The sequence below is a fragment of the Streptomyces sp. NPDC047971 genome, assembly GCF_040653355.1.
Lineage (GTDB): Bacteria > Actinomycetota > Actinomycetes > Streptomycetales > Streptomycetaceae > Streptomyces.
The window spans coordinates 1-115,343 of the sequence record NZ_JBEZNW010000017.1 but is presented as its reverse complement, the minus strand read 5'-3'; the positions used below and the strand labels follow the sequence as shown (position 1 = coordinate 115,343).

The following is a 115,343-nucleotide window of genomic DNA, read 5'->3' as shown; positions in this document are numbered from 1 at the left end:
CCCCCGGGGCCAACCCGATGAACGGCCGCGACGCCCACGGCTATGTGGCCTCGGCCCTGTCGGTCGCCAAGCTCCCGTACGAGCACGCCGAGGACGGCATCTCGCTGACCAGCACCGTCACCCCCGACGGCCTGGGCCGCACCCCCGAGGAACGGATCACCAACCTGGCCGGTGTCCTCGACGGCTACATGGCCGGCGACGGGTTCCACATGAACGTCAACGTCCTCAACCGGGAGGTGCTGATGGACGCCATGGAGCACCCGGAGAACCACCCGCAGCTGACCATCCGGGTGTCCGGATACGCGGTCAACTTCGTCCGGCTGACACGCGAGCAGCAGCTCGACGTCCTCAACCGCACCTTCCACGGCTCGCTGTGACGACGGCCGCGGCCATGACGACCACGAGAATGCCCCCCACCACGACGACCGGGATCACGGCGGCGGGGACCGCGCCCGGACCCGGCCCCGCGACGCCCGCGGCCGCCGCGACCCGCCGCCCCTCCGAGGGCTCGCTGCACTCCTGGGACCTGTCGACCGGCGTCGACGGGCCCGGCACCCGCTTCGTCACCTTCCTCTCCGGCTGCCCGCTGACCTGTCTGTACTGCCACAACCCCGACACCTGGCGGATGCGCAACGGCACACGCACCTCGGCCGACGACGTCATCGCCGAAGCGGCGAGATACACCCGCTTCATCTCCGCCGCCGGAGGCGGAGCCACCGTCTCCGGCGGCGAACCCCTCCTCCAGCCCGTCTTCACCGGCGAGCTCCTGCACCGGATGAAGCACGAACTCGGACTGCACACCGCCCTGGACACCTCCGGCTTCCTGGGAGCCCGCGCCACCGACTCCCTGCTGCGCGACACCGATCTCGTCCTGCTCGACATCAAGTCCTGGGACCCCGACACCTACCGTGAGGTGACCGGCCGCCCCATCGAACCCACCCTCGCCTTCGCCCGCCGCCTCGCCGACCTCGGCCGGGAGGTCCACGTCCGCTTCGTGCTCGTCCCGGGCCTCACCGACGACCCCGCCGACATGGAAGGAGTCGCCGCCTTCGCCGCCGACCTGGGCAATGTCTCGCGTGTCGACATCCTCCCCTTCCACAAGCTCGGCGAAGCGAAGTGGCAAGCACTCGCCATGCCCTTCACCCTCCACGACACGCCCTCCCCGTCCCCGGACCGGATCGCCGAGGCCCGCGCGCTCTTCCGCTCCCACGGCCTGAACGCCATCTGAGCGACACCCTCACCCACTCGTACGGCAAAACAGGATCATCCCAGACATATCCCCTTACGGTGACCGGGTGACCGAGCCACCGCAGGGCCCCGTGGATCCGACGCCGGGCCAGCCCGCCCCGAACGCGCCCTCGCCGACCACACCCGCGGCGGCGACCTCGACCCTGCCCGAGGCGCCGCCGTCCCCCGAGGCCGCGCCCGTCCTCCAGACGCCCGCCGCGGTGCGCCGCCGCGCCGCACTCGCCGGAACGGCCGTCTCCGTCCTGCTGATCGTCGCGATCGTCCTCGGCAGCCGGCTCCTGCGCGACTTCGACTCGGCGCTCCTCCCGTACGCCGTCGCCACCGTCTTCCTCGCCTTCGGCGTCACCTACCGCTACACCGTGTGGATCTCCGCCCCCGGCGCCCGCCGGCTGTTCAAGCAGGGCTGGCGCTCCTTCTTCTCCGCCGCCAACTTCCGCAGGGCGCCCACCGCCCTGCCGAGGATGATCGCCACCTACCTCGGCTTCCAGAAGTTCCTCGGCGCCCGCTCCCACGCCCGCTGGGCGGCCCACCAGCTGATCTTCTGGGGCTGTGTCCTCGCGGCCCTCATCACCTTCCCGCTCACCTGGGGCTGGTTCACCTTCACCTCCTCCACCGGCTCCGGGCCCGGCTACGAGATGCGGATCTGGGGCTTCAAGGTCCTCGGCTTCGACTCGCTGAACATCGTCGGCTGGCTGATGTTCCACGGCCTCGACATCGCCGCCGTCCTCGTCATCCCCGGTGCCTGCTACTTCCTGTGGCGCCGCATGAAGGACCGCGGCGCCATCACCGGCCAGCGCTTCGCCTACGACCTGGTCCCGCTCATCGCCCTCATCGTCATCTCCGTGACCGGGCTGCTCCTCACCTTCTCGTCGATCTTCCTGCACGGCGGCGGCTACGAGTTCCTGGCGATCCTGCACATGGTGTCGGTGGTCTTCACCCTCATCTACATCCCGTTCGGGAAGTTCTTCCACATCGTCCAGCGGCCCGCCGCCGTGGGGATGCAGCTGTTCAAGTACACCTCCCGGAAGCAGGACGAGGAGGTCCTCCTCTGCCGCCGCTGCCAGGAGCCCATCGACACCCCTCCCTACGTCGAGAACCTCCAGGGCACCCTGCGCGATCTGCGGCTCGGCTTCGACGAGTGGACCGAGTACTGCCCCCGCTGCAAGCGCGTCCTGCGCGGCACCGCCTACCTCACCCACGTCAAGAAGGGCTTCAAGTGACGCAGCAGGCGGGGCAGCACCCCCTTCCGCTCGACCCGTCCATCGCTCCGCCCGGCACCCGCAACTTCCGTGACGCCGGGGGCATCCCCGCCGACCGCTGGCACGCCGACCAGGAGGGCGAGACGCTCGTCCCCACCCACTGCTGCTTCTGCGGTGTCCAGTGCGGCATGTATCTGCGCGTCGACCACGGCGGCAAGGTCTTCGGCGTGGAACCGCGCAACCACGACATCAACCGGATGCGGCTCTGCCCCAAGGGCATCAACGCCTACCAGCAGGTCAACCACCCCGACCGGCTCACCGCCCCGCTGATGCGGAGCAACCGCGACGAGCCCTTCCGGGAGGCGAGCTGGGAGGAGGCGCTCGACTTCACCGTCGCCGAGATCCGCCGCATCCAGGCCGAGTACGGAAACGACTCCTTCGGCCTGCTCGGCGGGGCCAGCCTCTACTCGGAGAAGACCTATCTCGTCGGGAAGTTCGCCCGCGTCGCCCTGAAGTCCCGGCACGTCGACTACAACGGCCGCCTGTGCATGGTCTCCGCCGCCGGAGCCAACAAGCTGTCCTTCGGCATCGACCGGGCCGGCAACCCGTTCTCCGACATCCTCCTCACCGACTGCCTCCTCATCGCCGGCTCCAACGTCGGCGAATGCTTCCCCGTGATGACGCAGTACCTCTGGGGGGCCCGGGACCGCGGCGCCACGCTGATCGTCGTCGATCCGCGCGAGACGGCGATCGCCCGCACCGCCGACCTGCACGTCGCCCTCAAGCCCGGCACCGACTCCGCGTTCTTCAACGCCGTCCTCCACGTGATCGTCGCCGAAGGGCTCACCGACGAGGCGTACCTCGCCGCGCACACCACCGGCTGGGACGAGGTGCGACGAACCGTCGAGGCGTATCCGCCCTCCCGCTCCGCCCAGATCTGCGGTGTGCCCGAGGAGCAGATCGTGCGGACGGCCCGGATGTTCGCCGGCGCCGGAAAGGCCATGGCCTGGCACGCGCGCGGCGTCGAACACCACTCCCAGGGCGTCGAGAACTGCCTGACGATCATCAACCTGTGCACCGCCACCGGGAACATCGGCAAACCCGGCGCCGGCTACGGAACGATCACCGGCCAGGGCAACGGTCAGGGCGGCCGCGAGCACGGCCAGAAGTCCGACCTGCTGCCCGGCGGCCGCTCCATCACCAACCCCGAGCACCGCCGCCAGATCTGCGAGATCTGGGGCATCGAGGAGTCCGAACTCCCGCCCGCCGGAACCTCCATGATGGAGATGGTCTGGCAGATGCAGCGCGAGGAGATCCGCGGCCTGATCGGCATCTGCAACAACCCCTTCGTCTCCCTCCCCAACTACGCGACCGTCAAGAACGGCTACGACGCCCTGCAGTTCCACGCCCAGTTCGACTTCTTCCTCTCCGAGACCGCCGCCAACGCGCACGTGGTCTTCCCCGTCACAGTCTGGGCCGAGGACGAAGGCGTGATGGCCAACGCCGAGGCCCGGGTCGTCAAGCACAACAAGGCCCAGGAACCGCCCGCCGGGGTCCGCACCGACACCTGGGTGATCTGCGAGCTCGCCAAACGCCTGGGGGCCGGCGACAAGTTCGCCTTCCCCGACTCCCGCTCCGTCTTCGAGGAGCTCCGCGTCGCCTCCGCCGGAACGGTCAACGACTACTACGGCATCACCTACGAACGCCTGGAGGAGACCGGCGGCATCGCCTGGCCCTGCCCCGCCACGGACCATCCGGGCACCCCGCGCCTCTTCGAGGACGGCAGGACCTACCACCCCGACGGACTGATCCACATGCAGGTCGTCGAGTGGCACCCGCCGATGGACCCGTACAGCGAGGAGTACCCGCTGTCGCTCACCACCGGCCGCACCGTCGCCCACTTCCTCTCCGGCAACCAGACCCGCCGGCTGGGCGCCCTCGTCGAACAGACCCCCCGCCCGTGGGTCGAGGTCCACCCCTCCCACGGCTTCCGCAACGGCGACCCCGTCCGCGTCGTCACCCGCCGCGGCAGCGAGGTCTTCCCCGCCCTGGTCACCGAGGCGATCCGCCCCGACACCGTCTTCGTGCCCTACCACTGGCCGGTCCCCACCGCCGCCAACGCCCTCACCGTCGACGCCCTCGACCCGCGCTCGAAGATCCCCGAGTACAAGGTCTGCGCCGCCCGGATCGAGGCCGCGGAACGGATCGACGAGGTCCCCGCACCGCCGACGGCCCCGGGGCACGTCGCCTACCCGGAGACCCAGGTCTCCCGCACCGACCCCCTGCCCCCCACGTCCCCGCAGGGCCGTGGCACCGCGGAGAGGAGCTGACACCGCTCATGATGGGCCGCACGATCTTCATCGACCCCGGGCGCTGCATCGGATGCCAGGCGTGTGTCTCCGCCTGCCGCGAGTGCGACTCGCACCGCGGCAAGTCCATGATCCACCTCGACTACCCCGACGAGGGCCACTCCGTCGCCTCCCTTCCCACCGTCTGCATGCACTGCGAGGACCCGGTCGCGCCCTGCGCCGAGGTCTGCCCTGCCGACGCGATCCTCGTCACCGCCGACGGCGTGGTGCAGCAGGCGGACACCACCCGCTGCATCGGCTGCGCCAACTGCGTCAACGCCTGCCCCTTCGGTGTCCCGAAGATCGACCTCCAGGCGAAGCTGCAGATGAAGTGCAACCTCTGCTACGACCGCACCGCCTACGGTCTCGCCCCGATGTGCGCCACCGTCTGCCCCACCGGCGCCCTCTTCTACGGCACCCTCGACGAACTCCGCGCCGAACGCCCCGGCGTCCAGGTCGCCGACTCCTTCACCTTCGGCACCACCACCGTCTCCACGGGTGTGGCGATGGTCGTCCCCGCCGACAAGGTCCAATGGCCGGTCCCCGGCGGCCTTCCCGTCGTCGAGATCAACGGAAAGGCCGTGTGATGAGCGTCACCGAGCAGCCACCCGCCGACGGCTCCGGAGCGGCCGACGCCGCCCAGGAGGCCCTGCACGACCGCATCGCGGCCGACTCGCTCACCACCCGTCGCGACTACCTGCGGATCGTCGCCACCGTCTCCGGCGGTCTGGCCATCGGCGGCATCGGCGTCGCCTCCGGCATCCTCCACCGCCACGGGGACGCGGACGGGGCGCCCGAGGCCAAGAAGATCGCCGACCAGCTGCTGCCCGGCGAGTCCCTGGCCTTCCGCTACCCAGAGCAGGAGGACCGGGCGGTCGCCCTCCGCATGGCGGACGGCACCCTCGCCGGCTACTCGGCCGTCTGCACCCATCTCGCCTGTGCCGTGCTGTGGCGCAACGACCGGGGCAGCGAGGGCGAGCTGTACTGCCCGTGCCACGAGGGAGTCTTCGACGCCCGTACGGGAGAGGTGACGGCGGGCCCGCCACCACGCGCGCTGCCCAAGGTGCTCCTGGTGGAGGAGGCCGACGGCAGCATCTGGGCCGTCGGCACCACCCGCTCCGGGGAGAGCGTCCAGGAGGGGCTGTGCCGCCAGCTCGGCGCGGACCGGCCCGACCTGGCCGTGCGCCTCGGCTGCCCCGGCGCCTCGGCGAGCGCGGCGGGGACGAGGAGTGAGCGGACATGACCGACAGCCCCTTCCCCCGCGACCCCGAGGCCCCCGGCGGCGGGGACCGGCAGCCCGCCGAGGACCACGCCCGCGCCCCCGCACCCGGGACGCCGCCGCGCCCCGCGTACACACCGGGCAGCGCGCAGCCGCGTCTGAACCGTCCCGTCCACGAGCGCTACCCGCAGATCCGGCCGACCAGCGGCTACGGGGACCCGCGGATCCGCCACACCGGTCCCGGCCCCGGCGCCGGTACCGAGCAGGAGCCCGAGCGCTCCTCGAAACTGAGCGCGCGCCTCGCCCTGGCCCTCACGGTCGTCATCGGCCAGCTGTGGGGCCTGACGATCGTGGTCGACGAGTGGATGGCGGGCGACACCGGCACGGCCTGGTGGGGCGCCGGCTTCCTGGTCCTGTCGTTCCTGGTCGTCCTCGGACTGTGGCTGCTCGACCCGGAAGACCGCTGAGAGCCCGAAAAACCGCTGATCGAGGCGGTACGAGGCCGAATCACCGGCGTACCCTTGAGGTATGAGCACCGCCCCCGCCCACGGACCGCGAGACGCGAAGCAGCCCGGCGCACAGCCCATCCCCGAGAACACCACGAAGCCGAAGCTGATCTTCGACGATCCACTGGACCAGCAGTCCGCGGACGATACGGACCGTGGGTGGGGCGAGCGGCCTCCCGGCGGTAGTGACAGCGCCGCCGATCTCGCGCGGTTCCTCGAAGAGAAGCCGCCGCACCACCTCTGACGCCGGTGCGAGGCGCCGGCTAGGAGGTGGGGTGCGTCCCCGCCCCGGCGCCCTTGCTCGGCCCGCGCTGGGTGACCAGGTGATCGCGGATCTCCTTGAGGACCTCCAGCTCGCTGATCTCCACCACCTCCTGGACGCCGTCCCGGGCCTTCTCCGCCTCCACCCGCCTGGCCAGGTACTTCGCCATGGGCAGCACCATCAGGAAGTAGACGACGGCCGCGGTGATCAGGAAGCTCAGGGTGGCGCTCAGGACGAGGCCCCACTCGATCTGGATGCCCTGCACCTCGCCGTCCACGACCGCGCAGGTCCCCTTCAGGCAGGACTTGTAGCCCTCCAGGTCCTTGGTGCCGAAGGCGCCGACCACCGGGCCGATGACGCCCTTGACGAGCGCGTTCACGATGTTGGTGAACGCGGCACCGATGACGACCGCCACCGCCAGATCGATCACGTTGCCGCGCATGAGGAAGGCTTTGAAGCCCGCCATCACGCTTTCGTTCTTCGAAGTCACCGGGGCGCCTTTCGTTCCGTGTGCAGTTGGCGGAGCCATTAGGCCGCGAACCGTACAGAGGCGTCCAATCCGTACACACGGAACGGTTACTTGACAGGAAGTCCGTGCGAATCAGCACAGGATCACCGCCAGTCGGGACGTGACACCCGCACCCGCCAGGGCCGTCGCCGTCGACCGCGGAACGGACAGGACGACCAGCGCCCCGCCGTCCAGCGGGGTCCCGGCCGCGCGCGGGACCTCGGTCACCCGGGCGCCCGCGGCGACCACCCGGGCCGTACCGCCCTCGCCCATCGACGACTCGGGGGCGGCGATCACATCGACCCGGTCGCCGGGGCGCAGCAGTCGCACGGTCGCAGCGTCCGCGATCCGCACCGGCGCGGACACCAGCCGCACCGCGGCCGGCCGGCGCTGCTCCTGCGCCGCCCGGCGCTCCGGTGGGTCCGCGGACACCTCGCCCCCGCCCGCCACCGCCAGCGCGGCCGCGCTCATCGCGAGGATCGCGGCCGGTGCCCGCCGTCGTCGCCGCAACACCCGGCGCAGCCGCCGGCGTCCGCCGCGCACCCGCAGGGGCTCGAACAACGGGACAGCGCACGTCTCCGGCACGGGCGAGAGGAAGCGGGCGGGGGAGTGGACGGGGACGGGGGGAGGAGGGGTCGTCATCGGATGAACCGCCTGTCAGGAGTCGAGCTCCCCGGACCGTCCGGAGAACCGCTCCCACCATCCCGGCCCGGCGAACATCCCGCTCCCGCCTGTGCATCGACCCGGGGCTGTGGACAACTCCCTCACCCGCCCGGGGGATTCACGGAAGCTCGATCCCCAGGTCCCATCCGTCGTGCGCGTGCGTGCACAGGCAGTCCCGGTCCGCGGTGTCCGGCAGGGCCCCGACCGCGTCGAAGAGCACGTCCCGCAGCCGTCCGACGTTCGCGCCGAACACCCGCATGACCTCGGTGTGCGAGACCCCGTCGCCCGTCTCCGCGCCCGCGTCCAGGTCCGTGACCAGCGCCAGCGAGGTGTAACAGAGCCCCAGCTCCCGGGCGAGGACGGCCTCCGGGTGCCCGGTCATCCCCACCACCGACCATCCGGCCGCCGCATGCCAGCGGGACTCGGCCCTGGTCGAGAAGCGCGGCCCCTCGACCACGACCATCGTGCCGCCGTCGACCGGCTCCCAGCGCCGTCCCCGGGCCGCCTTCAGGGCCACCCGCCGCCCGTCCGGGCAGTAGGGGTCGGCGAAGGTGGTGTGCACGACGTTCGGCACGGCGCCGCCCCACGCCTCCGGCAGCGGCTCCCCGTCGAAGTACGTCTGCGTCCGTGCCTTCGTGCGGTCCACCAGCTGGTCCGGTACGAGCAGCGTCCCCGGGCCGTACTCCTCCTGGAGCCCGCCGACCGCGCACGGCCCGAGCACCTGCCGCACGCCCACCGAGCGCAGCGCCCAGAGGTTGGCGCGGTAGTTGATCCGGTGCGGCGGCAGGGTGTGGCCGCGGCCGTGCCGCGGCAGGAACGCGACCTGGCGTCCCGCGATCTCGCCGAGGAAGAGGCTGTCGCTCGGGCTGCCGTACGGGGTGTCCACGGACACCTCCGTCACGTCCTCCAGGAAGGAGTAGAAGCCCGAACCGCCGATCACACCGATGTCCGCGTACGCGTGGGTCGCCATGGTCGTCAGATTAACCGCCCGCGCCCCCACCACGAGGGCCCCAGCCCCCACCACGAGGGCCCGCGCCCCCCACCACGAGGGCCCCGTCCTCACCACGGGCCCCCGGACGTGGGCGAGCCGGGCCGCCCCTCCTCACCACGACGGCCCCCGCCCGGAGGCGCCGCGAACGCCGAGAGCCCCGCCGCGCACAGGCGGCAGGGCTCTCGTGAGGACCTGGATCAGGCGGCCGAGCTGGCGGAGCCGGTGCTCGACGACGAGCTCGAAGCGGATGAGCTCGACGAGGCGGCCGGCTTCGCGTCCGAGGACGTGGACGAGCTCGACGACGAGGACGTGGAAGCCGTGGACGACTTCGACGCGGGGGAGCTGCTGGACGACGAGCCGCGGCTGTCGTTCCGGTAGAAGCCGGATCCCTTGAAGACGATGCCGACCGCCGAGAACACCTTCTTCAGGCGTCCCTTGCAGCTGGGGCACTCGGTCAGCGCGTCATCGGTGAACTTCTGCACCGCCTCGAGGCCCTCGCCGCACTCGGTGCACTGGTACTGGTAGGTCGGCACTTGTCTTCCTCCTGGCACTCACACTCATCGAGTGCTAACGACGATCCATAGTGACCTATTCCGCGGGATCAGTCCACCGTCACCGGCACTCGGTGACCGATACCACGCGGCGTGACGCGTCGCGAAGCCCGGGGGGACAGCCGCGAGCGCAGCGCCAGCAGGGTGGCCAGCGCCAGCGCGGTACCGACCAGCGGCACCAGGAATCCGGTGCTCGCGCCGTGCTCGTCGGCGAGTCGGCCGGCGATCGTCACGGCCGCCGCCTGGCCCAGCGCCACGGCGCCCGTGAGCCAGGTGAAGGCCTCGGTACGGGCGGAGGCCGGAACCAGGGTTTCGACGATGGTGTAGCCGGTGATCAGGGCCGGGGCGATGCACAGGCCCACGACCAGGCCGAGGGCGCCGAGCAGCAGCACGGAGTTCGCGGACCAGAGCAGCGAGGCGGCCACGGTCAGTCCGGCGTAGCCCAGGAGCAGACGCTTGCGCGGGCCGATCTTCCAGGCGATCGCGCCGCACGCGATGCCCGCGAGCATGTTGCCCGCGGCGAAGGTCCCGTACAGCAGACCGTTGACGCCGGGGTTGCCGATCTCCTCGGAGAACGCGGTCAGCGAGACCTGCATTCCGCCGAAGACCGAGCCGATGCCCAGGAAGGCGATGGCCAGCACCCGGACGCCCGGGATGGACAGGGCGGAGACGCGCCGCTCGCTGGAGGCGGCGGAGACGAGTCCGTGCGCGGGCTGGGTGCGCCGCTGGGCGGCGAAGAACAGTCCGCCGAAGAGCGTGAGCGCGGCCTCGGCGATCAGACCGGCCGCCGGGTGGACGCCGGTGCAGAGCGCGGTGGCGAGGACCGGGCCGACGACGAAGGTGAACTCGTCCGTGACCGACTCGAAGGCCGCGGCCGTCGGCATCAGCGGGGAGTTCTCCAGCTTCGCCGCCCAGCGGGCGCGGACCATCGGCCCGACCTGCGGGACGGAGGCGCCGGCCGGTACGGCGGCGAGGAACAGGGCCCACATCGGGGCGCCCGCCAGGGCGAGCACCACGAGCAGGGAGACCGCGGCGGAGTGGATGAGGACGCCGGGGACCAGGACCGCGCGCTGGCCGAAGCGGTCGGCGAGCTTGCCGCTCTGCGGGGCGAAGAGCGCCATCGAGACGCCGGTGACGGCGGCGACCGCGCCGGCGCTGCCGTACGAGCCGGTGGTGTGCTGGACGAGCAGGACGATGCCGATCGTCAGCATCGCGAACGGCTGCCGGGCGGCGAAGCCGGGGAGCAGGAACGACAGGGCCCCGGGGGTGCGCAGGAGCTGTCCGTAGCCGGCGCGCCCGCCCTTCTTCGCGGCGCGCCTGTCGGCCTCGGCGGGCGCTGCGGGCGCGACGGGGTGGTCGTGCACCGCGGAGCTCTCGGGCGCTGTCGGCGCCTCGTGCTCCGAGGGCGCCGCGGACGTGTCAGGCCGCGGGTCGGTGACCGTGGACACCACGGTCCTTGCCTTTCTGCCGCCTGGTAGCGCGCCCGTGCACGGTGGTGCGGGTGCCGCCGAGAGCTGTCCTCATGCGCGGAACTGCGGTAGATACCGGGCCCCACTGCGGAGGGCGTCACGGCCGCCATACGGTCGCGCCAGCTCTGCGTCAGGCAGAGTTGGTTCGATCAAAGTGTGCCTTCATGGTACAGGGAAGGGCGTCTTCCCGCCTGGGAAAACGCCCTTCGATCCGAATCCATGCCTGTGATTAACCGGACGTTCGCTTGGTGAAGGGCAGATGCGGCCAGTGTGAGTGCGGTCCCTTGGGCGGGGAGACCGCCGTGGAGCCGCCGGTTCCGAGCCATCCGGCCAGCTTTCCGCCCTGCCCGACGGCGCGCAGCCGCCGTTCGGTGGCGTCCCGCACCGGGTCCGTCGCGACGACGAGCAGCTCGTCCCCGTGCCGCAGCACGGTCGCCGGACCGGGCACGAAGCTCGTCTCCTCCCGTACGACGAGGGTGACCGCGGCCCCGGCCGGGAGGCGCAGCTCCGCGACCTCCACGCCGTGCATCTTCGACCCCGCCGGGATGGCGACGGAGAGCAGGTGCCCGCGCAGCCGCTCCAGCGGGGCCGACTCGACGCCGAGGTCGGCGGCCTCCGAGGCGTCGCCCAGCTTCAGCGCCCGCGCCAGCCAGGGCAGCGTCGGCCCCTGCACCAGCGTGTAGACCACGACGAGGACGAAGACGATGTTGAAGATCCGCTCGCTGCCCTCGATCCCGGAGACCATCGGGATCGTGGCGAGGATGATGGGGACGGCTCCGCGCAGGCCGGCCCAGGACATCAGGGCCTGTTCCTGCCAGGGGAGACGGAACGGCAGCAGGCTGAGGAAGACCTCCATCGGCCGGGCCACCACCGTCAGGACCAGGCCGATGATCACCGCGGGCCAGAAGTCGTCGACCAGCTGGCTCGGCGTGACCAGCAGACCGAGCAGGACGAACATGCCGATCTGGGCGATCCAGCCGAGCCCCTCCGCGAAGCCGCGGTTGGCCGGCGCGTGCGGCAGCTTGGCGTTGCCGAGGACCATCGAGGCCAGGTAGACGGCGAGGAAGCCGGAGCCGTGCGCCATGGCGCCGGCGGCGTACGCCACGACCGCGATGGCCATCACGGCGATCGGGTAGAGGCCGGAGGCGGGCAGTGCCACGTGGCGCAGACCGAAGGAGCCGATGAAGCCGACCGCCAGGCCCACGGCCGCGCCGATGGCCAGCTCCAGGGCGATCGTCCCGACCAGGACGTACCACGAGTCGACCGGGCCGGTGGCCGAGAAGGCGACGACGAGGATGACGACCGGGGCGTCGTTGAAGCCGGACTCGGCCTCCAGGACACCGGTCACCCGCGGGGGCAGCGGCACCTTGCGCAGGACGGAGAAGACGGCCGCGGCGTCCGTCGAGGAGACGACCGCGCCGATGATCAGTGCCTGCCGCCAGTCCAGGCCCACCAGGTAGTGGGCGGCCGCGGCCGTGATCCCCACGCTCACCGCGACGCCGACGGTCGACAGCACGACCGCCGCGGGCAACGCGGGTTTGATCTCCTTCCACTTCGTGCCCAGGCCACCTTCGGCGAGGATCACGACAAGTGCGGCATAGCCGATCACCTGGGTCAGTTCGGCGTTGTCGAAGGCGACGTTGCCGATCCCGTCCTGCCCGATGGCGACCCCGATCCCGAGGTACAGGAGCAGGCTGGGGAGCCCGCTGCGGGACGAGATCCGCACCGCCGCGACGGCGATGAGCAGCACGAGCGAGCAGACGAGCAGGAGTTCATTGAGCTGGTGGACAGTCAGCGGGCGATCCTTCCCTCGCGTGCGGCCGGAACGGTCCTCCAGCAGCCGGTACTTCGTTACCTTACCTAATCTTTAACGCTTTCTTGACGCGCATCTGGCGTCTCTCCCGGTCTCTCCTCGATCATTCGTGCGGTCCGCTTATCGGCACCCCGTCCGGGCCGCCGGGACGCTGCGCCTAAGGTTGCTCCCGTACTCCAGGACCACCCTGCCCCTCGAAGGACAGAGATGCCCTCCAACACGACCGCGCCTCCCGCCAAGAAGAAGGGGCGACGTGCCCGCCTGATCGTCCTCGTCCTGGTGCTCGCACTGGTGACGGGCGTCGGTTACGGCGGGTACTGGGGCGTCAGCACCGTCCGGGCCTCGTTCCCGCAGACGACGGGCGAACTCCGGCTCGACAAGCTCTCCGGCCCGGTCGAGGTCAAGCGCGACGCCTACGGGGTTCCGCAGATCTACGCGGACACCGAGGCCGACCTCTTCCGCGCCCAGGGCTTCGTCCAGGCCCAGGACCGCTTCTACGAGATGGACGTCCGCCGTCACATGACGTCGGGCCGGCTGTCCGAGATGTTCGGCAAGGACCAGGTCGACACCGACGCCTTCCTGCGCACGCTGGGCTGGCGGCAGGTCGCGCAGCAGGAGTACGACAACGTCCTGTCGGAGGAGACGAAGAAGAATCTCCAGGCGTACGCCGAGGGCGTCAACGCCTATCTCAAGGACCGGGACCCCTCGGACATCTCGGTCGAGTACGCGGCGCTGGCGTTCACCAACGACTACGCGATCGAGCCCTGGACCCCCGTCGACTCGGTGGCCTGGCTCAAGGCGATGGCCTGGGACCTGCGCGGCAACATGCAGGACGAGATCGACCGCTCCCTGATGACGAGCCGGCTGAGCGCCGCGCAGATCAAGGAGCTGTACCCGCAGTACCCGTACGACCTGCACCAGCCGATCGTCGAGGGCTCCGGCAAGGGCGGCGGCTCCGGCGACGCCGACGACGCGACCACCGGAACGGGCGGCTCCACCGACGGCACCGGCACCGGCGCCGCCACGAACGGCAGCGCGGACGGCGCCCTGGAGGGGACGCAGTCCCAGCTCGGCGCGCTCTCCGAGGCGCTCGACGAGATCCCCGCGCTGCTCGGCCCGAACGGCAACGGCATCGGCTCGAACTCCTGGGTCGTCTCCGGGAAGTACACGACCTCCGGCAAGCCGCTGCTCGCCAACGACCCGCACCTCGCGCCGATGCTGCCGTCCCTCTGGTACCAGATGGGCCTGCACTGCCGCTCCGTCTCGGCGACCTGCCGTTACGACGTCGCCGGGTACACCTTCTCCGGCATGCCCGGCGTGATCATCGGCCACAACGACACCATCGCCTGGGGCCTCACCAACCTCGGCGCCGACGTCACCGACCTGTACCTGGAGAAGGTCGGGGACGCCGGCTACCTCGTCGACGGCAAGATCAAGCCCTTCGTCACCCGCGAAGAGGTCATCAAGATCGCGGGCGGCGGCAGCCGGACGATCACGGTCCGCTCGACCGGCAACGGCCCGCTCGTCTCCGACCGCTCCTCCGACCTGGAACGGGTCGGCCAGAAGGCGCCCGTCGGCAACGCCGCCCCCGACCGGGGCACCGGTTACGCCGTCTCCCTCCGGTGGACCGCGCTGGAGCCCGGCCGGTCCATGGACGCGATCTTCGAGCTCAACCGTGCCAAGAACTTCAAGCAGTTCCGCGCGGCGGCCGAGCACTTCGAGGTTCCGTCCCAGAACCTCATCTACGCCGACGCCGAGAACATCGGATACCAGGCGCCCGGCAGGATCCCGGTCCGCGCCAAGGGCCACGACGGCACCGTGCCCGCGCCCGGCTGGGACTCCTCGTACCGGTGGAAGGGCTGGATCCCGTACGACGAGCTGCCGTACGAGGAGAACCCCGACCGCGGCTACATCGTCACCGCCAACCAGGCCGTCGTCGACGCCGACGCGTACCCCCACCTCCTGACGGAGGACTGGGGCTACGGCTCGCGCAGCCAGCGGATCAACGACCTCATCGAGTCGAAGACCAAGGACGGCGGCAAGATCTCGCCGGACGACATGCGGACCATGCAGATGGACAACCGCAGCGAGATCGCGACGCTCCTCAACCCGCTCCTGCTGAAGATCGACATCTCGGACCCCTACGTCCGCGAGGCGCAGAAGCTGCTGGAGGGCTGGGACTACACCCAGGAGCCCGACTCGGCCGCGGCCGCCTACTTCAACGCGGTCTGGCGCAACGTCCTCAAGCTCGCCTTCGGCGACAAGCTGCCCAAGGAGCTGCGGGCCGAGGGCGACTGCATCAGCGTCCGCCCCGCCGACTCCACCGGGCTGCCGGTCGACGAGCAGAACAAGCGGGTCCGGGAGTGCGGCGAGCGCGACGGCGACACGGCGCAGCCCGACGGCGGCGACCGCTGGTACGAGGTGGTCCGCCCGCTCCTCAAGCAGGAGAACAGCGAGTGGTGGAAGACCGAGGCCAACCGCACCGACCAGGCCACCGAGAACCGTGACCAGCTGCTCGCCCGCGCCATGGAGGACGCGCGCTGGGAGCTGACCGCGAAGCTCGGCAAGGACGTCTCCACCTGGAGCTGGGGCCGGCTGCACCAGCTGACCCTGAAGAACCAGACCCTCGGCACCGCGGGCCCGGGCTTCGTCCAGTCGCTGCTCAACCGGGGCCCCTGGAACCTGGGCGGCGGTGAGGCGGCCGTGAACGCCACCGGCTGGAACGCGGCCGGCGGCTACGACGTCGTCTGGGTCCCGTCGATGCGGATGGTCGTCAACGTCGGCGACTGGGACAGGTCGCGCTGGATCAACCTGTCCGGCGCCTCGGGGCACGCGTACCACTCGCACTACACCGACCAGACCGACGCCTGGGTCAAGGGCGACCTGCTCGACTGGCCCTTCGGCAAGGCGGCGGTCGACGCCTCGACGAAGGAGACGCTGATCCTCCAGCCCTAGGCCGTGTCCGGAAGGTCTCGCCCGGCTCGCGGCCCCGCGGGCGGACGGCGAAACCTTCCGGACACTCCCCGGGCTTCAGGGGCGCTCGAAGCGCCTGACCCCCTCCGGGGTCACCACCGCGTGCACGGGGTGGTCGTGCGGTTCCTCCGGGACCCGGGCGACCACCTCGTTCGCGTAGAGGAGCACCACCAGGGACGGATGGGCGTCCGCCCGCGCGAGCCGGGCGAGCACGCGGTCGTACGAGCCGCCGCCCCGGCCCAGGCGCATCCCGCGCTCGTCGACCGCCAGCCCGGGCAGCAGCACCACGTCCGCCTCGCACACGGCCTCCGGGCCCAGTCGCGGTCCCGTCGGCTCCAGCAGGCCCCGGCCCGCCCTCGCCAGACTCCCGGCGCCCTCGTACGCGGCCCAGTCCAGGTCGTTGTCGGGCAGCAGCACCGGCAGCAGGACGCGGACCCCCCGTCCGCGCAGGACGTCGAGCAGCGCGCGCGTGCCCGGCTCGCGGCCGACCGACACATAGGCGGCGACGGTCGACGCCCCCGCAAGCTCGGCCAGTTCTCGCGCACCCCGGGCGAACGTCTCCCCCGTGGATTCGGCATCATGGAGGGTCAGCTCGGCGCGGGCGGCGAGCAGGCGGCGACGCAGTGCGGCCTTTTCGGACGTTTCGCCCGTCACAGGGAACTCACGTGATGTCACGAACCTCTCGTATCCCTCTTTACCCATGGGAAGCCAATGGGAGGCCCATCTTCCTCCCATATCGAACAGCTATCATGCGCCCATGACTCAGTCCCCCACCAGGATCAGCAAGGCTGTCATCCCGGCCGCCGGTCTCGGCACACGCTTCCTTCCGGCCACCAAGGCCACGCCGAAGGAGATGCTCCCGGTCGTCGACAAGCCCGCGATCCAGTACGTCGTCGAGGAGGCGGTCACCGCCGGCCTCTCCGACGTCCTCATGATCACCGGTCGTAACAAGCGTCCCCTGGAGGACCACTTCGACCGGAACTATGAGCTGGAGGAGGCGCTGACCCGCAAGGGGGACGCGGAGCGCCTCTCCAAGGTGCGGGAGTCCAACGACCTGGCGACCATGCACTACGTGCGCCAGGGCGACCCGCGTGGTCTCGGCCACGCCGTGCTCTGCGCCGCCCCGCACGTCGGCGACCAGCCCTTCGCCGTGCTGCTCGGCGACGACCTCATCGACCCGCGCGACCCGCTGCTCTCCCGGATGGTGGAGGTCCAGGAGCGGGAGGGCGGCAGCGTGATCGCGCTGATGGAGGTCGAGCCCTCGCAGATCCACCTCTACGGCTGCGCGGCCGTCGAGGCGACGATCGACTCGGACGTCGTGAAGGTGACGGACCTCGTCGAGAAGCCGTCCCCGGCCGAGGCGCCCAGCAACTACGCGATCATCGGCCGCTACGTCCTCGACCCCGCCGTCTTCGGGATAATCCGCGAGACCGAGCCGGGCCGCGGCGGCGAGATCCAGCTGACCGACGCCCTGCAGAAGCTCGCCAAGGACGAGAAGATCGGCGGCCCGGTCCACGGTGTCGTCTTCAAGGGCCGGCGCTATGACACCGGTGACCGCGGGGACTATCTCCGTGCCATTGTCAGACTCGCGTGCGAACGTGATGACCTGGGCCCGGACTTCCGGACCTGGCTTCGCAGTTACGTCACCGAGGAGATGTAGCCACGTGACCAGCAGTGCGGCACCGGACTCCGCCGTCCCGTCCGGCGAGGCGTCCGCCGATCCCTGCGCGGGTCCCTCCCGCGACCTGTGGTCGGTGGACGAGCACCTCGACGACATCCTGGCGGCGGTCTCCCCGCTCGAACCCATCGAGCTGCAACTGCCGGAGGCCCAGGGCTGCGTCCTCGTCGAGGACGTCACCGTGCCGGTCGCACTGCCTCCGTTCGACAACAGCTCCATGGACGGATACGCGGTCCGGGTCGCCGATGTGGCCGGTGCCACCGAGGAGTTCCCGGCCGTCCTGACCGTCATCGGCGACGTGGCCGCCGGCGCCGACGGCCTGCCCGTCGTCGGCCCCGGCGAGGCCGCCCGCATCATGACCGGCGCCCCGCTGCCGCCCGGCGCCGAGGCCGTCGTCCCGGTCGAGTGGACCGACGGCGGGACGGGCGAGGGCGCGGCGAGCGGCATGCGCGCCGCGAGCGCCGCGCCCGAGGGGTCCGGCGGCGAGGTCCGCGTCCACCGGCCCGCCGAGGCCCGCGCGCACGTGCGGGCCAGGGGCAGCGACGTCCAGGCCGGCGACCTGGCCCTGGAGGCCGGCACGGTCCTCGGACCGCCCCAGATCGGGCTGCTCGCCGCGATCGGCCGCTCCACGGTGCGGGTGCGCCCGCGCCCCCGTGTCGTCGTGCTCTCCACCGGCAGCGAACTGGTCCAGCCCGGCGAGGAGTTGGCCGAGGGCCAGATCTACGACTCCAACAGCTTCGCGCTGGCCGCCGCCGCGCGCGACGCCGGTGCCATCGCCTACCGCGTCGGCGCCGTCACCGACGACGCCGAGACCCTCCGGGCCACCATCGAGGACCAGCTGATCCGCGCCGACCTCCTCGTCACCACGGGCGGCGTCAGCGTCGGCGCGTACGACGTGGTCAAGGAGACGCTGACCGCGGACGGCCGGGTCGACTTCCGCAAGCTGGCCATGCAGCCGGGCAAGCCGCAGGGCTTCGGCACGATCGGCCCCGAGCACACCCCGCTGCTCGCCCTGCCGGGCAACCCGGTCTCCTCGTACGTCTCCTTCGAGATGTTCGTGCGGCCCGCGATCCGGGCCCTCATGGGCCTCGCCGATCTGCACCGCCCCCGGGTCCGCGCCGTGCTCACGGCGGACAAGGCGCTCTCGTCCCCGGCCGGCCGCCGCCAGTTCCTGCGCGGGACCTACGACGCGGAGTCCGGCACCGTCACCCCGGTGGGCGGAGCGGGCTCCCATCTCATTGCGGCGCTCGCGCACGCGAACGCCCTGCTCGTCGTCCCGGAAGAGGCCACCGGAGTGGAGACGGGCGAGGAGCTGGAAGTGGTCCTCCTCGGCTGAGGAGGCCCTGGTGGCGGTACCGTGGCGTCCCACACAGCGACCGGGAGTGTCACGGCCATGAGCACGCAGCAAGGACTCACCCACATCGACGAGGCGGGTGCGGCCCGCATGGTCGACGTCTCCGCGAAGGACGTCACGGCGCGGACCGCACGCGCCAGTGGCCGCGTCCTCGTCTCGCCGCGCGTGATCGAGCTGCTCCGGGGCGAGGGCGTACCGAAGGGCGACGCGCTCGCCACCGCCCGGATCGCCGGGATCATGGGTGCGAAGAAGACGCCCGACCTCATCCCGCTCTGCCACCCGCTGGCCGTCTCGGGCGTGAAGCTCGACCTCACGGTCGCGGACGACGCGGTGGAGATCCTGGCGACGGTGAAGACCACCGACCGCACGGGCGTGGAGATGGAGGCCCTGACGGCGGTCTCGGTGGCCGCGCTGACGGTCGTCGACATGATCAAGGCGGTCGACAAGGGCGCGGTCATCTCCGACGTACGGGTGGAGGAGAAGACCGGCGGCAAGTCGGGCGACTGGACCCGCGAAGGGGCCGAGTCGTGACGCGCGACGGCCGGGTGAGCGGGGCGCACGAGCACGAGGGCCACGCCCAGGAGGCCCCGGCCGCGGGCACGGACCTCGGCGAGGCCCTGCCGGCCCCGTACACCGCCCTCGTCGTCACCGCCTCCAACCGGGCGGCGGCCGGTGTCTACGAGGACAAGGGCGGCCCGCTGCTCGCCGAAGGGCTGACCCGCATGGGCTTCGCCGTGGAAGGCCCGCAGGTCGTCCCGGACGGAGCACCGGTCGAGGCGGCGCTCCGGGCCGGGGTCGAGGCCGGTTACGACGTCATCCTCACCACCGGCGGTACGGGCATCTCGCCGACCGACAGGACCCCCGAGGTCACCCGCCGGGTGCTCGACCACGAGATCCCCGGCATTCCCGAGGCGATCCGCGCGTACGGCCGCGAGAAGGTGCCCACGGCGGCGCTCTCCCGCGGCCTCGCCGGTGTCGCTCGCGGGACCGTGATCGTGAACCTGCCCGGCTCCTCGGGCGGTGTCCGCGACGGCATCGCCGTACTGGAGCCGCTCCTGCGGCACGCGGTCGACCAGGTCCGGGGCGGCGACCACCCGAGACCGTCATGATCACGTCCTGGCCCGTGGTCCTCTCGGACGGAGACGTCGTGCTCCGTCCGATAAAGATGCGTGACCAGCGGGTCTGGCGAGAGGTCAACCGGCGCAACCGCGACTGGCTGCGCCCGTGGGAGGCGACGGTCCCGCCGCCGGCCCCCGGTGGTCCGGTGGCGCAGCGCCCGACGTACCGGCAGATGGTCCGCCATCTGCGGGCCGAGGCGAACGCCGGGCGGATGCTGCCGTTCGTGATCGAGTACCGGGGTGAGCTCGTCGGCCAGTTGACGGTGGCCGGGATCACCTGGGGCTCGATGTGCTCGGGCCATGTCGGCTACTGGGTGGACAGCGCCGTGGCCGGACGGGGCGTCATGCCGACGGCGGTCGCGCTCGCCGTGGACCACTGCTTCCGGTCGGTCGGACTGCACCGGATGGAAGTGTGCATTCGGCCCGAGAACGGCCCCTCCCGACGGGTCGTGGAGAAATTGGGATTCCGGGAGGAAGGGCTCCGGCCCCGCTACCTCCACATCGACGGGGCGTGGCGGGACCATCTCGTCTTCGCGCTCACCGTCGAGGAAGTGCCGGAGGGGCTGCTGCGCCGCTGGCACCAGGCACGTCCCTCGCACCCCGCCCAATGAAATAAGTGTTCGAATTCAATCAGCAGTTGATCCTCAATCGATCTGAACAATCACAAAAAAGTTCAGTGATATCAGCCAGATCGTGCGACACACCGGGCCAATTGGCCGATGCCCGTAACGGAACCCCTCTACGGTGTGAGGCGTGAGCAGCAGCGGCCTCATCTACGCAGTCATCGTCGGGGCCTGGGCCGCCTACTTGGTACCGATGTGGCTCCGCAGGCAGGACGAGCTCAACGAGGCCCGTCCGACGGAACGCTTCAGCACCGCCATCCGACTGCTGTCCGGACGGGCGGGCATGGAGCGCCGATACGCCAAGGAGCTGAAGGACCGGGACCGTGGGGCGGACGGAGCGGAGCCCGACGTGGACCCGGACGTCGAGACGGAGCATCTCAGCTCGGTCGACGTCCGGGCCTTCTCCGCGCCCGCGGCCAGGACGGAAGCCCGCCTGGAGATCCCGGAACCGGCGCCCGCCCCGGCACCCGCCGCGCGAAGGCCCTCCAAGGCGGCCGCCGAGCGCGCCCGCCGCGGCAAGGTCCTCGCACGGCGCCGGCGCACCACGGTCGTCCTCTTCCTGGCCTTCACCCTCGGCGCGGTCGTCGCCGCGGTCGGCGGCCTCGCGTTCCTGTGGGCACCGGCCCTCCCCGCGGTGCTGCTGAGCGCGTACATCGTCCATCTGCGCAGGACGGAACGCCGTCGCTTCGTGTACGTGATGGACCGCCGCCGAGCGGAGGCCGCCGCGGCGCGCCTGCGCGAGAGCCGGCCCCCGCGCCGGCAGCCCGCGCCGGACGCCGACGAGGAGCCCGCCCGCCCGGAACCCGAACCGGCGCCCTCGGTCTCCCCGCAGGAGGCGGGCCGGCGCGCGCTGGTCGAGCAGACGGACCACGCGGAGTGGGTGGACCAGCAGCGCGAGCGCGGCCCGGCCCGCGGTGACAGCTGGGACCCGGTCCCGGTCCCGCTCCCCACGTACGTCACCGCCCCGGTCGCCCCGCGGGCGACCAGCGGCGTCGACATCACCGACCCGGAGACCTGGAGCTCGGCCCGCTCCTCCACGGCCGCGGACCCCGCACCGGCGCCGCCCGCGACGCCGGCGCCCGCCCCGCGCCAGCGGACGAACCAGCCGAACCGCCAGCGCGACCACGGCCGCACCCCGCTCTTCGACCAGTACGCGGACGACGACCGCCCCCGCGCGGCGAACGAATGACCCCCGGCCGGGGGGCCGTCGGGCCCCTCGGCTGACCTGCGGGGGAACGGATTTCCTTGTACCCCGATCGGGATGCTAATGTTTCACACGTCGCAAGGGCCTGTGGCGCAGTCTGGTAGCGCACCTCGTTCGCATCGAGGGGGTCTGGGGTTCAAATCCCCACAGGTCCACAAGCGCAGGACGAGATCCCGTCCGATCGAAAGATCGGGCGGGATCTCGTCGTTTCAGGGGATCCGCCCCTCCGGTGCGGACATCAACGGCTTCGGTCCAGGACGAGCTCCCGGAGCTCGGCGGCGGAGTCGGGGGCCAGCCGGTAGATCCCGTGGACGCTCCCCGACCTCATCAGCCGTCCGTCCTCCACGTGCTTGAGCCTGCGCTCGCCCCGGCGGGACGTGTACGTCAGCCGGGCCAGCAGATCCGCGGGGACGACCGTGTCGAACGAGAGGGGCGAACCGGGCGGCCCGAGCAGCACCTCGGTGACGCCGCCCCCCGCCTTCAGCGCCCTCCAGTCCAGGAGCTTCGCGTAGTCCTCGTCGGCGAGCAGCTCCCCCGCCTCCTTGTACGGGATGATCCGCGACACCTCCATGGCGCCCAGCACGTGCAGGCGGGTGCGGTAGGCGCGGACGGGATGGATCGTGTCACCCGGACGCACGCCCGCCCGCTCGAAGCTGGGCAGCGACAGGTGCGGGCCGCCGAACAACATCGTCAGGCGCGCGCCGGCATGGCCCGAGCGCTCCAGGTAGCGGCAGAGATCGTTGGTCCACAGCGTCGTGTAGGAGTTCGGCACGGAAGAACAGTAGGCGCACCCGCCGACAGTGCCCCCGGGAGCCGGGCGCCATGACGTCCCAACGTTCCATCCCGTGTTCTAGGTTGGCGCGTTCTCGCAGGTCAGATGGGGTGGAACGTCCCAGCGTCCCGTACCGGCGGCGAGAGCTGGAAGCCGCGGCGGACGCGGCTGCAGGGTGGTGACCAGGCCGCCGGACGAGGCGGTCGGCCACTACCTACGGGGAGTTCACATGCGTACCTTCCGCACCCGCACCACCGTCCTTGCCGCGACCACCGCCGCGCTCGCCCTGGCGCTCACCGCCTGCGGCGGCGCGGACGACGCCGGTACGAAGGACAAGAAGGCCGCCCCGTCCGTGTCGACGGTCACGCCCGGCACCGCCGCGGGGGACACCACCGGCCAGGACGGCCCCACGAGCACCGGCGCCGGCACCACGGGCGGCACCGGCGCCACGGGCGCCGCAGACGCCGCCGGCCGGGACGCGGCCGGCCCGGCGACCTCCGCCGCGCAGGCCGGCTCCAAGAAGAAGGCGGCCAGGACCCCGGCCTGCACCGCGGACGACGTGAAGATCTCCGCGGCCAAGCAGGACGGCGTCCCCACGACGCACATCACCCTGACCGCCACGAACGTCTCGGGCCGCTCCTGCACCCTGCTCCAGTACCCGCTGATCGCGTTCGGCGACATCCAGACGGCCAAGGACGTCCCGTCCGTCCCGAAGAGCAAGCCGGGCACGCCCGTCGTCCTGTCCGCCGGAGCCCCGGCCTACGCCGCCGTGCGCGTCAACAACGGCGGGGTCGACGAGCAGAACCGCGCCGTGACCTCGTTCCACGTGAACCTCTTCGCCGCGGACGGCCCGGCCGAGGGCAGCAAGGTGGTCACGGCGCCCGCCGGCGGCATCGCCGTCGATGACGCGGCCGCCAGGACCGGCTACTGGACGCACGAGCTGCGCAACGGCGCCGACGAGTTCTGATCCCGCCCCGCTCCCGCGTCCGGGGAGGGGGCGGCCGCCTCGCCGCGGCCACCCCCACCCCCGTCACGCGGTGCGGGTGATCCACCGCTGGAGCGCGATGTGGGTGAAGTCGTCGAGCGCGCACAGGGCCTCGATCGCGTCGAGGTCGCCCGGCAGCGGGGCGATGCCCGCCGTGGTGAGCGCCGCGTGCAGGTCCAGGCGGCGCCGGTCCGCCGGATCGAGCGCCACCGAGAGCCGTGTGCTCGCCACGGGCGCCGGCAGCGGGTAGTCGCCGGTCTCCAGGAAGCCGTGCGCCATGTGCGTCCGGGTGTCCGTCTCCTCCGCGAGGTCGTCGAGGAACGCGGCAGGGAAGCGGTAGGGGTCGAGGTCCGCCGTCACGGTCGGAGCCGCGGTGAAAGACTGGAGCGCAGTCATGAGTTCCTCCTCGGTTGTCCTGCCACTGCCCACGAGGACTACCGCCGGGCCGCGGCCAGTTGCGGATCGCGCGCCGGACCACCCGATTGCCGTCAATCCCATCTCGTCACACAAGCGACGCCGCGGCCCCCGGCGGAGGAGTGCGCCGGGGGCCGCGGCTGGGGTGTGGGAGAGACGTCAGGAGACCTGGGCCCGGTCGTACAGGGCCTTCGCGTCGTTGCCGAAGTACGGGCCGAACATGCGGTTGGGCAGGAACGTGTAGCCGAAGCTGTTCACCGAGACCTGGAGGCCGGTGCCCGTGGTCTCGCTGAAGCCGGAGAACCAGGGGCCGCCGCTGGAGCCGCCCGTCATGTTGCAGCCGAGGCTGTGGTCCTGGGAGAAGAGGAAGTCCTTCGAGGAGTTCCCCGCGCAGTGGATCAGCTTCGAGCCGTCGTACGGGGAGGCGGCCGGGAAGCCGAAGGCGTACATCGGCTTGTTGTAGCCGCCGTTGAACTGGATGCCCTGGGCGCCGGTGACCGACGTCAGCTTCTGGCCGTTCAGCGGGGCCACGACCGCCGCGCCGACGTCGTAGTTGATGTCCTCGCTCGCCTCCCACTGGGGGGTCGTCAGCGTCTTCGTCGCGGCCCACTGGCCGTACGGCGCGTTGCCGTTGTCGTAGGCCGGGACGAACACCCAGTTCGTGTGCCAGCTGCCCTGGTACTTCACGCAGTGGCCGGCCGTGATCACGGTGCTCTGGTTCTGGCTGGTGACCGCGTTGCCGGAACAGGAGGCCGTACGGCCCTGGAAGGTGAAGAACACCCGGCCCGAGGTCTTCACGACCGCGCCACCGCCCGTCCAGGGGCCGCCCGGCTGCGGGAAGGCGGTCGGGGCGACGGAGGTCGGGGCGATCGTCGTCGGGGCCGCCGAACGGGCGACCTGCTTGAGTGCCCCGAGCGCTCCGGGGGTGAGCTCCAGGTCCAGCGGGGTCGCCGAGCGCATCCGCTCGGCCGTCCAGAAGGCGGGCTTCTCCGCCGCCTGCGCCGAGGACGCGGTCAGGGCTCCGGTCAGCAGTGCTCCGACCGACAACAGGACAGCAGCGACTGTGCGATGGCGTCTCACGCATGTCTCCTTCTGCCGAGGCAGGTGGGGGATGAGAACGGTGCGGATCGACGTGCGTGAGGAAGGGTGCCAGATACTGAGACAGATTGTCAGGGGCGCGTCAGCAATTCGGCTCGGAGACGTCAGCCCTCGTCGCTCGCGACCAGGGACTTCGCGAAGCAGCGGCTGTTCTCGTACTCCCGGTAGTGGCCGAACTTCGCGCACGGCTCGTAGCCGCTGCTGAGGTACAGCGCGATCGCCTCCGGCTGGGCCGTGCCGGTCTCCAGGACCATCCGCGTCCGGCCCGCCGCCCGCGCGTCCGCCTCGAGCGCCGCCAGAATGCGGCGTGCCAGCCCCAGGCCGCGCGCCTCGGGGACCACGTACATCCGCTTGAGCTCGGCGTCGCCGTCCGCGTAGCCCTCGTCGTTCTCGTCCTGGGTGCGCCAGCCGCCGGTGGCCACGGGGCGGCTCTCGGAGTCGTACGCGAGGAGGTAGAGGCCGAGCGGCGGTACGAACATCCCGGCGTCCAGCGGCGTGGCGTCGCCCTCGTCGCCGTAGCGGGCGACGTACTCCAGCTGCACGGCGTCGTTGAGCTTGACGGCGTCAGGGTGGTCGTAGGGCGTCGGGTGTATGTTCATGCAGAGCATCGTACATCTATGCGTGGCCGGCGGTCGGTATTCTCCCTGGATGCTCACTGTGACGTCCGTCAATGTCAACGGTCTCCGTGCCGCCGCCAAGAAGGGCTTCGTGGAGTGGCTCGCCGACACCTCCGCCGACGCCGTCTGCCTGCAGGAGGTGCGCGCCGAGGAATCCCAGCTCCCGGACGAGGTCCGGGCCCCCGAGGGCTGGTTCACCGCGCACGCGCCCGCCGCCGCCAAGGGGCGGGCGGGAGTCTCCCTCTACACCCGGCGTGAGCCCGACGCGGTGCGCGTCGGGTTCGGGTCGAGCGAGTTCGACGGCAGCGGCCGGTACATCGAGGCCGACCTGCCCGGCGTCACCGTCGCCAGCCTCTACCTGCCCTCGGGCGAGGTCGGCACGGAGCGTCAGGACGAGAAGATCCGCTTCATGGACGAGTTCCTGCCGTACCTGAAGGAGCTCAGGCAGCGCGCCGCCGCCGACGGCCGTGAGGTCGTCGTCTGCGGCGACTGGAACATCGCGCACCGCGAGGCCGACCTCAAGAACTGGAAGACCAACCAGAAGAACTCGGGCTTCCTGCCCGAGGAGCGGGCCTGGCTGGGCCGGGTCTTCGACGAGGCCGCGTACGTCGACGTCGTCCGCGCCCTCCACCCGGAGCAGGACGGGCCCTACTCGTGGTGGTCGTACCGCGGGCGCGCCTTCGACAACGACAGCGGGTGGCGCATCGACTACCAGGTCGCGACGCCGGGCCTGGCCGCCAAGGCCGTCAAGGCGTTCGTCGAGCGGGCCGCCACGCACGCGGAGCGGTGGAGCGACCACGCGCCCGTGACGGCGGTGTACGAGCTCTAGGGGTGCGAGGTCGGGGGCGCCTCGGGCGCGCCCCCGCTCAGGCCCTGTCCCGCAGGCGGCGGTCCATGGCCATCGAGAGTTCCGCCTCCACCACGCTCTTCGCGAGCGGGCGCAGGCGCTGGACGTCCTTCTCGTCCGTGTGCTCGCGCAGCAGGTCGGCGAAGAGCCCCGCGAGCGCGTCCGCGTGTTCGCGCACCGCCCGGCCCGCCTCCAGGACGGCGGAGAGCGGGACGCCCTCCTTCACCAGGGCCGCGGAGACGTCGAGCAGTCGACGGCTGATGTGGACGATCGCGTCGCCGTCGGTGGCGAGGTATCCGAGGTCGAGCGCGGCCAGCAGGTTCTCCGGGGTGACCTCGCCGGCGAAGTAGTCCGCGAGCTCCTGCGGGGTGAGCCGGATCGGCTCCTCCTCGGTGGGTTCCCCGAGGCCGAGGACCTCATGGACGTCCCTGCCGCTCTCGAAGGCGGTGTTGAGGTCGGCGATGCCGTTGAGGGTGTGGCCGCGTTCGAGGAGGGCGGCGATCGTCCGGAGCTTTGCCAGGTGGTGGTCGTCGTACCAGGCGATGCGTCCCTCGCGGCGGGGCGGTGCGATCAGTCCCCGCTCGCGGTAGAAGCGCAGGGTGCGCACGGTGATGCCGGCCGCCGCCGCGAGTTCGTCCATCCGGTACTCGCGTACGCCGGCGGCCCGACCCGCCTGGTCCGTCACCTGATCCGATCGCTCTGCCACGCCCGCCAGCCTATGTTGTACCGCCGGTAACTTTCCCCCGCCCAACCCCTACCGCTCGGTATGGAGCTGCTCTACAGTCCCGACTGTGCCAGTGATTGCTGGCGGAATCTTGGCCGGGCGCACGGGAGGCGGCATGGCGAAGCACGAGCACGTACGGGTGGCGGTGATCGGATCGGGGTTCGGCGGACTCGGGGCGGCCGTCCGGCTGCGCCGCGAAGGGATCACCGACTTCGTCGTCCTGGAGCGGGCCGACTCCGTGGGCGGCACCTGGCGCGACAACAGCTATCCGGGCTGCGCCTGCGACGTGCCGTCCCATCTCTACTCCTTCTCCTTCGCGCCCAACCCGGACTGGCCCCGCACCTTCTCCGGGCAGCGCCACATCCGCGCCTACCTGGAGCACGTCACCGACACCTTCCGGCTCCGCCCGCATCTGCGGCTGAACCACGAGGTGTCGCTGATGCGCTGGGACGCCGACGAGCTGCGCTGGCACATCGAGACCAACCAGGGTTCCCTCACCGCCGATGTGATCGTCTCCGCGACCGGGCCGCTCTCCGACCCGAAGATCCCCGACATCCCGGGCCTGGCCGACTTCCCCGGGAAGGTCTTCCACTCCGCGCGCTGGGACCACGACTACGACCTCACCGGCAAGCGCGTCGCCATGGTCGGCACCGGCGCCTCCGCCATCCAGATCGTCCCCGCGATCCAGCCCGAGGTCGGGAAGCTGACGCTCTTCCAGCGCACCCCGCCGTGGGTGATGCCGCGCATGGACCGCGCCATCACCGGCGCCGAGCGCTGGCTGCACCGCACGCTCCCCTTCACCGGGACGGCGCGCCGCGGCCTGCTCTGGGGCATCCGCGAGCTCCAGGTCAGCGCGTTCACCAAGCGCCCGGGCGAGCTGGGGCTCGTCGAGTCGCTCGCCAAGGCCAACATGGCCAAGGCGATCAAGGACCCGGCGCTGCGGGCCAAGCTGACCCCCTCGTACCGCATCGGCTGCAAGCGCATCCTGCTCTCCAACGCGTACTACCCGGCGCTCGCCCAGCCCAATGTGGACGTCGTCGCCTCCGGGCTGCGCGAGGTCCGGGGCTCGACGGTCGTCGCGGCCGACGGCACCGAGACCGAGGTCGACGCGATCGTCTTCGGTACGGGATTCCACGTCACCGACATGCCGATCGCCGAGCGGGTCGTCGGCGCGGACGGCTCCACGCTCGCCGAGGCGTGGAAGGACGGGGTGCAGTCGCTGCGCGGCGCGACCGTCGACGGCTTCCCCAACTGGATGACGATCATCGGGCCCAACACGGGCCTCGGGAACTCCTCCATGATCCTCATGATCGAGTCCCAGCTGAACTACATGGCCGACTACCTGCGCCAGTTGGACGTGCTCGGCGGGCGCGCCGCGCTCGCCGCCCGGCCGTCCGCGGTCGGCGCCTGGAACCGCAAGGTCCAGGACCGGATGGAGCGGACGGTGTGGAAGGCGGGCGGCTGCGACAGCTGGTACCTGGACGCCAACGGCCGCAACACCACGCTGTGGCCGGGCACGACGGCCGAGTTCCGGCGCGAGACGCGACGGGTCGACCTCGCCGAGTACGAGGTGCTGCGACCCGCGGTCGCCGAGACCGAGACCGGGCCCGCCCCGGCCAAGCGCACCGCCCGCAGGAAGGAGACCGTGAAGTGAGCCGGCTGACCCGAACCGGTACGTCCCGTACCGGCCCGCACCCGCGCGAGGTGATCGCCGTCTCCGCGGACGGCGCCCGCGTCCACGTGGAGGTGTACGGCCCCGAGGACGCCCCGGCGGTCGTCCTGGCCCACGGCTGGACCTGCTCCATCGCGTTCTGGTCCGAGCAGATCCGCGACCTCGCCCGCGACCACCGGGTGATCGCCTACGACCAGCGCGGTCACGGTCTCAGCCCCGCCCCGGCCGGCGCCTCCGGTCACTCCACGCGGGCGCTCGCCGACGACCTCGAAGCGGTCCTCGCCGCCACGCTCGCCCCGGGGGAGAAGGCGGTCCTGGCCGGGCACTCCATGGGCGGCATGACGATCATGGCGGCCGCCGCGCGCCCCGCCTTCAGGGAGCACGCCGCCGCCGCGCTGCTCTGCTCCACGGGTCCGTCCCGGCTCGCGGCCGAATCCCTCGTCGTGCCGATCCGGCCGGGCGGGCTGCGGACCCGGCTGACCAGGGCGATCCTGGGAGCGAGGGCACCGCTCGGACCGGTCACGCCGCTGTCGAAGAAGATCCTTCGGTACGCCACGATGGGGCCGGGGTCGGCGCCGGAGCGGGTCGACACCTGCGCGCGGATCGTGCACGCCTGCCCGCGGCGCTCGCGGGTGGCCTGGTCCCACGTGCTCGCCGAGCTCGATCTCGACGCGGGCGTGCGGGAGTTGGAGCTGCCGGTGGCCGTGCTCGTCGGCACGGCGGACCGGCTCACCCCGCCCGTGCACTCCCGGGCCCTGGTCGCCGCGCTGCCGCGGTGCGTGGGGCTGGACGAGCTGGCGGGCATGGGCCACATGACACCGGTCGAGGCCCCGGAACTGGTCACCGCGCGCATCAGGGACCTCGTGGCCGCCTACGTCCCGCCCGCGCCGGGCGGGCAGACGCAGGCGGAGCAGCAGACGCGGGCCGAAAAGCAGACGCAGGCGCAGAAGCAGAAGGAGGACGCATGAGCAGGGTCAGCCTGGAGGGGCAGGTCGCGGTCGTCACCGGGGCGGCCCGCGGTGTCGGCGAACTCCTCGCCCGCAAGCTCTCCGCGCGCGGCGCGCGGATCGCGCTGGTCGGTCTGGAGCCGGAGGAGCTGAAGCGGGTCGCCGGCCGGCTGCACACCGAGGCCGACTGGTGGCATGCGGACGTCACCGACCACGAGGCGATGGCCACGGTGGCGGCCGAGGTCAAGGAGCGCTTCGGCAAGGTCGACATCGTGGTCGCCAACGCGGGCGTCGCGTCGGGCGGGCCCTTCGTGGACTCCGACCCGGTCGCCTGGCGGCGGGTCATCGAGGTCAACCTGATCGGCGGGGCGGTGACCGGCCGGGCGTTCCTGCCCGTCCTGATGGAGTCCCGCGGCTACTTCCTGCAGATCGCGTCGCTCGCGGCCATCACCCCGGCGCCGATGATGACGGCGTACTGCGCCTCGAAGTCGGGCGTCGAGGCGTTCGCGCACAGCCTGCGGGCCGAGGTCGGCTACAAGGGGGTGAAGGTCGGCGTCGGCTACCTGTCGTGGACCGACACCGACATGGTCCGGGGCGCCGACCAGGACGACGTGATGAAGGAGCTGCGGCAGCGGCTGCCCTGGCCGTCCAACCGCACCTATCCGCTGGGCCCGGCCGTGGACCGGATCGTGGCGGGCATCGAGCGGCGCTCGGCGCATGTGTACGCCCAGTGGTGGCTGCGCGGGATGCAGTCGGTCCGCGGCTATCTGCCGGGGATCATCGCCACGGTCGGCCAGCGGGAGATGAAGCGCTTCGAGCCGCGTCTCGCCGGGGTCTCCAAGGGCCTCGTCGGGGCGGGTGGGGCGGCCGACGAACAGGCGCGCACGGGCCGGACCTCGCCGCGGTGACAGGGAGTATCTGATCGAAATGCGCGGAATGTTCCGCCGTGCCACGCTGGTCGAGGCCCACGGGGCGAGACGCCCCGTCCCCCTCACACCCGTCTAGGAGTGAACCTTCATGGGCATGCAAGACCAGTTCAAGGACAAGGCGAAGCAGGCCGCCGAGCAGGCGAAGCAGAAGATGGGCAACGCGCGCCAGGAGGCGTCGGAGCGGGCCTCCCAGGCCAAGGGCCGCCCCTCCGAGGAGGAGCAGCGCCGGGCCCAGCAGCAGGACCAGGACCGCCTGGACATGGACTACGACCGCTGACGCCTGTCCGCTGATTGTCCTCCGGAAGGTGCACCCGGGACGCCGGGTGCACCTTCCGGCGTTCCCGCTCCCGCCCCGGTGAATTCCGGTGCGGCCCGGCGTCCGTGCGGCGTACGGTGCGGTCCATGACCGAACTGCAGCCGCTCCGGGCCGACCACGCAGTGGCGCTCCTCGCGTTCGAGCGGGAGAACCGGGCGTACTTCGCCGCCCATGTGCCCGACCGGGGGGACGCCTGGTTCGAGGAGTTCGCCGCACGCCACCGGGCCCTGCTCGACGAGCAGGCGACCGGGGCGATCCGCTTCCACGTACTGGTCGGGGAGGCCGGGGAGATCCTCGGCCGGTTCAACCTCGTCGACCTGGCCGAGGGGTCGGCCGACGTCGGCTTCCGGGTCGCGGAGAAGACCGCCGGGCGTGGTCTGGCGACGGCGGCGGTACGGGAGTTGTGCCGGCTGGCGGCCACCGCGTACGGCCTCGACCGGCTCACGGCCTCCGCCGCCCTCGGCAACGCCGGTTCGCGGGCCGTGCTCGCGCGGACGGGGTTCGTGCCCGTCGGTGACGTCGTCCTCGACGGGCAGCCCGGGACCTCCTACGCGCTGGACCTCGGGGGGAGCTCCGGGCGGGAGTTGTCGGGGACGTCGGCGTAGCCGGGCGGGCTCGCCGCCGGGGTCTCCGCCAGCAGCGCGAGGGCGAGCTCGACCGCGTCGTCGAGCTGGGCGTGGCGGCCCTCGGCCCAGTCCAGCGGGGTGCGCAGGATCGCCAGGTCCGGTTCCACACCGCGGTTCTCCACGGACCAGCCGTACTCGGGGAACCACGCCGCGTTCATCGGGACCGTGATCTGCGTGCCGTCGCCGAGCCGGTGGCGGCCCGTCATGCCCACCACCCCGCCCCAGGTCCGCTGTCCGATGACCGGCCCGAGTCCGAGGAGCTTGAACGCGGCCGTGATCATGTCGCCGTCCGAGGAGGTGGCCTCGTCGGCGAGGGCGACGACGGGCCCGCGCGGGGCGTTCGAGGCGTAACTGACGGGCTGCGCGTTCCTCGTCAGGTCCCAGCCGAGGATCTTGCGGGTGAGCTTCTCCACGACCAGCTCGCTGATGTGGCCGCCGGCGTTGCCGCGTACGTCCACGATGAGGGCCGGCCGGGAGACCTCCATCCGCAGGTCGCGGTTGAACTGTGCCCAGCCCGAGCCGCCCATGTCGGGGATGTGCAGGTAGCCGCACATGCCGCCGCTGATCTCCCGGACGACCGCGCGCCGTTTGGCCACCCAGTCCTGGTAGCGCAGCGGCCGCTCGTCGACGAGCGGGACGATCGCCACCCGGCGGGAGCGGCCCTCGCCCTCCGCCGGCTCGAAGGTCAGCTCGACCGTCGTGCCGCCCGAGGAGGACAGCAGGGGATACGGGCCGGTGACCGGGTCCACCGGCCGGCCGTCGACATGGGTGAGGATCGCGCCCTCGCGGATGCCGGTGCCCGCGAGGGGTGAGCGCGCCTTGGAGTCGGACGAGTCGCCGGGCAGGATCCGCTTGACCATCCAACCGCCGTCCCGGAGCACCAGGTTGGCGCCCAGCAGGCCCATCGGCCGCTGGTAGTGCGGGGGGCCCTCGTTGCGGCGGGCGGGCGAGACGTAGGCGTGCGAGGTGCCGAGCTCGCCCATGACCTCGCGCAGCAGATCGGCGAACTCGTCGGGGGACGCGACCCGTTCGACCAGGGGGCGGTACTGGTCGAGGACGGCCGTCCAGTCCACTCCGCACATGTTCGGGTCCCAGAAGTAGGCGCGGACGATCCGGCCCGCCTCGTCGAAGGCGCCGCGCCACTCGGCCTCCGGGTCGACCTCGTGCAGGATGCGCCGCAGGTCCAGATAGACCGTCGAGTCGCCGTCCCCGGGCTCGGTCGCCGGCACCGCCCGCAGATCGCCCTCGTCGACCACGACGAGTCGCGAGCCGTCGCCGCTGACCGAGAACCAGTCGAGGTGGCCGACGAGTTCGGTCTTGCGGGCCTTGGTGATGGTGAAGTGTTCGAGGGTGGGGCGGCCCGTGGTGTCGGAGGGGTTGGCGAAGGTCTCGCCGAGCGCGCCCGAGATGGGCCAGCGCAGCCAGACGAGCCCGCCGCCGCTGACCGGGTGCAGCGCCGAGTACTTGGAGGCGGAGACGGGGAAGGGCGTGACCCGGTCCGGCAGCCCCTCCACCTCCACGATCGTGGTGCCCTCCCCGCTCTCGGTCTCGGTCGGGTCCAGACCGCCCGCCGCGGGCCGCCCGTCGGGCAGCAGCGCGAAGGGCGACGGCGTCGCCGAGGACAGTGGTACGAGGTAGGGGCGGCAGCCGAGCGGGAACGACAGGTCGCCGGTGTGCACGTCGTAGACCGGGTCGAAGCCCCGCCAGGAGAGGAAGGCGAGATAGCGGCCGTCACTGGTGAAGACCGGATTCTCGTCCTCGAAGCGGCCGTTGGTGACGTCGACGACGGTCCGTGCGCCGGGACCGGAGATCCGGGCCATCTTGATCTGCCGCAGCGAGCGCCCGATGCCGGGGTGCGCCCAGGTCAGCCAGGCCCCGTCGGGGGAGAAGGCGAGGTCGCGGACGGGGCCGTTGAGGGAGCGGATCAGCTCCGTGACCTCTCCGGTGGACTCCTCGGTCGCGTCGATGAGCAGGAGGCGGCCGTCGTCGGAGGCGATCGCGAGCCGTTCGCCGTCCGGGTCGGAGACCATCTCCTCCACCCGGCCGAGTTCACCCGACGCCAGCCGTCGCGGCTCGCGGTCGCCGCTGGCGCGCGGCAGGTAGGCGACCTCGATGGCGTCCTCGCCCTCCGCGTCCGTGACGTACGCGATCTGGCCGCCGCTGCCGAGCATCTCGGGCAGTCGGACCCGTACGCCGGGGGTGTCCGTGATCGTGCGGGCCGGCCCGTCGCGGTGGGTGAGCCAGTACAGGCTGCCGCGCACGGAGACGGCGCTGGCCCGCCCGGTCTCGTCGACGGAGATCGCGTCGACGTGGTTGGCGGCGGGCACCTGGTAGGCGCGGCGTCCGGCGCGCGGGCCGCCGAGCCGTACGTCCAGCTTGCGCGGTGCGGCGTCGGGGACGGTCAGGTCGTCGACGATCCACAGGTCGCCGGCGCACTGGTAGACCACGCGCCGGCCGTCGCTGGAGGCGTGGCGGGCGTAGAAGGCGTCGTGGTCGGTGTGGCGCCGCAGGTCCGTGCCGTCGGGCAGGCAGGAGTAGAGGTTGCCGATGCCCTCGTGGTCGGAGAGGAAGGCGATCCGGCCGTCGACGAACATCGGGGAGTCGAGCTGGCCTTCGAGGTCTTGCTGCAGCTGCTGCCCGTGCAGCCACAGCCGCCCCGTGGCGCCGCCCCGGTACCGCTTCCAGGACGCCGCCTCGTGCGGCGGTTTGCCGGTGAGCAGGAGGGTGCGGCGCTCTCCTTCGAGGTCGGCCACGGCGATGTCGGAGACCGGACCCCAGGGCATCCGGCGGCCGGGGGAGCCGTCGGTGGCGACGGTGTAGGCCCAGGAGAAGTACGAGAAGGGCTGGCCGTGCGAGGAGACGGCGAGGATGTCGCCGTCCGGGGACCAGGAGCAGACCCGGGTGTCCGTCGAACCCCAGTAGGTCAGCCGGCGTGCCGGCCCGCCCTCGACCGGGGCGAGATGGATCTCGGGGTCGAGGCTGCGCCAGCTCGTGTAGGCGAGGTGGCGTCCGTCGGGCGAGAAGCGCGGGTGGCCGACCCGGGTCCGGTCGACGGTCACCCGCCAGGCCCGGCCGGGCCGGTGCCCCGCGGGGACGAGGGGGGCGACCCAGAGGTCGTCCTCGGCCGCGAAGCACAGCAGGTCGTCGTGGAGGTGCGGGAAGCGGAGATACGCGACGTCGTCACTCACCCCACAATGCTTTCCACCCCGATGGGGTGCGGCAACTCGTACGGGCGTGCGCGTGGGCCGGCGACCGCCTGTGGCCCACGCCACGTACGAAACGGTTTCGTTTCGCTGAGCGGTCGGGTACCTTCGAGGTGTACGAAACCGTTTCGTTCGGATGGGGTCAGGTCATGGCGCGCAGCAGGCTCACACCAGAGCGTGAGTCCGAGCTGTACGAAGCCGTGCTCGACCTCCTGCGCGAGGTCGGTTACGACGCCCTCACCATGGACGCCGTCGCCGCCCGCACTCACTCCAGCAAGGCCACCCTCTACCGCCAGTGGGGGAGCAAGCCCGAACTGGTCGCCACGGCACTGCGCGACAACAAGCCCATCAAGCTCGCCGAGATCGACACGGGCAGCCTGCGGGGCGACTTCCAGGCGATCATGGAGCTGACCGACGACTGCCAGATGGAGAAGGACACCGCGCTGATGCGCGGCCTCGCCCAGGCGGTCCACGCCAACCCCGACCTGCACCAGGCGTTGCGTGAACTGCTCATCGAACCCGAGATGAGCAACCTGCGCGTCACCCTGGAGCGAGCGGTGGAGCGGGGTGAGATCAGCGCCGACAACCCGGCTCTGAAGTTTGTCCCGCACATGATCATCGGGGCGTTCGTCGCCCGTCCGCTGATCGAGGACCAGCCGATCGACCGGGCCTTCATCAACGACTACGTCAACGCCGTCGTGCTCCCCTCACTCGGCGCCTGACTCTCCCCACGCACCACCCGCACCATCCGTACCACCTGACGTCGCACCGCTCACGCCGTCGGGCCGGCTCCCCATGCCCTGTCCCACCACGAAATGGGAGTACGCCCCCGTGGCCACGTTCCTTTACAAGCTGGGTCGCTCCGCCTTCCGGCGCCGACGGCTCGTCGCCCTCCTCTGGGTGGCGCTCCTCGCGCTCGCCGGGGTCGGCGCCGCCACCGCGCCCGCCGCGACCTCCAGCTCCTTCTCGATTCCCGGCACCGAGGCCCAGAAGGCCTTCGACCTGCTCGAACAGCGCTTCCCCGGCGGCAACGCCGACGGGGCCACGGCCCGCGTCGTCTTCAAGGCTCCCGAGGGCCAGAAGATGACCGACCCGGCCAACAAGGCCAAGGTCCAGGACGTCGTCGACGAGCTGAAGGCCGGCTCCGACGAGGTCGCCCAGGTCACCGACCCGTACACCGCCCAGGCGGTGTCGAGGGACGGCTCGACCGCCTACGTCTCCGTCAGCTACAAGGTCTCCGGCATGGAGCTCAGCGACGCGACGCGCGAGGCGCTCCAGAAGACCGGGCACGACGCGCAGGGGCAGGGGCTGACCGTCGAGATCGGCGGTGACGCCCTCCAGACCATGCCCGAGACCGGCGCGGGCGAGATCGTCGGCGTGGTCATCGCCGGCATCGTCCTCGTCATCACCTTCGGTTCCCTGGTCGCCGCCGGACTCCCGCTGCTGACCGCGATCATCGGCGTCGGCATCGGCGTCTCCTCGATCACGGCGCTGGCGAACGTGCTCGACCTCGGCTCGACCACCTCCACCCTGGCGATGATGATCGGCCTCGCGGTCGGCATCGACTACGCCCTCTTCATCGTCTCCCGCTACCGCTCGGAGCTCGCCGACGGGCGGGAGCGCGAGGACGCCGCGGGCCGCGCGGTCGGCACGGCCGGCTCGGCCGTCGTCTTCGCCGGTCTGACCGTGGTCATCGCCCTGGTCGGCCTGGCCGTCGTCAACATCCCGATGCTGACGAAGATGGGCTTCGCCGCCGCGGGCACGGTCGTGATCGCGGTCCTGATCGCCCTCACCCTGATCCCGGCCATGCTCGGCTTCGCGGGCGGCAAGGTCGTGGGCCGCAAGGAGCGCAAGGGCCTCAAGAAGTCCGACGACAAGCCCAACATGGGCACCCGCTGGGCCCGGTTCGTCATCCGCCGCCCCGTCATGGTCCTGCTCGTCGGCGTCCTCGGCCTCGGCGCGATCGCCGTGCCCGCCGCCTCGCTGGAGATGGGCCTGCCGGACGACGGAGCCAAGCCCGCCTCCGCCACCGAGCGCCGCGCCTACGACCTGCTGTCGGACGGCTTCGGCCCCGGCTTCAACGGGCCGCTGATGGTCGTCGTCGACGGTGACAAGGCCGCGGCCGACTCCACCGTGAAGAAGATCGAGGGCCTGGAAGGGGTCGTCGCGGTCACCCCGCCGACGCCCAACAAGGCCGGCGACACCGCGATGATCACGGTCATCCCCAAGGACCGTCCCTCCTCGGTGGAGACCGAGGACCTGGTGCACGACATCCGGGACACGACCGGCGACGACGTCCTGGTCACCGGCGCCACCGCGATGAACATCGACTTCTCGCAGAAGATGAACGACGCGCTCGTGCCCTACCTGGCACTCGTCGTCGGACTCGCCTTCCTGCTCCTCATGGTGGTCTTCCGTTCGGTCCTGGTCCCGCTGAAGGCGGCCCTCGGCTTCCTGCTCTCCGTGGTCGCCGCGCTCGGCGCGGTCGTCGCGGTCTTCCAGTGGGGCTGGCTCGGCTCCCTCTTCGGGGTCGAGCAGACCGGCCCGATCATGTCGATGATGCCGATCTTCATGGTGGGTGTGGTCTTCGGTCTCGCGATGGACTACGAGGTCTTCCTCGTCACCCGGATGCGCGAGGCGTACGTCCACGGGGAGCGGCCCGGCGAGGCGATCGTGACCGGCTTCCGGCACAGCGCCCGGGTGGTCACCGCCGCCGCGGTGATCATGATCGCGGTCTTCTCCGGCTTCATCGGCATGACCGACCAGATGATCAAGATGATCGGCTTCGGTCTCGCCGTCGCCGTCCTCTTCGACGCCTTCGTGGTCCGGATGGCGATCGTCCCGGCGGTGCTGGCACTGCTCGGCCACAAGGCGTGGTGGCTGCCGAAGTGGCTCGACAAGGCGCTCCCGAACGTCGACGTCGAGGGCGAGGGCCTGGTCACCGAGGACGCCGGACCGCAGGAGCCCGAGCGTGAGCTCGTGAAGGTCTGACCCCCATGAACCCCGGGGCCGCCGCTCCTTGAGCGGGGAGCGCGCCCCGGATCGCGCCGGGACCTGTGGGGACGGGGAGCCGACGCGGCACCGCGCCGTCATCGTGTCGAGAGCGACACGATGACGGCGCGGTTGTGTTCCCGGGTCCCGGCCCCGGGGCGGTCTCAGCCCGCCTGGGGAGTGATCGTCACGCTCTCGACGACCACGTGGTGGTCCGAGCGCGGGGTGTCGGCGACCACGCACCACCGCCGCGACTCGCTGCTGAACAGGTAGTCCAGCTTCCAGCCGCCGCCGTGGGTGTCCCGGCCGTCACGGACCGACCCCTGCTGGTCGCACTCCTGGTAGCCGGGGGTGCCGGCGCCCTGGGAGTACAGCCCGGAGGGCCAGATCCAGGCGTCGGGGTTGCCCGGCCGGTCCGGCGGGCTCGCGTTGAAGTCGCCGCCGAAGGCCACCTTCGGGAAGCCGGAGACGACCTGCTTGATCTCGGCGAGCTGGTCGTCGCGGTAGTCCCAGTCCGGGTGCTCCGGGTTGGCGTCCTTCGTCGAGGCGTGCACGTTGCAGAGCCGTACGCCGAAGTACGTCGCCGTCGCGCACTGGAAGGGGCGCTGGAGCCCGGTCCAGGGCTGGGTCGTCGGGTACTGCTGCGCGTCCGCGAGGCCGGCCTTGACCACGATCGCGGTGCCGACGAGGTCGTTCGGGTCGGAACCGGCTCCGGTCGCGCAGGGGCTCGGGGTCCGTACGCCCTTCTGCGACCAGTGGTAGGGCGCGAAGCTCTTGCTCCAGCCCGGGCCGAGCTTGGCCATCAGGTCGTCGAGTCCGCTCGCGCAGACCTCCTGGAGCAGGGCGGCCTGCACGTAGTGGCTCTGTACGTACTGCTTCACCACGTCGGCCTTCTCCGCCGCCGTGCCGGTGTTCGCGCAGCCCCAGCGCTCCACACCGCACATGTTCCAACTCATGACCTGCAGGTTCGTCCCGGGCGGCGGTGTCGCCGCGGCGGGTGCGGCCTGCGCCGACGCCCCGGACGCCGACGCGCAGGACAGGGCCAGGAGGGCAGCGCCGAGCGCCCCCCACAGTCTTTTCCTCAAGTGGATCCCCCATGATCGTCAGGATGACGACGGCACTCTACGGGGCGATCGGCGCGGTGACGGCGTAGGTGTGCTTGAGGAAGCGCAACAGGGCCGTGGTGTCGAACTGGACGACCGCGACACCGTCCGGCGTGTGGAACTCCACGACCGTCTGCACCCGGCCGCAGGGCCAGACGCGGATGTCGCCGCCCCGCGTCGGGGCGCGCATCCCGGTCTCCAGGAGGGTGCGCGGGAAGGACCACTCGATGTTGCCGGGGAAGACGAAGCGTACGGTGGCGGGACTCGCCTCGGGATCGAAGCGCAGGGCGACGGGGACGGGGCGAGAGAGCGGGGCGTCGGTGATGATCCGTCCCTTGGCGTGATCCACGACTGCTCGGTCTTCCGTGGTGGGGGACATCGAGTCACTCCTCACACTCGTCCTATTTACCCCCTAATGTCGCATATTTTGGGGCGCATGCGTGGCGAGCGCTGCCTTTCTGTGATCTGGGCGCTCTTGCAAGTACTTTGCAGGAACACTCATCATTCGGGACGTGCATGTACCTGACGGATTCATCAACGCCCCCGTATCCGCCGTCGCCGGTGTCGTCGCCGTCGGCGCCGTCGCCGTCAGCCTCCGCGGTGCCCGGCGGGAGCTGGACGAGCGGGCCGCGCCGCTCGCCGGACTCGTCGCCGCCTTCATCTTCGCCGTGCAGATGCTGAACTTCCCGGTCGCCGCCGGGACCAGTGGACATCTGCTCGGCGGCGCGCTCGCCGCGATCCTCGTCGGGCCGTACACCGGCGTCCTCTGTATCGCCGTCGTCCTGCTCATGCAGGGCGTGCTCTTCGCGGACGGCGGACTCACCGCGCTCGGTGTGAACATCACCGTCATGGGCGTCGTCGCGGTCGTCGTCGCCTACGCCCTCTTCCGCGGACTCGTCCTCGTCCTGCCCCGCACGCGCCGCTCGGTGACCGTCGCCTCCTTCGTCGCCGCGCTCGTCTCCGTGCCCGCCGCGGCCGCCGCCTTCACCCTCGTCTACGCCGTCGGCGGCACCACCGACGTGCCGTTCGGCAAGGTGCTCACCGCGATGGTCGGCGTCCACACGCTCATCGGCGTCGGCGAGGCCGTCATCACCATGCTGACCGTCGGCGCGGTCATCGCCGTCCGCCCCGACCTGGTGTACGGCGCCCGCGGCCTGAGCGCCCCGCTCAAGCTGCGCGTGAACGGCGAACTGGTCGACGCCGAGCCGGCCAGCCCGGCCGCCGACCCCGGCTCGCCCAAGAAGGTCTGGATCGGAGGTGTGGTCGCCGCCCTCGTCCTCGCCGGTGTCGTCTCCTTCTACGCCTCCGCCAGCCCCGACGGCCTGGAGAAGGTCGCCGCCGACAAGGGCATCGACAAGAACGTCGAGGAGCACGCCACGGCCGACTCCCCGCTCGCCGACTACGGCGTCAAGGGCATCGAGGCGGCCCGCCTCTCCGGCGGCCTCGCGGGCGTCATCGGCGTGGGCGCCACCCTCGCCCTCGGCACCGGCGCGTTCTGGCTCGTCCGCCGCCGTCGCGCCGACTCGGGGGCTCAGGTCTGACATGGGAGCGGGGCACGCGCACAAGCTGTACCGGCAAGGGGACTCGCCGGTGCACGCGCTGCCCCCGCACACCAAGCTCCTCGCCGTCCTCGCCTTCGTCGTGGTCGTGGTCTGCACGCCCCGCGAGGCGGTCTGGGCCTTCGCCGGCTACGCCGTCCTGCTCGCTGTCGTGGCGGCGCTGGCCCGGATCCCGGCGGGGTACCTGCTGCGGCGGCTGCTGATCGAGATCCCCTTCGTGGCCTTCGCGTTCCTGATGCCGTTCGTGGTCCCCGGCGAGCAGACGGAGATCCTCGGGATCTCCCTCTCCGTCCCCGGCCTGTGGGGCGCCTGGAACGTCCTCGCCAAGGGCACCCTCGGCGTCGCCGCCTCCGTCCTGCTCGCCTCCACCACCGAACTGCGGGCGCTGCTCCTCGGCATGCAGCGGCTGAGGCTGCCGCCCCTGCTCGTGCAGATCGCCTCCTTCATGATCCGGTACGGCGATGTGATCACCGACGAGATGCGCCGGATGTCCGTCGCCCGCCGGTCGCGCGGATTCGAGGCGAAGGGGGTCCGCCACTGGGGGGTCCTCGCCACGTCCGCGGGCGCGCTCTTCATCCGCTCGTACGAGCGCGGCGAGCGCGTCCACCTCGCGATGATCAGCCGCGGGTACACCGGAACCATGCCGGTCGTCGACGAGGTCACGGCCACCAGGACCCAGTGGACGCGCGCCGCCGCCCTCCCGCTCACCGCACTGCTGATCTGCCTGCTCGGATGGACGCTATGAACGCAGCCCCCTCGCTCGAAGTCCGCGGCCTCGCCTACGCCTACCCCGACGGCCACCAGGCCCTCTTCGGCGTCGACCTGAGCGTCGGGCGCGGCGAGCGGGTCGCCCTGCTCGGGCCCAACGGCGCCGGCAAGACCACGCTCGTCCTCCACCTCAACGGCATCCTCACCGGTGGCGCCGGCACCGTCCGCGTCGCCGGAACGCCCGTCGAGAAGCGGAACCTGGCCGAGATCCGGCGCCGGGTCGGGATCGTCTTCCAGGACCCCGACGACCAGCTGTTCATGCCGACCGTCCGGGAGGACGTCGCCTTCGGCCCCGCCGCGGCCGGGCTGCGCGGCGCCGAGCTGGAGGCCGTCGTCCACCGCGCGCTGGAACGCGTCGGCATGGCCGAGTACGCGGACCGGCCGCCGCACCACCTGTCGTTCGGGCAGCGCCGGCGCGTGGCGGTGGCGACCGTCCTCGCGATGGAGCCCGAGATCCTCGTCCTGGACGAGCCCTCGTCCAACCTGGACCCCGCCTCGCGCCGCGAGCTCGCGGACGTCCTGCGCTCCCTGGACGTCACCGTCCTCATGGTCACCCACGACCTGCCGTACGCCCTGGAGCTCTGCCCGCGCTCGGTGATCCTGAGCGAGGGCGTCATCGCCGGGGACGGACCCACGGCCGACATCCTCGCCGACGGGGAGCTGATGGCGCGCCACCGTCTCGAGCTGCCGTTCGGCTTCTCCCCCCGCCCGGTCGCCTGACCGTTCCCCACCCCGGAATCGGGGCTCCCGGTCCGGCGTTGCACCATGGGGGCGCGAGGATCCGGTAGGAGCGAGAAGGAGTGTGGGACGTGGACGTCCGGGGCACGGTGGCGGCGGGATTCGAGCCGGTCAGGGACGCGTTCCTGCGCAACTTCGACGACCGCGGCGAGCGGGGCGCGGCGCTCGCCGTCTACCGCGACGGCGTGAAGGTCGTCGACCTGTGGGGCGGCACGAAGGACGTCGACGGGGACGCCCCGTGGGCCGTGGACACCGCGCAGGTCGTCCGCTCGGCGACCAAGGGTGTCGCCGCGGCCGTCCCCCTGCTGCTGCACCAGCGCGGACAGCTCGACCTGGACGCGCCCGTCGGCACCTACTGGCCGGAGTTCAAGGCGGCCGGCAAGGACCGGGTGAGCGTGCGGCAGTTGCTCGCGCACCGGGCCGGGCTGCCGGTCCTCGACCGGCCCCTGACCCTCGCCGAGGCCACCGACCCGGCGAGGGCCCAGGCCGCGATCGCCGCGCAGGCCCCCGCCTGGGAGCCGGGCACGGCACACGGCTACCACGCCCACACCTTCAGCTGGCTGATCGGCGGCCTGGTCCACCGGGTCACCGGCCGCACCATCGGCCGCTGGGTCGCCGAGGAGATCGCCCGCCCTCTCGGCCTCGACCTCTGGATAGGTCTGCCGCCCGAGGAGGCCGCGCGGGTCGGCCGCCTCGGTCCCGTGGAGGAGCGGGAACCCGCGGACAGCGGCGCCCTGAAGCTGCGCCCCAAGCGCTCGGTCACCGAGGCGTACCGCGACCCCGACTCCCTCACCCGGCGTGCCTTCGGCGCCATCGACCCCCAGCCCGACGAGAACGACCCGGCGTACCGCGCGGCCGAACTGCCGGGCTCGGCCGGTGTCTCCACCGCCCGCGCGCTGGCCCGCTTCTACGCCGCCACCCTCGGCCCGGTCGACGGCGGCCCCCGCCTCTTCGCCCCGGCGACCCTGACCCTCGCCCGCACCGAGGAGTCCGCGGGCCCCGACCGCGTCCTGATGGTCGGCACCCGCTTCGGCCTCGGCCACATGCTCCACGGCCCGGCCTCCCCCCTCCTCGGCCCCAGCTCCTTCGGCCACCCCGGCCGAGGCGGCTCCCTGGGCTTCGCGGACCCCGAATCGGGCGTCGCCCTCGGCTACGTGACGAACGGCATGCGCAAGACGGTCACGGCGGACCCCCGGGCCCAGGCCCTGGTGCGAGCCGTGCGGTCGGTGCTCTGACCGTCGCGCCGGGCCGGGGCGTTCCCCCCGGATCCTGCCGGGGGCGCGGCGCCCCCGGGGCCGGCCCGGTCAACTCGTGTGCAGCATCAGACCGATGCCCACCACCATCAGACCGGCCGCGGCCACCCGCGGCCCCCCGAACCGCTCCTTGAAGAAGAGCGTTCCTATCGCCGCGCCCACGATGATCGAGGACTCCCGCAGGGCCGCGATCGGGGCCAGGGCCGCCTTCGTCTGGGCCCACAGCACCAGCCCGTACGCGGAGATCGAGAGCGCCGCCCCGAGCAGCCCGCGGACCGCGTGCGGCCGGAGCTGGGGCAGGAGCGCGGACCGGCGGGCCCACAGGGCGTACGCCGGGATGACCACGCCCTGCAGGAGCATCAGCCAGGCGATGTAGCCGAGCGGGGTGCCCGAGGCGCGTACGCCGACGCCGTCGACGACCGTGTAGCCCGCGATGGCCAGGCCCGTCGCCCCGGCCGCGAGCAGCGCGGGCCAGTCGGGGCGGCGGCCCGAGCCGCGGACTCCCCACAGGGCCAGGCCCGTCAGACCGGCGCACGCGAACGCCACGCCGGTGAGCTGCCAGCCGTCCGGTATCTCGTCGACGAAGACGGCCGCGAGGAGGGTCACGGCCAGCGGGGCGGTACCCCGCGCGATCGGGTACATCTGCCCGAAGTCGCCGAGCGTGAACGACCGCATGAGCAGGGACATGTAGCCGATGTGCAGCACGGCCGACGCGATCAGATACGGCCACGCCCCGGCCGCCGGCAGCGGGAGGAAGAAGGCCGCGACGCCCCCGATCAGCGCCCCTCCGCCGGAGATCAGCGTGAAGGAGAGCAACTGGTCCCGGATCGTGTGGGCGAGCGCGTTCCAGGCGGCGTGGGTCACGGCGGCGAACAGCACCGCCGCCGCCACCAGCGGCGTCACTTGGCCCGCTCGCGGACGTCCACGAGCGCGCCGCCCGCGTGGCCGATCAGCGACGTGGGGTCGAGCGCGAACACCGTGTGCGGGGTGCCGGCCGCCGCCCACACCACGTCGTGGTCGAGGAGCCCGCGGTCGGCCAGGACCCGGGTCCGGGTGCGGTGCCCGAACGGCGGGACGCCCCCGATCGCGTACCCCGTGGTCTCCCGTACGACCCTCGCGTCGGCCCGCGTCACGGCCTCGGCCCCCAGCTCCTCGCGCACCCGCTCCACGTCGACCCGCGAGGAACCGTCCATCAGGACCAGCACCGGGACCCCGTCCGCCGCGAAGATCAGCGACTTGACGATCTCGGAGACCTCGCAGCCGATGGCCTCGGCGGCCTGCGCGGCGGTGCGGGTCTCGTCCGGGAAGCGACGGATCTCGACATCGAGGCCGAGCGCGTGGAGCGCCGCGGCGAACTGGGGGTGGGCGTGGGATTCGGGAGAGGTCATGGCCCGCACGCTAGCGGTAGGTGTACTGGCCATGCGAATGGATACCGGGGGCCGGACGTCCGGGCCCCCGGCGGCGGCCCCTCGAAGCCTCCCGCTCGGACCCTCCCGCTCGGATCTCCCGCGAGCGGCCCCGACCCCTCGGACCCTCCCAGGAGCGGCCCCGGCCCCTCCGGCCTCGACCCCGCGGACCCTCCCACGGGTGGCCCTGGCCCTCCGGCCTCGACCCCTCGGGCCCTCCGGGCTCCGGCCCTCCGGGCTCCGGCCCTCCGGGCTCCGGCCCTCCGGGCTCCGCCCGAGGGGCCGGGGCCGATCCGGGGCTCAGCCCGCCCGCAGCACGCTCGCGACCACCGGGCCCGCCGCGTCACCGCCGTGCCCGCCCTCCTGCACGACGGCCGCGGCGGCCAGGTCGTCGGAGTAGCCGGTGAACCAGCTGTTCGAGGTGGACTGGCCGTCGACCTCCGACGAGCCCGTCTTCGCGCCCTTGACCCCGCCGACCGACGCCATCGCCCGCGCCGCGGTGCCCTCGCCGACCGTCGCCGCCTTCATCATCGCGCGCAGCTGGCGGGCCACGGAGTCCGGCAGCGAACGCGAGGCCTCGGCGAAGGTCCGGTCGTCCACCTTCCTGGACACCAGGAAGGGCTGCTTGAACGTCCCGTACTTCGCGGTGGCGGTGATCGAGGCGATGTTGAGCACGTTCATCTGCACCGTGCCCTGCCCGATGTACTGCGCCGCCGCCACGCCCTGCGTCGCCTCGGGGACGGCACCGTCGAAGGAGACGATGCCCGTCTTCCACTCCAGGCCGATCCCGAAGACGTCCTGGGCCTCCTTGCCGAGCGCGGAGTCGTCGTCGACGTCGTCGATCAGCTTGATGAAGGCGGTGTTGCAGGACTTGGCGAAGCTCCGCGAGAAGGGCACGTCGCCCAGGGCGAAGCCGTCGAGGTTGTGGAAGGAGGTGCCGTAGTACATGACGTCCTTCGGGCACGGGGCGGACCCGTTCGCCGTGACGAGGCCCTTCTCCAGGAGCATCGCCGCCGTGACGATCTTCAGGGTCGAACCGGGCGCCTGCTTGCCCTCGAAGGCCGTGTTGAAGCCCGCGGACGGGCTGTTGGCGACCGCCCGCACCTCGCCCGTCGACGGCTTGATCGCCACGACCGACGCCTGCCCGTACTTCTTCACCGACCGCTCGGCCGCCGCTTGGACGGTCGCGTCGATGGTCGTCTCCAGCCGCCCGGGCTTGCCCGGGACGTGCGTCACCAGGGTGGTGTCGGGCACGCCCTCGGTGTCGGACTGGATGAAGGTCTCGACACCGGGCGTGCCGCCGGCCGTCGTCCCGTACTTGTCGCGCAGCTGGTCCAGGATCGGCCCGAGCGAGGGGTACTTCTCCTTGGTCAGCTCGACGCCCTTGCGGTCCACCGCCTTGACGGCGCCCGTCTTCGCCGCGCCGGTGCGCAGGCTCGAGTCCGCGGTCAGCTTCGGGTGGATGACGCCGGGCTTCCACTCGACCAGCGGCCGCCCGGTGGTCATCCCGCGCACCACGGTCAGTTCCGAGGTGTACGTCCAGGGCTTCGACTGCCCCTCGTACGTCACGGTGGCGTTCACCGTGAACGGCACCGTCGTGCCGACCGCCTTGCCCGGGGTGATCTCTGCCTTGGAGACCTTCGCCCCCTCGCGGTAGTTCAGCACGGCGGGCCCGGCCTCGACGGGGTTGTTGGTCGCCTGCGCGGCGCGGTCGGACTCACCCGCGGCCCAGGCGGCCAGGAACTCCTTCGCGGCGCTCTCGACCTCGTCCCCCGTGACGGGCCCGGATCTCTTCTCCGAGGCCCCCTGGGTGCCCACGCCCGAACCGTCGTTGATCCCGCCGGCCAGGGTGTAGCCCCCGTACAGAACCCCACCCGCGACGACGACGAAGACGCCCCCGACGATGGCCACTTTCGCTCCACTGCGCACGACCGCGCTCCCCTCCCCAGGCGATCATGGCAGCCTAGGTGACAGGTGTGACGGGGGTGACGGTTGTTACCGGAACGGGACCCCACGAGCCTCCCGGTTCGGTGACGTCCACACGGACCCGCACCTCACGGGCATTCAGCATGACCGAACAGATGGGCAATTCCGTCGGCGAATGCCTCCTCTCCTGCGCGGACCAGCAGTCGTACAGATCCACCCGGTTGACCACTCCCGCATGGAACCTCGCTCAGACCGGACACGCCCTGGAGGGCGCTCGCCCCCCCCCGCGAGAGGGCGCGGCCATCGCCGAGGCCGAGTGCTTGAGCCGGCCGTGAACCGCCTGAAGCAATCCCGGGCTGTTGCCACTCGCCAACAAACGCGGCTACGTCTTCCGCGGCACCGCGACAGCCCTCGCGATCTGGCTCCGGGCCTGGTCAGGGCCAGTCCTCGGTGATGGGGTACAAGTGGGCGTAGGGATCGGGCTCGCCTGTACAAGGATCCAGTCCGGCCCTGAGCCGTCGGTGTTGCTCTCGCCAGCTGACGAATGTGTCTGTCCGCTTCCAGAGCGACTCATCGCCGAGAGGGCAGGAGTCGAATTGGCCCAGCATCATACGGGTGATGAACTGGACCATGTTGCAGTCGAACAGGGCCCACGGCGACTCACCCCACAGGTGGTGTCGGCGCCAGGCTATGACAGGCCACGTGTCAGGATCCGGGTCGTTCATGAGCCAAGCCATCTCGTTGGCGTTCATTCCGGAACCCCAGGGCAGGACAGCATCGGCACCCAGCGTCACGCCTGGCACTCCCGTGTCGTACTCCCACAGCTCGCGCAGGCCGTCCGTCTGGGCCCCGATGTGACACCCTTCCCACCCACGCACGTCACTCGGGAGTGGGGGCAGAATGACGAGCTCCCCGATATCGCCCACGCCGTACGTGTCCAGCAGAGCCTTGTAGTCGCTGGGCAACCTGGCGCCCAGCCCAAGCTCGGCCGCAGCCCAGTCGATCTGCTCGCCGCCCGCGAAGTCTGCCGGCACAAGGTCGAGCAGGACGGCGACGTCGGGATGAATGCCCATGGTGAAGCCCCCTGAGGTCAGTGGTCGGCAACCTTAGTTCTGTGGGCTGACACCGTTGCCCCGGGCAGTAGGGGCGGGACTCGTCCGGCCGGTCCCGGCGGCCACCGCCGGTCGCTCACGGGGCCACAGGGCCAGGTTCCGCCACTGGTCCGTCGGAATCGACGTGCCCGTGTGGATCGGCCGTAGATGAAGCCTCGCGGGTCAAGGCCCGTACGGCCCTGGCCGGCGGCGGAGCTGCCGATCAGGGCCGTACGGCGGCTGCTGGGCCGTCCCTGGGCCGTGATCACGTCCCTGGCTGCGCCGTCGGCTCATGCCATCTCACCCAGACGTCGAGCCCGTCCACGCGGTAGCGGGCCCCGTCGTCGAGGCGCCATTCGGCCCGCAGCAGCTTTGCGTCGGAGGGTGCGTGCCGTCGGGAGGAGAGCAATGCCGTCAGCTCGTCGTACCGAGCGTCGACGCCTCCGATCCCCGGGTGCTGTGCGCCGCTCGCTGTCCCCTGCTCGAAGCGGTTGTGCCAGTCGACGAAGATGGCCCACTGTTCCCGCTCCAGCGCGACCGACGCCGCGTCCGCCGGCCATACGAAGTAGTTCTCCGGGGCCACGGAGAAGTCGACGTCGTGACGCTGGAAGTAGTGGGGGACCCCGATGATGTCGACCAGCCCGGCGGCCAGGCCGTCGTACCAGTCCAACTCGACGTAGACGCGGTCGAATCCGTCTGCCGTCAGCTGCCGCACATCCCATTCCTCAGCCACGGGCGCCGCCCTCCTGATGCCCCCGCCCTGCTAAACCCACGTGTCCAGCCACATCCGGTTCCGCCACTGGTCCATAGGAATCGACGTTCCCGTGTAGATCGGCCAGAAATAGATGAAATTCCAGACGATGAGAAGGACGAGAACTCCCGCCCCCACGGCCCCGAAGGTCCGGCGCCTTTCCGAAGAGCCCGGTGGGCCGATCATCGCGCCGATCATCATCGTCACCGCGAGACACAGGAACGGCACGAACACCACCGCGTAGAAAAGGAAGATGGTGCGTTCCTGATAGAGGAACCACGGCAGCCAGCCCGCCGCGATTCCGCACGCGATCGCGCCGGCCCGCCAGTCCCGGCGGAAGGCCCAGCGCCACAGGACGTACAGGATCGCGAAGCAGGCCGCCCACCACAGCAGCGGTGTGCCGAGGGCCAGGACCTCCTGGGCGCACTTCTCCGTCGCGTTCGCGGGGCAGCCCGCCGTCCCCGGTGACGGGGACTCGTAGAAGTACGAGACGGGACGGCCCAGGACGATCCAGCTCCACGGGTTCGACTCGTACGTGTGCGGCGAGTTCAGACCCACGTGGAACTTGTAGACCTCGGTCTCGTAGTGCCACAGGCTGCGCAGCCAGTCCGGCAGGAACGCCCAGGTCCCGCCGCCGTTCAGCTTGTCCTGCTCCGCCGCCCAGTTGCGGAAGTACCCCTTGTCCGTGACGATCCAGCCGGTCCACGTCACCAGGTACGTGACGAGCGCCACCGGCACCACCGAGACGAACGCCGGGACCGTGTCCCGCCGCAGCACCGCGGCGTACGGCCGGACCGCGCCCGCCGTGCGCCGGGCGCCCACGTCCCACAGGACCGTCAGCAGCCCGAAGGCCACCATCACGTACAGGCCGTTCCATTTCGTCGCCGCCGCGAGCCCCAGCATCACCCCCGCCGCGAGCCGCCACGGACGCCAGCCGAGCCGCAGGGTCTCCGCCACGTCGACGTCCGGGCGCAGGACCCCCTCCTCGTCCACCGGCAGCGACCCCGCCAGCCTCCGCCGCGACCGGTCGCGGTCGACGACCAGACAGCCGAAGGCGGCGAGCACGAAGAACATCAGCACCAGGTCGAGCAGGGCCGTACGGCTCATCACGAAGTGCAGACCGTCCACCGCGAGCAGCAGGCCGGCCAGACACCCCAGGAACGTCGAGCGGAACAGCCGCCGTCCGATCCGGCACAGCATCAGCACCGAGAGGGTGCCGAGCAGCGCCACCATGAACCGCCAGCCGAACGGGGTGAAGTCGAAGATCTTCTCACCCAGGCCGATGACCCATTTGCCCATCGGCGGGTGGACCACGTAACCGGGCTCGGTGGGGATCGCGACCGCGTTCGGGTCGGCGAGGATCGACTTGTCGATGTCCTTCGGCCACGCCCCCTCGTAGCCCTGGTTGATCAGGGCCCAGGAGTCCTTGGCGTAGTACGTCTCGTCGAATATCACCGCGTTCGGCTTGCCCAGGTTCCAGAACCGCAGCAGTCCCGCCAGCAGCGCCACCAGCAGCGGACCGCCCCAGGCGGCGAGCCGCCAGATCGTGTCCGCGGCGCCGGGAGCGATCCCCATCAGCGACCACAGCCGCTGCGACGGGCGTGTGTACGACGGCACGAGCCGCTCCCGCAGCCCCGGCCCTGCGGCCCTCGAAGCGGGCGGCGTGTAGCCGAAGCGCCGCAGACGCTGCTGCCACGACGGGGGCTCTTCCACGGCGTGCTGACCCTGCAGGGTCTCGGGTGCGGTACTGGTCACCGCGCCATCGTAGGGAACGTGCCTGTGCGAGTCGCCTGTCCGGGCTGGGAGGATGACCCATGTGACAGGAACGCTGGTACTTGCAGGGACACCCATCGGGGACATCGGCGACGCGCCGCCGCGGCTCGCGGCCGAACTGGAGACCGCGGACATCGTCGCGGCGGAGGACACCCGGCGGCTGCGCGGCCTGACCCGCGCCCTCGGCGTGCACACCTCCGGCCGGATCGTGTCCTACTTCGAGGGTAACGAGTCCGCCCGTACGCCCGAACTGGTCGAGGCGCTCGCCGGCGGCGCGCGGGTGCTGCTCGTCACCGACGCCGGGATGCCGTCCGTCTCCGACCCGGGCTACCGGCTCGTCGCCGCCGCCGTCGAGCAGGACATCAAGGTCACCGCCGTCCCCGGGCCCTCCGCCGTGCTGACCGCGCTGGCCCTGTCCGGGCTGCCCGTGGACCGCTTCTGCTTCGAGGGCTTCCTGCCGAGGAAGGCCGGCGAGCGGCTCGGCCGGCTGCGCGAGGTCGAGAACGAGCGCAGGACCCTCGTCTACTTCGAGGCCCCGCACCGGCTCGACGACACCCTCGCCGCGATGGCCGAGGTCTTCGGCGCCGAGCGCAGGGCCGCCGTCTGCCGCGAGCTCACCAAGACGTACGAGGAGGTCAAGCGCGGCGGGCTCGCCGACCTCGCCGCGTGGGCGAAGGACGGCGTACGGGGCGAGATCACCGTCGTCGTCGAGGGCGCCCCGGAGGCCGCCCCCGCCGAACTGGACGCCGAGGAACTGGTGCGCAGGGTGCGGGTGCGCGAGGAGGCGGGGGAGCGGCGCAAGGAGGCGATCGCCGCGGTCGCGGCCGAGGCGGGCCTTCCCAAGCGCGAGGTGTTCGATGCCGTCGTCGCGGCAAAGAACGCGGCTGCGACGGGCCCCGGAAAAGGTAAAGAGCTATCGTGAAAGGCAAAGCGAAACCCGTGCGGCGGGCCTCCTGAGGGCCTGAGAGCAAGGGAACGCAAAAAGGCGTTCCATTGTTCGCCCGGCGCTGATGCGCTCCGGCCCCAAAAGGCGTCCACTGGGATCAGTGGAGAGGAGCTGGCATGAGTGAGATCACCGGCACCGGCATACCCGTCGCCCACGAGGCGTACGCCTTCGCGTGCATGAGGTGCGGGTACGGCTGGGAGCAGGCGTACGACATCGAGCACCACGTCGACGCGGCCGGCCAGGAATTCATCGTCTACAAGGCCGGCGGCGAACGGGTCCCCTCGCCGCTGTCCAGCCCGACCTGCATGAACTGCGGCGGCCATGTCGTCCGCATCATGCGTGCGGGCCAGGTTTCCTCGGTCCTGGACTCGTGGGAACAGGCCTACCATCCGCGCGCGGCCGGTGCCGCCGAACCGACGGGGGCGAAGCGGCCGGTCACGCCCGCCGGCCCGATCGGCCTGGCCGGGCCGATCGGACAGGACCTCGAACGGGGCGAGGCACCCGAGGGGGAGGCTCCCGGCCCGGTGTACGTCAAGGAATCCCGCAGGCGCCATCTGTCGGCCCTGTTCCACCGCAAGCCCCCGGCTTCGTAGCTCCGGCTCCGGATCCACCGACGGTCACCCGGCCCGCGGGCCGGGTGACCCGCAGGCCACCGCGAGTGAACTCATGGCCCCTCGTACGATCGGGGTCATGAGTTCCAAGGACGCCCCGCCGCCGCTGCCCGAGCCCCTCCTCGTGCCGGTGGCGGACTCGCACACCCACCTGGACATGCAGTCCGGCACCGTCGAGGAGGCCCTCACCAAGGCCGCCGCCGTCGGCGTCACCACCGTCGTCCAGGTCGGCTGCGACCTCAAGGGCTCCCAGTGGGCCGCCGAGACCGCCGCGGCCCACGAGAACGTGCACGCCGCCGTCGCCCTCCACCCCAACGAGGCCCCCCGGATCGTGCTCGGCGACCCGGACGGCTGGTCCCGACAGGGCGCCAGGGAGGCCGGAGGGGACGCGGCCCTGGACGAGGCCCTCGCCGAGATCGACCGGCTGGCCGCCCTGCCGTACGTCCGCGCCGTCGGCGAGACCGGCCTCGACCACTTCCGTACCGGTCCCGAGGGCATGGCCGCCCAGGAGCGCTCCTTCCGCGCCCACATCGAGATCGCCAAGCGGCACGGCAAGGCGCTCGTCATCCACGACCGCGAGGCCCACGCCGACGTCCTGCGCGTCCTGGACGAGGAGGGCGCGCCGGAGCGGACCGTCTTCCACTGCTACTCCGGCGACGCGGAGATGGCCGAGATCTGCGCCGCGAAGGGCTACTACATGTCCTTCGCCGGCAACATGACCTTCAAGAACGCGCAGCCGTTGCGCGACGCCCTCGCCGTCGCCCCGCTGGGCCTCGTCCTCGTCGAGACGGACGCCCCCTTCCTCACCCCCGCGCCGTATCGCGGACGGCCGAACGCGCCGTACCTGATCCCGGTCACCGTCCGGGCGATGGCGGCCGTGCGCGGGATCGCGGAGGAGGAGCTCTGCGAGGCGATCGCCGTGAACACGGCCACCGCCTTCGATTACTGATGCATAACGGTTACGTGTCGTAGCCGAGTGGTTTTGGAGAGTGATCGCCGCCGGGGCTAGGGTCCCGGCCTCGTGAGCACTTCCCAGGGCAGTCACCGAGCCGGACGACGGGCGGTGGACCTGTCCGTCCACGAGCAGCCCACCCAGGCCGCCCCGCTCGTGGACCTGTCCGTCCACGAGCAGCCCACCCAGGTCGCCCCGCTCGTCCTCCCGGGCCAGATCCCCGGCCGGCCCGCCGACCAGGCCGCCGGACAGGTCCCCGGACGGGCGGCGGGCCGCGCCGGGGCACGGCGCGCGGCCCGCCGCCGCAAGGCCAGGCCCGGCCCCGCCGAGGGGCTGCGGCGCATCGTCCCGCAGGCCCTCGTCGTCGCCTTCCTCGCCGGCGGCACCAGCGCCTTCGTCGCCAACGACAAGGCGATCCGGCTCTCCGTCGACGGTGTACCGCGCACCCTGCACACCTTCGCCGACGACGTCGAGGAACTCCTCGCCGACGAGGGCCTGGTCGTCGGCTCCCACGACATCGTCGCCCCGGGGCCCGGCGAGGACCTGGCCAGCGGCGACGAGGTCGTGGTGCGCTACGGCCGGCCCGTCGCCCTCACCCTCGACGGGCAGCGCCGCCAGGTGTGGACCACGGCCAGGACCGTCGACGGAGCCCTGCGCCAGCTCGGCGTCCGCGCCGAGGGCGCCTACCTCTCGGTCTCCCGCTCCGCCCCCATCTCCCGCGGGGGCCTCGCCCTCGACGTCCGCACCGAGCGGACCGTCACCCTCCTCGCCGACGGCCGCGCGCGGACCCTGCGCACCAACGCGGCCACCGTCCGCGAGGCCGTCGAGGAGGCAGGCATCGCCCTCTCCGGCCAGGACACCACCTCCGTACCGCCCAGCTCCTTCCCGCGCGACGGCCAGACGATCACCGTCATGCGGATCACCGGCACCAAGGAGGTCCGCGAGGAGCCGATCCCCTACGCCGTCGAGAGGACCCGGGACCCCGACCTCTTCGCGGGCACGGAGGTCGTCGAACAGCAGGGGGTGCGCGGCGTGCGCCGCGTCACCTACGCCCTGCGGACCGTCAACGGCGTCAGGCAGAAGCCGAAGAGGATCGGCGAGGAGATCGTGCGCGAGCCCGTCACCCGCAAGGTGAAGGTCGGCACCCGGCCGCTGCCCTCGTCGGTGACCGGCGCGGACGGCCTCGACTGGGGCGCACTCGCGGCCTGCGAGTCCGGCGGCCGGCCGAACGCGGTCGACCCCTCGGGGACGTACGGCGGGCTCTACCAGTTCGACCCCGGCACCTGGCGGTCGCTCGGCGGCAGCGGGACCGCCCAGAACGCGCCCGCCTCGGAGCAGACCTACCGGGCGAAGAAGCTCTACGTGCAGCGCGGCGCGAGTCCGTGGCCGCACTGCGGGCGAAGGCTCTACCGGTGAGCCCTCACGACCTCGCTAGGCTGTACCGGTGAGCACCACCACCGGCCCCGAAGGCCCCGACGCCCTCCTCGGCCCCGCCGACATCCGTGAACTGGCCGCCGCCCTCGGCGTGCGCCCCACGAAGCAGAAGGGCCAGAACTTCGTCATCGACGCCAACACGGTCCGGCGGATCGTCCGCACGGCCGACGTGCGCCCCGACGACGTGGTCGTGGAGGTGGGCCCCGGGCTCGGCTCGCTGACCCTGGCACTCCTGGAGTCCGCGGACCACGTGACGGCCGTCGAGATCGACGACGTCCTGGCGGCGGCGCTGCCGTCGACGATCGCCGCCCGGCTGCCGGGCAGGACGGACCACTTCGCGCTGGTCCACTCCGACGCGATGCACGTCCAGGAGCTGCCGGGCCCGCCGCCCACCGCGCTCGTCGCGAACCTCCCGTACAACGTGGCCGTGCCGGTGCTGCTGCACATGCTGGACCGCTTCCCCACGATCGACCGGACCCTGGTCATGGTCCAGGCGGAGGTCGCCGACCGGCTCGCGGCGAAGCCCGGGAACAAGGTGTACGGCGTGCCGTCGGTGAAGGCGAACTGGTACGCCGAGGTCAAGCGGGCCGGCGCGATCGGCCGGAACGTCTTCTGGCCCGCGCCGAACGTCGACTCGGGTCTCGTCTCGCTGGTCCGCCGCAAGGAGCCGCTGGCGACCACCGCGTCCAAGGCGGAGGTCTTCGCGGTCGTCGACGCGGCCTTCGCGCAGCGCCGCAAGACCCTGCGGGCCGCGCTCGCCGGCTGGGCGGGCTCGCCCGCGGCGGCGGAGGAGGCGCTGGTGAAGGCCGGGATCTCGCCGCAGGCGCGGGGCGAGGCACTGACGGTCGAGGAGTTCGCCCGGATCGCGGAGGCGAAGGCGTGAGCGGTACGGGTGCGGGACAGGGCACGCGGAACGGCGCCGGGGCGGACGGCGCGGAGCGGAAGGACCCCATCGGCGCGGCCCCGCGGGGGCCGGAGGCCGGCCGGCGCGTCACCGTGCGGGTGCCCGCGAAGGTCAACGTCCAGTTGGCCGTCGGCGCGGCGCGCCCCGACGGCTTCCACGACCTGGCGAACGTCTTCCTTGCCGTCTCCCTCGCCGACGAGGTCACGGCGGTGCCCGCGGACGAGCTGACGATCACCTGCGAGGGGCCGGACGCGGACAAGGTCCCGCTGGACCGGACGAACCTCGCCGCGCGCGCGGCGGAGCTGCTCGCCGCCCGGCACGGCATCTCCCCGGACGTGCACCTGCACATCGACAAGGACATCCCGGTCGCCGGCGGCATGGCGGGCGGCAGCGCGGACGGCGCGGGCGCCCTGCTCGCATGCGACGCGCTGTGGGGCCTGAACTCCTCGCGCGCGGAGCTCCTGGAGATCTGCGCCGAACTCGGCAGCGACGTTCCGTTCAGCCTGGTCGGCGGGGCGGCGCTCGGTCTCGGACGCGGAGAGCGGCTGACCGGGCTTCCGGTCGGCGGCACGTTCCACTGGGTGTTCGCCGTCGCGGACGGCGGGCTCTCGACCCCGGTGGTGTTCGGCGAGTTCGACCGCCTCACCGCGGGCGTGGACGTGCCCGAGCCCGCCGCCTCCCCCGTGCTCCTGGAGGCCCTGCGCACCGGCGACGTGACCGCCCTCGCCAGCGCCCTGGCCAACGACCTCCAGCCGGCCGCCCTCTCCCTGCGGCCCGCCCTGAACGCCACCCTGGAGGCCGGCACGGCCGCGGGCGCCCTGGCGAGCCTCGTCTCGGGCTCGGGCCCGACGACGGCGTTCCTGGTCAAGGACGCGGAGGCGGCGGACGCCGTGGCGGCCGCTCTGATCGCCTCCGGCACCTGCCGCACGGCCCGCGTCGCCACGTCGGCGGCCCCCGGCGCGACGGTCCTGTCCCGGCCGTAGCCCGCCCCAGGCCCCCTCGTACCCGCGCCGCCCCCGCTCCCGCCGCCCCCGCTCCCGCCGCCCCCGCTTCCGCCGCCCCCGCCCTGCTCCCGCCGCCCCCGCCCTGCTCCCGCCGCCCTGCTCCCGCCGCCCTGCTCCCGCCGCCCTGCTTCCGCCGCCCCCGCCCCTGCTTCCGTCGCCCCGCTCCGGCCGCGTCGGCCTCCTCGGGCGTCGTCGGCCCGGCGGGCGCGGTGGGCCGGGGGTACTCAGGAGCGGTTGAGTATCCGCGCCCTGACGGACCGGCGGCCGTCCGCGGGACGGTGCCCCCATGGGAAACAGCGCAGTCAGTGCCAGGGAGCTCGCCGCCGCCACGCCCGCGACGCGGGACCGGTACGTCGACCTGCTGCGGGTCGCCTCGCTCGGCGTCGTCGTCCTCGGCCACTGGCTGATGGCGGCGGTGACCACCGACGGGTCGGTGGGGAATCTGCTGGCCGTCGTCCCGGAGCTCCAGGCGGTGACCTGGGCGCTCCAGGTCATGCCGGTGTTCTTCTTCGTGGGCGGCTTCGCGCACGCGCTCGCCCACCGCTCGCGCCCGCGCTACGCCGCCTTCCTGCGCGCCCGGCTCCAGCGGCTGCTGCGGCCGACGATGGTGTTCGTCGGGGTGTGGGGTGCCGTCGCGCTCGTCGTCCAGCTCCTCGGCGCGGGCGACGGCGGTCTGACCGGTGTCGCGCTGCGCCTCGTCACCCAGCCGCTGTGGTTCATCGGCATCTACCTCGCCATGGTGGCCTTCACCCCGCCGCTCCTGAAGCTCCACGAGCGCTGGGGGTGGGGCGCGTTCGCCGCGCTCGCGGGCGGGGCGGTCGCCGTGGACGTCCTGCGGTTCGCGGGCGACGTGCCCTTCGTCGAGTTCCTCAACTTCGCCTTCGTCTGGCTCGCGGTCCACCAGCTCGGCTTCCTCAGGGCCGACGGCATGATCCGCCGCCCGGCCGTGCTCGCCGCGGGCGGCCTGCTCGGCGCGGGCCTCCTCGTCGCCCTCGGGCCGTATCCGCTCTCGATGGTCGGAATGCCCGGGGAGAAGGTCTCCAACATGGCGCCGCCGACGCTGGCCCTGCTGGCCCACGGCCTGTGGCTGGTCGGCGCGGTGGAGCTGCTGCGCGGCCCCGGTGCCCGGTTCGCGGCCCGCGCGGGCGTCTGGCACAAGGTCGTCGCGGCCAACGGGATCGCCATGACCGCCTTCCTGTGGCACCTGACCGCGATGCTCGGCGTGTACGGCGCGCTCCTGGCGCTCGACGTGACGCTGCCCGCGCCCGCGACCGGGGCCTGGTGGGCCCAGCTGCCGCTCCGTATCGCCGCCGCGGCCGTCCTCACGGCCCTGCTCGTCGCCGCCTTCCGCCGCTTCGAGCGCCCCGCCCCCGCCGCTCCCGCGACCGGCGACGGCGGTCCGGTCGCCGCCGTCGGCATCACCCTGGCGCTCTTCGGCGTCCTCGGCCTCTCCATGGTCGGCTTCGGGGGCCTCCTGGAGGGCCGCTCGGCGACGCTGATAGCGGTCGAGGTCACCGCCCCGGCGGCGGTCGCGATGGCCTTGGCCGGCTGGCTCCTGGTCGAACGGGCGGGCCGCGTGCGAAGGGTGCGAGTGCACTGATTCCGGGTCAAGCGCGCTGACGGAGAAGGCCGTTGAGGGAACCTGCCACGAGTCGGGGGTTCGGCTTCCGCCGCGAGGCCCGGCCGTGCCCCCGGGGGCGGGCCCGTGCGCACGCGCATGCAGGCGTACCCCTACGCTGGATTGCGATGGCGAAGCCGAACAGTGCGACGGACGGGGTGTGAGAGGTGACGGGGGCGAACGGCGCGGACCTGGTCGGCGAGGTACTGGGCGGGCGATACCGCGTGACCGCGATGATCGGCCGAGGCGGCATGGGTGTGGTCGCCCGCGCGGTGGACCAGGTGCTGAACCGTGAGGTCGCCGTCAAGGTGCTGCGGGCCTACACCGACGCCTCGGCCACCGAACTGACCGATCTGCGGGAGCGGATGCAGCGGGAGGCGCAGGCCGCCGCCCGTGTCCGGCACCGCGGCGTGGTCACCGTGCACGACGTGGTCGAGGAGCGGGGGCTGCCGGTCATCGTCATGGAACTCGTCGACGGGCCCTCCCTCGACGACGTGCTGTCGCGGCGCGGCCCGCTGGACCCGCGCGAGGCGGCCGCCATCGGCGCCGAACTGATGGACGCGCTCGACGCGGCGCACCGGGCCGGAGTCCTGCACCGGGACGTCAAGCCGGGGAACGTGCTGCTGGAGCGGGGCGAGCGGAACGGCCCGGCCGGAGGCTGGGGGAGGATCGTCCTCACCGACTTCGGCATCGCCACGATGGAGACCTCCGGCGACGACGCCATGGCCAAACTGACCCAGAGCGGCCAGCTCGTCGGGTCCCTCGACTATCTGCCGCCGGAGCGCGCCCAGGGGCAGGAACCCGGCCCCGCCTCGGACATCTGGTCGCTCGGCATGACGCTGTACGCGGCGGTGGAAGGCACCTCGCCGTTCCACCGCACGTCGGCCTGGTCCACGTTGTCGGCGATCGTCACCGAGCCGCTGCCGGAGCCCGTGCGAGCGGGCCCGCTCGCTCCGGTGCTGTGGGCGCTGATGGCCAAGGACCCCCACCACCGGCCCGACGCCGCGCAGGCGCGGGGGATGCTGGAGGCGGTCGCCGCGGGCCGCGGCATGCCCTCCGCGCCGGGGTACGCGCGGACTCCGCAAGCCCCCGTGACGCCCGCTCCCGTGCCCCCGGCCGCAGCCCCCGTGCCGCCGGCGCCCGCTCCCGCACCGGCTCCGGCGCCCGGCCCCGCCACCCCGCCCGGCGGCTTCGGTCCCGCCGCCTTCGGCCCCGCTCCCGCGCCGTTCCCGCAGCCCGGTGCGCCCGGCGCCGGGCAGCCGGGCCATCCGGCCGGCCCGCCCGCCGGGAGCGCGGAGGGCCCCGGGACGCCTACCGCGACCGTCCGCGCGCGCCGCCGTCGTACCCGAAGCGTCGTCGCGGCGGCGGTCGCCACCGTCCTCGTCGGCGGCGGTGCCGCCTACGGCCTGATGAACACCGGGAGCGAGCCGGAAGGCGACCCGCAGGCGGCGCGCCCCACGGCGAGCGCCCCGGCCGACGGCGACGTGCCGGCGGCGGGCGGCTCGGGCGACGGCCCGACCTCCCCCGGGGACCTGACGTCCATGAGCCCCGGCACGACGCCTTCCGGCACCCCCTCGGACGGAGACGGGGAGCCCGGTCCCGTCGCGACGACGCCCGGCGACGGGGCAGGCGGCAAGCCGGCCGCGTCCCCGAGCGCTTCCGCCGAGCCGACGCCGACCGCCTCGCCCAGCGCCACGGCGAAGCCCACCCCGGTGCCCACGGCATGCACCGGATGGGCCCACGCGAACCGCAGCGACGGCTACGGGTACCTCTCCCAGAACTCCCACCTCTACACCGGTCCGTACTCGGACTGCGGCTGGGTGACCTCGGTCAAGTCCGGCGTGAAGGTGTACTACCACTGCTACGTCACCAACGCCCACGGCAACAAGTGGATCTACGCCCGCATCCAGAACACGGAGACCGAGGGCTGGGTGTTCGCCGACAAGACCACCGGCGGAAGCGGCGCCCTCGCCCGCTGCTGAGCGTGTCCCGCGCGGGGCGGGGCCCGGGGAGGAACGCCGTACGCCGTCGCACCGGCCCGGCGTCTACCCTTGGACGTCGTTCCCTTCCCCGCTTCAGGAGTCAAAGTGGCCGTCAACCTGGTCAATGTCGAGGCCGTCAGCAAGGTGTACGGCACACGTGCCCTGCTCGACGGTGTCTCGCTCGGCGTCTCCGAGGGCGACCGGATCGGCGTCGTGGGCCGCAACGGTGACGGGAAGACCACGCTCATCCGGATGCTCGCCAAACTGGAGGAGGCCGACACCGGGCGTGTCACGCACAGCGGCGGGCTGCGGCTCGGGGTGCTCACCCAGCACGACTCCCTCGACCCGAAGGCCACCATCCGGCACGAGGTCATCGGTGTCATGGCCGACCACGAGTGGGCCGGCAGCGCCAAGATCCGCGACGTCCTCACCGGACTCTTCGGCGGGCTCGACCTGCCCGGCTTCGAGCAGGGCCTCGACACCGTCATCGGCCCGCTCTCCGGCGGCGAGCGCCGCCGGATCGCGCTCGCCAAGCTGCTCATCGAGGACCAGGACCTGATCGTCCTCGACGAGCCCACCAACCACCTCGACGTCGAGGGCATCGCCTGGCTCGCCAAGCACCTCCAGGAGCGCCGTTCCGCGCTCGTCTGCGTCACGCACGACCGCTGGTTCCTCGACCAGGTCTGCACCCGCATGTGGGACGTGCAGCGCGGCGACGTGCACGAGTACGAGGGCGGCTACTCCGACTACGTCTTCGCCCGCGCCGAGCGCGAGCGCATCGCGGCGACCGAGGAGGCCAAGCGGCAGAACCTGATGCGCAAGGAGCTCGCCTGGCTGCGGCGCGGCGCCCCCGCCCGTACCTCCAAGCCCCGCTACCGCATCGAGGCCGCCAACGAGCTGATCGCCGACGTGCCGCCGCCGCGCGACACCTCCGAGCTGATGAAGTTCGCCAACGCCCGGCTCGGCAAGACGGTCTTCGACCTGGAGAACGTCACCGTCACCGCCGGTCCCAAGACGCTGCTCAAGCACCTCACCTGGCAGCTCGGCCCCGGCGACCGCATCGGCCTCGTCGGCGTCAACGGCGCCGGCAAGACCTCCCTGCTGCGGGCGCTCGCCGACGCGGCCGTCACCCAGGGCGAGGTCCAGCCCGTCGACGGGAAGATCGTCGTCGGCAAGACCGTACGGCTCGCCTACCTCTCCCAGGACGTCACCGAGCTGCCCGCGACACTGCGGGTCCTGGAGGCCGTCCAGCAGATCCGCGACCGGGTCGACCTCGGCAAGGGCCGGGAGATGACCGCCGGTCAGCTGTGCGAGCAGTTCGGTTTCTCCAAGGAGAAGCAGTGGACGCCGGTCGGCGACCTCTCCGGCGGCGAGCGCCGCCGGCTCCAGCTGCTGCGTCTGCTGATGGACGAGCCGAACGTCCTCTTCCTCGACGAGCCCACCAACGACCTGGACATCGAGACCCTCACCCAGCTGGAGGACCTCCTCGACGGCTGGCCCGGCTCGATGGTCGTCATCTCGCACGACCGGTTCTTCATCGAGCGCACCACCGACCGCACCTTCGCGCTGCTCGGTGACGCGACGCTGCGGATGCTGCCCCGCGGTATCGACGAGTACCTGGAGCGGCGCCAGAAGATGATCGAGGCGTCGGTGCCGACGCCGGCCGCCGCGCAGACCGCGCAGAAGCCCGGTGTCTCCGCCGCGGACGCCCGCGCCGCGAAGAAGGAGCTGCAGAAGGTCGAGCGGCAGCTCGACAAGGTCTCCGACAAGGAGGCCAAGCTGCACGCCCAAATCGCCGAAAACGCCACAGACTTCGAGAAGGTCGCAAAGCTGGACGCGGAGCTGCGGGAACTGGCGGGGGAGCGCGAGGAGTTGGAGATGCGCTGGCTGGAACTGGCCGAGGACGCGTAGAGAACCCGTGCAGGACGCGTAACGAGGGCATCACGGGCCGGTCCTCCCTTGGGAACAAGGGACGGACCGGTCACTTTTGCGCCAACCCGGGAGTGGTAGAAAGAAAACCCGCTCACATCAAGGGGGAACGCTGATGACCCAGCCGCCCAGCAACCAGCCGCCGGGCTTCGGCGCACCGAAGGATCCGCAGGACCACGGCACGGGACAGGGCGTCCCGCCGATGCCCCCGGTCCCGCCGCAGGCTCCGCAGAGCCCGCCGCCGGCCGCGCCCGGCCAGGCGGGGGCGCCCTCCGCGCCCCAGGCCCCGGGAGCGCAGCCGGCGCAACCCGGTTACGGCTACCCGCAGCAGGCGCCCCAGCCCGGCTACGGCTACCCGCAGCAGCCCGGCCCGTACGACCAGCAGCCCGGCCCCTACGGTCAGCCGCAGCCCGGCCCGTACAACCAGCAGCCGGGTCCGTACGGTCAGCCGCAGCCCGGCCCCTACGGCGGCTACCCCGGCCAGCCCCAGTACGCCGCCGCCCCCACTCCCTCCGGTGGCGGCAACCCGTTCAAGGGCAAGCCGGGCCTCATCATCGCCGCGGCCGTGGCCGGACTCCTCGTCATCGGCGGCGGCACCTGGTTCGCCCTCAGCGGTGACGACGAGAAGGAGCCGGTCGCCAAGCCGCCCGCGACCAGCGGCACCCCGAAGCCGACCGAGTCCGTGGACCAGGGCGACGGCAGCGGCGACGGCCGCAACGCCGAGGACGACCTCAACGCCGGCCGCAAGCCCGGCGAGGCGAAGATCAACTGGCTGCTGAAGAACAACGTCGACCTGCCCCGCAACGGCGCCGACGTCTTCGGCCCGTGGATCGTCGGCGACGTCGTCGTCAAGGGCATGTACAAGAGCCTCGACGGCTACAGCCTCAGCGACGGCTCCGCCAAGTGGCACCTGGACCTGCCCTTCGAGCTGTGCGCGACCGCCCCCGAGCCGTCCACCGACGGCAGCCTCGTCATCGGCGTCAACGACAGCGCGGGCGACCGCGCCAAGTGCACCGAGCTGCAGAAGGTCGACCTCAAGACCGGCAAGGTCGGCTGGAAGAAGTCCGTCCCCAAGGGCACCGGCTTCAGCTCGCTGTCCGACACCACCCTCGCCATCAGCGGCAACACGGTCACCGCGGCCGGCACCGGCAGCTCGCGCGGCTACTCCCTCGCCGACGGCCGCGAACTCTTCACCGGCCCGACCAGCGGCTGCAAGCCCTACGCGTTCGCGGGCGGCTCCAAGCTGATCGCCGCGGCCAGCTGCCCGACCAGCGACTACAAGAACAAGCAGGAGCAGATCAGCGAGGTCGACCCGAACACCGGAAAGCCCCGGTGGACCTTCAAGCTCCAGCCCAACTGGGAAGTCGACAAGGTCTACTCGGTGAACCCGCTGGTCGTCTCCGCCCAGCAGCGTGACGAGAAGAAGTGGACCGTCTTCGCGGTCACCGCGGACGGCAAGCTCCGCTCGCAGATCGAGGGCGGCACGGACAAGTACGCGCCCAAGTGCGGCGGCGGGTTCGTCGTCTTCGGCCGCAACCTCCAGGGCTGCACGGGCGTGGCCGCCGACGCCAACACCTTCTACATGGCCACCGAGGCCGCCTACGGCACGGCCAACGCGGTCGTCGCCTTCGACCTGAACACCGGCAAGTCCAAGTGGCGCGCCGCGGCCCCGGCCGAGCGGACCATGACCCCGCTGCGTATGGAGGGTGCGGACGTCCTGCTCTACGTGGAGCCCACGTACGACACCGGCGGCGGCGTCGCCACCCTCGCGCCGACCGGCGGCTCGCCGAAGATGCTGCTGCAGCACCAGGCGGCGACCGCGCAGGTCGAGGACACCTTCTACGACGCGGGCTACGCCTACGGCAACGGCACGTTCGTGCTGGCCAGCGGTCGGGTGAGCGCCTCGAACGACAAGGCCGAGAAGGAAGTCAAGACGATGATGGCCTTCGGCAAGTGACGGTCCGACACCGATGAGCACTCCGCAGCAGCCGGGCCCGCCCGTACCGACGCACGGACCGTACGGGCGGCTCAACCCGTACGGGGGCGGGCAGCCCGACCCGCACGGGTCGCCCCCCTCGGCCCCGCCGCCGGCTCCCGGGCAGCCGCCGACGCGGGAGCAGCCGCCCGCCGGCGGGAAGCGCCGCACGACCGCCGTGATCGCGGCCGTCGTGGCCGCGCTGCTCGCCGTCGGCGGCGTGACCTGGTACGCCCTCGGCGGCACCGGGGAGCGCAAGGACGACAAGGCGTCCCCGAGCCCGGGTCCCACCACGGCGAAGCCCACGACGAAGCCCTCGGGTCCCCCCGGGCCCGACACCGACGCCGCGGCCGCCTACAACAAGGGCCGCGGCCCCGGCGACGCCTCCGTCCTCTGGGTCCGCAAGAACGACATCGACGTGCCCCAGCTCGGCGGCTTCATCTTCGGCCCCTGGGTCGACGGGGACACCGTCGTCACCGGCATGTACCGCACGGTCACCGCGGTCTCGGCGAAGGACGGCACGGTGAAGTGGCGGCTGACCCTGGACAGCGAGATCTGCAAGGCGCCGCACCTTCCCTCCGAGGACGGGAAGATCGCCCTGGCCCTCAAGGACAAGCTCCACGCGGAGTCCGGCGACTGCCGCCGGTTCCAGATGGTCGACCTGCGCGCGGGCAAGCTCGGGTGGCAGCAGAAGGTCCCGCAGGAGGACACGTTCGACTGGGCGACCGACTACTCCATCGCCATGAGCGGGGGAACGGTCACCTTCGGCCGGCACGGGTTCTCGACCGGCTACCGCCTCAGCGACGGCAAGAAGCTGTTCGGCCGCTGGGACAAGAGCACGTGCCAGCCGTACGCGTACGCCGGCGGCCCCAAGCTGGTCGCCGCGGTCTCCTGCGAGACCTCCGACGCGGACAAGCCGCAGGAGGAGATCCACGAGGTGGATCCGGTGACGGGCAAGTCCCGTTGGAAGTACCGGCTCCCGGTCGGCTACAGAGTGGACCACGTCCTCTCCGTGCGGCCGCTCATCGTCTCGGCCACCTACCGTGCCCAGGGCGGCCACGGCATCGTCGTCCTCAACGAGGACGGCTCGAAGCGCGTCTCGCTCCAGGGCGACGGCCAGTACGCCGAAGGGTGCGCGGACGAGTCGAGCCACGACGGCAACCTGCAGCGCTGTCAGGTCGTCGCGGACGACTCCACCGCCTACATCTCCACCCTCGCGCCCGCCAAGGGCAAGGCCAACGAGATCGTCGCCTTCGACCTCGACAGCGGCAAGGTGGTCCGGCACATTCCCGGGATGCCGGGACGCATGGCCTGGCCGCTGCGGATGGAGGGCGGTTCGCTCGTCGTCCGGATGCAGGCGCTGATCGACGAGCCCGGCTCCCTGGCCACCGTCGCGCCGGGCGCGACCAAGGCCGTCGAGTTCCTCCGCGTTCCGCGCGCCGCCGCGCGCGCCGCGTCGCGCTACTACGCCTCTCCGGCGCTGTATCTCGACGGCCGTCTCATCCTTGTGCAGACCATCATCGCGGGCACCGACGACGAGGAACGGAAGAGGGAGACGCTGATGGCCTTCGGCAAGTGACACCGATCCCCTGCCCTCCTTCCGACACCTCAGAGGACCTCACACCATGACCCAGCCACCGCCGCCGCCGAACCAGCCGCCGGGCCCCCCGCCGAACCAGCCGCCCGGCCCGCCCCAGGGGGGCTTCGGCGCGCCCCAGGACCCCCCGCCGGGCGGGTTCGGCGCGCCCACGCCGCCGCCGGAGCAGCCCGGGTACGGATACCCGCAGCAGCCGCCCACGCAGCCGCAGCAGTACGGGTACCCGCAGCAGCCGCCGACGCAGCCGCAGCAGCAGTACGGCTACCCGCAGCAGGGACAGCAGCAGTACGGGTACCCGCAGCAGGGGCAGCCGCAGTACGGGTACCCGACCCAGCCGCAGTACCCGCAGGCGCCGATGCCCGCCGGCGGCGGCAAGAAGCTGTCCTCGCAGATGCAGATCATCATCGCCGCCGTGGTCGCGGTCGCCCTGATCGTCGGCGGCGGCATCTGGTACGCCGCCTCCGGCGACGGCGAGGAGAACCCCAGCGCCAAGGGCTCCGGTTCGACCCAGGGCCAGGGCGGGGACAAGGGCAACGGGCTCGGCGGCAACGGCAAGGAGAAGGTGCCCGCCAACACCCAGTCCAAGCTCTCCTTCCAGCTGCCGAAGCCGAAGGTCGAGGACCTCACGGACGTGACCGGCTCCTGGATCACGGACAAGGCGTTCGTGAAGACGGGCGTCAACTCGATCGTCGCCCACGACCTCGACAAGGGCACGCCGCTGTGGACGCTGCCCCTCGTGGGCCAGGTCTGCGGCTCCTCGCGCCACGTCACGGCGGACAACAAGGTGGCGATCCTCTTCGAGGGCGCCAAGCGCGTCGCGCCGAAGTTCTACCAGCCGTGCACCGAGGTCGGCGTGGTCGACCTGGCCGCCGGAAAGCTGGTGTGGTCGACGTCGGTCACCGGCGGTTCGGCCGGCGACCAGAAGGCGCGGTTCAGCGAGGTCACGTTGAGCGGCACGACCGTCGCGGCCGGAGGCACGGACGGCGGCGCCGCCTTCGACCTGGCCAACGGCAACTCCCGCTGGAAGCCGTCGGTCGACTCCAACAACTGCTACGACATGGGGTACGGCGGCGGCGCCGGCATCGTCGCCGCCCGCAAGTGCGGTTCGTACGACGCCCGTTACGTCGTCATCCAGAACCTGGACCCGATGACGGGCCGGCCGATCTCGCAGTACAAGATGCCCGCGGGCGTGGAGTACGCGGCGATCGTCTCGACCAAGCCGCTCGTCGTCGCGGCCGACGTCGGCGACACCGCCGGTGACGGCAGCGGCATCTCGGACTTCTTCTCGATCGACGAGAAGACCGGCAAGCTGAAGGCCAAGATCGCGGCGGACGCGGAGCGGTACGGGGCCCGCTGCCGCTCGACCAAGGTCGAGGCGTGCTCCAAGGTGCTCGTCGGCAACAACCGGCTCTACGTGCCGACCGAGGAGCACGAGGGCTCCACCGGGGAGTACGGCGACGAGACCAACGAGATCGTCTCCTTCGACCTGGCCACCGGGAAGACGACGTCCGACAAGGCGGACGCCGGCGACCGGTACACGCTGGTGCCGCTGCGCATGGACGGCGGCAACCTCATCGCGTACAAGGTCCCGCCGTACGACAAGGGCGGTCAGGTCGTCTCGATCGACGGCGGCACGATGAAGTCGACGGTCCTCATGGAGAACCCGTCGGACAAGTCGGTGCGGGACGCGGAGGACTCCTTCAGCGAGGACTACTCCGAGATCCTGTACGGCAACGGCCGGATGTTCATCTCGGCGCTGATGGTCAGCAAGCCGCGCGAGTCGTCCTCGACGACCCTCAAGGAGTACCTGGCGCTGGGGTTCAGCACGAACTGACCCCGTCGGGACCGTGACGGCCCGGCGCGTCGACCTGTCGACGCGCCGGGCCGTCCGCGTACCCGGGGCCGACATCGCGACAGGAGCCGCCGGAGCAAGGCGATTTCGGCCCGTGGGTGGCATTCCGTCGGAGTTCGGGAACGTATGCCCCCAGGAGCGTGTAGTTTGCCGGGTCATCGGAATGGGGCCGGGGGACGGCCCCAGGGGGGACAAGGGGTTGCTCGATGGGCGTGCGGCTCATGGTGGTCGACGACCACAGACTGCTGGCCGAGGCACTGGCCTCGGCGTTGAAACTGCGCGGGCACCGGGTGCTCGCGGCGGCCGCCCCGGTGGCGGGCGCCGCGGAGCTCGTGGTGAGCCGGGCGCCTGAGGTGTGTCTGCTCGGCACGGCCGCGCCGGCCGAGCCGGGCGTCTTCGACCCGATCGTGCGGATCAAGCGCGAGCGTCCGCAGGTGGCCGTGGTCGTGCTCGGGCCGGTGCCGTCGCCGCTCGGGATCGCGGCGGCCTTCGCGGCCGGGGCGTCGGGGTACGTCCGGCACGACGAGCGCATCGAGGGCGTCGAGCGGGCGCTGATCAAGGCGCGGGCGGGGGAGACGGCGGTGGCGCCGCAGCTCCTCCAGGGGGCCTTCGCCGAGCTGCTCAACCCGGCGGCGCAGCCGGACGACGAGGGCCAGCGGCTCCTGGGGATGCTGACGCCGAGGGAGGTCGAGGTCCTGGTCCGGGTGGCGGAGGGGGAGGACACCCGGCTCATCGCCGCGGGCATGGGCATCGCGCCGAGCACGGCGCGGACGCACGTCCAGCGGGTCCTGATGAAGCTGGGCGTCGGCTCCCGCCTGGAGGCGGCGGCGCTCGCGGCCCGGACCGGTCTGCTGGACCACGCGCCCGTGCCGGGTCCCCGAGGTGAACGCCCCTAGCGGCTCCCGGCCCGCGGAGCGGGGAGCCGCGGGGCCCGCGCCCACGACCGCGTCGCGGCAGGGTCCGCCATTGACTGCGATGTTTGGTTGTGATTCCTTGTGCGTGGTTCTGTTTGGTTCCCCGTTGAGGACGCCTTGTGAAGAAGACCGTCACCACGCTCGCCGACGGGCGGGAGCTCATCTACTACGACGCGCGGGGAGACGCCGTGCGCGACGGGGTCGACGCGAGGCCCCTCGACCCCGTCTCCTCGCGCTCCGAGATCCGGTACGACGCGCTCCTCGGGGACAACGTCGTGGTCGCCTCGCACCGGCAGGGGCGGACCTACCACCCGCCCGCCGACGAGTGCCCGCTCTGCCCCTCGGCGGACGGGCGGCGGAGCGAGATCCCGGCCACCGACTACGAGGTCGCCGTCTTCGAGAACCGCTTCCCCTCCCTCGCCGGGGACGCCGGGCGGTGCGAGGTCGTCTGCTTCACCTCCGACCACGACGCCTCCTTCGCCGACCTGACCCCCGAGCGCGCCGCACTCGTCCTCGACGCCTGGACCGACCGGACCGCCGAACTCGCCGGACGGCCGGGCGTCCGGCAGGTGTACTGCTTCGAGAACCGGGGCGCCGAGATCGGCGTCACCCTGGGCCACCCGCACGGCCAGATCTACGCCTTCCCGTTCACCACTCCGCGCACCGCCCTCCAGCTGCGCAACGCCGCCGAGCACCGGGCCCGTACCGGACGCAACCTCTTCGACGACCTCGTCGCCCGAGAACGCGCCGACGGCGTCCGGGTCGTCCTGGAGAGCGAGCACTGGATCGCCTTCGTGCCGTACGCCGCGCACTGGCCGTACGAGGTCCATCTGCACCCGACACGCCGGGTGCCCGATCTCCGGGCCCTCGACGACGCGGCGCGCACAGACTGCGCACAGGTCTATCTGGAACTGTTGAGGCGCTTCGACCGGATCTTCGGTCCGCAGGAGCCGCCCACGCCGTACATCGCCGCCTGGCACCAGGCGCCGTTCACCGGCGAGGACCGGGAGGAGTTCGGGCTGCATCTGGAGCTCTTCACCGTCCGGCGGGCGCCCGGCAGGCTGAAGTACCTCGCGGGCACCGAGTCCGGCATGGGCGCCTTCATGAACGACGTGCCGCCGGAGGCGGCGGCCGAGCGACTGCGAGAGGTGGCCGGCACGTGACGGCAGCGACATCGAGATACCTGGTGACGGGCGGTGCGGGGTATGTGGGGAGCACCGTCGCCCGGCACCTGCTGGAGGCGGGCCACGAGGTCACCGTCCTCGACGACCTCTCCACCGGCTTCGCCGAGGGCGTCCCGGCCGGCGCGGAGTTCGTCGAGGGCCGCGTCCAGGACGCCGCGAAGTGGCTCGACGGCTCGTACGACGGCGTGCTGCACTTCGCCGCCTTCTCCCAGGTCGGCGAGTCGGTCGCCGAGCCGGAGAAGTACTGGGAGAACAACGTCGGCGGAACGCTGGCCCTGCTGGCGGCCATGCGCGCGGCGGGCGTGGGCAAGCTGGTCTTCTCCTCCACCGCCGCGACCTACGGCGAGCCGGAGTCCGTCCCGGTCACCGAGGCCGCGGCGACCGCCCCGACGAGCCCCTACGGCGCCTCCAAGCTGGCCGTGGACCACATGATCGGCGGCGTGTGCGCCGCCCACGGCCTCGCCGCGGTCTCGCTGCGGTACTTCAACGTGGCCGGCGCGTACGGCGGTTGCGGCGAGCGCCACGATCCCGAGTCGCACCTGATCCCCCTCGTCCTGGAGGTCGCCCTCGGGAAGCGCGAGGCGATCAGCGTGTACGGCGACGACTACCCGACCCCCGACGGCACCTGCGTACGCGACTACATCCATGTCGCGGACCTCGCCGAGGCCCATCTGCTCGCGCTCGGCGCCATGACGCCCGGTGAGCATCTGATCTGCAACCTCGGCAACGGCAACGGCTTCTCCGTGCGGGAGGTCGTCGAGACCGTCCGCACGGTGACCGGGCGCCCCGTCCCCGAGGTGACGGCCGGGCGCCGGCCCGGCGACCCGGCGGTGCTCGTCGCCTCGGCGGAGGCCGCCCGCGAGCGGCTCGGCTGGATTCCGTCCCGCCCGGACCTGGCGGACATCGTGCGCGACGCGTGGGCGTTCGCGAGAGAGCGGGAGCGGGGACGCGGATGAGCGTGGCGGGCGAGTTCGAGGCGCTGTACGGGACGGTGCCGGAGGGCGTCTGGGCCGCCCCCGGGCGCGTCAACCTGATCGGTGAGTACACCGACTTCAACGAGGGTTTCGTGATGCCGCTGGCCCTGCCCCACCGGGCCGTGGCCGCCGTGTCACGGCGGGACGACGGGGTGCTGCGGGTGCACTCCGCCGATGTCGGGGGCGGGGTGGTCCAGCTCGGCGTCGACGCCCTCGAACCGCTCTCCGGGGCGGGCTGGGCCGCGTACCCGGCCGGAGTCGTCTGGGCGCTGCGCGAGGCGGGCCACCCGGTCACCGGGGCGGACGTCCACCTCGCCTCGACCGTCCCGACCGGCGCGGGCCTCTCGTCCTCGGCCGCCCTGGAGGTCGTCACCGCGCTCGCCCTGGACGAACTCTTCGGGCTGGGGCTGAGCCGCCCCGAGATCGCGGTCCTCGCCCAGCGCGCGGAGAACGCCTTCGTCGGCGTCCCCTGCGGGGTGATGGACCAGATGGCGTCCGCGTGCGCGGAGGAGGGCCATGTGCTCTTCCTGGACACCCGCGATCTCTCGTACCGCCAGGTGCCCTTCGACCTGGCCGCGACCGGGCTGCGTCTGCTGGTCGTGGACACCCGGGTGAAGCACGCGCTCGGGGACGGCGCGTACGCGGAACGGCGCGCCGGGTGCGAAGCCGGTGCGCGGGCGCTCGGTGTGCGCGCGCTGCGCGAAGTCCCGTACGCGCAACTGCCCGATTCTCTCGCGCGTTTGAGCGATGAATCGGTTCGTCGCTATGTCCGGCACGTCGTCTCGGACAACCACCGGGTCGAGCGGACCATCGCCCTCCTCGACGCCGGGGACGCGCGCGCGGTCGGTCCGGTCCTCACCGAGGGCCATGTCTCGCTGCGGGACGATCTGCGGGTCTCCTGCCCCGAGTTGGACCTGGCGGTCGAGGCGGCGAACGCGGCGGGCGCGCTCGGGGCCCGGATGACGGGCGGTGGTTTCGGCGGTTCGGCGATCGTGCTGGTGGAGGAGCGGACGGCGGACGCGGTGGCCGCGGCGGTGGAGAAGGCGTTCGCCGACGCCGGGTTCACCGCTCCGAGGACCTTCCCCGCGGTGCCCTCGATAGGCGCGCGGCGGCTCTGAATGCCCGGAAAGCACCCCTCGATCGTCGACTTTCGTCGTGATCGGGCACATGCGGCACGGCGGTACCGAGGTGTTCGGCCACTTCTGCGAATCGGCTTCCGCCGCGGCGCCCCGCCCGTACTCTGATGCACAGCACCGGTGGGGGCCGGTGCTGATCAGGGGGCGAGACCAGTCGGGTACGGCGCCCGGGACGGGGTAGCAGTCACTGCACGGCGGCGGCCGTGCGGTCGACGGACCCCTGTCCCCGGCGCCGTACCCGCGCCGGTCCGTTCCTCGACACTTGGGGGTGTCCGTGGGTCGTATCCGGGTTCTGGTGGTGGACGACCACCGCATCTTCGCCGAGTCGCTGGCGGCCGCGCTCGCGGCCGAGCCGGACGTCGACGTGTCCGCCGCCGGCAGCGGCCCCGCCGCCCTGCGCTGTCTGGACCGCGCGGTCGCCGAGGGGCGCCGGTACGACGTGATGCTGGTCGACGCCGACCTCGGCGCGGCGGTCGGGCCGGCGGCTTCGGTGGCGGTGGCCCGGGTCGTACCGGACCACGGAGAGGGCGTCGTCGACGGCATCTCGCTGGTCGCCGGGGTCCGTTCGGGGCAGCCGGCCGTCCGCACGGTCGTGCTCGCGGAGAAGGACGACGCCCACCGGGCCGCCCTCGCGCTGCAGGCGGGGGCCTCGGGATGGGTCGCCAAGGACTGCTCGCTGCAGCGCCTGCTGGCGGTGATCCGCGGGGTCCTGCGCGACGAGACGCATCTGCCGCCCGCCCTCCTCACCGGCGTGCTGCGGGAGCTGACGGCGGCCCGGAAGCACCGGACCGAGAGCGAACAGCTGGTGGAGTCGCTGACCCCGCGCGAGCGGGAGGTGCTGCGCTGCATGGTGGCCGGCCTGGGGCGCAAGGCCGTGGCCGAGCGGCTCTTCCTCTCCCCGCACACGGTCCGTACGCACATGCAGAACGTGCTCGGGAAGCTGGGCGTGCACTCCACGCTGGCCGCGGTCGCCCTGGCGCGCCGGGCCGGGGTCGGCCCCGCCGAACTAGCCGGGGATGTTGTCGAACGGGGCGGTCAGCTGGCGTAGCAGTCCAGCGAGTTCACCGCGCTGGGTGCGGGAGAGCTGGGCCAGGATGGCCCGCTCCTGGGCGAGCAGCCCGGCGAGGGCCTGGTCGGCGCGGTCGCGGCCCTCGGGGGTGAGGCGGACCAGCACCCCGCGCCGGTCGCTGGGGTCGGGCAGCCGCTCGACCAGGCCCTTCTTGGTGAGCCGGTCGATACGGTTGGTCATCGTGCCGGAGGTGACCAGCGTCTGGGTGAGGAGCTGGCCGGGGGAGAGCTGGTACGGGGCGCCGGCGCGGCGCAGCGACGTGAGGACGTCGAACTCCCAGGGCTCCAGCTGATGCTCGGAGAAGGCGAGCCGACGGGCGCGGTCGAGGTGGCGCGCGAGCCGTGAGACGCGGCTCAGCACCTCGAGCGGTTCCACGTCGAGGTCCGGGCGCTCACGGCGCCATGCAGCGACCAGCCGGTCGACCTCGTCCTCCATGACGATCAGTGTAGAGGGTCTGTTGACATAAAGTCTCTTGACGTCAAGATATATTCGGCTGGACTATGGGGAAGGACCGGGCCGGAACCCTGTTCCGCTTCGGCAACTCGTTCCAGCAAGGGGGCTCGAACATGTATTCCGCACCATCCTCAGCGTCCGCGGCACCGACATGGGACCCGCAGCAGTACCTCCGTCACTCCGGACACCGCGCCCGGCCCTTCCTCGACCTGCTCGCCCGAATACCGCACCTCCCCACGGGTGACCGTCCCGCCCGGATCGCCGACCTCGGCTGCGGCCCCGGCAACGTGACCGTCCTGCTCGCCGACCGCTGGCCCGACGCACACATCACCGGCTTCGACCTCTCACCGGACATGCTGGAACGGGCCGAGAAGGACTGGGCGGGCACGACGGCCGGCGGCGGCTGGCTGGACTTCCGCCGCGCCGACGCGGCCCACTGGACTCCCGACGAGCCCTATGACCTGATCGTCTCCAACGCCGCCCTCCAGTGGGTCCCCAACCACCCCGAGTCCTTCGCCCCCTGGATCGACGGCCTCAAGCCGGGCGGAACGTTCGCCTTCCAGGTCCCCGGAAACTTCACCTCGCCGAGCCACGCCCTGCTCGGCGAACTCTGCGACACCCCGCAATGGCGCGACCGCCTCCACGGAGAAGGCCGCCGATTCGTCCATGTCCTCGACGCGGCCGACTATCTCAACCGTCTTGCCGACCTCGGCTGCGAGACCGACACCTGGGAGACCACCTACTCACAACTCCTCCTCGGCGAGGACCCCGTCCTCGACTGGGTCAAGGGCACCGCCCTGCGCCCCGTACTGACCGCACTGGAAGGCGACCGGGAGGCGACGGACGCCTTCCTCGCCCAGTACCGCGACCTGCTGCGCGAGGCGTACCCGCCGGGGCCGCACGGCACGGTCTTCCCCTTCCGCCGCATCTTCGCCGTCGCCACCAAGCCGCGGTGACGGGAACGCGGTCGGCCACGCCCCGGTTACACACGGGCGCCCCGCACCTGGACGAGGTGCGGGGCGCCCGTGAACCACCGGACCGGCGCGTCAGCTCTTGCGATGCCCTATCAGCCGCGGCTTCTGCTCAAGACCGTCCAGGCCGTGCCACGCCAGGTTCACCAGATGCGCCGCGACCTCCGCCTTCTTCGGCTTCCGGACGTCCAGCCACCACTGACCCGTCAGCGCCACACTGCCCACCAGCGCCTGCGCGTACAGCGGCGCCAGCTTCGGGTCGAAACCGCGGGCCTTGAACTCCAGACCCAGGATGTCCTCGACCTGCGTGGCGATGTCGCTGATCAGCGAGGCGAACGTGCCGGTCGACTGCGCCACCGGCGAATCGCGGACCAGGATCCGGAAACCGTCCGTGTACCTCTCGATGTAGTCGAGGAGCGCGAAGGCCGCCTGCTCCAGCAGCTCGCGCGGATGCCCCGCGGTCAGCGCCCCGGTCACCATGTCCAGCAGCTGGCGCATCTCCCGGTCGACCACGACCGCGTACAGCCCCTCCTTGCCGCCGAAGTGCTCGTACACCACCGGCTTGGAGACCCCGGCCTTCGCGGCGATCTCCTCCACGGACGTGCCCTCGAACCCCTTGGCGGCGAACAGCGTCCGGCCGATGTCCAGCAGCTGCTCCCGGCGCTCCGCGCCCGTCATCCTCACCCGTCGGCCACGCCGGGGCTTGTTCTCGCTGCTGCTGGTACTGCCGTCGATCGCCACGTTCTCCATCATGCCGCGTCGACGGGCTCGCCCCGGCGTCGGGCTTCGATCCGGGCGGCGTTCGGCCAGCGCACGTCGTACGCCCAGCCCAGCTTCTCGAACCACCGGATCAGCCGGGCGCTGGAGTCGACCTGGCCCCGCAGCACCCCGTGCCGCGCCGAGGTCGGGTCCGCGTGATGCAGGTTGTGCCAGGACTCGCCGCACGACAGCACCGCCAGCCACCACACGTTGCCCGAACGGTCCCGGGACTTGAAGGGGCGCTTGCCGACCGCGTGACAGATCGAGTTGATCGACCACGTCACGTGGTGCAGCAGCGCGACCCGGACCAGCGAACCCCAGAAGAACGCGGTGAACGCACCCCACCAGGACATCGTCACCAGACCGCCGACCAGCGGCGGGATCATGAGCGACAGGATCGTCCAGAAGATGAACTGGCGCGAGATCGCCCGGAGCGCCGGGTCCTTGATCAGATCGGGCGCGTACTTGTGCTGCGGCGTGCGCTCCTCGTCGAACATCCAGCCGATGTGCGCCCACCACAGCCCCTTCATCAGGGCCGGCACCGTCTCGCCGAAACGCCACGGCGAGTGCGGGTCGCCCTCCGCGTCGGAGAACTTGTGGTGCTTGCGGTGGTCCGCCACCCAGCGCACCAGCGGACCCTCCACCGCCAGCGAGCCCATGATCGCGAGCGCGATCCGCAGCGGCCGCTTGGCCTTGAAGGAACCGTGCGTGAAGTAGCGGTGGAAACCGATCGTGATGCCGTGGCAGCCGATGTAGTACATCGTCACCAGCAGGGCCAGATCGAGCCAGGACACGCCGCCCCAGCTCCAGGCCAGCGGCACGGCCGCGACCAGGGCGATGAAGGGCACCGTGATGAACAGCAGCAGCGTGATCTGCTCGATCGATCGCTTCTTGTCCCCGCCGAGCGTGGCGAGAGGGAGGGCCTGTTCGGTTTCGAGCAACTCGGGGCTAGCGGTCATGGGTGTCCCCTGGGGATGAAGGGATGAGGATGAAACTGAGCGGAACGGGACGAAAGGCGCGCGTGGCTACGCCTCCGTAACCTACGGCGACGTAAGTATGGCAGCGCGGTGGCGCGCGGCAAGAGGGGCACAAGAGGGGCTGCGGGGAGTCCAAGGGATGGACACCTATCCTGTGTGCGTCGGACAGCGCGGTCCGCAAGCCTCCAGTTCCCTCCAGACGTGCTCAAACACTGCAAGGAGCCGCACCTGTGAGCAGTGCCGACCAGACCCCCACCGCCAGCGCCGAGCTGCGGTCCGACATCCGCCGACTGGGCGATCTCCTGGGCGAGACCCTCGTCCGGCAGGAAGGACACGACCTCCTCGACCTCGTCGAGAAGGTGCGCAGCCTCACCCGTGAGAACGGCGAGGCAGCCGCCGAGCTGCTCGGCGAGACCGACCTGGAGACCGCCACCAAGCTGGTGCGCGCCTTCTCCACGTACTTCCATCTGGCGAACGTCACCGAGCAGGTCCACCGCGGCCGCGAGATGCGCGAGAAGCGCGCCGCCGAGGGCGGGCTGCTCGCCCGCACCGCCGACATGCTCAAGGACGGCGACCCGCAGCACGTCCGCGACACCGTACGGAACCTCAACGTCCGGCCCGTCTTCACCGCGCACCCCACCGAGGCCGCCCGCCGCTCGGTCCTCAACAAGCTGCGCCGGATCGCCGCCCTCCTGGAGACCCCGGTCATCGAGGCCGACCGGCGCCGCCACGACCTGCGGCTCGCCGAGAACATCGACCTCGTCTGGCAGACCGACGAGCTCCGGGTCGTCCGCCCCGAACCCGCCGACGAGGCCCGCAACGCCATCTACTACCTCGACGAGCTGCACGCCGGCGCCGTCGGCGACGTCCTGGAGGACCTCGCCGCCGAGCTGGAGCGCGTCGGCTTCGAGCTGCCGGCCGGGACCCGCCCGCTGACCTTCGGCACCTGGATCGGCGGCGACCGTGACGGCAACCCCAACGTCACCCCCGCCGTCACCCGGGACGTGCTGATCCTCCAGCACGAGCACGGCATCACCGACGCCCTCGAGATGATCGACGAGCTGCGCGGCTTCCTCTCCAACTCCATCCGCTACGCGGGCGCGACGGAGGAACTGCTCACCTCCCTCCAGGCCGACCTGGAGCGGCTGCCGGAGATCAGCCCCCGCTACAAGCGCCTCAACGCGGAGGAGCCGTACCGGCTCAAGGCCACCTGCATCCGCCAGAAGCTCCTCAACACCCGCGAGCGTCTCGCCCACGGCACCCCGCACCAGGACGGCCGCGACTACCTCGGCACCGCCGAGCTGGTCCACGACCTCGCCCTGATCCAGACCTCGCTGCGCGAGCACCGCGGCGCCCTGTTCGCCGACGGCCGGATGGACCGCACCATCCGCACCCTGTCCGCCTTCGGCCTCCAGCTCGCCACCATGGACGTCCGCGAGCACGCCGACGCCCACCACCACGCCCTCGGCCAGCTCTTCGACCGGCTCGGCGAGGAGTCCTGGCGGTACGCCGACATGCCCCGCGACTACCGGCAGAAGCTGCTCGCCAAGGAGCTGCGCTCCCGCCGCCCGCTGGCACCCACCCCTGCCCCGCTGGACGCCGCCGGCGAGAAGACCCTCGGCGTCTTCCACACCGTCAAGGAAGCCTTCGAGCGCTTCGGCCCCGAGGTCATCGAGTCGTACATCATCTCGATGTGCCAGGGCGCCGACGACGTCTTCGCGGCCACCGTCCTCGCCCGCGAGGCCGGACTGCTCGACCTGCACGCCGGCTGGGCCAAGATCGGCATCGTGCCGCTCCTGGAGACCACCGACGAGCTCAAGGCCGCCGACGTCATCCTCAACGACATGCTGGCCGACCCCTCCTACCGCCGCCTCGTCTCGCTCCGCGGCGACGTCCAGGAGGTCATGCTCGGCTACTCCGACTCCTCCAAGTTCGGCGGCATCACCACCTCGCAGTGGGAGATCCACCGCGCCCAGCGCCGACTGCGCGACGTCGCCCACCGCTACGGCGTACGGCTCCGGCTCTTCCACGGCCGCGGCGGCACCGTCGGCCGCGGCGGCGGCCCCTCGCACGACGCGATCCTCGCCCAGCCCTGGGGCACCCTGGAGGGCGAGATCAAGGTGACCGAGCAGGGCGAGGTCATCTCCGACAAGTACCTCATCCCGTCCCTGGCCCGGGAGAACCTCGAACTGACCGTCGCCGCCACGCTGCAGGCGTCCGCCCTGCACACCGCGCCGCGCCAGTCCGACGAGTCCCTGGCCCGCTGGGACGCGGCCATGGACACCGTCTCCGAGGCCGCCCACACCGCGTACCGCAAGCTCGTCGAGGACCCCGGCCTGCCGGCGTACTTCCTCGCCTCCACCCCTGTCGACCAGCTCGCCGACCTGCACCTGGGCTCACGGCCCGCGCGCCGCCCCGGCTCCGGCGTCTCCCTCGACGGACTCCGCGCCATCCCGTGGGTGTTCGGCTGGACCCAGTCCCGCCAGATCGTCCCCGGCTGGTTCGGCGTCGGCTCCGGCCTCAAGGCCCTCCGCGAAGCGGGCCTCGACCCGGTCCTCGGCGAGATGTACGAGCGCTGGCACTTCTTCCGCAACTTCCTCTCCAACGTCGAGATGACGCTGGCGAAGACCGACCTGCGGATCGCCCGGCACTACGTCGACACCCTCGTCCCCGACGAGCTCAAGCACGTCTTCTCCGCCATCGAGGAGGAGCACGCGCTCACCGTCGCCGAGGTCCTGAAGGTGACGGGCGGCAAGGAGCTGCTCGACTCCAACCCGGTGCTCCAGCAGACCTTCGCCATCCGCGACGCCTACCTGGACCCGATCTCCTACCTGCAGGTCGCCCTGCTGGCCCGTCAGCGCGCCGCCGCCGAGCGGGGCGAGGACCCGGACCCGCTGCTCTCCCGGGCCCTGCTGCTCACGGTGAACGGCGTCGCGGCGGGTCTGCGCAACACCGGCTGACCCACCGCGCGTACGACAGTGCCCCCGCCGGAACCTCCGGCGGGGGCACGTCGCGTACGGGATCAGTGCTGCTGGGCCTTGCGGCGGCGCGTCACCATGAACGCACCGGCGCCCGCGAGGGCGACGGCGGCGGCGGCGATGATGCCGACGGGGGCGCTGGAACCGGTCTCGGCCAGGTCACCACCGGTGGCGGCGCTCGTCGAGGCGGACGGCGTCGCCCCGGCGGAAGCGGAGTCCGTCGCGGACGGCGTCGCGGAGGTGCCCGGGGTGCCGGACGTGGCCGACTCGCTCGGGGTCTCCGACGGGGTACCGGAGGGGGTACCGGACGGGGAGGTCGAGGTCGACGGGGTGCCCGTCGGCGTCGGCTCGGTGGTGGACGGGCAGGTGTGGGACAGGTTGAACCACTCCTTCTTGAACTTGCCCTTGACCTCGGCCGTCGCCGAGATCAGCTTGGCGCCCGGCTCGGAGCTCACGTAGGCGTGCTTGTCGGACGGCGGGCCGAAGACCGTGATGGTCTGGACGCCGCCCGGCTGGAACTCCACCGTCAGCTTGGTGAAGACGGCGTTCTCGCCCTTGCCGCTGCCCGGAAGCACGAAGTGCCAGCCGTCCTTGGTGGCGGGGATGTCCGCGCAGGTCTTCTCCTGCGTGCCGAACTCGTCGGCGGTCAGCGGAAGGTCCTTGGCCTGGTGCAGGGGAAGGACCTGCGGGCTGTCACTGGCCGACGCCGCCGGGGCCAGCACGAGGGAGCCCGCCACGGCCGCGACCAGCGCGCCGGCGGGAATGAGGGATCGTCGCATGTGCAGTCGTCCATCTGGGAGATGAGAGGGATGCCGTGGGGGGCAGCGAGGGCAGCCTAACGGTCCCTTTAAGCCATCCTTAACCCATGGCTTGATAACAATCCCGCCAACCCCTCCCGTTATGGGTCACAACGCGAAGAACGTCCCCACCAGCAGCAGTCCACCCGCCCCCGCCAGGGACCAGGCCGTACGCGTCAGCCGCAGCCCGCCCCCCACGAGCGGCGCCGCGAGCAACAGCGCACCGCCCAACGGCAGCCAGGCGTGCAGACCGCCGCCCCACCCCGTCCGTACGGCCTCCGCCGTGCCGGGCTTCACCACCACCGGAACCGTCTGGCCCTTGTCCACCGCCACCGAGCGGTCGATCGTCAGCGTGCTGTGCGAAGAAGGCGGACCATCCGGGACATAACGGCCGCTGCACGTCTCGTCGTTGCAGCCGGTCACCGTCAACGTGCCGTGCTCACGGCCCTTGGAGAGCAGGATGTGCTGCGCCGAACCCCAGGACGACCACGCTCCCGCGACGAGGAGCAACAGGGCGACCAGGGCCATGGCGGCGTTACGGGCGTGCGTCATGACCCGCGATCGTACAGTCGTACCACTCCGGCCGGACGGTCAGGAGTTGTACGCCGACTGCGCCCGCTCCAGACCCTCCGCCACCAGGCACTCGACGGAGTCCGCCGCCCGGTCGACGAAGTAGTCGAGCTCCTTGCGCTCCGACGACGAGAAGTCCTTCAACACGAAGTCCGCCACCTGCATCCGGCCCGGCGGACGACCGATACCGAACCGCACCCGGTGGTACTCGGCACTCATCGCCTTCGTCATCGACTTCAGACCGTTGTGGCCGTTGTCGCCACCACCGATCTTCAGCCGCAGCACCCCGTAGTCGATGTCCAACTCGTCATGGACCGCCACGACATGCGCCGTCGGCACCTTGTAGAAATCGCGCAGCGCCGTCACCGGACCGCCCGACAGATTCATGTACGACATCGGCTTCGCGAGGATCACCCGGCGGTTGGCGGGCCCGGGAGGACCCATACGGCCCTCGACCACCTGCGCCTGCGCCTTCTGCGCCCGCTTGAACTTCCCGCCGATGCGCTCCGCGAGCAGGTCCACGACCATGAAGCCCACATTGTGGCGGTTCGCGGCGTACTCGGGGCCCGGATTGCCCAGACCGACGATCAGCCAGGGGGCGTTCGCGTCGTCCGTCATCGTGGGACGTCTCCTCGTCTGCGTGTCTACGGGGCGGTGAACAGGGGAACGGGGTGGCGGGCCGCAGCCCACCACCCCGTCCGCGTCAAGCAGAGCCTACGGCTCAGGCCTCGGCACCCTCGGCCTCGGCACCCTCGCCCTCGGCCTCACCCTCGGCGGCCGGCTCCTCGGCCTGCGCGGCCAGAACCTGCAGGACGACGGCGTCGGCGTCGGTCACCAGGGCCGCGCCCTTCGGGAGCACGATGTCCTTGGCGAGGATGGAGGCACCGGCCTCCAGGCCCTCCACGGAGACCGTGACGGCCTCGGGGATGTGGGTGGCCTCGGCCTCGACGGAGAGCGTGTTCAGCACGTGCTCCAGCAGGTTGCCACCGGCGGCCAGCTCGCCCTCGGCCTGGACCGGAACCTCGACCGTGACCTTCTCGCCACGCTTGACCAGGAGCAGGTCGACGTGGACCAGGAAGCCCTTGATGGCGTCACGCTGGACGGCCTTCGGGATCGCCAGCTCGCTCTTGCCGTCCACGTCCAGGGCCAGCAGGACGTTCGGGGTACGCAGGGCGAGCAGCAGCTCGTGGCCCGGAAGCGTCACGTGGACCGGCTCGGTGCCGTGACCGTAGAGAACGCCGGGAACCTTGTTGTCGCGACGGATCGAACGGGCGGCACCCTTGCCGAACTCGGAACGAACCTCGGCGGAGATCTTCACCTCGGACATATGCACTCCTCGTAAGCAGAAACAGAACGGTGGCTACCCGGCCACGACTGGCCTGCTACGAAGAGCGCGTCGATAACGGACCGCCGCACCTCACCGGTACGGCCTCCCTCGCCGAGCAACTACGGCAGTCTACTCGCCCCACGCCGACCCACCCAATTGGATCACCCCGACGACCCCACCGACCCCGCCGGCACCCTGCCTATCCTTGCCGATCATGGACCTGCTGCTGCACCTGCGGTACTTCCGGACCGTCGCCGAAGAACAGCACTTCGGACGCGCCGCCGAACGCCTGCACCTGGCCCAGCCCTCCCTCTCCCAACGCATCCGACGCCTCGAACACGAACTCGGCGTCCGCCTCCTCGACCGCACCAGCCGCGGCACCACCCTCACCCCCGCGGGCCGCCTCGTCCTCACCGAAGCCGAACACCTCCTCACCGCCGCCGACCGGCTCACCACCGCCGTCGCCCGCCTCCGCGACGGCCGGGCGGGCACCCTCCGCGCCGCCGTCCCACCCCGCCTCGGCGCCGCCGCCGTCGGTGCCCTCCTCATCACCTACCGCGACCGCTCCCCAGGCGCCCCACTCGACCTCCGCGAACTCCCCACCACCGAACAGACCGCCGAACTCACCGCCGGCACCCTCGACGTCGGCGTCGTCCGCCACCCCTGCCCCGCCCCCGGCCTCACCTTCGGCCCCCTCCTCCACCAACCCCTCGGCGTCCTCCTCCCCGACACCGACCCCCTCGCCACCCTCACCGACATCCCCACCGCCGCCCTCACCGGCCGCGACCTCGTCCTCTTCCCCCGCGCCGAAGCCCCCGCCCTCCACGACGAAACCCTCACCACCTGCGCCCGGCACGGCTGCACCCCCGCCACCGTCCACGAAGCCACCGGCCCCGACCTCACCCGCGGACTCGTCCTCTCCGGAGACGCCGTCTCCCTCGAACCCCGCACCCCCACCGAACCCGGCACCGTCTGGCGCCCCCTCCGCGACAACCCCGTCACCTGGCGCACCTCCGCCGCCTGGCCCGAAGGCCGCGACCAACCCGCCGTACGCCTCTTCGCCGACACCGCCCACCAGACCCTCCGCGACCACGCGGACATGACCACCGACACCCCCACCGGCGCAGCCGCCAGAATCGTCTTCCCCCGCCCCGCATCGGAGTTCCCCCTGTGACCCCCACCGCCCGCACCCGCATCACCAGGGCCTTCACCGACGCGGGCGTCACCGGACGACTCCACGCCACCGACATCGACACCGGCGCCACCCTCACCCTCGACGCCGACCTCGACACCCCCACCGCCAGCGTCCACAAGCTCTGCGTCATCGCCGCCCTCTACCGACACGCCGCCCACGGCCACCTCGACCTGCGCCAACCCGTCGACATCCCCGCCGAAGGCCGCTCACCCGGCGCCACCGGCCTCGCCACCATGCGCGACACCGCCCGCCTCTCCCTGCGCGACCTCGCCACCCTCGCCGTCGCCCTCAGCGACAACACCGCCGCCGACCTCCTCATCGACGCCATCGGCCTCGACACCGTCAACCGCACCATGACCGACCTCGGCCTCCACCGGACCATCGCCGTCCACACCATGCGCGAGCTCTACGCCACCCTCCACGACGACGCCCACGGCACACCCGCCGCCCTCACCGACCCCACCGTCGTCACCCGCCTCCGCGCCCTCGACCCCACCCGCACCAACCGCTCCACGGCCCGCGAGATCGCCACCCTCCTCGCCGCCATCTGGCGCGACGAGGTCTGCACCGGCACACACGCGCAGGAACTCCGCGACGTCCTCGGACTCCAGGCATGGAGCCACCGCCTCGCCGCCGGCTTCCCCTTCGACGACGTCCGCGTCAGCGGCAAGACCGGCTCCCTGCCCACCCTGCGCCACGAGGCAGGAGTCGTCGAATACCCCGACGGCGGCCGCTACGCCGTCGCCGTCTTCACCCGGTCCGCCGCCACCACCGTGACCCTCCCGGCGGCCGACCGGGCCATCGGCACGGCGGCACGCATCGCCGTGGACGCACTCAGGGCATCAGGGCAGGAGGGCGCGAGGGAGTGAGCGGGTGAGGGGATGAGGGCATGAGGGCGGAGGAGATCACGAACGCATGAGAAAGGCCCGCCCCCCGAAGGGAAGCGGGCCTCACTCGGACCATCCGGAGCGCTGCTCAGTGCTCCTCGAACAGGCTCGTCACCGAGCCGTCCTCGAACACCTCACGCACGGCACGCGCGATCGTCGGAGCGATCGACAGAACCGTGATCTTGTCGAGCTCCAGCGAGCTCGGGACCGGCAGCGTGTCCGTGAACACGAACTCGCTCACCTTGGAGTTCTTCAGACGATCGGCGGCCGGCCCGGACAGGATGCCGTGCGTCGCCGTCACGATGACGTCCTCCGCACCGTGCGCGAAGAGCGCGTCGGCGGCGGCACAGATCGTGCCACCCGTGTCCACCATGTCGTCCACCAGGACACAGACACGGCCACGGACGTCACCCACGACCTCGTGGACCGTCACCTGGTTGGCGACGTCCTTGTCACGACGCTTGTGCACGATCGCCAGCGGCGCGTCCAGCCGGTCGCACCAACGGTCCGCCACTCGCACACGACCCGCGTCGGGGGAGACGATCGTCAGCTTCGAACGGTCGACCTTGTTGCCCACGTAGTCCGCCAGGACCGGGAGAGCCGACAGGTGGTCCACCGGACCGTCGAAGAAGCCCTGGATCTGGTCCGTGTGCAGGTCGACCGTGAGAATGCGGTCCGCACCCGACGTCTTCAGCAGATCAGCGACCAGACGGGCCGAGATCGGCTCACGACCACGGTGCTTCTTGTCCTGACGGGCATAGCCGTACGACGGGATGATCACGGTGATGCTCCGAGCGGAAGCCCGCTTCAGCGCATCGATCATGATCAACTGCTCCATGATCCACTTGTTGATCGGAGCCGTGTGGCTCTGGATCAGGAAGCAGTCCGCGCCACGCGCCGACTCCTGGAAACGGACGTAGATCTCACCGTTCGCGAAGTCGAAAGCCTTGGTCGGCACGAGACCGACACCGAGCTGGTGCGCGACCTCCTCGGCCAGCTCGGGGTGGGCGCGGCCGGAGAAGAGCATCAGCTTCTTCTCGCCGGTCGTCTTGATCCCGGTCACAGCACTGTCTCCTCAGACGTGTTCTCTGGTCGCGACCACCGCGCTCCCGTGCGGGTGAGCGAGCCAGCCGAATTTATGTGCACGTATCACGGTACGCCGAGTTCGACGTACCCGTTTCCGGTCAGCCTTCGCCGGCGGGACCCTCGGCAGCCGCCTGAGCGGCCTGCGCGGCAGCACTGCCGGGCCGCTTCCGGGCCACCCAACCCTCGATATTCCGCTGCTGGCCCCGGGCGACAGCGAGCGCACCCGACGGCACATCCTTCGTGATGACCGACCCCGCCGCGGTGTAGGCACCGTCCCCGATGGTGACGGGAGCCACAAACATGTTGTCCGAACCCGTCTTGCAGTGAGACCCCACCGTCGTGTGGTGCTTCGCCTCACCGTCGTAGTTCACGAAGACGCTCGCCGCGCCGATGTTCGTGTACTCACCGATCGTCGCATCGCCCACGTACGACAGATGGGGGACCTTCGTACCCTCACCGATCGTCGCGTTCTTCATCTCCACGTACGTACCGGCCTTCGCCTTCACACCCAGGTTCGTACCCGGACGCAGATACGCGTACGGCCCCACGGAAGCGCCCTCGCCGATCACGGCGGAATCGGCGACCGTGTTGTCCACCCGAGCGCCCTTGCCGACCCTCGTGTCCTTCAACCGCGAGTTCGGACCCACCTCGGCGTCCTCGCCGACGTGCGTCGCACCCAGCAGCTGCGTACCCGGGTGGATCACGGCATCCGGCTCGAACGTCACCATCACGTCGACCAGCACCGACGACGGATCCACCACCGTCACACCGGCCGTCATCGCCCGCTCCAGCAGACGCCGGTTCAGCAGCGCACGGGCCTCGGCGAGCTGCACCCGGTTGTTGATCCCGAGAATCTCGCGATGATCACCCGCCACCGACGCACCCACCCGGTGACCCGCCTCACGCAGGATCGACAGCACATCGGTGAGGTACTCCTCACCCTGGCTGTTGTCCGTCCGGACCTTGCCCAGAGCGTCCGCGAGCAGCGCGCCGTCGAACGCGAACACGCCGGAGTTGATCTCCTTGATCGCGCGCTGCTCCTCGGAGGCGTCCTTGTGCTCGACGATCGCGGTGACGGCACCGGAGGCGTCCCGGACGATGCGCCCGTAACCGGTGGAGTCCGGCACCTCGGCGGTCAGCACGGTCACGGCGTTGCCGTCGGCGGCGTGCGTGGAGGCGAGCGCCCGCAGGGTCTCCCCGGACAGCAGCGGTGTGTCGCCGCAGACGACCACGACGGTCCCCTCGGGGGCCCGGCCCAGCTCCTCGAGGCCCATGCGGACGGCGTGACCGGTGCCGTTCTGCTCGTGCTGCACGGCGGTACGGGTCCCGGCGTAGTGCGCGTCGAGATGCGCGGTGACCTGCTCACGGGCGTGCCCGACGACCACGACGAGGTGCTCGGGCTCCAGCTCCCGCGCGGCGGACACGACGTGCCCGACGAGGGAGCGTCCGGCGATTTCGTGCAGGACCTTGGGGGTCTTCGACTTCATGCGGGTGCCCTCACCCGCTGCGAGGACGACGACGGCGGCCGGGCGGTTGGCGCTCACGGGAATGCCCTTCGGCTTCGGGTGGTGGACAACCGCAGGATACCGGGGGGTTTCGGAGCGGAAATGAGTGCGGGTCCTGACCGCGGAGGTCAGGACCCGAACGTCGGTCTTGTGCGCTGTTGCTCCCCCGCAAGGATTCGAACCTTGTCCTGCTGGTACCAAAAACCAGTGTGCTGCCAGTTACACCACGGGGGACAGCGCCTCAGACCATACCGGAGACCCGACCGCGTGCGGCATTGATCCCGGCCCACCATCCTTCGATGCGGCAGTACAGCTCAGCGCTCCCCGCGACGTCGATGACCAGGCAACCCCGATATTCCTCCCCGACGTTCTTGCGGACGGTCTTGGCGTTGTGTTTCTTGAGGGTCGTTCGCCGGAGAGTGGTGGTATCGATGCCGATGAGTTCGGCCCAGTACCGCTCCGCGCCCTGAACGTCGGCCGACTCGTGGATCATCACCCTGTAGCCGATGCGCTTCGCGTCGACGCCGAGCAGCTGGAGCCAGGCTCGGAAGGTGCGGATCATGTCCGGGTCACTGTTGACGAAGATCACCCGTTCCCGGCGGGCGTACGACTTGCTCTTCTGGCCTTCGGCCCAGTAGAGCCCGACTCCGATCAGGAAGAGTTCGCGCTCCGACAGTTCGCCGATCTCGAGCTGGGCGGTCTGTCTGACTGCCTTCCGCTCCTCATCCTGCGTGTGACGGAGCTTCTTGAGCCCCGCGTGCATCAAGGCGCGCTGCTCCTCGGGCGTGTACCGGGGCTCCGGCTTCGGCAGGTCCCGGACCCAGAGTGAGATCGAGCTCTTCGAGCAGCCCAGCTCCAGCTGGATCCGGTCGTAGGTCATGCCCTGGAGGCGCAGCTCGCGCGCCCGGGCCCGGAGGTCGTCCTTGGCGTTCGGGCGCTTCGTCCACTCCGGAGGCGGCTCGCCTTCCAGGAGCCGGTTCAGGATGTCGTTGTTGTCGACGCGCAGGCGGTCCCGGATCTGGCGTCGGCTGAGGCCCTCGCGGCGTAGGGCGACGGCCCGCTCGCGCAGGTTCTCGAAGTCCGTGTACCGGCTCGTCTCGGATGTCATACGAACACAGTCGTCCCGGAATGCGAGCATCCGGGTCGAAAGCGTGCGCGATTCATTAGTTCGAGGGACGGGTGTGTGTGCGCCGTTGACGTGCGGCGGTTCCGGGTGCGGCCGTCTCCGGAAAATGACTCGCGCTCGCCCGTACGCTGGAGGGCATGACCACAACGGGGGCGCATCAGGAGACGGCGGCTTCGGCTGCCCGGGGCTGGTGGTGGTGGGAGAGACGGCGTGGCGCGGTGCTCGATGTCGGGCTGGCCGTGGTGTCCGCGCTGGAGTGCGGGCTGGAGGGGGTCGGCTTCGCCGACAAGGCGGGGCTGCCGGTGCCCGTGGGGGTGCTGTTCGGGCTGATGGTCGGTTCCGTGCTGCTCGTGCGGCGGCGGTGGCCGATCGCGGTGGTGCTGGTCTCGGTCGCCGTCACGCCGGCCGAGATGGGCTATCTGATGGGGATCGTGGGGCTCTATTCGCTCGCGGCCTCCGAGGTGCCCCGGCGGATCACGGCGGCGCTCGCCGGTATGTCGACGGCCGCGGTGTTCGTCGTGACGGTGGTGCGGGTGCGTCAGGACGTCGCGCAGGCGGATGTCGGCCAGCCGGACTTCGATCCGAGTGGGTGGTACGTCCCGACGGTCGCGTTGTTCATGACGTTGGGGCTCAACGCGCCGCCGGTGCTCTTCGGGCTCTACATAGGGGCGCGGCGTCGGCTCATGGAGAGTCTGCGGGAGCGGGCCGACAGTCTGGAGCAGGAGTTGTCGTTGCTCGCCGATCGGGCGGAGCAGCGGGCTCAGTGGGCGCGGCAGGAGGAGCGGACGCGGATCGCCCGGGAGATGCATGACGTGGTGGCGCATCGGGTGTCGCTGATGGTGGTGCATGCGGCGGCGTTGCAGGCGGTCGCGTTGAAGGATCCGCAGAAGGCGGTGAAGAACGCGGCGCTGGTCGGTGACATGGGCCGGCAGGCGTTGACGGAGTTGCGCGAGATGTTGGGTGTGCTGCGGGAGGACGCGGCTCCGGTGGTGGCGTCTCCGGTGCCGTTGGCGGCGGTGGGGCGCGCGGCCGCCGCGGCGGCGGAGGCGGCTTCGGAGGACGGTCCGTGTCTGGACGCTCTGGAGGATCTGGTCGAGCAGTCGCGGTTGGCGGGTGTGGTCGTGGAGCTGACGGTGCTGGGTGAGGTGCGGGTGTACGGGGCGGAGGTCGAGCGGACCGCGTACCGGGTGGTGCAGGAGGCGTTGACCAATGTCCACAAGCACGCGGCCGGCGCGAAGGTCGTGGTGCGGCTGGCGCATCGGGACGCGGAGGTCGCGATGCAGGTGGAGAACGGCCCGTCGGACGCGGGGGCGGCCGATGCGCATCTGCCGAGTGGGGGGAACGGTCTGGTCGGCATGCGGGAGCGCGTGAGTCGGCTGGGTGGTGTGTTCGTGTCGGGTCCGACGGACGCGGGTGGTTTCCGGGTGTCGGCGGTGCTGCCGGTGGGGGAGCCGGTGGCGTAGTCGGTTCTCCGGTGCCGGTTCTCCGATGCCGCTTCTTCGGTGAGGGTTCTCCGGTGTCGCTTCTTCGGTGTCGGATCCGTCACGTGGGGTGTGGATATCGAGGTCTGGATATCGGATCCAATATTCAATATCCGGTATCCCGGATCCGGCATCCGGAGATCCGGCTGCGTTGACGGGGCGGTCGGGGGCCTGGCGGCTCAGCCCGTGACCAGGCGGGCCGGCTGTGTCCCGGTGATGAGTGTCGACAGTGCCGCGTCGATGTCCTGGCCGAGGAACCAGTCTCCCGTGTGGTCCAGGCTGTACACCCGGCCCTCCTGGTCGATGGCGAGTACGGCCTGGTGTTCGCCTTCCTCTCCGAGCGGGGCGATCTCGGTGTCGAGGGCGCGTCCGAGGTCGGCGAGGGTGCGGGCGAGGTGGAGGCCGGCGAGGGGGTCGAAGCGTACGGTCGCCGGGGCGATCTGGCGGCCGCTGCCGGGTGAGGTGACGCTGAGGTCGCCGAATTCGGCCCATGCTTCGACGGCGGCCGGGAAGACGTGGTGGCGGTGGCCGCCGGGGGAGACGTGGGCGCGGAGGGTGTCGGCCCATTGTTCGGCGAGTTTGATGTCCCAGCGGCCGGGCTGCCAGCCCGCTTCGCGGAGGGCGGCGTCGACGTTGACCGGGAACCGGGTGGTGCTCAGGTGGTCGGGCATGGGGGTGCGGTCAGCCGTTCTCGACAGTCGAGGTGGGGTCGACGGGGCGTACCCCGAAGTGGGCGAGCATCGCGGTGCAGGAGCGGCAGGGGGCGGCGTAGCTGCCGTGCAGCGGGTCGCCGGCCTCGCGGATGCGGCGTGCGGTCAGTTTGGAGTGTTTGAGGGAGCGGCGGGCTTCGCTGTGGGTGAGGGGTTTGCGTTGGGCGCGCTTGGAGCGGCCGGTCTCGGTGGCGCTGAGGTGGCGGGAGAGCAGGATCGCTTCGGGGCAGCGCCCGGTGAACCGTTCGCGTTGTCCGCTGGTGAGGGTGTCGAGGAAGTCCTGGACGAGGGCGTGCAGGACGGGCGGCTGGTCGCCGCGGCCCGCGGTGCAGGTAAGGGTTTCGCCGCGTACGGAGAGCGCGGCGCCGACGGTGGGGAGGATGCCGTCGCGGCGGAAGCGCAGTAACGGGGCGCGGGTGGGTTCGGTGCTGCTCCAGTTGAGGCGTGGGTCACCCTGAGTGGGCGTTTGTGCTGCGTGCATGGTGCTTTTCTTCCCCTCCTCAACTCCCCCGAGTTGCGGGAACAGACTGCCAAATGGGACGCCTCATGTGGAAGCGGGGTACACAAACGGGGCGTCGGTGTGTCGGAACTATCGCCGGTGTGTCATCCGCCCGTGACACTTGGTCACGGGCTGTGGCGGTGGCTGTATCGGGCCGGGTCGTGGGCTTGTGGCAGCGCATAGGCTGTGCGGAATCAGCCAGTAGCCAGCGCAGGGGGCAACCGCCATGACGACAGGTCGGCTCGGGAATGCCGCGCCGCCGAACGCGGCGTACGCCGGGCAGGTCGTGCACTTCCCGGATCCGGTTCGTGCTTCCCGTCACCCTAGAGGGGTGCGGGTCGATGAGCGGGGTTATCCGGATTTTTCTCCGTACGCCAGGGCTGCGGCGGAGATCGCCGATCCGCCCGAGGGCTTCGGTGTCGACGAGTTGCGGCTGACGGACTACGTGTCGGCGAACGCGGCTCTGGCGGCGACCGGCCATGAGTTGTGGGGGACCATCCCGGCCGTGGCGACTCCGCACGGCTGGACCTGGCATCACGTGGCGGGTGGTCGGCGGATGGAGCTCGTACCGGTCGAGGTGAAGGCGTTGTTGCGTCACCACGGCGGGGTGGCGACGGCTGCCGTCGATCACGACAAGCGGGGTACGCGTCCGTTGCAGGAGACGCGGCCCGCGCACTTCGGGCTGCCGAAGGGTGCGGTGTCGGTGACCGAGCAGCAACTGCTCGGTGTGGAGGAGGATCTGGGCTATCGCCTGCCGGGGGCGTATCGCGCGTTCCTGAAGGCGGCGGGCGGGTGCGCGCCGGTGGGTGCGGCGCTCGACGCGGAGCTCGGTCTTCTGGTGGACCAGCCGTTCTTCACGGTGCGCGAGGAGGCGGGGGTCAATGACCTCGTCTATGTCAACAAGTGTCTGCGTGACCACCTGACGAAGGACTATCTGGGGGTCGCGTTCGTGCAGGGCGGGATCCTCGCGGTGAAGGTGCGGGGCGAGGGCATCGGGTCGGTGTGGTTCTGCGCGTACGACGACGCGCGGGATCAGGACGGCTGGAGCGTGAGTGAGCGCGTGGAGCGGTTGCTGCTGCCGTGCGGCGAGGATTTCGACGCGTTCCTGCAGCGGCTGGCCGGCAATCCGCCGGAGCTGGAGACGGTGGCGAACCTGATGGTGGACGGCGGCTTCGCGCGCGCCGTGCCCGTGGTCCCGGTGGGGGAGTGAGCTGGCTGTGGTGACGTTCGCGCAGGCGCAGGAGCGCGCCGAGGAATGGATCAACGGTGATGTGCCGGCGTACCAGCAGCGTGAGGTGCGGGTGCGTGAGTTCGAGCTGGGCTTCGTCGTGTGGGCGGAGGACCGTGAGGACGGCCCGACGTCGGACGGTGGCCGGCAGCGGCTGGTCATCGCGCGGGACAGCGGCGATGTGACGTTGTGGCCGGGGTTGCCGGTGGGCGAGGTGATCCGGCGGTACGAGGAGGAGTACGGGGCTTCGGAGGGCGCGGACGCGGGTGCCGCGGCGCCGGCGCCGCCGGAGCGGATCGATCTGAACGCGACGTCGTTCCTGCTGAGTCCGCCGGAGTGGCTGCAGGACGCGGCGGACAAGATCGGGCTGCCGTCGGCGCCGAAGGGGCCGAACGCGTCGCAGGCGGGCGGTGGTTCGTCGTCCGCGGAGGGAACGGACGGGGTCGGGTCGGCGACGGCGCCTGCTTCCGGGGCCGCTTCCGAGCCGGTGTCTGCTTCGGCGGGTGCTTCGGCGGGGCGTCCGGTGGAGTACGAGCCGACGGCGTCGGACGGGGTGCCGGCGAGCAGCCCGTGGGCGGACGCGAATGCGAGCTCGGGTGGTGCGCAGGGTTCGGTGCCGCTGCCGGCGACGGTCTTCGCCCCGCCGCTCTCGGGTGCGGACGACGAGGACACGCCGCCTCCGGTGGTGGGTGCGGATGCCCCGACGGCCTTGATGTCGGGTGGCAGTGCGTTGCCGCGGACGGCGATCGCCACGCCGGCCCTGGACCCGCATGCCCCGCCGCCGGCGGGTGAGGGGGTGCCGGGTGGTCCCGGTGCGTCGTCGGGCCCGGGTGGTCCGGCTTCGGCGGGTGGTTCCGGTGTGCCTTCGGCTCCGGGTGGTCCGGGTTCGATCGGCGGTCCTGCGCCGTCCGGCGGCCCCGCGGCTCCTGGTGTGCCTCCGGCTCCCGGTGTGCCCGGTGGTACGCCCGCTCCCGGTGTTCCTTCGCCCGCGCCCGCGGACATCGCGGATGCCGCGACCAGCAAGGCCGCGGTGTCTCCGCGGGGTGCGCGGGGGAGTGGCGCGAACCCGCCTCCGCCGCCGCAGGCGCCGGGTGTGCCGGGCGCGCCCGCGGGCGGCTACGTGCCGACGCAGCTGGTGGCGCAGCTCGGGCCGGACGGGCCTCAGCCTCCTGGGCCGCCCACGCCTCCGCAGCCCGTGCACCAGGCCGCGACGATGCTGGCGCATCCGAGTCAGGGTGGGCCTGGAGCGCCGCCTCCGCCCGCGCCTCCGGGTGCGCCCGGTGGGTCCGACGGCGCGGGTGTCGCGCACGCGGCGACGATGCTGGCGCACCCCGGGCCCGGTGGGCTCGTCGCCCCGCCGGGGCCTCCCGGCGCTCCCGGTACTCCGCCGGGGCCGCCCGGACCTCCCGGTGCTCCCGGTGCTCCTGGTACTCCGCCCGGTGGTGTGCACCACGCGGCGACGATGCTGGCGCAGCCCGGTCCCGGCGGTCCGCCGGGACCGCCGGTGCCGCCGCCGTCCGCGCCGGGCACCCCGCCTCCGGCGTACGGGTACCCGCAGCAGCCCACCGGTCAGCCGACCGTGGGGCCCGGCTATCAGGCCGTGTTGCGGTATCGGGCGCCCGACGGCTCCGAGGCGCAGATCATCCGGCGGTCCGCTCCGGGTACTCCGCACCCGGAGTGGCAGATCCTGCACGAGCTGCGTGCCATGAACGTGCCGCCGCAGCAGGTGCTGGAGCTGCACACGGAGCTGGAGTCGTGTGAGCTGCCGGGTGGTTACTGCGCGCGGATGATCCGGGAGACCTGGCCGCAGGCGCGGATCACGAACATCGCGCCGTACGGCAGGGATCACGCGGGCCGTCAGCAGGGGATGCAGCAACTCCTCACTCACCAGGGCGAGTTGCATCAGGTGGCGGACGGTCCGGCGCGTCCGGCGCCGGTCCGTGCTCCGCTGCCGCAGGTGCAGCCGACTCCGCCGATTCCGCCGGACGGGGTCGCGCAGGAGCTGGCCGGTGCCTTCGGCCCGGGTATCTGCCGGTTCGACCAGCGGGCGGTGTCCCGGCAGGGTGTGCCGGAGGTCGTGGCGCTGACGCTCGTGTGGGCGGGTCTGCCGGCGGACTTCGGGCCGTTCTTCTGGGCGCAGCCGGCCCAGCCGGTGGTGCCGACGCTGGCGGAGCTGGCCGCGCAGCGGCAGGTCCAGCCGGCGTCGGACGCGGGTTCGTACCTGGTGGTCGGCTCGGACTTCGGTCGGGCGATCTGTGTGCAGTACGGGACCGCGCACATCGTCGCCGTACCGGTCGAGGCCGGTCCGGGTGGGCAGCCGGTGCCGCCGCAGTTCGTGAACAGCGGGCTGCCGGAGTTCACCCGTTCCCTGGCGCTGCTCGGCCGGATGTGGCGGCTGCGGTTCGGGCTCAACCCCGAGCAGGCGGGCCGCTGGACGGTCGACTTCCAGGCGCAGCTGGCGATGCTGGACCCGGCGGCGCTGGCGTCGCCGGAGAACTGGTGGTCGGTGCTCCTGGAGCAGATGTGGGACGGGCTGCTGTAGGGCGGCCTCCGGCGGTCCCGGGCCGTTCGTGACCGAAGGCGCTCGACGTGTGCGACACGTCGGGCGCCTTTTGTCGTGCCTGATGGCGCATCCTGGAATGCGAGCAATTCTGTCCATTGCAGGCATTACGGAAAGGTCGTCAGGGATGAGTTTCGCCGTCGTACGCGGTCGCGGTCGCGGCTACCGCCCGAAGCAGGTCGACCGCCGTCTCGCCGCGCTCTCCGACGAACGCGACGCCGCCTGGGAGCGGGCGGCCCGGCTGACCGTGCTCGCCAGGGAGATGGGGGAGGAGGCGGACCGGCTGCGCGCGGAGGTCGACGCGCTGGTCCCGCAGCGGTACGAGTCGCTGGGCGAACGGGCGCTCCAGCTGCTGGAGCTCGCCGAGGCCGAGGACGAGAGTCTGGTGCGGGCCGCCGAGTCGGAGGCGCGGGCGCTCGCGGAGGAGGCGGAGGAGGCGGCCCGGTCCGCGGCCGAGGCGGCCGGGGCGCACGCGGAGGGGGTGCGGGCGGAGGCGGAGGCCGTGGCCGCGGCGGCCCTCGACGCGGCGGGCGAGGAGGCCGAGGCGGCGCGGTCGGCGGCCCGTCGCTCGGCGGAGGGTCAGCGGGCCGAGGCGCGGGAGGCGTTCGAGGAGGCGGCGCGCGGGGCGGCGGCGCTCCTGTCGTCGCAGCGGGAGGAGCAGGCGGCGGTACGGGAGGAGGCCGAGCGGGTCGCGGAGGCTCGGGCGGCCGAGCTGGACGCCCGCCACACGGAGCTGCTCACCGCCGCGGAGGCGCGTCTCGCGGAGGCCCGGCGCGCGCTCGCCGCGACGGAGGAACAGGCCCGGCACGGCCAGGAGGACGCGGAGGCGCGGGCGGAGGAACGGGTGGCGCAGGCCCGGTCACGGCGGGAGCGGATCGAGCGGGCGACGGAGCGGGTGCTGGGCGAGCACGCCGAGGCGAGGGAGGAGATCCACGCCCAGATGGACCACATCCGCACCTCCCTGGCGACCCTGACGGGCCGTCCGCCCCAGAACGCGGCGCCGGAGGACGGTGGTGAGCCCGGGGGCGCGGCGGCCGAGGGCCCTGGCCAGTCACGGGGCGCGGCGGCCGAGGGCGGTGGCGTGTCGCGGGGCGCGGCGGCCGAGGGCGGTGAGCCCGGGGGCGCGGCGGGGGACGGGGCGGGGCCCCGGGAGGGTGGGGGGAGTGCGCCGGAGGGCCGTGACGGCGGCGACTGAGGGGCCGGTGCCCCGTCGGCCTCACGCCTCCCCCGGCCGCTCCTCCTCCCCCAGGATCGGGAAGCGGCGCGGGGCCAGGACCAGCAGCACCAGCAGGGCCAGAGCGGCGGCGCCCGCCGCACCCAGGTACACGTAGTCGACGGCCGCGTCGATCGCGCGGCGGAGCGTGTCGTCCGCGGCGGCGAGGCGGGGCGCGAGGCTGTCCAGGTTCTGCCCCGAGCCGAGGCGGGCGGCCAGGACGCCGTTGGCGATCGCGCCGAAGAGGGCGGCGCCCACGCTCTGGCCGACCTGACGGCAGAAGAGGACGGACGCCGTCGTCGTCCCGCGCTCCTCGTACGGCACCGTCGACTGGACGCCGACGATCAGCGGGAGCTGGAAGAAGCCGAGCGCGCCGCCGAGCAGCAGCATCAGCAGGGCCGGCTGCCACGGTTCCCCGGGGAAGGGGAGGAAGGGGAAGGCGAGCAGCACGAGGAGCGCGAGGGTGATGCCGATGATCGCGGTGCGGCGGAAGCCGATCCGGTTGTAGACCCGGTTGGACAGGGCGGCGGTGACCGGCCAGCTGAGGGTCATCGCGGAGAGGACGAAGCCGGCGGCCATGGAGCCGAGGCCGAGGACGGCCTGGGCGTAGGTGGGCAGGAAGACGGTGGGGGCGACCATCACCAGGCCGAGCGCGCCGAGGGCGAGGTTGACCGCGGCGATGGTGCGGCGGCGCCAGATCCAGCCAGGGATGATCGGTTCGGCGGCCCGCCGTTCCACGAGGACGGTCACCGCGGCGAGGACGAGGGCGCCGGCGAAGAGGCCGAGGGAGGGCGCGGACAGCCACGGCCAGGCGACGCCGCCCTGGACGAGCGCGGTGAGGAGCAGGGTCCCGGTCGCGAAGACGGCCAGGGCGCCGGCCCAGTCGACGGAGACCTTCCGGGGCGTCCTGCCGGGCGCCCGCTCCGGCTCCACCAGGTACCTGCCGATCAGCCAGAGGGCCAGCAGGCCCACGGGCAGGTTCAGCAGGAAGATCCAGCGCCAGTCGCCGTACCCCGCGAGGAGTCCGCCCGCGGCGGGTCCGGCCACCGAGGCGGTGGCCCATACCGAGGAGAGCTTCGCCTGGATCTTCGGGCGTTCCTTCAGCGGGTAGAGGTCGGCGGCGATCGTCTGGATCGTGCCCTGGAGCGCGCCGCCGCCGAGGCCCTGGACGACGCGGAACGCGATGAGCGAGCCCATGTTCCAGGCCGACGCGCACAGCAGGGAGCCGACGAGGAAGATGACGGTGCCGGCGACGAGGACGGGCTTGCGGCCGAAGGTGTCGCAGAGCTTGCCGTACACCGGCAGCGTCACGGTCACGGCGAGCAGGTAGCCGGAGAACAGCCAGGAGAAGACGGAGAGGCCGCCGAGGTCGCCCACGATCTGGGGCACGGCGGTCGAGACCACTGTGCCGTCGAGCGCGGTCAGGCCCATCACCAGCATGAGCGCCGCGACGACGGGTCCGCGTCCGCGCGGCGTGGTGGCCGAAGGCGTGACCTGCCGCGTCGTCGTCCTGCTCACCAGGGAATCCCCTCTCCACGTGCCGACCCGCCCGTCGCCGCGCCCGCCGGCCCCGCCGGCACCGACCTGAATGGGTCGTACATCTAATCCGCTCGGCTCAGCCTCTCACTCGATCCACGGGTGGAGAACCCCTAGGGGGGCCTCCCCCATAGAGGGCAGGGCCCGTTCGTCCCGGCGGAGGACGAGGAGGAGCCCTGTCCGTCTTTAGCTTGGTCTTACGGAAAACCCCAGGGCGAAGAGTGCGACGAGCACCAGTGACCGGCCTCCCCGGCGCCCCGGAGACTCGACATGAGCCCCACTCGACCTACGCGTTCCGACGCAACACCCATCTTGAGGAGACATACCGTGACTTCGGCTGTGACCGTCCCCCAGCGCGGGGACACTGGAGGGAGCACGGCCGTCGCCGCGCGGGCGCGGCAGGTCGTCAAGGCGTACGGAGCGGGCGAGACGAGGGTCGTCGCGCTCGACCACGTCGACGTGGACATCGCCCGCGGGCAGTTCACCGCGATCATGGGCCCCTCGGGCTCCGGCAAGTCGACCCTGATGCACTGCCTCGCCGGTCTCGACACCGTCACCAGCGGCCAGATCTTCCTGGACGACACCGAGATCACCGGGCTGAAGGACAAGCGGCTGACGCAGCTGCGGCGCGACCGGATCGGCTTCATCTTCCAGGCGTTCAACCTGCTGCCGACCCTCAACGCGCTGGAGAACATCACGCTGCCGATGGACATCGCCGGCCGCCGCGCGGACCAGCAGTGGCTCGACCGCGTCGTCTCCACCGTCGGTCTCGCCGAACGCCTCAAGCACCGCCCCAACCAGCTCTCCGGCGGTCAGCAGCAGCGTGTGGCCGTGGCCCGCGCGCTCGCCGCCCGGCCCGAGATCATCTTCGGTGACGAGCCGACCGGAAACCTCGACTCCCGCGCCGGGGCCGAGGTGCTGGGCTTCCTGCGGCAGTCGGTCGACGAGCTCGGCCAGACCATCGTGATGGTCACCCACGACCCCGTCGCCGCCAGCCACGCCGACCGCGTCCTGTACCTCGCGGACGGCCGGATCGTCGACGAGATGTTCCGGCCCACCGCCGACGCCGTGCTCGACCGCATGAAGGACTTCGACGCGCGCGGGCGGACGTCATGACCGTGCTCAAGACCTCGCTGCGCAACTTCTTCGCGCACAAGGGCCGCATGGCGCTCTCCGCCATCGCCGTCCTGCTCTCCGTCGCGTTCGTGAGCGGCACGCTGGTGTTCACGGACACCATGAACACCACCTTCGACAAGCTCTTCGCCTCGACCGCCTCCGACGTCACCCTCAGCCCCAAGGACGCGGCGGTCGACGACGAGACCCCGCAGACCGGCCGCCCCGAGACGCTGCCCGCCTCGCTCGTGGAGCGGGTCCGCGGGGCCGAGGGCGTCAAGGCCGCCCAGGGTTCGGTCATCTCCCTCAGCGTGACCGTCGTCGACTCCCGGAACAACAACCTCGGGCCCACCAGCGGCGCCCCCACCATCGCCGTCAACTGGAGCTCCAACGAACTGCGTTCGGTGGACGTCGCCTCCGGCCACGAGCCGCGCGGCCCCACCGAGGTCATGGTCGACGCCGGCACCGCCGAGAAGCACAAGCTGAAGATCGGCGACGAACTGCGCACCATCGCCGTCACCGGCGACTTCAAGGCGAAGATCTCCGGCATCGTCGAGTTCAAGGTCACCAACCCCGGTGCCACCGTCGTCTACTTCGACACCGCCACCGCGCAGCGGGAACTCCTCGGCAAGGAGGGCCTGTTCACCCAGATCACGGCCGACGCCGCGCCCGGGGTCAGCGACGAGAGGCTGAAGAGCAACATCGCCGCCGCGGTCGGCGGAGGCTACACGCTCCAGACGGCGGCCGAGGTCGCCGACGCGGGCCGCGAGGACGTCGCCGGATTCCTCGACGTCATGAAGTACGCGATGCTCGGCTTCGCCGGAATCGCCTTCCTCGTCGGCATCTTCCTCATCGTCAACACCTTCTCCATGCTGGTCGCCCAGCGCACCCGGGAGATCGGCCTGATGCGGGCCATCGGCTCCAGCCGCAAGCAGGTCAACCGCTCCGTCCTCGTCGAGGCGGTCCTCCTCGGCGTCGTGGGCTCGATCGCCGGTGTCGCGGCCGGTGTCGGACTCGCCGTCGGCCTGATGGAGCTCATGTCCTCCATGGGCATGGAGCTGTCCACCGAGGACCTGACCGTGAAGTGGACGACGCCCGCCGTCGGCCTCCTCCTCGGCATCGTCGTCACCGTCCTCGCCGCGTACATCCCGGCCCGCCGGGCCGGCAAGGTCTCCCCGATGGCCGCCCTGCGGGACGCCGGCACCCCGGCCGACGGCAAGGCCGGCCTGGTGCGGGGCGGTATCGGCCTGCTCCTCACGCTGGGCGGCGCGGCCGCGCTGTGGACCGCCACCCAGGCGGAGAAGGCATCGGCCGGCTCCCTCTGGCTCGGCCTCGGCATCGTCCTCTCGCTCCTCGGCTTCATCGTCGTCGGCCCGCTCCTCGCGGGCGGTGTCGTCCGTGTCCTCGGCGCGATCGTCCTGCGGGTCTTCGGCCCCGTCGGGCGGATGGCCGAGCGCAACGCGCTGCGCAACCCGCGCCGTACGGGCGCCACCGGCGCCGCCCTGATGATCGGGCTCGCGCTCGTCGCCTGCCTGTCGGTGGTCGGCTCGTCCATGGTCGCCTCCGCCACCGAGGAACTGGACCGCTCGGTCGGCGCGGACTTCATCATCCAGTCCGCCAACGGCCAGCCGGTCATGCCGCAGGCCCAGACCGCCGTGGAGAAGACGCCCGGACTGAGCCACGTCACCGAGTACACCTGGGTCGAGGCGACCATCACCGACCCGCGCGGCAAGCCCGTGGAGAAGGGGCTGGTCGCCGCCGAGCCGACCTACGCGCAGGACCTGCGGCGCGACACGGTCGCCGGCGAGCTCTCGGCCGCGTACGGCACGAACGCCATGTCGGTGGGCAGCGACTACGCCACCGAACACGGGGTGAAGGTCGGCGACGAGCTGACCGTCGCCTTCAAGGGCGGCGACACCGCCAAGCTGAAGGTCGCGGCGATCACCTCGGACGAGAACAACGTCGACAAGGGCGTGATGTACACCAACGTCACCACCGCGGCGCGGAACCTGTCCGCGGACAAGCTCCCCAAGAGCATGATCATGTTCGCGACGGCGGAGGACGGCAAGGAGAAGGAGGCGTACGCGGCCCTCAAGGACTCGCTCGCCGCCTACCCGCAGTACAAGGTGCAGAACCAGGCCGACTACAAGCAGGACCTGAAGGACCAGGTCGGCCAGCTGCTCAACATCGTGTACGGACTGCTCGCCCTCGCGATCATCGTCGCCGTGCTCGGCGTGGTGAACACGCTCGCGCTGTCGGTGGTCGAGCGGACCCGGGAGATCGGCCTGATGCGGGCCATCGGCCTCTCGCGCCGCCAGCTGCGCCGCATGATCCGCCTGGAGTCGGTGGTCATCGCCCTCTTCGGCGCCCTGCTCGGCCTCGCCCTGGGCATGGGCTGGGGCACGGCGGCCCAGAAGCTGCTGGCCCTGGAGGGCCTGGGGGTCCTGGAGATCCCGTGGCCGACGATCCTGACGGTCTTCATCGGCTCGGCGTTCGTGGGCCTCTTCGCGGCGCTGGTCCCGGCGTTCCGCGCGGGCCGGATGAACGTCCTGAACGCGATCGCGACGGAGTAGATCGCGGGACGCGCCGCCCCGGGGAGACCGCGCGGTCCCGAGGGAGTCACGGGGGTGCCCCCACGGGCTGTCCGGCCCCCGGTGGACCACGTCCACCGGGGGCCGCAGCCGTGACCGGGCGGGCAGGACCGGCGCGTCCCGAGCGCGCCGGGCCGCGGCCCGAGGGGCGGGGCGCGGGCCGGCCGAGGGGAGGGCCGCGGCCCCTCGGCCGGGCCCCGGGCGGCCGGATCCCGCCGCTTCACCCCCCGGGGCCCGGCCCTTCGGCCGCGCCGGTGTCCCACCCACGTCGTAGGCTGGGGTCACCCCCGGCCGCCGCGCCGGGACCACCCGGCCCGTTCGACGTGTCGGGCTGTTCGCGTTGCCCGCCCCCGTAGTCCGAACCCGGGATGGAAGTCCATGAGCCTGCACGGTCTGCTCGACCTCGTCGCCAAGGACGCGGCCCTCGCCGAGGCGGTGAAGGCCGCCGCCGACGGCAACCGCATGCACGTGGATCTGGTCGGCCCCCCGGCCGCGCGCCCGTTCGCCGTGGCCGCGCTCGCCCGCGAGGCGGGCCGGACCGTCCTCGCCGTCACCGCGACCGGCCGGGAGGCCGAGGACCTGGCCGCCGCCCTGCGCAGCCTCCTCGACCCGGACACGGTCGTCGACTACCCGTCCTGGGAGACGCTGCCGCACGAGCGGCTCTCGCCCCGCTCCGACACCGTCGGCCGCCGCCTCGCCGTGCTGCGCCGCCTCGCCCACCCGTCGGCGGACGACCCGGCCGCCGGCCCGGTCTCCGTCGTCGTCGCACCCGTACGTTCCGTGCTCCAGCCGCAGGTCAAGGGTCTCGGCGACCTGGAGCCCGTCTCCCTGCGCACCGGGCAGACCGCGGACCTGAACGAGATCGTGGAGGGCCTGGCCGCCGCCGCGTACTCCCGCGTCGAGCTGGTCGAGAAGCGCGGCGAGTTCGCCGTGCGCGGCGGCATCCTGGACGTCTTCCCGCCGACCGAGGAGCACCCGCTCCGGATCGAGTTCTGGGGCGACGACGTCGAGGAGATCCGGTACTTCAAGGTCGCCGACCAGCGCTCCCTCGAAGTCGCCGAACACGGCCTGTGGGCGCCGCCCTGCCGCGAGCTGCTCCTCACCGACGAGGTGAGGCGGCGCGCCGCCGCCCTCGCCGAGGAGCACCCCGAGCTGGGCGAGCTGCTGGGCAAGATCGCCGAGGGCATCGCCGTCGAGGGCATGGAGTCCCTGGCGCCCGTCCTCGTCGACGACATGGAGCTGCTGCTCGACGTCCTGCCCGCGGGCGCGATGGCCGTCGTCTGCGACCCCGAGCGGGTCCGCACGCGCGCCGCCGACCTCGTCGCGACCTCGCAGGAGTTCCTCCAGGCGTCCTGGGCGGCCACCGCCGGTGGCGGCGAGGCCCCGATCGACGTCGGCGCGGCGTCCCTGTGGGGGATCGCGGACGTACGGGACCGGGCGCGCGAGCTCGGCACGATGTGGTGGTCGGTATCCCCGTTCGCGGCGGACGAGACGCTGGACACCGACACGGTGAAGCTGGGCATGCACGCCCCGGAGACGTACCGCGGCGACACGGCACGGGCGCTCGCCGACACCAAGGGCTGGCTGGCCGACGGCTGGCGCACGGTCTACGTCACCGAGGCGCACGGCCCGGCGACCCGCACGGTCGAGGTCCTCGGCGGCGAGGGCATCGCGGCCCGGCTCGACGCGGACCTGGCCGAGGTCACCCCGTCCGTCGTCCACGTGGCGACCGGCTCGATCGACTTCGGATTCGTCGACCCGGCGCTCAAGCTGGCCGTGCTCACCGAGACCGACCTGTCCGGACAGAAGGCGGCCGGCAAGGACGGCCAGCGGATGCCGGCCAAGCGGCGCAAGACGATCGACCCGCTGACCCTGGAGGTCGGCGACTACATCGTCCACGAGCAGCACGGCGTCGGCCGGTACATCGAGATGGTCCAGCGGACCGTGCAGGGCGCCACCCGCGAGTACCTCCTCGTCGAGTACGCCCCGGCCAAGCGGGGCCAGCCCGGCGACCGCCTCTACATCCCCACCGACCAGCTGGAGCAGGTCACCAAGTACGTCGGCGGGGAGGCGCCCACCCTGCACCGGCTCGGCGGCGCGGACTGGACGAAGACGAAGGCCCGGGCGAAGAAGGCGGTCAAGGAGATCGCCGCCGACCTGATCAAGCTCTACAGCGCCCGGATGGCGGCCCCCGGCCACGCCTTCGGCCCCGACACCCCCTGGCAGCGGGAGCTGGAGGACGCCTTCCCGTACGCGGAGACGCCCGACCAGCTGTCCACCATCGCCGAGGTGAAGGAGGACATGGAGAAGACGGTCCCGATGGACCGCCTGATCTGCGGCGACGTCGGCTACGGCAAGACGGAGATCGCGGTCCGCGCGGCCTTCAAGGCGGTCCAGGACGGCAAGCAGGTCGCGGTCCTGGTCCCCACCACGCTCCTCGTGCAGCAGCACTTCGGCACGTTCTCGGAGCGGTACTCGCAGTTCCCGGTGAACGTCCGCCCGCTGAGCCGCTTCCAGACCGAGACCGAGTCGAAGGCGACGCTGGAGGGTCTCAAGGACGGCGCCGTCGACATCGTCATCGGCACGCACCGCCTCTTCTCCTCCGAGACCACGTTCAGGGACCTGGGCCTGGTCATCGTCGACGAGGAGCAGCGCTTCGGCGTCGAGCACAAGGAGCAGCTGAAGAAGCTCCGCGCCAACGTCGACGTCCTGACGATGTCCGCCACCCCCATCCCCCGTACGCTGGAGATGGCGGTCACCGGCATCCGCGAGATGTCGACGATCACCACCCCGCCGGAGGAGCGGCACCCGGTCCTCACCTTCGTCGGCCCGTACGAGGAGAAGCAGATCGGCGCCGCGATCCGCCGTGAACTGCTGCGCGAGGGACAGGTCTTCTACATCCACAACCGGGTCGAGTCGATCGACCGGGCCGCGGCGCGGCTGCGGGAGATCGTGCCGGAGGCGCGGATCGCGACCGCCCACGGCCAGATGTCGGAACAGGCCCTGGAGCAGGTCGTGGTCGACTTCTGGGAGAAGAAGTTCGACGTCCTGGTCTCCACGACGATCGTCGAGTCCGGCATCGACATCTCCAACGCCAACACGCTCATCGTCGAGCGCGGCGACAACTTCGGCCTGTCGCAGCTGCACCAGTTGCGCGGCCGTGTCGGCCGTGGCCGCGAGCGCGGCTACGCGTACTTCCTGTACCCGCCGGAGAAGCCGCTCACCGAGACGGCGCACGAGCGGCTGGCGACGATCGCCCAGCACACCGAGATGGGCGCGGGCATGTACGTGGCGATGAAGGACCTGGAGATCCGGGGCGCGGGCAATCTGCTCGGCGGCGAGCAGTCCGGTCACATCGCCGGCGTCGGCTTCGACCTGTACGTACGGATGGTGGGCGAGGCGGTCGCCGACTACCGCGCCTCTCTGGAGGGCGGGGTGGAGGAGGAGCCGCCGCTGGAGGTCAAGATCGAGCTGCCGGTCGACGCGCACGTCCCGCACGACTACGCGCCGGGCGAGCGCCTGCGGCTCCAGGCGTACCGTGCGATCGCCTCCGCCACCACGGAGGAGGACGTCAAGGCGGTACGGGAGGAGCTCACCGACCGCTACGGCAAGCTGCCCGAGCCGGTGGAGAACCTGCTCCTGGTCGCCGGTCTGCGGATGCTGGCCCGTGCCTGCGGCGTCGGCGAGATCGTCCTCCAGGGCCCGAACATCCGCTTCGCGCCGGTGGAGTTGCGGGAGTCGCAGGAGCTGCGGCTGAAGCGGCTCTACCCGCGGACGGTGATCAAGCCGGCCGTCCACCAGATCCTGGTGCCGCGCCCGACGAGCGGGAAGATCGGCGGGAAGCCGGTGGTCGGCCGCGAACTGCTGGCGTGGACCGGTGAGTTCCTGACGACGATCCTGGGGTCGTAGGGAAGGTCCGGGGCCGGCCGGGACCGGCCCCGGTGCCTCACAGTGCGTCGAGGTCGAGCGCATCGGCCATCGCCCGGTACCCGGCGTCGCCCGGGTGGAGGTGGTCGCCCGAGTCGTAGGCGGGGAGCATGCGGTCGGGGTCGGACGGGTCGGCGACGGCGCGGTCGAAGTCGGCCACGGCGTCGTACGCGCCGGAGGTGCGGACCCAGTGGTTGAAGGCGTCCCGCTTGGCCTCGACGGCCGGGGTGTCGTAGAAGGAGCCCTTGACCGGGGTGAGGGTCGCTCCGACGACCTTGATGCCCCGGGCGTGGGCCTGTCGGATCAGCGTGCGGTGGCCGGCGATCAGGCGCTCGACGGAGACCTCGGGGGTGGGGGCGACGACGCCGCGCGGGAGGCTGCCGCCGAAGTCGTTGATGCCTTCGAGGAGGATGACCGTCCGGACGTTCGGCTCGGTCAGGACGTCCTCCTTGAACCGTGCGATGCCCTTCTCGCCGGCCCAGACCGTGTCGTTGGTGACCTGGTTGCCGCCGATGCCGTGGTTGAGGACGCTCCGCGGCTTCCCGGCGGCGGCGAAGCGTTCGGCCAGCTCGTCGGGGTAGCGGTTGTTCACCCCGGGGCCCGAGCCGACGCCGTCGGTGATGGAGTCGCCGAACGTCACGATGCCGTCCCGTCGGGCGGGAGCGCCGCCGCCGACCTCGACGCCGGTGAGGTAGTACCAGGAGCCGCTGGTCTCCTCGAACGCGGTCCCGTCGCGATCGGAGCGGTGGTCGCCGTCCGCGCGGTAGCTGGTGGCGGAGGCGAAGTGGTGGAAGGTGGCCGGGCCGGTGGGCGCGGCCAGGTAGAGGGTGACCGTCACCGACTCCAGCGCCCGCACCGGGAACGGCACGCCGTCGCTGTGGGCCGTGCCGCCGGCGGGGATCGTCACGGAGCGGTCCGCGCCGAAGGACAGCTGCCGGACCGAACCGGCCTTCACCGAGGCGCCCTTGTCCGTGCGGGCCACGGTCGCTCCGGTGATCCGCAGCGGTGTCGTGCCGTAGCGGTTGGAGAGCTCGATACGGGCCTTGGTGCCGCCGGTGGTGACGCGGACGACCTGGCGGACCGTGTGGTTCGCGAAGCCCTGCTGGGACCAGTTGGGGCCGAAGGGGGCGGTCGCGGCCTGTGGGGAGGTGGCCCAGGCGCCGCGCCACGCGCCGTCGTGCCGCTTCTCGCCCGCGGTGGCGCCGCTGAGCGGAACGGCGGTCAGGACGGCGGCGGTCAAGGCGGCGACGGTCGTGAGGCGGGCGGTCGCGAGGCGTGCGGACGGCAGGGGGGCCTTCGTGGTCTTCGTCGTCATGTACGTGACCAAGTGGAGCCGGGCTCCGCTTATTCCTGGGGCGGCCGTACGGGTTCGGGTGCGAACAGCAGGCCGGCGACGGTCCGGAAGACCTCCTCCGGGTCCTGGTCGCCGATCGGGCCCGCGAGGTTGTGGGAGAGCAGCAGGGTCGCGAAGCCGTGGGCCAGCGACCAGGCGGCGACGCCCGCGAGTCGCGGGTCGGGGCCGCGGCCGTCGGCGGGCACGCTCGCGATGCCCGACCGGAGGCCGGCGCCGGCCCGGTCCTTGGCGGCGAGCAGCTCCGGATCGTCGGGCCGGTGCAGATCGGGCTGGAACATCACCTGGAAGTGCGCCGGATGCTCGGCGGCGAAGCGCACGTACCGCACCCCGGCGTCCCGCAGGTCGTCGGCCTCGGCGAGGGCGGCCGCGAGCAGGTCGAAGCCCTCGGTCGCGACGGCCGTGAGCAGTCCCGCGCGGTCCTTGAAGTGGTGGGCCGGGGCCGCGTGCGAGACGCCCGCGCGGCGGGCCAGATCGCGCAGGCTCAGGGCGGACGGGCCCTCGGTCGCGATGACGTCGAGGGCGGCGGTCAGGATCGCCTGCCGCAGGTCGCCGTGGTGGTAGGTGCTCCGACTGCTCATGGACAGCAGCCTACGCAGGATCTAGGCATTGACAAGTTCGCGGCGGCGGAGGCAATCTAGTCAATGTCAAGATGAGTGGGGCGGCGGAGGAGGCGGACATGGGTACGGAGATCGGAACGGCGGCCGAGCGCACGGTGGAGCCCGGACGCGTACGGCAGATGTGGCATCTGCTCGAACCGCTGCACGCGCTGCTCTACTACGCCCCCGAGGCGGTCGAGGAGGCCCGGGCGCTCGGTTACGAGGTCGGGGAGCGCTGGCCCGGCTACTTCGCGTGGCGCGCCGCGCCCCTCGGGCCGGCCGGGGCGGAGCGGGTCGGCTCCGCGTTCTACAGCTTCAGCCCGGAGATGGTGGCCCGGTACGTGCCCGGGGTCTGGCGGACCGCGACGCCGTCCGACGTGCTGGACGCCCGGCTGCGCGCGGTCGACCGCGCCTACCGGGCCCTCCTCGGCCCCACGGCAGTCGAAGGGCCCGACCTCGACGAGGCGGCCGCGCTCGCCCGGCGGGCCGCCGACGCCGCCGTGACGGCCGGCCGCCCGCTCGCCGCCGCCAACGCCGAGCTGCCCTGGCCCGAGGCCCCGCACCTCGTCCTCTGGCAGGCGGCGACCATCCTGCGCGAGCACCGCGGGGACGGCCACCTGGTCGCCCTCCTCGCCGCCGGCCTCGACCCGGTCGAGGCCCTGGTCTCCTTCGCCGCCGTCGGGGCCGCGTCCGAGCAGACCTTCGCGAGCCGGGGCTGGAGCGCGCGGGCCTGGTCGGCGGCGCGCGACCGACTGACCGCCCGCGGCCTCCTCGCCGCCGACGGTTCGGTCACCGACGCCGGGCGCGCGCTGCGCGCGCGGGTGGAACTGCGCACGGACGAACTGGCCGCCGCCCCCTGGGCCGCCCTCGGCCCCGAGTCGACCGCCAGACTCGCCGAACTGCTCGGCGGCCCCTGGCTGGCCGTCATCGGCTCGGGGCTGCTGCCAGGTGAGAACACTCTGGGAATCGGCAGGATCTGACGGCGCGGGGCTGTCCGCGCCGGCCGGCACGGCCGCGGCCGTGGGGTGCGCGAAGGCGCCCCACGGCCGCACGGAAGAGAAGGAGGAGTCAGGTCGGAGGCTGGTCCTGCCCCCGCTGCTTGTCGATGTACTCCTGCGCCTTCTGCTGACCCTGGTCGACCTTTGCGGCGTGCTTCCCGCCGGTCTTCTGGTCGATCATGTCTCCGCCGCGTTCGACGGCCTGATCGGCCTTGTCCGGATGCTGGCCCATCATGCCCTTGAGCTTGTCCATGATCCCCATGACGTGTGTGACTCCTTAGTAAGGGGACAAACCACTCATTCGACGCTACGCGTCCCCTCTCGATCCCGCGCGCCGAACGGCTCAGTGGTCTGGACCGCGAAGGGCCTGGCTAGGATCCCCGCGTGCCCAGGTACCCGAAGTCCCTTCCCCTCACCGCACTTGCCGCCGCGGCCCTCCTGGCCGCCGGCTGCACGGCCGACCCCGGGGCCCCCGGCGGGCCCGCCGCGCCGGACGGACGGGCGGTCAGCCCGCTGGAGAATCCGGACGGGACCAAGCCGGGACTCGCACCCGTGTCGACGGACGCGGACGAGGCCGCGGCCCGCAAACTCATCGAGGCGCTGTCCACGAAGGGCCGGGGGCCGAAGACGGGATACGACCGGGACGAGTTCGGTCATGCCTGGATCGACACGGCGGACGGGGTGCCGCTGGCGAGGAACGGCTGCGACACCCGGAACGACCTGCTGCGCCGCGATGCCCAGAACCTCCGCTTCCGGTCCGGCTCCGACTGCGTGGTCGTCGCGATGACGCTGCACGACCCGTACACCGGGACGACCATCGAGTGGCGCAAGTCGAAGGCCGCGGAGGTGCAGATAGATCACGTGGTGCCGCTGTCGTACAGCTGGCAGATGGGCTCCTCGCGCTGGCCGGTGAGCAAGCGCAAGCAGTTCGCCAACGACGCGCTGAATCTGATCCCCGTCCAGGGGCGGGCCAACTCCGCCAAGAGCGACGCGGGCCCCGCGTCCTGGCTGCCGCCCGACAAGGGGATCAGGTGCGCCTACGCCGTCCGCTTCGCCCAGGTCGCCGCGAAGTACGCGATGCCGGTGACCGCGCCGGACAAGAGGACGATGCTGCGCCAGTGCGGCGGCTGACCGGGCACGGGCCGCACCAGCGCGGGTCACCACCGCACCCGGGGAGTCCGACGCGGCGGCGTCAGTCCACCGGTCCGCCGGCGACGTAGATCACCTGCCCGGAGACGAACCCCGCGTCCGGGCTCACCAGGAAGGACACCGTGTGGGCGATGTCCTCCGGCTCGCCGACCCGCCCGACCGGGATGGACCGCGCGGCGCTGCTCCGGAACTCCTCGAAATCGCGGCCCAGCCGCCGGGCCGACGCCCGGGTCATGTCGCTGACGACGAACCCCGGCGCGATGGCGTTGGCCGTGATGCCGTGCCGCCCGAGCTGGAGGGCGAGCGACTTGGTGAAGCCGATCAGACCGGCCTTCGCGCTGCCGTAGTCCACGCGGGCGGCGTCGCCGACCGCGGAGATGCTGGACATGTTCACGATGCGCCCCCAGCCGGCCGCGATCATGTGCGGACAGACGGCCCGGGTCACGAGGAACGGGCCCCGCAGATTGACGCCCGTCACCGTGTCCCACTGCCGCGTCGTCATCTCGACGAGCTCCGCGCGGGGACCGATCCCGGCGTTGTTGACCAGCACCGTCGGCGGCCCCAGCTCGGCGGCGATCCGGGCGACGGCACTCGCCACCGCGGCCTCGTCGGAGACGTCCGCCGCGACCGCCGTCGCGGATCCACCGGCGCCGACGACGGCCTCGACGGTGTCCGCGCAGTCCGCCTCGTCCAGGTCCACCACACCGACCGCGAACCCCTCGCGGGCCAGCCGTCGGGCCACGGCGGCCCCGATACCCCGTGCCGCACCGGTGACGATCGCCGTACGCCGCCCATCAGTTGTGTGTGTCATGGGCACAGTCCACGGCATCGATGAGACGGCTCCCATCGATGTAGCGTATGGCTCAATGATCAGCTTCGAGCTCGGCGTCGAGGATCTGGCGGACACCCGGTTCGCCGTCTCGCCCCTGCACGAGACGGTGGTCAGCCTGCGCGTACTGCAGGACCCGGGACTGTCCGTGCTGCACCTCCCGTGGCGCAGGTCCGTACTCGCCCGCCTCGAAGCCCTCGACACCGGCCTGTTGATGTCCCTGGTCTCGCGCAGGCGCACCCTGCCCGACTTCCTGACCCCCCGGCCCGCCGTCTTCGCCCCGGCCTTCGAGGAGGAACTGGCCGTGGTCCGCCGGACCGACCCCCGGACGGTGCGCCGCGATCTGCCGGCCACCCACGCGCCGGACCCGCTTCCGGAACCCCTGCGCGAGGCCGCCGCCGCCGAGGACGGGCCCGTCGTCGCCCTGCGCGACCGCATCTGCGAACTCCTGCGGACGTACTGGGAGATCGCCGTCGAACCGATCTGGCCACGGATACGCCTGCTCCTGGAAGCCGACATGACGTACCGGGCGCGGCAGCTCGCCGTCGGCGGCGCCCGCCTGCTGTTCGCGGACATGCACCCCAACCTGCGCTGGCACGACGGCGTCCTGCACATCGACAAGATGATCGGCCGGCACCGTGTCGCCGCGTCCGGTCGCGGACTGCTCTTCGTGCCCTCGGTGTTCGCGCACAAGCCCGCGCCTCCGCTCAGCCCCGAGGAACCGCCGGTGCTCTCCTATCCGAGCCGAGGCGTGGCGACGCTGTGGAACGCGCCCCCCACCCCGGACGCGACCGCCCTGGTGGCGCTCCTCGGCGCCCCCAAGGCCCGGCTCCTGGCCCTCCTCGCCGAGCCGCTGGCCACGATCGAGATCGCCCGCCGCCTCAGGGTCACCCCGAGCGCCGTGTCCCAGCACCTGCGCGTGCTGCACGCCACGGGACTCCTCGCCCGTGCCCGCGCCGGGCGCCAGGTGCTCTACCGGCGGAGCGACCTCGGCGACCGGCTGGCCGCCGCGCACCAGGGGCACGACGGCACGGCGCCGTAAATCGGTTGGGACGCCGGCGAACGATCATTAACCTGCGCCCTCATGGAGCTGAACATAACGACCCTCGCCGAACGCCCCGAGCTCGAAGCTCCGATGTGGGGGATGAAGGACCTCTGGCCGGAGTTCGTGATGTACGACCCCGTCGGCTGGTCCCACTTCGGGCGGATCGTCGCCGAACTGCCCGAGTACGTCCTCGTCGCCACCGACTCTGAGGGCCGGCTGGTCGCCCGCGCGCTCAGCGTCCCCTTCCAGCTCCGTGCCGAGGGCCGCGGCGACCTGCCCGCCACCGGCTGGGACCAGGTGCTGCTCTGGGCCTTCTCCGACCGGCGGCAGGGGCGTACCCCCGACACCGTCAGCGCGATCGAGGTCACCGTCGACACGAGCGCGCTCGGTCAGGGGATCTCGGCGAGGATGCTGGAGGCCATGCGGGACAACGCCCGCCGCCTCGGCTTCTCCGAGGTCGTCGCCCCGGTCCGTCCCAACGGCAAGCACCTGGAGGCCGCCGCCTCCATCCACGAGTACGCCTTCCGCACCCGCGAGTCCGACGGTCTGCCGTACGACCCGTGGCTGCGCGTCCATGTCCGCGCGGGCGCCACGATCGAGGCCGTCGCGCCCGCCTCGATGACGATCGGCGGCTCCGTCGAGCAGTGGCGCGCGTGGACGGGCCTGCCGTTCGACACGGACGGCCCGGTCGAGGTCGAGGGCGCGCTCGTCCCCGTCCACTGCGAGGCCGCACGCGGTTACGCCGTCTACGTCGAGCCCAACGTGTGGGTCCGCCACCGGCTGTGAACCCGGGCGGCGCCGCCCCGGGGGAGACGTACGGGGGCGCGGGATGTACCGTACGGCGTCCCCGTCGTACGTCCCCGAGAGGTCATCGACCGTGAAGCAAGCCGTCGCCTCCGAGATAGCGGCCCCTCCGAGCACCGGGTCCGCCCTCCCGGGCGTTCCCGCGCGCGTGGCGCTCGCGGTCGTTCCGCTGCTGAGCCTCGGAGTGCTGGGTCTCGTGCCCTCCCTCGTCCTCGCCCTGCGCCGGGGAACCCGGGGCGACTGGCTGGCGGCGGTCGCGTTCACGGCCCTGTCGGTCGGCTGGTGGTTCCAGGTCGCGCTGACTCCCGAGGGCACGGAGGGCGCCCAGTTCGCGCTGGACGTCCTGCTGCTGGGCGGATCCACGCTCGCGGCGACGGCGCACTGCCTCGCCGTCCGGCCCACCGCCCCTCTCGCCGCTCAGCCCGCCGCCGAGCCCGCGGCGCCGTCCGGGGAGCCCGCGGCCCCGGCGGGCGGGCAGCCCGCCACCAGCCTCGTGAAGACGACGGGCGAGAACGCGTGAAGACCAGGCGCACCTGGCGCAATTCGGCCAAGAAGTCCGATTCCGCCGCCACTTCCCTCCTCCCGCGGCTGCTCTCCGCGGCCGCCGGCTCGCTGCGCGGCCGTACCGGCTGGACGGTGGCGAGCGTCGCCGTCCTCGTGCTCGGCCTCCTGGGCGTCTGGCTCTTCGTCGGCGGGAAGCAGGACGGTCCGCCCGACGCGCGGGCCCGCCAGTACAAGGACTTCGACGCCTGCCTCCTCACCGGCGAGAAGGGCATCGTGACCGGAGCACCGGCCGCCCCCGTCTGGGAGGGGATGCAGGAGGCGTCCGGGGACACCCGGGTCCGGGTCACGTTCGTGCCGGTGATGGGGGAGCAGTCCGAGGGCAACGCGCGCCCGTTCTTCAACGGGCTGATGCAGCGTCAGTGCGACGTGGTCCTGGCGTCCGGCGCCCCGCAGGTGAAGGTCACCGAGGAAGGTGTCCAGAAGTACCCGAAGGTCCGGTTCGTTGTCGTCGACGGTTCGAAGAGCGCCGGGAATGTCACGCTCGTGCCCTCCGGTCCGGGGCTCAAAAGTGCTGTAGCGGACGCTGTCAGACAGGCCGTCAGGAGTGCCGGACTCTAGCCGTCACCCGCAGGTTCCGACCCCCGTGCAACGATTCCGTAAAGCGCTCGATTGCAAGTGGAACTGGTGTGCGCACTTAGGGCAGGCTCGCGAAGCTCTGTAAGCATCGTGTAAATAGAGGCTCGCCCATGCGCATACGTTGGGTCCGTGGCTCTCAGCTGTCTCCACCGGGTCGTTCCGGTCGACGACGACGGCTGAGGGCTACGGCTCTTTTCGTCCTGACCTTCTTCTCCTGCATGTTGACCACCGAGACAGCGATGGCCATGGGGGCCACGCTGACTCCGATACGCATGCCCGAACTCTCCCTCTCGGGCCTGTGGAAGTGGGCCAACGAGAATCCGCTCGACACCCCTGACCAGGAGGGCGGTACCGCCCGCGGCAAGGGGCACCACGCCTCGTCCGATGCCACCAGCGCCGAAGGCGACGCGGGCCGCAAGCCCGGCAAGGGCAAGGGTGAACTCGACCCGTTCGAGCGGCACACCGACAAGCCCGAACGGGCCAGGAGCGGCTCCGCCCCCGGCGGCGCGAAGAGCTTCGACATCCGCACCAGCAAGCGCGACGCGACGAAGTCCACGGCCACCTCGGACTTCTACGTCAACGCCGACGGTTCCACCACGGTCCGGCACTTCAGCGGCCGGACCAATTTCAAGGCCGCGGACGGCACCTGGAAGCCGATCGACACCCGGCTGACCGAGGACGGCGACGGCCGGCTCCAGCAGCGCGCCAACTCGCTCGACGTCGAGTTCGCGGCGGACGCGGCCGACCAGCAGCTCGCCTCCGTCGACTTCGGCGCGGGCCGCTCCCTCGGCTACGCGCTGCGCGGCGCCTCCCGGGCCGAGCCCACCGTGGGCGCCGACGGCTCGGTGACGTACGCGGCCGTGCTGCCCGACACCGACGTGGAACTCGTGCCGCTGGCCGAGGGCTTCAAGGAGAACATCGTCCTGCGCTCCCCGCAGGCGGCGAACTCCTGGACCTTCCCGCTGGACGTGAAGGGGCTCACCCCCCGCATCGCCGCCGACGGCGACGTCGAGTTCACCGACGCGAACGGAACGGTCACCGCGACCATCCCGCACGCGTACATGGAGGACTCGAAGATCGACCCGCGTTCGGGTGACGCCGCCCAGTCGCGCGCCGTCACCTACGAACTGGCCACCGTGGACGGCAGGCCCGCGCTGCGGATGACCGCGGACCGTGGCTGGCTGGACGCCCCCGAGCGGGTCTACCCGGTGACCGTCGACCCGACGGTCACCGCGTCCAACTCCACGTACACGCAGAACACCATCCCCGGTGACCACTCCACAGAGACCCAGATCAAGGTCGGGTCGTACGACTCCGGGACCAACAAGGCGAACTCCTTCCTGCAGTTCTCCTCGCTGGGCACCACGCTCGCGGGCAAGCGGGTCACCGCCGCCACCCTGAACGTGTACGCGCTGTGGTCCTCGACCTGCGAACCGCGGTCGTTCACGGTCCACCCGGTGACCCAGTCCTGGACCCCGTCCGGCGTCACCGGCTACCCCGGCCCTTCGTACGGTTCCGCGATGGGCACGGCCACGCCCGCGCCCGGCGCCTCCTGCTCCAACGGCTCCGGCTCGGCGAGCGTCGGCGTGAAGATGCCGGTCTCGCTGTCGACCACCTGGTTCAACCAGGTCGCCGGCGGCGGTGCCAACTACGGTCTCGCGCTCACCGCGCCCACCAGCAACATGTTCCACTGGAAGAAGTTCCACTCGGACAACTCGGCGACGGCCGGCTTCCGTCCGGCACTGGAGCTGACCTATACGGCCAACACGGCGCCGCAGGTCAACGCCCAGTACCCGCCGGAGAACTTCCAGGCCAACACCCTGCAGCCGGAGCTGCTCGTCTACGCGAGCGACGCCGACAAGGGGCCGAGCCCGCTGTCGTACACCTTCGAGGTCTACGACGCCGACAGCGGAAGCAGCACGCCCGTCGCCACCTCCGCCGCGCTCACCAAGGGCAGCTGGAAGATCCCCGCGGGCAAGCTCAAGTGGAGCAAGAACTACGAGTGGCTCGTGGGCGTCAGCGACGGCACGACGGAGGTCGTCGAGTCGGGCCGCTTCACGACAGCGGTGCCGCAGCCGCCGGTGACCTCGGGCCTGTCGATGAACACCGACGGGCACGAGTTCGACCCCTCGGACGGCAACTACACCACCGAGGACACCGACGCCGACGTGGAGGTGATCGGCCCGTCCCTGGAGATCGACCGCTCCTACAACAGCCTCGACCCACGGGTGGACAGCGCCTTCGGCGCCGGCTGGTCGACGGTCGTCGACATGAAGGCGGCCGAGGTCAAGGACCCCGCCGGCACGGTCACCAGCGTGGTGATCACGTACCCCGGTGGTGAGCAGGTCGCGTTCGGCCGCAACAGCGACGGCACCTTCGTACCGCCGCTGGGCCGCTACGCGCGTCTGGAGGCGGTGACGACGCCGGCCGTCGGCTACCAGCTGACGGACAAGGACTTCACCGCCTACTCCTTCACGCAGGCGACCACCAAGGCGGGCGTCTACGCGATCTCCAGCATCAAGGACTTCGCCGGCCGCACCGAGACGTTCGCGTACGACGCGAACAAGCGGCTGACGAAGATCACGAACACGACGTCCAAGCGGTCGCTGACCCTCGCCTGGTTCCAGCCGGCCGGAGCGACCTCCTGGCACGTCCAGACGGTCGCCACCGACCCGTCCACCGCGGGCGACTCCGCCACGGCCCAGACCTGGCAGTACGGCTACACGGCCGACCAGCTGACCAAGGTCTGTCCGCCGGCGGACTGGACCAAGTGCACGACGTACACGTACGCCACCGGCAACCACTACCGCACCACGGTCCTCGACGCCGACCCGTTCGCCTACTGGCGCCTCGGTGAGACGTCCGGCACCGTGGCCGCCGACGCGATCGACGCCAACCAGGGCCAGTACAACGGCACGTACAAGAACGTGACCCTGGGCGGCTCGTCCGTGCTCGCCGGCTCGACGCAGAAGACGGCCACCTTCAACGGCACGACCTCGTACGTCGAGATGCCCAGCGCCCCCGGCGCGACGCCCTCGTACACGTCGGTGTCGCTGTGGTTCAAGACGACCACGGCCGGCGGTGTCCTCTTCTACTACGGCGACAAGCCGCTGAGCGACCCCGATCCGGTCGCCAACACCACCAAGAACACCCCCGCGGTCTACGTCGGCATGGACGGCAAGCTGCGCGGGTGCCTCGCCATGTCGCCCGGCTGCATGTCGACGATCACGTCCACCGCGACCGTCACCGACGGCCAGTGGCACAACGCCGTCCTCACCGGTATGGCCACCAGCCAGACCCTGTACCTCGACGGCGTCTCGCAGGGCTCCCTCAGCGGCACCATCAACGACTGGGCGCAGCCCTACATCAGCCTCGGCGCCGGTGTGAACACCGACGGCTGGCCGTCGATGAACCCGAACGACAAGCTCGGGCACTTCACGGGACAGATGGCCGAGGTCGCCGTCTACTCCGAGCCGCTTCCCGCCTCCGTGATCTCCACGCAGTACCAGGCCGCGAAGCGGTCCGCCGGTCTGTTGCAGTCGATCACGACGCCGAACGGCAAGACCCAGGCGTCGGTGGTCTACGGCACGACCGATGACCGTGTCCTGCAGGCCACGGACGG

At 71.9% G+C, this 115,343-nt stretch carries 101 protein-coding genes and 2 tRNA genes (1 of these 103 running past the window's edge); 64 read left to right on the top strand and 39 right to left on the bottom strand.

What is annotated here, in order from left to right; all coding sequences use genetic code 11:
* The 8 genes from pflB to AB0D99_RS18305 all read left to right on the top strand — a co-directional run.
* Positions 1-377: the 3' end of a formate C-acetyltransferase gene (gene pflB, locus AB0D99_RS18340; RefSeq protein ID WP_362362514.1), read on the top strand. The gene continues 1,894 nt to the left of window position 1, outside the view; only the last 377 of its 2,271 coding nucleotides appear in the window; its start codon lies beyond the left edge, outside the window; its stop codon occupies positions 375-377.
* Between the two features lie 29 nt (positions 378-406).
* Complete coding sequence (pflA, locus tag AB0D99_RS18335; RefSeq protein WP_362362617.1) at positions 407-1,228, top strand: pyruvate formate-lyase-activating protein; 822 nt, start codon at positions 407-409, stop codon at positions 1,226-1,228.
* Positions 1,229-1,448: 220 nt separating this feature from the next.
* The gene (locus tag AB0D99_RS18330) at positions 1,449-2,468 is read left to right on the top strand and encodes an MFS transporter (RefSeq protein WP_362362615.1); all 1,020 of its coding nucleotides are present in this window, start codon (positions 1,449-1,451) and stop codon (positions 2,466-2,468) included.
* Complete coding sequence (locus AB0D99_RS18325; RefSeq protein WP_362362511.1) at positions 2,465-4,777, top strand: molybdopterin oxidoreductase family protein; 2,313 nt, start codon at positions 2,465-2,467, stop codon at positions 4,775-4,777. The genes AB0D99_RS18330 and AB0D99_RS18325 overlap by 4 nt, the downstream gene beginning before the upstream one ends.
* 8 nt (positions 4,778-4,785) lie before the next feature.
* Entirely contained in the window at positions 4,786-5,382 is a 597-nt protein-coding gene (locus AB0D99_RS18320; protein WP_362362508.1) for a 4Fe-4S dicluster domain-containing protein, read from the top strand.
* Positions 5,382-6,038, top strand: coding sequence for a Rieske (2Fe-2S) protein (locus AB0D99_RS18315; protein WP_362362505.1), 657 nt, complete (start codon positions 5,382-5,384; stop codon positions 6,036-6,038). Before AB0D99_RS18320 ends, AB0D99_RS18315 begins: the two co-directional genes overlap by 1 nt.
* Positions 6,035-6,481, top strand: a complete 447-nt coding sequence (locus AB0D99_RS18310; protein WP_362362502.1) for a hypothetical protein — start codon at positions 6,035-6,037, stop codon at positions 6,479-6,481. The genes AB0D99_RS18315 and AB0D99_RS18310 overlap by 4 nt, the downstream gene beginning before the upstream one ends.
* Before the next feature lie 61 nt (positions 6,482-6,542).
* Positions 6,543-6,764, top strand: coding sequence for a hypothetical protein (locus AB0D99_RS18305; protein WP_362362499.1), 222 nt, complete (start codon positions 6,543-6,545; stop codon positions 6,762-6,764).
* A gap of 19 nt (positions 6,765-6,783) precedes the next feature.
* Here AB0D99_RS18305 and mscL read toward each other — a convergent pair whose 3' ends face one another.
* The 6 genes from mscL to AB0D99_RS18275 form a co-directional block, all read right to left on the bottom strand.
* A complete protein-coding gene (gene mscL / locus AB0D99_RS18300) occupies positions 6,784-7,272 on the bottom strand; it encodes a large conductance mechanosensitive channel protein MscL (RefSeq protein ID WP_362362496.1) in 489 nt (162 codons plus the stop codon).
* 111 nt (positions 7,273-7,383) lie between these two features.
* The gene (locus tag AB0D99_RS18295) at positions 7,384-7,851 is read right to left on the bottom strand and encodes a hypothetical protein (RefSeq protein WP_362362493.1); all 468 of its coding nucleotides are present in this window, start codon (positions 7,849-7,851) and stop codon (positions 7,384-7,386) included.
* Between the two features lie 220 nt (positions 7,852-8,071).
* The gene (locus AB0D99_RS18290; protein ID WP_362362490.1) at positions 8,072-8,923 is read right to left on the bottom strand and encodes an S-methyl-5'-thioadenosine phosphorylase; all 852 of its coding nucleotides are present in this window, start codon (positions 8,921-8,923) and stop codon (positions 8,072-8,074) included.
* Positions 8,924-9,141: 218 nt separating this feature from the next.
* Positions 9,142-9,477: an FmdB family zinc ribbon protein gene (locus AB0D99_RS18285; protein ID WP_362362487.1), complete on the bottom strand. Its 336-nt coding sequence runs from the start codon at positions 9,475-9,477 to the stop codon at positions 9,142-9,144.
* 68 nt (positions 9,478-9,545) lie between these two features.
* A complete protein-coding gene (locus AB0D99_RS18280) occupies positions 9,546-10,769 on the bottom strand; it encodes an MFS transporter (protein WP_362362613.1) in 1,224 nt (407 codons plus the stop codon).
* Between the two features lie 424 nt (positions 10,770-11,193).
* Positions 11,194-12,714, bottom strand: a complete 1,521-nt coding sequence (locus AB0D99_RS18275) for a potassium/proton antiporter (RefSeq protein ID WP_362362484.1) — start codon at positions 12,712-12,714, stop codon at positions 11,194-11,196.
* Positions 12,715-12,984: 270 nt separating this feature from the next.
* Between AB0D99_RS18275 and AB0D99_RS18270 the strand changes: the two genes are divergently transcribed.
* Complete coding sequence (locus AB0D99_RS18270; protein ID WP_362362481.1) at positions 12,985-15,732, top strand: penicillin acylase family protein; 2,748 nt, start codon at positions 12,985-12,987, stop codon at positions 15,730-15,732.
* A gap of 75 nt (positions 15,733-15,807) precedes the next feature.
* Here the strand turns inward: AB0D99_RS18270 and AB0D99_RS18265 are convergent, their stop codons facing one another.
* Entirely contained in the window at positions 15,808-16,404 is a 597-nt protein-coding gene (locus AB0D99_RS18265) for a 5-formyltetrahydrofolate cyclo-ligase (RefSeq protein ID WP_362362478.1), read from the bottom strand.
* 103 nt (positions 16,405-16,507) lie between these two features.
* On the opposite strand from AB0D99_RS18265, the gene galU reads away from it, so the two are divergent.
* From galU to AB0D99_RS18230, 7 genes are all read left to right on the top strand, one after another.
* Positions 16,508-17,410, top strand: coding sequence for a UTP--glucose-1-phosphate uridylyltransferase GalU (gene galU, locus AB0D99_RS18260; RefSeq protein WP_362362475.1), 903 nt, complete (start codon positions 16,508-16,510; stop codon positions 17,408-17,410).
* Between the two features lie 85 nt (positions 17,411-17,495).
* Positions 17,496-18,764, top strand: coding sequence for a gephyrin-like molybdotransferase Glp (gene glp / locus AB0D99_RS18255; protein WP_362362610.1), 1,269 nt, complete (start codon positions 17,496-17,498; stop codon positions 18,762-18,764).
* Positions 18,765-18,821: 57 nt separating this feature from the next.
* The gene (gene moaC, locus AB0D99_RS18250) at positions 18,822-19,313 is read left to right on the top strand and encodes a cyclic pyranopterin monophosphate synthase MoaC (RefSeq protein WP_362362472.1); all 492 of its coding nucleotides are present in this window, start codon (positions 18,822-18,824) and stop codon (positions 19,311-19,313) included.
* 86 nt (positions 19,314-19,399) lie between these two features.
* Positions 19,400-19,891, top strand: coding sequence for a MogA/MoaB family molybdenum cofactor biosynthesis protein (locus AB0D99_RS18245; protein ID WP_362362607.1), 492 nt, complete (start codon positions 19,400-19,402; stop codon positions 19,889-19,891).
* Positions 19,888-20,511: a GNAT family protein gene (locus tag AB0D99_RS18240; RefSeq protein ID WP_362362469.1), complete on the top strand. Its 624-nt coding sequence runs from the start codon at positions 19,888-19,890 to the stop codon at positions 20,509-20,511. Before AB0D99_RS18245 ends, AB0D99_RS18240 begins: the two co-directional genes overlap by 4 nt.
* 142 nt (positions 20,512-20,653) lie before the next feature.
* Entirely contained in the window at positions 20,654-21,712 is a 1,059-nt protein-coding gene (glpR, locus tag AB0D99_RS18235; RefSeq protein WP_362362466.1) for a gephyrin-like molybdotransferase receptor GlpR, read from the top strand.
* 96 nt (positions 21,713-21,808) lie between these two features.
* Positions 21,809-21,882 (top strand) — tRNA-Ala (locus AB0D99_RS18230).
* Positions 21,883-21,965: 83 nt separating this feature from the next.
* Here the strand turns inward: AB0D99_RS18230 and AB0D99_RS18225 are convergent.
* Positions 21,966-22,499, bottom strand: a complete 534-nt coding sequence (locus AB0D99_RS18225; RefSeq protein ID WP_362362463.1) for a hypothetical protein — start codon at positions 22,497-22,499, stop codon at positions 21,966-21,968.
* A 229-nt stretch (positions 22,500-22,728) separates the two neighbouring features.
* On the opposite strand from AB0D99_RS18225, the gene AB0D99_RS18220 reads away from it, so the two are divergent.
* Positions 22,729-23,466, top strand: a complete 738-nt coding sequence (locus AB0D99_RS18220; RefSeq protein ID WP_362362460.1) for a DUF4232 domain-containing protein — start codon at positions 22,729-22,731, stop codon at positions 23,464-23,466.
* 63 nt (positions 23,467-23,529) lie between these two features.
* Here the strand turns inward: AB0D99_RS18220 and AB0D99_RS18215 are convergent, their stop codons facing one another.
* The 3 genes from AB0D99_RS18215 to AB0D99_RS18205 form a co-directional block, all read right to left on the bottom strand.
* Positions 23,530-23,880: a hypothetical protein gene (locus AB0D99_RS18215; protein ID WP_362362457.1), complete on the bottom strand. Its 351-nt coding sequence runs from the start codon at positions 23,878-23,880 to the stop codon at positions 23,530-23,532.
* A 177-nt stretch (positions 23,881-24,057) separates the two neighbouring features.
* Positions 24,058-24,978: a peptidase gene (locus tag AB0D99_RS18210; protein ID WP_362362454.1), complete on the bottom strand. Its 921-nt coding sequence runs from the start codon at positions 24,976-24,978 to the stop codon at positions 24,058-24,060.
* A gap of 122 nt (positions 24,979-25,100) precedes the next feature.
* Positions 25,101-25,595, bottom strand: a complete 495-nt coding sequence (locus tag AB0D99_RS18205; protein ID WP_362362451.1) for a GNAT family N-acetyltransferase — start codon at positions 25,593-25,595, stop codon at positions 25,101-25,103.
* Between the two features lie 49 nt (positions 25,596-25,644).
* On the opposite strand from AB0D99_RS18205, the gene AB0D99_RS18200 reads away from it, so the two are divergent.
* The gene (locus AB0D99_RS18200; RefSeq protein ID WP_362362448.1) at positions 25,645-26,442 is read left to right on the top strand and encodes an exodeoxyribonuclease III; all 798 of its coding nucleotides are present in this window, start codon (positions 25,645-25,647) and stop codon (positions 26,440-26,442) included.
* Between the two features lie 37 nt (positions 26,443-26,479).
* On the opposite strand, the gene AB0D99_RS18195 is transcribed toward AB0D99_RS18200, so the two are convergent.
* On the bottom strand, positions 26,480-27,100 hold the full coding sequence (locus AB0D99_RS18195; RefSeq protein ID WP_362362604.1) for a MerR family transcriptional regulator: 621 nt from the start codon (positions 27,098-27,100) through the stop codon (positions 26,480-26,482).
* A 199-nt stretch (positions 27,101-27,299) separates the two neighbouring features.
* Between AB0D99_RS18195 and AB0D99_RS18190 the strand changes: the two genes are divergently transcribed.
* The 5 genes from AB0D99_RS18190 to AB0D99_RS18170 all read left to right on the top strand — a co-directional run bounded on the left by AB0D99_RS18190 (position 27,300) and on the right by AB0D99_RS18170 (position 31,653).
* Positions 27,300-28,838, top strand: coding sequence for an NAD(P)/FAD-dependent oxidoreductase (locus tag AB0D99_RS18190; protein WP_362362445.1), 1,539 nt, complete (start codon positions 27,300-27,302; stop codon positions 28,836-28,838).
* A gap of 5 nt (positions 28,839-28,843) precedes the next feature.
* The gene (locus tag AB0D99_RS18185; protein ID WP_362362601.1) at positions 28,844-29,824 is read left to right on the top strand and encodes an alpha/beta hydrolase; all 981 of its coding nucleotides are present in this window, start codon (positions 28,844-28,846) and stop codon (positions 29,822-29,824) included.
* Positions 29,821-30,711 carry an SDR family oxidoreductase gene (locus AB0D99_RS18180; RefSeq protein ID WP_362362442.1) on the top strand — a complete coding sequence of 297 codons (891 nt, stop codon included), beginning with the start codon at positions 29,821-29,823 and terminating at the stop codon, positions 30,709-30,711. Before AB0D99_RS18185 ends, AB0D99_RS18180 begins: the two co-directional genes overlap by 4 nt.
* 109 nt (positions 30,712-30,820) lie before the next feature.
* Positions 30,821-31,009 (top strand): hypothetical protein, encoded by a 189-nt coding sequence (locus AB0D99_RS18175; protein ID WP_362362439.1) that lies wholly within the window; start codon positions 30,821-30,823, stop codon positions 31,007-31,009.
* 125 nt (positions 31,010-31,134) lie between these two features.
* A complete protein-coding gene (locus tag AB0D99_RS18170) occupies positions 31,135-31,653 on the top strand; it encodes a GNAT family N-acetyltransferase (protein ID WP_362362436.1) in 519 nt (172 codons plus the stop codon).
* Here the strand turns inward: AB0D99_RS18170 and AB0D99_RS18165 are convergent.
* Positions 31,596-34,862 carry a S41 family peptidase gene (locus tag AB0D99_RS18165; RefSeq protein WP_362362433.1) on the bottom strand — a complete coding sequence of 1,089 codons (3,267 nt, stop codon included), beginning with the start codon at positions 34,860-34,862 and terminating at the stop codon, positions 31,596-31,598. The genes AB0D99_RS18170 and AB0D99_RS18165 overlap by 58 nt on opposite strands.
* A gap of 164 nt (positions 34,863-35,026) precedes the next feature.
* Here AB0D99_RS18165 and AB0D99_RS18160 point away from each other — a divergent pair, with 164 nt between their 5' ends.
* Both AB0D99_RS18160 and AB0D99_RS18155 read left to right on the top strand, forming a co-directional pair.
* Complete coding sequence (locus tag AB0D99_RS18160) at positions 35,027-35,599, top strand: TetR/AcrR family transcriptional regulator (RefSeq protein ID WP_362362430.1); 573 nt, start codon at positions 35,027-35,029, stop codon at positions 35,597-35,599.
* Positions 35,600-35,708: 109 nt separating this feature from the next.
* The gene (locus AB0D99_RS18155; RefSeq protein ID WP_362362427.1) at positions 35,709-37,868 is read left to right on the top strand and encodes an MMPL family transporter; all 2,160 of its coding nucleotides are present in this window, start codon (positions 35,709-35,711) and stop codon (positions 37,866-37,868) included.
* A gap of 164 nt (positions 37,869-38,032) precedes the next feature.
* On the opposite strand, the gene AB0D99_RS18150 is transcribed toward AB0D99_RS18155, so the two are convergent.
* On the bottom strand, positions 38,033-38,824 hold the full coding sequence (locus AB0D99_RS18150; RefSeq protein WP_362362424.1) for an endonuclease/exonuclease/phosphatase family protein: 792 nt from the start codon (positions 38,822-38,824) through the stop codon (positions 38,033-38,035).
* A 166-nt stretch (positions 38,825-38,990) separates the two neighbouring features.
* Entirely contained in the window at positions 38,991-39,350 is a 360-nt protein-coding gene (locus AB0D99_RS18145) for an SsgA family sporulation/cell division regulator (RefSeq protein ID WP_362362421.1), read from the bottom strand.
* A gap of 133 nt (positions 39,351-39,483) precedes the next feature.
* On the opposite strand from AB0D99_RS18145, the gene AB0D99_RS18140 reads away from it, so the two are divergent.
* The 4 genes from AB0D99_RS18140 (at position 39,484) to AB0D99_RS18125 (ending at position 43,271) form a co-directional block, all read left to right on the top strand.
* Positions 39,484-40,512, top strand: a complete 1,029-nt coding sequence (locus AB0D99_RS18140) for an energy-coupling factor ABC transporter permease (protein WP_362362418.1) — start codon at positions 39,484-39,486, stop codon at positions 40,510-40,512.
* Position 40,513: 1 nt separating this feature from the next.
* A complete protein-coding gene (gene cbiQ, locus AB0D99_RS18135; protein ID WP_362362415.1) occupies positions 40,514-41,275 on the top strand; it encodes a cobalt ECF transporter T component CbiQ in 762 nt (253 codons plus the stop codon).
* A complete protein-coding gene (locus tag AB0D99_RS18130; RefSeq protein ID WP_362362412.1) occupies positions 41,272-42,018 on the top strand; it encodes an ABC transporter ATP-binding protein in 747 nt (248 codons plus the stop codon). The genes cbiQ and AB0D99_RS18130 overlap by 4 nt, the downstream gene beginning before the upstream one ends.
* 89 nt (positions 42,019-42,107) lie before the next feature.
* A complete protein-coding gene (locus AB0D99_RS18125) occupies positions 42,108-43,271 on the top strand; it encodes a serine hydrolase domain-containing protein (protein ID WP_362362409.1) in 1,164 nt (387 codons plus the stop codon).
* 69 nt (positions 43,272-43,340) lie between these two features.
* Here AB0D99_RS18125 and AB0D99_RS18120 read toward each other — a convergent pair whose 3' ends face one another.
* The 6 genes from AB0D99_RS18120 to AB0D99_RS18095 form a co-directional block, all read right to left on the bottom strand.
* The gene (locus AB0D99_RS18120) at positions 43,341-44,192 is read right to left on the bottom strand and encodes a DMT family transporter (protein ID WP_362362406.1); all 852 of its coding nucleotides are present in this window, start codon (positions 44,190-44,192) and stop codon (positions 43,341-43,343) included.
* Positions 44,189-44,677, bottom strand: coding sequence for a YbaK/EbsC family protein (locus AB0D99_RS18115; RefSeq protein ID WP_362362403.1), 489 nt, complete (start codon positions 44,675-44,677; stop codon positions 44,189-44,191). The genes AB0D99_RS18120 and AB0D99_RS18115 overlap by 4 nt, the downstream gene beginning before the upstream one ends.
* Positions 44,678-44,995: 318 nt before the next feature.
* The gene (locus AB0D99_RS18110; RefSeq protein ID WP_362362400.1) at positions 44,996-46,624 is read right to left on the bottom strand and encodes a penicillin-binding transpeptidase domain-containing protein; all 1,629 of its coding nucleotides are present in this window, start codon (positions 46,622-46,624) and stop codon (positions 44,996-44,998) included.
* Positions 46,625-47,055: 431 nt separating this feature from the next.
* Positions 47,056-47,694, bottom strand: a complete 639-nt coding sequence (locus AB0D99_RS18105; protein ID WP_362362397.1) for a hypothetical protein — start codon at positions 47,692-47,694, stop codon at positions 47,056-47,058.
* A 283-nt stretch (positions 47,695-47,977) separates the two neighbouring features.
* Positions 47,978-48,445: a hypothetical protein gene (locus AB0D99_RS18100; protein ID WP_362362394.1), complete on the bottom strand. Its 468-nt coding sequence runs from the start codon at positions 48,443-48,445 to the stop codon at positions 47,978-47,980.
* 30 nt (positions 48,446-48,475) lie between these two features.
* Positions 48,476-50,218 (bottom strand): phospholipid carrier-dependent glycosyltransferase, encoded by a 1,743-nt coding sequence (locus tag AB0D99_RS18095; RefSeq protein WP_362362391.1) that lies wholly within the window; start codon positions 50,216-50,218, stop codon positions 48,476-48,478.
* A 52-nt stretch (positions 50,219-50,270) separates the two neighbouring features.
* Here AB0D99_RS18095 and rsmI point away from each other — a divergent pair, with 52 nt between their 5' ends.
* The 17 genes from rsmI to AB0D99_RS18010 all read left to right on the top strand — a co-directional run bounded on the left by rsmI (position 50,271) and on the right by AB0D99_RS18010 (position 72,296).
* Positions 50,271-51,158 carry a 16S rRNA (cytidine(1402)-2'-O)-methyltransferase gene (rsmI, locus tag AB0D99_RS18090; RefSeq protein WP_362362388.1) on the top strand — a complete coding sequence of 296 codons (888 nt, stop codon included), beginning with the start codon at positions 50,271-50,273 and terminating at the stop codon, positions 51,156-51,158.
* Positions 51,159-51,298: 140 nt separating this feature from the next.
* A complete protein-coding gene (locus AB0D99_RS18085) occupies positions 51,299-51,775 on the top strand; it encodes a hypothetical protein (RefSeq protein WP_362362385.1) in 477 nt (158 codons plus the stop codon).
* 97 nt (positions 51,776-51,872) lie between these two features.
* A complete protein-coding gene (locus AB0D99_RS18080) occupies positions 51,873-52,742 on the top strand; it encodes a TatD family hydrolase (RefSeq protein WP_362362382.1) in 870 nt (289 codons plus the stop codon).
* A 72-nt stretch (positions 52,743-52,814) separates the two neighbouring features.
* Positions 52,815-54,161 carry a ubiquitin-like domain-containing protein gene (locus AB0D99_RS18075; protein ID WP_362362379.1) on the top strand — a complete coding sequence of 449 codons (1,347 nt, stop codon included), beginning with the start codon at positions 52,815-52,817 and terminating at the stop codon, positions 54,159-54,161.
* A gap of 28 nt (positions 54,162-54,189) precedes the next feature.
* Positions 54,190-55,062, top strand: a complete 873-nt coding sequence (gene rsmA / locus AB0D99_RS18070) for a 16S rRNA (adenine(1518)-N(6)/adenine(1519)-N(6))-dimethyltransferase RsmA (RefSeq protein ID WP_362362376.1) — start codon at positions 54,190-54,192, stop codon at positions 55,060-55,062.
* A gap of 68 nt (positions 55,063-55,130) precedes the next feature.
* Positions 55,131-56,066 carry a 4-(cytidine 5'-diphospho)-2-C-methyl-D-erythritol kinase gene (locus AB0D99_RS18065; protein ID WP_362362598.1) on the top strand — a complete coding sequence of 312 codons (936 nt, stop codon included), beginning with the start codon at positions 55,131-55,133 and terminating at the stop codon, positions 56,064-56,066.
* 307 nt (positions 56,067-56,373) lie between these two features.
* Positions 56,374-57,687: an acyltransferase gene (locus AB0D99_RS18060; RefSeq protein WP_362362373.1), complete on the top strand. Its 1,314-nt coding sequence runs from the start codon at positions 56,374-56,376 to the stop codon at positions 57,685-57,687.
* A 185-nt stretch (positions 57,688-57,872) separates the two neighbouring features.
* The gene (locus tag AB0D99_RS18055) at positions 57,873-59,687 is read left to right on the top strand and encodes a protein kinase (protein ID WP_362362370.1); all 1,815 of its coding nucleotides are present in this window, start codon (positions 57,873-57,875) and stop codon (positions 59,685-59,687) included.
* A 105-nt stretch (positions 59,688-59,792) separates the two neighbouring features.
* The gene (locus tag AB0D99_RS18050; protein WP_362362367.1) at positions 59,793-61,598 is read left to right on the top strand and encodes an ABC-F family ATP-binding cassette domain-containing protein; all 1,806 of its coding nucleotides are present in this window, start codon (positions 59,793-59,795) and stop codon (positions 61,596-61,598) included.
* A 133-nt stretch (positions 61,599-61,731) separates the two neighbouring features.
* Entirely contained in the window at positions 61,732-63,573 is a 1,842-nt protein-coding gene (locus tag AB0D99_RS18045; RefSeq protein ID WP_362362364.1) for a PQQ-binding-like beta-propeller repeat protein, read from the top strand.
* Between the two features lie 13 nt (positions 63,574-63,586).
* A complete protein-coding gene (locus tag AB0D99_RS18040) occupies positions 63,587-65,170 on the top strand; it encodes a PQQ-binding-like beta-propeller repeat protein (RefSeq protein ID WP_362362361.1) in 1,584 nt (527 codons plus the stop codon).
* A gap of 46 nt (positions 65,171-65,216) precedes the next feature.
* On the top strand, positions 65,217-67,022 hold the full coding sequence (locus AB0D99_RS18035) for a PQQ-binding-like beta-propeller repeat protein (protein ID WP_362362358.1): 1,806 nt from the start codon (positions 65,217-65,219) through the stop codon (positions 67,020-67,022).
* Positions 67,023-67,246: 224 nt separating this feature from the next.
* Positions 67,247-67,936, top strand: coding sequence for a LuxR C-terminal-related transcriptional regulator (locus AB0D99_RS18030; RefSeq protein WP_362362355.1), 690 nt, complete (start codon positions 67,247-67,249; stop codon positions 67,934-67,936).
* Between the two features lie 137 nt (positions 67,937-68,073).
* The gene (gene galT / locus AB0D99_RS18025) at positions 68,074-69,117 is read left to right on the top strand and encodes a galactose-1-phosphate uridylyltransferase (protein ID WP_362362352.1); all 1,044 of its coding nucleotides are present in this window, start codon (positions 68,074-68,076) and stop codon (positions 69,115-69,117) included.
* A complete protein-coding gene (gene galE, locus AB0D99_RS18020; protein WP_362362349.1) occupies positions 69,114-70,094 on the top strand; it encodes a UDP-glucose 4-epimerase GalE in 981 nt (326 codons plus the stop codon). Before galT ends, galE begins: the two co-directional genes overlap by 4 nt.
* Positions 70,091-71,230 carry a galactokinase gene (gene galK, locus AB0D99_RS18015; protein WP_362362346.1) on the top strand — a complete coding sequence of 380 codons (1,140 nt, stop codon included), beginning with the start codon at positions 70,091-70,093 and terminating at the stop codon, positions 71,228-71,230. The genes galE and galK overlap by 4 nt, the downstream gene beginning before the upstream one ends.
* Before the next feature lie 292 nt (positions 71,231-71,522).
* Positions 71,523-72,296 (top strand): response regulator transcription factor, encoded by a 774-nt coding sequence (locus AB0D99_RS18010; protein WP_362362343.1) that lies wholly within the window; start codon positions 71,523-71,525, stop codon positions 72,294-72,296.
* Here the strand turns inward: AB0D99_RS18010 and AB0D99_RS18005 are convergent.
* On the bottom strand, positions 72,255-72,752 hold the full coding sequence (locus tag AB0D99_RS18005; RefSeq protein WP_355114470.1) for a MarR family transcriptional regulator: 498 nt from the start codon (positions 72,750-72,752) through the stop codon (positions 72,255-72,257). The two genes, AB0D99_RS18010 and AB0D99_RS18005, sit on opposite strands and share 42 nt — an antisense overlap.
* Positions 72,753-72,883: 131 nt before the next feature.
* Between AB0D99_RS18005 and AB0D99_RS18000 the strand changes: the two genes are divergently transcribed.
* Positions 72,884-73,726, top strand: coding sequence for a trans-aconitate 2-methyltransferase (locus AB0D99_RS18000; RefSeq protein ID WP_362362339.1), 843 nt, complete (start codon positions 72,884-72,886; stop codon positions 73,724-73,726).
* Positions 73,727-73,816: 90 nt separating this feature from the next.
* Here AB0D99_RS18000 and AB0D99_RS17995 read toward each other — a convergent pair whose 3' ends face one another.
* On the bottom strand, positions 73,817-74,491 hold the full coding sequence (locus AB0D99_RS17995; protein WP_260230209.1) for a TetR/AcrR family transcriptional regulator: 675 nt from the start codon (positions 74,489-74,491) through the stop codon (positions 73,817-73,819).
* A complete protein-coding gene (locus AB0D99_RS17990; protein ID WP_362362336.1) occupies positions 74,491-75,459 on the bottom strand; it encodes a fatty acid desaturase in 969 nt (322 codons plus the stop codon). Before AB0D99_RS17990 ends, AB0D99_RS17995 begins: the two co-directional genes overlap by 1 nt.
* Positions 75,460-75,707: 248 nt before the next feature.
* Here AB0D99_RS17990 and ppc point away from each other — a divergent pair, with 248 nt between their 5' ends.
* A complete protein-coding gene (ppc, locus tag AB0D99_RS17985) occupies positions 75,708-78,437 on the top strand; it encodes a phosphoenolpyruvate carboxylase (RefSeq protein ID WP_362362333.1) in 2,730 nt (909 codons plus the stop codon).
* A 62-nt stretch (positions 78,438-78,499) separates the two neighbouring features.
* Here ppc and AB0D99_RS17980 read toward each other — a convergent pair whose 3' ends face one another.
* From AB0D99_RS17980 to AB0D99_RS17965, 4 genes are all read right to left on the bottom strand, one after another.
* On the bottom strand, positions 78,500-79,234 hold the full coding sequence (locus AB0D99_RS17980; RefSeq protein WP_362362330.1) for an LPXTG cell wall anchor domain-containing protein: 735 nt from the start codon (positions 79,232-79,234) through the stop codon (positions 78,500-78,502).
* Between the two features lie 126 nt (positions 79,235-79,360).
* Positions 79,361-79,804, bottom strand: coding sequence for a hypothetical protein (locus tag AB0D99_RS17975; RefSeq protein WP_362362327.1), 444 nt, complete (start codon positions 79,802-79,804; stop codon positions 79,361-79,363).
* Between the two features lie 39 nt (positions 79,805-79,843).
* Positions 79,844-80,440, bottom strand: a complete 597-nt coding sequence (pth, locus tag AB0D99_RS17970; protein ID WP_362362324.1) for an aminoacyl-tRNA hydrolase — start codon at positions 80,438-80,440, stop codon at positions 79,844-79,846.
* Positions 80,441-80,543: 103 nt separating this feature from the next.
* Positions 80,544-81,149: a 50S ribosomal protein L25/general stress protein Ctc gene (locus tag AB0D99_RS17965; RefSeq protein ID WP_362362321.1), complete on the bottom strand. Its 606-nt coding sequence runs from the start codon at positions 81,147-81,149 to the stop codon at positions 80,544-80,546.
* A gap of 214 nt (positions 81,150-81,363) precedes the next feature.
* Between AB0D99_RS17965 and AB0D99_RS17960 the strand changes: the two genes are divergently transcribed.
* Entirely contained in the window at positions 81,364-82,323 is a 960-nt protein-coding gene (locus AB0D99_RS17960; RefSeq protein WP_362362318.1) for a LysR substrate-binding domain-containing protein, read from the top strand.
* Positions 82,320-83,213, top strand: a complete 894-nt coding sequence (locus AB0D99_RS17955; protein ID WP_362362315.1) for a serine hydrolase — start codon at positions 82,320-82,322, stop codon at positions 83,211-83,213. Before AB0D99_RS17960 ends, AB0D99_RS17955 begins: the two co-directional genes overlap by 4 nt.
* A gap of 106 nt (positions 83,214-83,319) precedes the next feature.
* Here the strand turns inward: AB0D99_RS17955 and AB0D99_RS17950 are convergent, their stop codons facing one another.
* The 4 genes from AB0D99_RS17950 to AB0D99_RS17935 form a co-directional block, all read right to left on the bottom strand.
* Positions 83,320-84,294 (bottom strand): ribose-phosphate diphosphokinase, encoded by a 975-nt coding sequence (locus AB0D99_RS17950; protein ID WP_362362312.1) that lies wholly within the window; start codon positions 84,292-84,294, stop codon positions 83,320-83,322.
* Positions 84,295-84,415: 121 nt separating this feature from the next.
* Positions 84,416-85,861, bottom strand: coding sequence for a bifunctional UDP-N-acetylglucosamine diphosphorylase/glucosamine-1-phosphate N-acetyltransferase GlmU (gene glmU / locus AB0D99_RS17945; RefSeq protein WP_362362309.1), 1,446 nt, complete (start codon positions 85,859-85,861; stop codon positions 84,416-84,418).
* Between the two features lie 122 nt (positions 85,862-85,983).
* Positions 85,984-86,056, bottom strand: a tRNA-Gln gene (locus AB0D99_RS17940).
* A 7-nt stretch (positions 86,057-86,063) separates the two neighbouring features.
* Positions 86,064-86,930 (bottom strand): hypothetical protein, encoded by an 867-nt coding sequence (locus tag AB0D99_RS17935; protein ID WP_362362306.1) that lies wholly within the window; start codon positions 86,928-86,930, stop codon positions 86,064-86,066.
* A gap of 155 nt (positions 86,931-87,085) precedes the next feature.
* Here AB0D99_RS17935 and AB0D99_RS17930 point away from each other — a divergent pair, with 155 nt between their 5' ends.
* Positions 87,086-88,411, top strand: coding sequence for a histidine kinase (locus AB0D99_RS17930; protein WP_362362303.1), 1,326 nt, complete (start codon positions 87,086-87,088; stop codon positions 88,409-88,411).
* Between the two features lie 197 nt (positions 88,412-88,608).
* On the opposite strand, the gene AB0D99_RS17925 is transcribed toward AB0D99_RS17930, so the two are convergent.
* Both AB0D99_RS17925 and AB0D99_RS17920 read right to left on the bottom strand, forming a co-directional pair.
* Positions 88,609-89,100: an SUKH-3 domain-containing protein gene (locus tag AB0D99_RS17925; RefSeq protein ID WP_362362300.1), complete on the bottom strand. Its 492-nt coding sequence runs from the start codon at positions 89,098-89,100 to the stop codon at positions 88,609-88,611.
* A 10-nt stretch (positions 89,101-89,110) separates the two neighbouring features.
* A complete protein-coding gene (locus AB0D99_RS17920) occupies positions 89,111-89,620 on the bottom strand; it encodes a YwqJ-related putative deaminase (RefSeq protein ID WP_362362298.1) in 510 nt (169 codons plus the stop codon).
* A gap of 244 nt (positions 89,621-89,864) precedes the next feature.
* Here AB0D99_RS17920 and AB0D99_RS17915 point away from each other — a divergent pair, with 244 nt between their 5' ends.
* The 3 genes from AB0D99_RS17915 to AB0D99_RS17905 all read left to right on the top strand — a co-directional run bounded on the left by AB0D99_RS17915 (position 89,865) and on the right by AB0D99_RS17905 (position 94,621).
* Complete coding sequence (locus AB0D99_RS17915; RefSeq protein WP_362362296.1) at positions 89,865-90,848, top strand: SMI1/KNR4 family protein; 984 nt, start codon at positions 89,865-89,867, stop codon at positions 90,846-90,848.
* A 7-nt stretch (positions 90,849-90,855) separates the two neighbouring features.
* Positions 90,856-93,408, top strand: a complete 2,553-nt coding sequence (locus AB0D99_RS17910) for an SUKH-4 family immunity protein (RefSeq protein WP_362362293.1) — start codon at positions 90,856-90,858, stop codon at positions 93,406-93,408.
* A 145-nt stretch (positions 93,409-93,553) separates the two neighbouring features.
* Positions 93,554-94,621 (top strand): cellulose-binding protein, encoded by a 1,068-nt coding sequence (locus AB0D99_RS17905; RefSeq protein WP_362362290.1) that lies wholly within the window; start codon positions 93,554-93,556, stop codon positions 94,619-94,621.
* A gap of 21 nt (positions 94,622-94,642) precedes the next feature.
* Here the strand turns inward: AB0D99_RS17905 and AB0D99_RS17900 are convergent, their stop codons facing one another.
* On the bottom strand, positions 94,643-96,160 hold the full coding sequence (locus tag AB0D99_RS17900; protein WP_362362595.1) for an MFS transporter: 1,518 nt from the start codon (positions 96,158-96,160) through the stop codon (positions 94,643-94,645).
* A gap of 342 nt (positions 96,161-96,502) precedes the next feature.
* Here AB0D99_RS17900 and AB0D99_RS17895 point away from each other — a divergent pair, with 342 nt between their 5' ends.
* The 3 genes from AB0D99_RS17895 (at position 96,503) to mfd (ending at position 103,788) form a co-directional block, all read left to right on the top strand.
* Entirely contained in the window at positions 96,503-97,291 is a 789-nt protein-coding gene (locus AB0D99_RS17895) for an ABC transporter ATP-binding protein (protein WP_362362287.1), read from the top strand.
* On the top strand, positions 97,288-99,861 hold the full coding sequence (locus tag AB0D99_RS17890) for an FtsX-like permease family protein (protein ID WP_362362284.1): 2,574 nt from the start codon (positions 97,288-97,290) through the stop codon (positions 99,859-99,861). The genes AB0D99_RS17895 and AB0D99_RS17890 overlap by 4 nt, the downstream gene beginning before the upstream one ends.
* Positions 99,862-100,257: 396 nt before the next feature.
* The gene (gene mfd / locus AB0D99_RS17885) at positions 100,258-103,788 is read left to right on the top strand and encodes a transcription-repair coupling factor (RefSeq protein WP_362362281.1); all 3,531 of its coding nucleotides are present in this window, start codon (positions 100,258-100,260) and stop codon (positions 103,786-103,788) included.
* Positions 103,789-103,825: 37 nt separating this feature from the next.
* Here the strand turns inward: mfd and AB0D99_RS17880 are convergent, their stop codons facing one another.
* Positions 103,826-105,121, bottom strand: coding sequence for an SGNH/GDSL hydrolase family protein (locus AB0D99_RS17880; RefSeq protein WP_362362278.1), 1,296 nt, complete (start codon positions 105,119-105,121; stop codon positions 103,826-103,828).
* Between the two features lie 29 nt (positions 105,122-105,150).
* Positions 105,151-105,738 carry a TetR/AcrR family transcriptional regulator gene (locus AB0D99_RS17875; protein ID WP_362362275.1) on the bottom strand — a complete coding sequence of 196 codons (588 nt, stop codon included), beginning with the start codon at positions 105,736-105,738 and terminating at the stop codon, positions 105,151-105,153.
* Positions 105,739-105,836: 98 nt separating this feature from the next.
* Here AB0D99_RS17875 and AB0D99_RS17870 point away from each other — a divergent pair, with 98 nt between their 5' ends.
* Entirely contained in the window at positions 105,837-106,736 is a 900-nt protein-coding gene (locus tag AB0D99_RS17870) for a hypothetical protein (RefSeq protein ID WP_362362272.1), read from the top strand.
* An 88-nt stretch (positions 106,737-106,824) separates the two neighbouring features.
* Here AB0D99_RS17870 and AB0D99_RS17865 read toward each other — a convergent pair whose 3' ends face one another.
* Complete coding sequence (locus tag AB0D99_RS17865; protein WP_362362269.1) at positions 106,825-107,016, bottom strand: antitoxin; 192 nt, start codon at positions 107,014-107,016, stop codon at positions 106,825-106,827.
* A 176-nt stretch (positions 107,017-107,192) separates the two neighbouring features.
* On the opposite strand from AB0D99_RS17865, the gene AB0D99_RS17860 reads away from it, so the two are divergent.
* Positions 107,193-107,885, top strand: a complete 693-nt coding sequence (locus AB0D99_RS17860) for an HNH endonuclease family protein (RefSeq protein ID WP_362362592.1) — start codon at positions 107,193-107,195, stop codon at positions 107,883-107,885.
* A gap of 61 nt (positions 107,886-107,946) precedes the next feature.
* Here AB0D99_RS17860 and fabG read toward each other — a convergent pair whose 3' ends face one another.
* Complete coding sequence (fabG, locus tag AB0D99_RS17855) at positions 107,947-108,714, bottom strand: 3-oxoacyl-ACP reductase FabG (RefSeq protein ID WP_362362266.1); 768 nt, start codon at positions 108,712-108,714, stop codon at positions 107,947-107,949.
* Positions 108,715-108,769: 55 nt separating this feature from the next.
* On the opposite strand from fabG, the gene AB0D99_RS17850 reads away from it, so the two are divergent.
* The 5 genes from AB0D99_RS17850 to AB0D99_RS17830 form a co-directional block, all read left to right on the top strand.
* Positions 108,770-109,774 carry an ArsR family transcriptional regulator gene (locus AB0D99_RS17850; protein ID WP_362362263.1) on the top strand — a complete coding sequence of 335 codons (1,005 nt, stop codon included), beginning with the start codon at positions 108,770-108,772 and terminating at the stop codon, positions 109,772-109,774.
* Between the two features lie 42 nt (positions 109,775-109,816).
* The gene (locus tag AB0D99_RS17845; RefSeq protein ID WP_362362260.1) at positions 109,817-110,563 is read left to right on the top strand and encodes an N-acetyltransferase; all 747 of its coding nucleotides are present in this window, start codon (positions 109,817-109,819) and stop codon (positions 110,561-110,563) included.
* Between the two features lie 91 nt (positions 110,564-110,654).
* Complete coding sequence (locus tag AB0D99_RS17840) at positions 110,655-111,101, top strand: hypothetical protein (RefSeq protein WP_362362257.1); 447 nt, start codon at positions 110,655-110,657, stop codon at positions 111,099-111,101.
* Positions 111,098-111,703: a BMP family ABC transporter substrate-binding protein gene (locus AB0D99_RS17835; protein ID WP_362362254.1), complete on the top strand. Its 606-nt coding sequence runs from the start codon at positions 111,098-111,100 to the stop codon at positions 111,701-111,703. Before AB0D99_RS17840 ends, AB0D99_RS17835 begins: the two co-directional genes overlap by 4 nt.
* Positions 111,704-111,939: 236 nt before the next feature.
* A partial coding sequence (locus AB0D99_RS17830; RefSeq protein ID WP_362362251.1) for a LamG-like jellyroll fold domain-containing protein occupies positions 111,940-115,343 on the top strand: 3,404 nt, incomplete at its 3' end.

Bases quoted from the DNA above. Each gene is read 5' to 3' on its own strand.
- pflA (WP_362362617.1), top strand. From the start codon at position 407: ATGCCCCCCACCACGACGACCGGGATCACGGCGGCGGGGACCGCGCCC.
- AB0D99_RS18320 (WP_362362508.1), top strand. From the start codon at position 4,786: ATGATGGGCCGCACGATCTTCATCGACCCCGGGCGCTGCATCGGATGC.
- AB0D99_RS18315 (WP_362362505.1), top strand. From the start codon at position 5,382: ATGAGCGTCACCGAGCAGCCACCCGCCGACGGCTCCGGAGCGGCCGAC.
- AB0D99_RS18310 (WP_362362502.1), top strand. From the start codon at position 6,035: ATGACCGACAGCCCCTTCCCCCGCGACCCCGAGGCCCCCGGCGGCGGG.
- AB0D99_RS18305 (WP_362362499.1), top strand. From the start codon at position 6,543: ATGAGCACCGCCCCCGCCCACGGACCGCGAGACGCGAAGCAGCCCGGC.
- AB0D99_RS18290 (WP_362362490.1), bottom strand. From the start codon at position 8,923: ATGGCGACCCACGCGTACGCGGACATCGGTGTGATCGGCGGTTCGGGC.
- AB0D99_RS18270 (WP_362362481.1), top strand. From the start codon at position 12,985: ATGCCCTCCAACACGACCGCGCCTCCCGCCAAGAAGAAGGGGCGACGT.
- galU (WP_362362475.1), top strand. From the start codon at position 16,508: ATGACTCAGTCCCCCACCAGGATCAGCAAGGCTGTCATCCCGGCCGCC.
- moaC (WP_362362472.1), top strand. From the start codon at position 18,822: ATGAGCACGCAGCAAGGACTCACCCACATCGACGAGGCGGGTGCGGCC.
- AB0D99_RS18240 (WP_362362469.1), top strand. From the start codon at position 19,888: ATGATCACGTCCTGGCCCGTGGTCCTCTCGGACGGAGACGTCGTGCTC.
- AB0D99_RS18220 (WP_362362460.1), top strand. From the start codon at position 22,729: ATGCGTACCTTCCGCACCCGCACCACCGTCCTTGCCGCGACCACCGCC.
- AB0D99_RS18215 (WP_362362457.1), bottom strand. From the start codon at position 23,880: ATGACTGCGCTCCAGTCTTTCACCGCGGCTCCGACCGTGACGGCGGAC.
- AB0D99_RS18205 (WP_362362451.1), bottom strand. From the start codon at position 25,595: ATGAACATACACCCGACGCCCTACGACCACCCTGACGCCGTCAAGCTC.
- AB0D99_RS18200 (WP_362362448.1), top strand. From the start codon at position 25,645: ATGCTCACTGTGACGTCCGTCAATGTCAACGGTCTCCGTGCCGCCGCC.
- AB0D99_RS18195 (WP_362362604.1), bottom strand. From the start codon at position 27,100: ATGGACGAACTCGCGGCGGCGGCCGGCATCACCGTGCGCACCCTGCGC.
- AB0D99_RS18190 (WP_362362445.1), top strand. From the start codon at position 27,300: ATGGCGAAGCACGAGCACGTACGGGTGGCGGTGATCGGATCGGGGTTC.
- AB0D99_RS18180 (WP_362362442.1), top strand. From the start codon at position 29,821: ATGAGCAGGGTCAGCCTGGAGGGGCAGGTCGCGGTCGTCACCGGGGCG.
- AB0D99_RS18175 (WP_362362439.1), top strand. From the start codon at position 30,821: ATGGGCATGCAAGACCAGTTCAAGGACAAGGCGAAGCAGGCCGCCGAG.
- AB0D99_RS18170 (WP_362362436.1), top strand. From the start codon at position 31,135: ATGACCGAACTGCAGCCGCTCCGGGCCGACCACGCAGTGGCGCTCCTC.
- AB0D99_RS18160 (WP_362362430.1), top strand. From the start codon at position 35,027: ATGGCGCGCAGCAGGCTCACACCAGAGCGTGAGTCCGAGCTGTACGAA.
- AB0D99_RS18150 (WP_362362424.1), bottom strand. From the start codon at position 38,824: ATGAGTTGGAACATGTGCGGTGTGGAGCGCTGGGGCTGCGCGAACACC.
- AB0D99_RS18145 (WP_362362421.1), bottom strand. From the start codon at position 39,350: ATGTCCCCCACCACGGAAGACCGAGCAGTCGTGGATCACGCCAAGGGA.
- cbiQ (WP_362362415.1), top strand. From the start codon at position 40,514: ATGGGAGCGGGGCACGCGCACAAGCTGTACCGGCAAGGGGACTCGCCG.
- AB0D99_RS18130 (WP_362362412.1), top strand. From the start codon at position 41,272: ATGAACGCAGCCCCCTCGCTCGAAGTCCGCGGCCTCGCCTACGCCTAC.
- AB0D99_RS18115 (WP_362362403.1), bottom strand. From the start codon at position 44,677: ATGACCTCTCCCGAATCCCACGCCCACCCCCAGTTCGCCGCGGCGCTC.
- AB0D99_RS18105 (WP_362362397.1), bottom strand. From the start codon at position 47,694: ATGGGCATTCATCCCGACGTCGCCGTCCTGCTCGACCTTGTGCCGGCA.
- rsmI (WP_362362388.1), top strand. From the start codon at position 50,271: ATGACCCATGTGACAGGAACGCTGGTACTTGCAGGGACACCCATCGGG.
- AB0D99_RS18085 (WP_362362385.1), top strand. From the start codon at position 51,299: ATGAGTGAGATCACCGGCACCGGCATACCCGTCGCCCACGAGGCGTAC.
- AB0D99_RS18080 (WP_362362382.1), top strand. From the start codon at position 51,873: ATGAGTTCCAAGGACGCCCCGCCGCCGCTGCCCGAGCCCCTCCTCGTG.
- AB0D99_RS18060 (WP_362362373.1), top strand. From the start codon at position 56,374: ATGGGAAACAGCGCAGTCAGTGCCAGGGAGCTCGCCGCCGCCACGCCC.
- AB0D99_RS18045 (WP_362362364.1), top strand. From the start codon at position 61,732: ATGACCCAGCCGCCCAGCAACCAGCCGCCGGGCTTCGGCGCACCGAAG.
- AB0D99_RS18040 (WP_362362361.1), top strand. From the start codon at position 63,587: ATGAGCACTCCGCAGCAGCCGGGCCCGCCCGTACCGACGCACGGACCG.
- AB0D99_RS18035 (WP_362362358.1), top strand. From the start codon at position 65,217: ATGACCCAGCCACCGCCGCCGCCGAACCAGCCGCCGGGCCCCCCGCCG.
- AB0D99_RS18030 (WP_362362355.1), top strand. From the start codon at position 67,247: ATGGGCGTGCGGCTCATGGTGGTCGACGACCACAGACTGCTGGCCGAG.
- galK (WP_362362346.1), top strand. From the start codon at position 70,091: ATGAGCGTGGCGGGCGAGTTCGAGGCGCTGTACGGGACGGTGCCGGAG.
- AB0D99_RS18005 (WP_355114470.1), bottom strand. From the start codon at position 72,752: ATGGAGGACGAGGTCGACCGGCTGGTCGCTGCATGGCGCCGTGAGCGC.
- AB0D99_RS18000 (WP_362362339.1), top strand. From the start codon at position 72,884: ATGTATTCCGCACCATCCTCAGCGTCCGCGGCACCGACATGGGACCCG.
- AB0D99_RS17995 (WP_260230209.1), bottom strand. From the start codon at position 74,491: ATGGAGAACGTGGCGATCGACGGCAGTACCAGCAGCAGCGAGAACAAG.
- AB0D99_RS17990 (WP_362362336.1), bottom strand. From the start codon at position 75,459: ATGACCGCTAGCCCCGAGTTGCTCGAAACCGAACAGGCCCTCCCTCTC.
- AB0D99_RS17980 (WP_362362330.1), bottom strand. From the start codon at position 79,234: ATGCGACGATCCCTCATTCCCGCCGGCGCGCTGGTCGCGGCCGTGGCG.
- AB0D99_RS17975 (WP_362362327.1), bottom strand. From the start codon at position 79,804: ATGACGCACGCCCGTAACGCCGCCATGGCCCTGGTCGCCCTGTTGCTC.
- pth (WP_362362324.1), bottom strand. From the start codon at position 80,440: ATGACGGACGACGCGAACGCCCCCTGGCTGATCGTCGGTCTGGGCAAT.
- AB0D99_RS17965 (WP_362362321.1), bottom strand. From the start codon at position 81,149: ATGTCCGAGGTGAAGATCTCCGCCGAGGTTCGTTCCGAGTTCGGCAAG.
- AB0D99_RS17960 (WP_362362318.1), top strand. From the start codon at position 81,364: ATGGACCTGCTGCTGCACCTGCGGTACTTCCGGACCGTCGCCGAAGAA.
- AB0D99_RS17935 (WP_362362306.1), bottom strand. From the start codon at position 86,930: ATGACATCCGAGACGAGCCGGTACACGGACTTCGAGAACCTGCGCGAG.
- AB0D99_RS17930 (WP_362362303.1), top strand. From the start codon at position 87,086: ATGACCACAACGGGGGCGCATCAGGAGACGGCGGCTTCGGCTGCCCGG.
- AB0D99_RS17925 (WP_362362300.1), bottom strand. From the start codon at position 89,100: ATGCCCGACCACCTGAGCACCACCCGGTTCCCGGTCAACGTCGACGCC.
- AB0D99_RS17920 (WP_362362298.1), bottom strand. From the start codon at position 89,620: ATGCACGCAGCACAAACGCCCACTCAGGGTGACCCACGCCTCAACTGG.
- AB0D99_RS17915 (WP_362362296.1), top strand. From the start codon at position 89,865: ATGACGACAGGTCGGCTCGGGAATGCCGCGCCGCCGAACGCGGCGTAC.
- AB0D99_RS17905 (WP_362362290.1), top strand. From the start codon at position 93,554: ATGAGTTTCGCCGTCGTACGCGGTCGCGGTCGCGGCTACCGCCCGAAG.
- AB0D99_RS17890 (WP_362362284.1), top strand. From the start codon at position 97,288: ATGACCGTGCTCAAGACCTCGCTGCGCAACTTCTTCGCGCACAAGGGC.
- mfd (WP_362362281.1), top strand. From the start codon at position 100,258: ATGAGCCTGCACGGTCTGCTCGACCTCGTCGCCAAGGACGCGGCCCTC.
- AB0D99_RS17880 (WP_362362278.1), bottom strand. From the start codon at position 105,121: ATGACGACGAAGACCACGAAGGCCCCCCTGCCGTCCGCACGCCTCGCG.
- AB0D99_RS17875 (WP_362362275.1), bottom strand. From the start codon at position 105,738: ATGAGCAGTCGGAGCACCTACCACCACGGCGACCTGCGGCAGGCGATC.
- AB0D99_RS17870 (WP_362362272.1), top strand. From the start codon at position 105,837: ATGGGTACGGAGATCGGAACGGCGGCCGAGCGCACGGTGGAGCCCGGA.
- AB0D99_RS17865 (WP_362362269.1), bottom strand. From the start codon at position 107,016: ATGGGGATCATGGACAAGCTCAAGGGCATGATGGGCCAGCATCCGGAC.
- fabG (WP_362362266.1), bottom strand. From the start codon at position 108,714: ATGACACACACAACTGATGGGCGGCGTACGGCGATCGTCACCGGTGCG.
- AB0D99_RS17850 (WP_362362263.1), top strand. From the start codon at position 108,770: ATGATCAGCTTCGAGCTCGGCGTCGAGGATCTGGCGGACACCCGGTTC.
- AB0D99_RS17845 (WP_362362260.1), top strand. From the start codon at position 109,817: ATGGAGCTGAACATAACGACCCTCGCCGAACGCCCCGAGCTCGAAGCT.